The sequence below is a fragment of the Gordonia sp. YC-XJ4 genome (assembly GCF_059511865.1).
In genome coordinates, this window is record NZ_JCAMPF010000002.1 from 57672 (window position 1) to 164422 (window position 106751).

128 protein-coding genes and 1 CRISPR repeat array (2 of these 129 cut by a window edge) are annotated in these 106751 nt (G+C 65.3%); of the genes, 52 read left to right on the plus strand and 76 right to left on the minus strand.

Annotated elements, in window-relative coordinates:
• The 5 genes from AC5ZH6_RS27970 to AC5ZH6_RS27990 all read right to left on the minus strand — a co-directional run.
• Positions 1 to 330, minus strand: the start of a protein-coding gene (locus AC5ZH6_RS27970) for an ATP-dependent DNA helicase RecG (RefSeq protein ID WP_496169551.1). Its footprint begins 2238 nt before the window's first position; the window shows 330 of its 2568 coding nt (coding positions 1-330); it begins with the start codon at positions 328 to 330; its stop codon lies off the left edge, out of view.
• An 86-nt stretch (positions 331 to 416) separates the two neighbouring features.
• A complete protein-coding gene (locus AC5ZH6_RS27975) occupies positions 417 to 809 on the minus strand; it encodes a hypothetical protein (protein WP_496169552.1) in 393 nt (130 codons plus the stop codon).
• Positions 810 to 899: 90 nt separating this feature from the next.
• On the minus strand, positions 900 to 1088 hold the full coding sequence (locus AC5ZH6_RS27980) for a hypothetical protein (RefSeq protein WP_496169553.1): 189 nt from the start codon (positions 1086 to 1088) through the stop codon (positions 900 to 902).
• Positions 1089 to 1230: 142 nt separating this feature from the next.
• Positions 1231 to 1683, minus strand: coding sequence for a hypothetical protein (locus AC5ZH6_RS27985; protein WP_496169554.1), 453 nt, complete (start codon positions 1681 to 1683; stop codon positions 1231 to 1233).
• A gap of 200 nt (positions 1684 to 1883) precedes the next feature.
• Complete coding sequence (locus tag AC5ZH6_RS27990) at positions 1884 to 2618, minus strand: hypothetical protein (RefSeq protein WP_496169555.1); 735 nt, start codon at positions 2616 to 2618, stop codon at positions 1884 to 1886.
• A 283-nt stretch (positions 2619 to 2901) separates the two neighbouring features.
• Between AC5ZH6_RS27990 and AC5ZH6_RS27995 the strand changes: the two genes are divergently transcribed.
• Genes AC5ZH6_RS27995 through AC5ZH6_RS28005 form a run of 3 tightly spaced genes read left to right on the plus strand, consistent with a single transcriptional unit; the run spans position 2902 to position 5451 of the window.
• Complete coding sequence (locus AC5ZH6_RS27995) at positions 2902 to 3996, plus strand: hypothetical protein (protein ID WP_496169556.1); 1095 nt, start codon at positions 2902 to 2904, stop codon at positions 3994 to 3996.
• A gap of 35 nt (positions 3997 to 4031) precedes the next feature.
• Entirely contained in the window at positions 4032 to 4628 is a 597-nt protein-coding gene (locus tag AC5ZH6_RS28000; RefSeq protein ID WP_496169558.1) for a hypothetical protein, read from the plus strand.
• Complete coding sequence (locus tag AC5ZH6_RS28005; RefSeq protein WP_496169559.1) at positions 4615 to 5451, plus strand: hypothetical protein; 837 nt, start codon at positions 4615 to 4617, stop codon at positions 5449 to 5451. Before AC5ZH6_RS28000 ends, AC5ZH6_RS28005 begins: the two co-directional genes overlap by 14 nt.
• Before the next feature lie 43 nt (positions 5452 to 5494).
• On the opposite strand, the gene AC5ZH6_RS28010 is transcribed toward AC5ZH6_RS28005, so the two are convergent.
• The 6 genes from AC5ZH6_RS28010 to AC5ZH6_RS28035 all read right to left on the minus strand — a co-directional run bounded on the left by AC5ZH6_RS28010 (position 5495) and on the right by AC5ZH6_RS28035 (position 8166).
• Positions 5495 to 6160: a DUF262 domain-containing protein gene (locus tag AC5ZH6_RS28010; protein WP_496169560.1), complete on the minus strand. Its 666-nt coding sequence runs from the start codon at positions 6158 to 6160 to the stop codon at positions 5495 to 5497.
• A gap of 84 nt (positions 6161 to 6244) precedes the next feature.
• Positions 6245 to 6595 carry a hypothetical protein gene (locus AC5ZH6_RS28015; RefSeq protein WP_496169562.1) on the minus strand — a complete coding sequence of 117 codons (351 nt, stop codon included), beginning with the start codon at positions 6593 to 6595 and terminating at the stop codon, positions 6245 to 6247.
• Positions 6596 to 6604: 9 nt separating this feature from the next.
• Positions 6605 to 6769: a hypothetical protein gene (locus tag AC5ZH6_RS28020; protein ID WP_496169564.1), complete on the minus strand. Its 165-nt coding sequence runs from the start codon at positions 6767 to 6769 to the stop codon at positions 6605 to 6607.
• A 365-nt stretch (positions 6770 to 7134) separates the two neighbouring features.
• A complete protein-coding gene (locus AC5ZH6_RS28025; RefSeq protein WP_496169565.1) occupies positions 7135 to 7443 on the minus strand; it encodes a hypothetical protein in 309 nt (102 codons plus the stop codon).
• A gap of 17 nt (positions 7444 to 7460) precedes the next feature.
• On the minus strand, positions 7461 to 7652 hold the full coding sequence (locus AC5ZH6_RS28030) for a hypothetical protein (RefSeq protein ID WP_496169566.1): 192 nt from the start codon (positions 7650 to 7652) through the stop codon (positions 7461 to 7463).
• A gap of 64 nt (positions 7653 to 7716) precedes the next feature.
• Complete coding sequence (locus tag AC5ZH6_RS28035) at positions 7717 to 8166, minus strand: hypothetical protein (RefSeq protein WP_496169567.1); 450 nt, start codon at positions 8164 to 8166, stop codon at positions 7717 to 7719.
• A 72-nt stretch (positions 8167 to 8238) separates the two neighbouring features.
• On the opposite strand from AC5ZH6_RS28035, the gene AC5ZH6_RS28040 reads away from it, so the two are divergent.
• Together AC5ZH6_RS28040 and AC5ZH6_RS28045 are read left to right on the plus strand one after the other, a co-directional pair.
• Complete coding sequence (locus AC5ZH6_RS28040) at positions 8239 to 8826, plus strand: SLOG family protein (RefSeq protein ID WP_496169568.1); 588 nt, start codon at positions 8239 to 8241, stop codon at positions 8824 to 8826.
• Complete coding sequence (locus AC5ZH6_RS28045; RefSeq protein WP_496169569.1) at positions 8823 to 9116, plus strand: hypothetical protein; 294 nt, start codon at positions 8823 to 8825, stop codon at positions 9114 to 9116. Before AC5ZH6_RS28040 ends, AC5ZH6_RS28045 begins: the two co-directional genes overlap by 4 nt.
• On the opposite strand, the gene AC5ZH6_RS28050 is transcribed toward AC5ZH6_RS28045, so the two are convergent.
• Positions 9113 to 9715 (minus strand): 3'-5' exonuclease, encoded by a 603-nt coding sequence (locus tag AC5ZH6_RS28050; RefSeq protein WP_496169570.1) that lies wholly within the window; start codon positions 9713 to 9715, stop codon positions 9113 to 9115. The genes AC5ZH6_RS28045 and AC5ZH6_RS28050 overlap by 4 nt on opposite strands.
• A gap of 152 nt (positions 9716 to 9867) precedes the next feature.
• Between AC5ZH6_RS28050 and AC5ZH6_RS28055 the strand changes: the two genes are divergently transcribed.
• Positions 9868 to 10050 carry a hypothetical protein gene (locus AC5ZH6_RS28055; protein WP_496169571.1) on the plus strand — a complete coding sequence of 61 codons (183 nt, stop codon included), beginning with the start codon at positions 9868 to 9870 and terminating at the stop codon, positions 10048 to 10050.
• Between the two features lie 98 nt (positions 10051 to 10148).
• Positions 10149 to 10856 carry a hypothetical protein gene (locus AC5ZH6_RS28060; protein ID WP_496169572.1) on the plus strand — a complete coding sequence of 236 codons (708 nt, stop codon included), beginning with the start codon at positions 10149 to 10151 and terminating at the stop codon, positions 10854 to 10856.
• Between the two features lie 12 nt (positions 10857 to 10868).
• Here AC5ZH6_RS28060 and AC5ZH6_RS28065 read toward each other — a convergent pair whose 3' ends face one another.
• Positions 10869 to 11225, minus strand: a complete 357-nt coding sequence (locus AC5ZH6_RS28065; protein WP_496169573.1) for a hypothetical protein — start codon at positions 11223 to 11225, stop codon at positions 10869 to 10871.
• Positions 11222 to 12628, minus strand: coding sequence for a hypothetical protein (locus tag AC5ZH6_RS28070; protein WP_496169574.1), 1407 nt, complete (start codon positions 12626 to 12628; stop codon positions 11222 to 11224). Before AC5ZH6_RS28070 ends, AC5ZH6_RS28065 begins: the two co-directional genes overlap by 4 nt.
• Before the next feature lie 109 nt (positions 12629 to 12737).
• On the opposite strand from AC5ZH6_RS28070, the gene AC5ZH6_RS28075 reads away from it, so the two are divergent.
• From AC5ZH6_RS28075 to AC5ZH6_RS28085, 3 genes are all read left to right on the plus strand, one after another.
• Positions 12738 to 13283 (plus strand): MerR family transcriptional regulator, encoded by a 546-nt coding sequence (locus AC5ZH6_RS28075; protein WP_496169575.1) that lies wholly within the window; start codon positions 12738 to 12740, stop codon positions 13281 to 13283.
• Between the two features lie 438 nt (positions 13284 to 13721).
• Complete coding sequence (locus tag AC5ZH6_RS28080) at positions 13722 to 14219, plus strand: HNH endonuclease (RefSeq protein WP_496169577.1); 498 nt, start codon at positions 13722 to 13724, stop codon at positions 14217 to 14219.
• Positions 14220 to 14297: 78 nt separating this feature from the next.
• Positions 14298 to 14579 (plus strand): WhiB family transcriptional regulator, encoded by a 282-nt coding sequence (locus tag AC5ZH6_RS28085; protein ID WP_496169578.1) that lies wholly within the window; start codon positions 14298 to 14300, stop codon positions 14577 to 14579.
• An 86-nt stretch (positions 14580 to 14665) separates the two neighbouring features.
• Here the strand turns inward: AC5ZH6_RS28085 and AC5ZH6_RS28090 are convergent, their stop codons facing one another.
• Complete coding sequence (locus AC5ZH6_RS28090; RefSeq protein ID WP_496169579.1) at positions 14666 to 15022, minus strand: hypothetical protein; 357 nt, start codon at positions 15020 to 15022, stop codon at positions 14666 to 14668.
• Positions 15023 to 15204: 182 nt separating this feature from the next.
• Here AC5ZH6_RS28090 and AC5ZH6_RS28095 point away from each other — a divergent pair, with 182 nt between their 5' ends.
• Positions 15205 to 15378 carry a hypothetical protein gene (locus AC5ZH6_RS28095; RefSeq protein WP_496169580.1) on the plus strand — a complete coding sequence of 58 codons (174 nt, stop codon included), beginning with the start codon at positions 15205 to 15207 and terminating at the stop codon, positions 15376 to 15378.
• Positions 15379 to 15402: 24 nt separating this feature from the next.
• Here the strand turns inward: AC5ZH6_RS28095 and AC5ZH6_RS28100 are convergent, their stop codons facing one another.
• Positions 15403 to 15636, minus strand: a complete 234-nt coding sequence (locus tag AC5ZH6_RS28100) for a hypothetical protein (RefSeq protein WP_496169581.1) — start codon at positions 15634 to 15636, stop codon at positions 15403 to 15405.
• Positions 15637 to 15930: 294 nt separating this feature from the next.
• Between AC5ZH6_RS28100 and AC5ZH6_RS28105 the strand changes: the two genes are divergently transcribed.
• Positions 15931 to 16308, plus strand: coding sequence for a hypothetical protein (locus tag AC5ZH6_RS28105; protein WP_496169582.1), 378 nt, complete (start codon positions 15931 to 15933; stop codon positions 16306 to 16308).
• Between the two features lie 188 nt (positions 16309 to 16496).
• Here the strand turns inward: AC5ZH6_RS28105 and AC5ZH6_RS28110 are convergent, their stop codons facing one another.
• Both AC5ZH6_RS28110 and AC5ZH6_RS28115 read right to left on the minus strand, forming a co-directional pair.
• A complete protein-coding gene (locus tag AC5ZH6_RS28110; RefSeq protein WP_496169583.1) occupies positions 16497 to 17690 on the minus strand; it encodes a hypothetical protein in 1194 nt (397 codons plus the stop codon).
• 244 nt (positions 17691 to 17934) lie between these two features.
• Positions 17935 to 18612, minus strand: a complete 678-nt coding sequence (locus AC5ZH6_RS28115; RefSeq protein ID WP_496169584.1) for a hypothetical protein — start codon at positions 18610 to 18612, stop codon at positions 17935 to 17937.
• A gap of 387 nt (positions 18613 to 18999) precedes the next feature.
• On the opposite strand from AC5ZH6_RS28115, the gene AC5ZH6_RS28120 reads away from it, so the two are divergent.
• Positions 19000 to 20301, plus strand: a complete 1302-nt coding sequence (locus AC5ZH6_RS28120; RefSeq protein WP_496169585.1) for a WGR domain-containing protein — start codon at positions 19000 to 19002, stop codon at positions 20299 to 20301.
• Between the two features lie 127 nt (positions 20302 to 20428).
• Here the strand turns inward: AC5ZH6_RS28120 and AC5ZH6_RS28125 are convergent, their stop codons facing one another.
• From AC5ZH6_RS28125 to AC5ZH6_RS28195, 15 genes are all read right to left on the minus strand, one after another.
• Positions 20429 to 20671, minus strand: a complete 243-nt coding sequence (locus tag AC5ZH6_RS28125; RefSeq protein ID WP_496169586.1) for a hypothetical protein — start codon at positions 20669 to 20671, stop codon at positions 20429 to 20431.
• A 275-nt stretch (positions 20672 to 20946) separates the two neighbouring features.
• Positions 20947 to 21273, minus strand: a complete 327-nt coding sequence (locus AC5ZH6_RS28130; protein WP_496169587.1) for a hypothetical protein — start codon at positions 21271 to 21273, stop codon at positions 20947 to 20949.
• Between the two features lie 118 nt (positions 21274 to 21391).
• Positions 21392 to 22519, minus strand: a complete 1128-nt coding sequence (locus AC5ZH6_RS28135; RefSeq protein ID WP_496169588.1) for a hypothetical protein — start codon at positions 22517 to 22519, stop codon at positions 21392 to 21394.
• Between the two features lie 57 nt (positions 22520 to 22576).
• On the minus strand, positions 22577 to 22813 hold the full coding sequence (locus AC5ZH6_RS28140; RefSeq protein ID WP_496169589.1) for a helix-turn-helix transcriptional regulator: 237 nt from the start codon (positions 22811 to 22813) through the stop codon (positions 22577 to 22579).
• Positions 22814 to 22831: 18 nt separating this feature from the next.
• Positions 22832 to 25315 (minus strand): helicase associated domain-containing protein, encoded by a 2484-nt coding sequence (locus AC5ZH6_RS28145; RefSeq protein WP_496169590.1) that lies wholly within the window; start codon positions 25313 to 25315, stop codon positions 22832 to 22834.
• 159 nt (positions 25316 to 25474) lie between these two features.
• On the minus strand, positions 25475 to 25948 hold the full coding sequence (locus AC5ZH6_RS28150; RefSeq protein ID WP_496169591.1) for a hypothetical protein: 474 nt from the start codon (positions 25946 to 25948) through the stop codon (positions 25475 to 25477).
• Between the two features lie 75 nt (positions 25949 to 26023).
• Positions 26024 to 26524, minus strand: a complete 501-nt coding sequence (locus AC5ZH6_RS28155) for a hypothetical protein (protein WP_496169592.1) — start codon at positions 26522 to 26524, stop codon at positions 26024 to 26026.
• A gap of 359 nt (positions 26525 to 26883) precedes the next feature.
• Positions 26884 to 27324, minus strand: coding sequence for a hypothetical protein (locus AC5ZH6_RS28160; RefSeq protein WP_496169593.1), 441 nt, complete (start codon positions 27322 to 27324; stop codon positions 26884 to 26886).
• A gap of 101 nt (positions 27325 to 27425) precedes the next feature.
• Complete coding sequence (locus tag AC5ZH6_RS28165) at positions 27426 to 27722, minus strand: hypothetical protein (RefSeq protein ID WP_496169595.1); 297 nt, start codon at positions 27720 to 27722, stop codon at positions 27426 to 27428.
• Positions 27723 to 27957: 235 nt separating this feature from the next.
• On the minus strand, positions 27958 to 28458 hold the full coding sequence (locus AC5ZH6_RS28170; RefSeq protein ID WP_496169597.1) for a hypothetical protein: 501 nt from the start codon (positions 28456 to 28458) through the stop codon (positions 27958 to 27960).
• Positions 28459 to 28746: 288 nt separating this feature from the next.
• Complete coding sequence (locus AC5ZH6_RS28175; RefSeq protein WP_496169598.1) at positions 28747 to 28956, minus strand: hypothetical protein; 210 nt, start codon at positions 28954 to 28956, stop codon at positions 28747 to 28749.
• A gap of 111 nt (positions 28957 to 29067) precedes the next feature.
• Entirely contained in the window at positions 29068 to 29826 is a 759-nt protein-coding gene (locus AC5ZH6_RS28180; protein ID WP_496169599.1) for a hypothetical protein, read from the minus strand.
• Positions 29827 to 30059: 233 nt separating this feature from the next.
• Positions 30060 to 30386, minus strand: coding sequence for a hypothetical protein (locus AC5ZH6_RS28185; RefSeq protein WP_496169600.1), 327 nt, complete (start codon positions 30384 to 30386; stop codon positions 30060 to 30062).
• Between the two features lie 177 nt (positions 30387 to 30563).
• Positions 30564 to 30860, minus strand: a complete 297-nt coding sequence (locus tag AC5ZH6_RS28190; protein ID WP_496169601.1) for a hypothetical protein — start codon at positions 30858 to 30860, stop codon at positions 30564 to 30566.
• A 68-nt stretch (positions 30861 to 30928) separates the two neighbouring features.
• Positions 30929 to 31501 (minus strand): hypothetical protein, encoded by a 573-nt coding sequence (locus tag AC5ZH6_RS28195; RefSeq protein WP_496169603.1) that lies wholly within the window; start codon positions 31499 to 31501, stop codon positions 30929 to 30931.
• A 166-nt stretch (positions 31502 to 31667) separates the two neighbouring features.
• On the opposite strand from AC5ZH6_RS28195, the gene AC5ZH6_RS28200 reads away from it, so the two are divergent.
• Both AC5ZH6_RS28200 and AC5ZH6_RS28205 read left to right on the plus strand, forming a co-directional pair.
• Positions 31668 to 32279, plus strand: coding sequence for a hypothetical protein (locus tag AC5ZH6_RS28200; RefSeq protein WP_496169604.1), 612 nt, complete (start codon positions 31668 to 31670; stop codon positions 32277 to 32279).
• Between the two features lie 115 nt (positions 32280 to 32394).
• Positions 32395 to 32742, plus strand: coding sequence for a hypothetical protein (locus AC5ZH6_RS28205; RefSeq protein WP_496169606.1), 348 nt, complete (start codon positions 32395 to 32397; stop codon positions 32740 to 32742).
• Between the two features lie 503 nt (positions 32743 to 33245).
• Here the strand turns inward: AC5ZH6_RS28205 and AC5ZH6_RS28210 are convergent.
• From AC5ZH6_RS28210 to AC5ZH6_RS28245, 8 genes are all read right to left on the minus strand, one after another.
• Complete coding sequence (locus tag AC5ZH6_RS28210; RefSeq protein ID WP_496169607.1) at positions 33246 to 34277, minus strand: nucleotidyl transferase AbiEii/AbiGii toxin family protein; 1032 nt, start codon at positions 34275 to 34277, stop codon at positions 33246 to 33248.
• A 4-nt stretch (positions 34278 to 34281) separates the two neighbouring features.
• Positions 34282 to 34947 (minus strand): hypothetical protein, encoded by a 666-nt coding sequence (locus AC5ZH6_RS28215; RefSeq protein ID WP_496169609.1) that lies wholly within the window; start codon positions 34945 to 34947, stop codon positions 34282 to 34284.
• Positions 34948 to 37342: 2395 nt separating this feature from the next.
• Positions 37343 to 37531, minus strand: coding sequence for a type I-E CRISPR-associated endoribonuclease Cas2 (locus tag AC5ZH6_RS28220; RefSeq protein ID WP_496169610.1), 189 nt, complete (start codon positions 37529 to 37531; stop codon positions 37343 to 37345).
• Positions 37532 to 37785: 254 nt separating this feature from the next.
• On the minus strand, positions 37786 to 38580 hold the full coding sequence (locus AC5ZH6_RS28225; RefSeq protein ID WP_496169612.1) for a type I-E CRISPR-associated protein Cas6/Cse3/CasE: 795 nt from the start codon (positions 38578 to 38580) through the stop codon (positions 37786 to 37788).
• On the minus strand, positions 38577 to 39422 hold the full coding sequence (gene cas5 / locus AC5ZH6_RS28230) for a CRISPR-associated protein Cas5 (RefSeq protein ID WP_496169614.1): 846 nt from the start codon (positions 39420 to 39422) through the stop codon (positions 38577 to 38579). Before cas5 ends, AC5ZH6_RS28225 begins: the two co-directional genes overlap by 4 nt.
• Positions 39419 to 40561, minus strand: a complete 1143-nt coding sequence (gene cas7e, locus AC5ZH6_RS28235; protein ID WP_496169616.1) for a type I-E CRISPR-associated protein Cas7/Cse4/CasC — start codon at positions 40559 to 40561, stop codon at positions 39419 to 39421. Before cas7e ends, cas5 begins: the two co-directional genes overlap by 4 nt.
• 6 nt (positions 40562 to 40567) lie before the next feature.
• Entirely contained in the window at positions 40568 to 41149 is a 582-nt protein-coding gene (gene casB, locus AC5ZH6_RS28240; protein ID WP_496169617.1) for a type I-E CRISPR-associated protein Cse2/CasB, read from the minus strand.
• Entirely contained in the window at positions 41146 to 42687 is a 1542-nt protein-coding gene (locus AC5ZH6_RS28245; protein ID WP_496169673.1) for a type I-E CRISPR-associated protein Cse1/CasA, read from the minus strand. Before AC5ZH6_RS28245 ends, casB begins: the two co-directional genes overlap by 4 nt.
• Between AC5ZH6_RS28245 and AC5ZH6_RS28250 the strand changes: the two genes are divergently transcribed.
• The 5 genes from AC5ZH6_RS28250 to AC5ZH6_RS28270 all read left to right on the plus strand — a co-directional run bounded on the left by AC5ZH6_RS28250 (position 42597) and on the right by AC5ZH6_RS28270 (position 50685).
• Entirely contained in the window at positions 42597 to 44525 is a 1929-nt protein-coding gene (locus AC5ZH6_RS28250) for a DEAD/DEAH box helicase family protein (RefSeq protein ID WP_496169618.1), read from the plus strand. The two genes, AC5ZH6_RS28245 and AC5ZH6_RS28250, sit on opposite strands and share 91 nt — an antisense overlap.
• 289 nt (positions 44526 to 44814) lie before the next feature.
• Positions 44815 to 47721, plus strand: a complete 2907-nt coding sequence (locus AC5ZH6_RS28255) for a helicase associated domain-containing protein (protein ID WP_496169619.1) — start codon at positions 44815 to 44817, stop codon at positions 47719 to 47721.
• Between the two features lie 121 nt (positions 47722 to 47842).
• Positions 47843 to 48256, plus strand: a complete 414-nt coding sequence (locus AC5ZH6_RS28260) for a hypothetical protein (protein WP_496169621.1) — start codon at positions 47843 to 47845, stop codon at positions 48254 to 48256.
• Positions 48249 to 49208, plus strand: a complete 960-nt coding sequence (locus tag AC5ZH6_RS28265; protein WP_496169622.1) for a DNA adenine methylase — start codon at positions 48249 to 48251, stop codon at positions 49206 to 49208. The genes AC5ZH6_RS28260 and AC5ZH6_RS28265 overlap by 8 nt, the downstream gene beginning before the upstream one ends.
• An 85-nt stretch (positions 49209 to 49293) precedes the next feature.
• Positions 49294 to 50685 carry an AlbA family DNA-binding domain-containing protein gene (locus tag AC5ZH6_RS28270; protein ID WP_496169624.1) on the plus strand — a complete coding sequence of 464 codons (1392 nt, stop codon included), beginning with the start codon at positions 49294 to 49296 and terminating at the stop codon, positions 50683 to 50685.
• Positions 50686 to 50717: 32 nt separating this feature from the next.
• Here AC5ZH6_RS28270 and AC5ZH6_RS28275 read toward each other — a convergent pair whose 3' ends face one another.
• The 4 genes from AC5ZH6_RS28275 to AC5ZH6_RS28290 form a co-directional block, all read right to left on the minus strand.
• Entirely contained in the window at positions 50718 to 52040 is a 1323-nt protein-coding gene (locus tag AC5ZH6_RS28275) for a glycosyltransferase 87 family protein (RefSeq protein ID WP_496169625.1), read from the minus strand.
• The gene (locus AC5ZH6_RS28280) at positions 52037 to 52648 is read right to left on the minus strand and encodes a helix-turn-helix domain-containing protein (protein ID WP_496169627.1); all 612 of its coding nucleotides are present in this window, start codon (positions 52646 to 52648) and stop codon (positions 52037 to 52039) included. Before AC5ZH6_RS28280 ends, AC5ZH6_RS28275 begins: the two co-directional genes overlap by 4 nt.
• 34 nt (positions 52649 to 52682) lie before the next feature.
• Positions 52683 to 53126: a hypothetical protein gene (locus AC5ZH6_RS28285; protein ID WP_496169628.1), complete on the minus strand. Its 444-nt coding sequence runs from the start codon at positions 53124 to 53126 to the stop codon at positions 52683 to 52685.
• A 113-nt stretch (positions 53127 to 53239) separates the two neighbouring features.
• Positions 53240 to 53671: a hypothetical protein gene (locus AC5ZH6_RS28290; protein ID WP_496169629.1), complete on the minus strand. Its 432-nt coding sequence runs from the start codon at positions 53669 to 53671 to the stop codon at positions 53240 to 53242.
• A gap of 152 nt (positions 53672 to 53823) precedes the next feature.
• Between AC5ZH6_RS28290 and AC5ZH6_RS28295 the strand changes: the two genes are divergently transcribed.
• The 16 genes from AC5ZH6_RS28295 to AC5ZH6_RS28370 all read left to right on the plus strand — a co-directional run bounded on the left by AC5ZH6_RS28295 (position 53824) and on the right by AC5ZH6_RS28370 (position 62996).
• Positions 53824 to 54270, plus strand: a complete 447-nt coding sequence (locus AC5ZH6_RS28295; RefSeq protein WP_496169630.1) for a DUF6283 family protein — start codon at positions 53824 to 53826, stop codon at positions 54268 to 54270.
• 169 nt (positions 54271 to 54439) lie between these two features.
• Positions 54440 to 54670, plus strand: coding sequence for a hypothetical protein (locus AC5ZH6_RS28300; protein ID WP_496169631.1), 231 nt, complete (start codon positions 54440 to 54442; stop codon positions 54668 to 54670).
• Positions 54667 to 55326 carry a DUF5131 family protein gene (locus AC5ZH6_RS28305; protein WP_496169632.1) on the plus strand — a complete coding sequence of 220 codons (660 nt, stop codon included), beginning with the start codon at positions 54667 to 54669 and terminating at the stop codon, positions 55324 to 55326. The genes AC5ZH6_RS28300 and AC5ZH6_RS28305 overlap by 4 nt, the downstream gene beginning before the upstream one ends.
• 68 nt (positions 55327 to 55394) lie before the next feature.
• Positions 55395 to 55529 (plus strand): hypothetical protein, encoded by a 135-nt coding sequence (locus AC5ZH6_RS28310; RefSeq protein WP_496169634.1) that lies wholly within the window; start codon positions 55395 to 55397, stop codon positions 55527 to 55529.
• A complete protein-coding gene (locus tag AC5ZH6_RS28315; RefSeq protein ID WP_496169635.1) occupies positions 55529 to 55768 on the plus strand; it encodes a hypothetical protein in 240 nt (79 codons plus the stop codon). Before AC5ZH6_RS28310 ends, AC5ZH6_RS28315 begins: the two co-directional genes overlap by 1 nt.
• 244 nt (positions 55769 to 56012) lie before the next feature.
• Positions 56013 to 57815 (plus strand): DNA cytosine methyltransferase, encoded by a 1803-nt coding sequence (locus tag AC5ZH6_RS28320; RefSeq protein ID WP_496169674.1) that lies wholly within the window; start codon positions 56013 to 56015, stop codon positions 57813 to 57815.
• Positions 57812 to 58276 (plus strand): ASCH domain-containing protein, encoded by a 465-nt coding sequence (locus AC5ZH6_RS28325; protein ID WP_496169636.1) that lies wholly within the window; start codon positions 57812 to 57814, stop codon positions 58274 to 58276. The genes AC5ZH6_RS28320 and AC5ZH6_RS28325 overlap by 4 nt, the downstream gene beginning before the upstream one ends.
• Complete coding sequence (locus AC5ZH6_RS28330) at positions 58273 to 59403, plus strand: DNA-methyltransferase (protein ID WP_496169637.1); 1131 nt, start codon at positions 58273 to 58275, stop codon at positions 59401 to 59403. The genes AC5ZH6_RS28325 and AC5ZH6_RS28330 overlap by 4 nt, the downstream gene beginning before the upstream one ends.
• A complete protein-coding gene (locus AC5ZH6_RS28335) occupies positions 59403 to 59627 on the plus strand; it encodes a hypothetical protein (RefSeq protein ID WP_496169638.1) in 225 nt (74 codons plus the stop codon). Before AC5ZH6_RS28330 ends, AC5ZH6_RS28335 begins: the two co-directional genes overlap by 1 nt.
• Positions 59627 to 59965, plus strand: a complete 339-nt coding sequence (locus AC5ZH6_RS28340; protein WP_496169639.1) for a hypothetical protein — start codon at positions 59627 to 59629, stop codon at positions 59963 to 59965. Before AC5ZH6_RS28335 ends, AC5ZH6_RS28340 begins: the two co-directional genes overlap by 1 nt.
• A gap of 3 nt (positions 59966 to 59968) precedes the next feature.
• Positions 59969 to 61021 carry a DUF5131 family protein gene (locus AC5ZH6_RS28345; protein ID WP_496169640.1) on the plus strand — a complete coding sequence of 351 codons (1053 nt, stop codon included), beginning with the start codon at positions 59969 to 59971 and terminating at the stop codon, positions 61019 to 61021.
• Between the two features lie 37 nt (positions 61022 to 61058).
• Entirely contained in the window at positions 61059 to 61271 is a 213-nt protein-coding gene (locus AC5ZH6_RS28350; RefSeq protein ID WP_496169641.1) for a hypothetical protein, read from the plus strand.
• 293 nt (positions 61272 to 61564) lie between these two features.
• Positions 61565 to 61813 (plus strand): hypothetical protein, encoded by a 249-nt coding sequence (locus AC5ZH6_RS28355; protein WP_496169642.1) that lies wholly within the window; start codon positions 61565 to 61567, stop codon positions 61811 to 61813.
• A gap of 78 nt (positions 61814 to 61891) precedes the next feature.
• Positions 61892 to 62098, plus strand: a complete 207-nt coding sequence (locus AC5ZH6_RS28360; RefSeq protein ID WP_496169643.1) for a hypothetical protein — start codon at positions 61892 to 61894, stop codon at positions 62096 to 62098.
• A complete protein-coding gene (locus tag AC5ZH6_RS28365) occupies positions 62095 to 62469 on the plus strand; it encodes a hypothetical protein (RefSeq protein ID WP_496169645.1) in 375 nt (124 codons plus the stop codon). Before AC5ZH6_RS28360 ends, AC5ZH6_RS28365 begins: the two co-directional genes overlap by 4 nt.
• A gap of 275 nt (positions 62470 to 62744) precedes the next feature.
• Complete coding sequence (locus AC5ZH6_RS28370; RefSeq protein ID WP_496169646.1) at positions 62745 to 62996, plus strand: hypothetical protein; 252 nt, start codon at positions 62745 to 62747, stop codon at positions 62994 to 62996.
• 54 nt (positions 62997 to 63050) lie between these two features.
• On the opposite strand, the gene AC5ZH6_RS28375 is transcribed toward AC5ZH6_RS28370, so the two are convergent.
• From AC5ZH6_RS28375 to AC5ZH6_RS28405, 7 genes are all read right to left on the minus strand, one after another.
• Positions 63051 to 63467: a hypothetical protein gene (locus tag AC5ZH6_RS28375; RefSeq protein ID WP_496169648.1), complete on the minus strand. Its 417-nt coding sequence runs from the start codon at positions 63465 to 63467 to the stop codon at positions 63051 to 63053.
• 190 nt (positions 63468 to 63657) lie between these two features.
• Positions 63658 to 64092: a hypothetical protein gene (locus AC5ZH6_RS28380; RefSeq protein ID WP_496169649.1), complete on the minus strand. Its 435-nt coding sequence runs from the start codon at positions 64090 to 64092 to the stop codon at positions 63658 to 63660.
• 111 nt (positions 64093 to 64203) lie between these two features.
• Entirely contained in the window at positions 64204 to 64719 is a 516-nt protein-coding gene (locus tag AC5ZH6_RS28385; RefSeq protein WP_496169651.1) for a DUF1643 domain-containing protein, read from the minus strand.
• A 67-nt stretch (positions 64720 to 64786) separates the two neighbouring features.
• A complete protein-coding gene (locus AC5ZH6_RS28390) occupies positions 64787 to 65170 on the minus strand; it encodes a hypothetical protein (RefSeq protein WP_496169652.1) in 384 nt (127 codons plus the stop codon).
• Positions 65170 to 66906 carry an SNF2-related protein gene (locus AC5ZH6_RS28395; protein WP_496169653.1) on the minus strand — a complete coding sequence of 579 codons (1737 nt, stop codon included), beginning with the start codon at positions 66904 to 66906 and terminating at the stop codon, positions 65170 to 65172. Before AC5ZH6_RS28395 ends, AC5ZH6_RS28390 begins: the two co-directional genes overlap by 1 nt.
• A complete protein-coding gene (locus tag AC5ZH6_RS28400) occupies positions 66903 to 67310 on the minus strand; it encodes a hypothetical protein (protein ID WP_496169654.1) in 408 nt (135 codons plus the stop codon). The genes AC5ZH6_RS28395 and AC5ZH6_RS28400 overlap by 4 nt, the downstream gene beginning before the upstream one ends.
• Before the next feature lie 373 nt (positions 67311 to 67683).
• Positions 67684 to 68259 carry a hypothetical protein gene (locus AC5ZH6_RS28405; protein WP_496169656.1) on the minus strand — a complete coding sequence of 192 codons (576 nt, stop codon included), beginning with the start codon at positions 68257 to 68259 and terminating at the stop codon, positions 67684 to 67686.
• Positions 68260 to 68553: 294 nt separating this feature from the next.
• Here AC5ZH6_RS28405 and AC5ZH6_RS28410 point away from each other — a divergent pair, with 294 nt between their 5' ends.
• Positions 68554 to 71223: a GDSL-type esterase/lipase family protein gene (locus AC5ZH6_RS28410; protein ID WP_496169658.1), complete on the plus strand. Its 2670-nt coding sequence runs from the start codon at positions 68554 to 68556 to the stop codon at positions 71221 to 71223.
• Between the two features lie 10 nt (positions 71224 to 71233).
• Here AC5ZH6_RS28410 and AC5ZH6_RS28415 read toward each other — a convergent pair whose 3' ends face one another.
• The 4 genes from AC5ZH6_RS28415 to AC5ZH6_RS28430 form a co-directional block, all read right to left on the minus strand.
• Entirely contained in the window at positions 71234 to 71833 is a 600-nt protein-coding gene (locus AC5ZH6_RS28415) for a hypothetical protein (protein ID WP_496169660.1), read from the minus strand.
• Between the two features lie 216 nt (positions 71834 to 72049).
• Positions 72050 to 72736, minus strand: coding sequence for a hypothetical protein (locus tag AC5ZH6_RS28420; RefSeq protein WP_496169662.1), 687 nt, complete (start codon positions 72734 to 72736; stop codon positions 72050 to 72052).
• A gap of 123 nt (positions 72737 to 72859) precedes the next feature.
• The gene (locus tag AC5ZH6_RS28425) at positions 72860 to 73465 is read right to left on the minus strand and encodes a hypothetical protein (protein ID WP_496169664.1); all 606 of its coding nucleotides are present in this window, start codon (positions 73463 to 73465) and stop codon (positions 72860 to 72862) included.
• 138 nt (positions 73466 to 73603) lie between these two features.
• The gene (locus tag AC5ZH6_RS28430) at positions 73604 to 74644 is read right to left on the minus strand and encodes a site-specific integrase (protein ID WP_496169665.1); all 1041 of its coding nucleotides are present in this window, start codon (positions 74642 to 74644) and stop codon (positions 73604 to 73606) included.
• Positions 74645 to 74809: 165 nt separating this feature from the next.
• Between AC5ZH6_RS28430 and AC5ZH6_RS28435 the strand changes: the two genes are divergently transcribed.
• From AC5ZH6_RS28435 to AC5ZH6_RS28445, 3 genes are all read left to right on the plus strand, one after another.
• Positions 74810 to 75022, plus strand: coding sequence for a hypothetical protein (locus AC5ZH6_RS28435; protein WP_496169667.1), 213 nt, complete (start codon positions 74810 to 74812; stop codon positions 75020 to 75022).
• A gap of 92 nt (positions 75023 to 75114) precedes the next feature.
• Positions 75115 to 75930, plus strand: coding sequence for a DUF2786 domain-containing protein (locus AC5ZH6_RS28440; RefSeq protein ID WP_496169668.1), 816 nt, complete (start codon positions 75115 to 75117; stop codon positions 75928 to 75930).
• On the plus strand, positions 75927 to 76430 hold the full coding sequence (locus AC5ZH6_RS28445; RefSeq protein WP_496169323.1) for a TIGR04338 family metallohydrolase: 504 nt from the start codon (positions 75927 to 75929) through the stop codon (positions 76428 to 76430). The genes AC5ZH6_RS28440 and AC5ZH6_RS28445 overlap by 4 nt, the downstream gene beginning before the upstream one ends.
• A gap of 84 nt (positions 76431 to 76514) precedes the next feature.
• Positions 76515 to 76923: a CRISPR direct-repeat array (repeat unit 36 nt; unit sequence GTCGTGAGTACGACGCCCTCACGCTGGCGTTGCGAC).
• A gap of 301 nt (positions 76924 to 77224) precedes the next feature.
• On the opposite strand, the gene AC5ZH6_RS28450 is transcribed toward AC5ZH6_RS28445, so the two are convergent.
• From AC5ZH6_RS28450 to AC5ZH6_RS28480, 7 genes are all read right to left on the minus strand, one after another.
• Positions 77225 to 77926 carry a hypothetical protein gene (locus tag AC5ZH6_RS28450; protein ID WP_496169324.1) on the minus strand — a complete coding sequence of 234 codons (702 nt, stop codon included), beginning with the start codon at positions 77924 to 77926 and terminating at the stop codon, positions 77225 to 77227.
• A 103-nt stretch (positions 77927 to 78029) separates the two neighbouring features.
• Positions 78030 to 78605, minus strand: coding sequence for a hypothetical protein (locus AC5ZH6_RS28455; RefSeq protein ID WP_496169326.1), 576 nt, complete (start codon positions 78603 to 78605; stop codon positions 78030 to 78032).
• 28 nt (positions 78606 to 78633) lie between these two features.
• Positions 78634 to 79041 carry a hypothetical protein gene (locus AC5ZH6_RS28460; protein WP_496169327.1) on the minus strand — a complete coding sequence of 136 codons (408 nt, stop codon included), beginning with the start codon at positions 79039 to 79041 and terminating at the stop codon, positions 78634 to 78636.
• Entirely contained in the window at positions 79038 to 79550 is a 513-nt protein-coding gene (locus AC5ZH6_RS28465; protein WP_496169329.1) for a hypothetical protein, read from the minus strand. The genes AC5ZH6_RS28460 and AC5ZH6_RS28465 overlap by 4 nt, the downstream gene beginning before the upstream one ends.
• A 233-nt stretch (positions 79551 to 79783) precedes the next feature.
• Positions 79784 to 80956: a site-specific integrase gene (locus AC5ZH6_RS28470; RefSeq protein ID WP_496169331.1), complete on the minus strand. Its 1173-nt coding sequence runs from the start codon at positions 80954 to 80956 to the stop codon at positions 79784 to 79786.
• Entirely contained in the window at positions 80953 to 81711 is a 759-nt protein-coding gene (locus AC5ZH6_RS28475; RefSeq protein WP_496169333.1) for a hypothetical protein, read from the minus strand. Before AC5ZH6_RS28475 ends, AC5ZH6_RS28470 begins: the two co-directional genes overlap by 4 nt.
• Positions 81708 to 82052: a hypothetical protein gene (locus AC5ZH6_RS28480; protein ID WP_496169334.1), complete on the minus strand. Its 345-nt coding sequence runs from the start codon at positions 82050 to 82052 to the stop codon at positions 81708 to 81710. The genes AC5ZH6_RS28475 and AC5ZH6_RS28480 overlap by 4 nt, the downstream gene beginning before the upstream one ends.
• A gap of 2511 nt (positions 82053 to 84563) precedes the next feature.
• On the opposite strand from AC5ZH6_RS28480, the gene AC5ZH6_RS28485 reads away from it, so the two are divergent.
• Entirely contained in the window at positions 84564 to 85505 is a 942-nt protein-coding gene (locus AC5ZH6_RS28485) for a ParA family protein (RefSeq protein WP_496169335.1), read from the plus strand.
• On the opposite strand, the gene AC5ZH6_RS28490 is transcribed toward AC5ZH6_RS28485, so the two are convergent.
• Positions 85495 to 85749 carry a hypothetical protein gene (locus AC5ZH6_RS28490; RefSeq protein WP_496169336.1) on the minus strand — a complete coding sequence of 85 codons (255 nt, stop codon included), beginning with the start codon at positions 85747 to 85749 and terminating at the stop codon, positions 85495 to 85497. The two genes, AC5ZH6_RS28485 and AC5ZH6_RS28490, sit on opposite strands and share 11 nt — an antisense overlap.
• A 64-nt stretch (positions 85750 to 85813) precedes the next feature.
• On the opposite strand from AC5ZH6_RS28490, the gene AC5ZH6_RS28495 reads away from it, so the two are divergent.
• The 9 genes from AC5ZH6_RS28495 (at position 85814) to AC5ZH6_RS28535 (ending at position 92267) form a co-directional block, all read left to right on the plus strand.
• Positions 85814 to 86074, plus strand: a complete 261-nt coding sequence (locus tag AC5ZH6_RS28495; protein ID WP_496169337.1) for a hypothetical protein — start codon at positions 85814 to 85816, stop codon at positions 86072 to 86074.
• Positions 86075 to 86350: 276 nt separating this feature from the next.
• Entirely contained in the window at positions 86351 to 86623 is a 273-nt protein-coding gene (locus AC5ZH6_RS28500; RefSeq protein ID WP_496169339.1) for a hypothetical protein, read from the plus strand.
• A gap of 117 nt (positions 86624 to 86740) precedes the next feature.
• Entirely contained in the window at positions 86741 to 87124 is a 384-nt protein-coding gene (locus AC5ZH6_RS28505; RefSeq protein ID WP_496169340.1) for a hypothetical protein, read from the plus strand.
• Positions 87124 to 87363, plus strand: a complete 240-nt coding sequence (locus tag AC5ZH6_RS28510; RefSeq protein WP_496169341.1) for a hypothetical protein — start codon at positions 87124 to 87126, stop codon at positions 87361 to 87363. The genes AC5ZH6_RS28505 and AC5ZH6_RS28510 overlap by 1 nt, the downstream gene beginning before the upstream one ends.
• A 49-nt stretch (positions 87364 to 87412) precedes the next feature.
• The gene (locus tag AC5ZH6_RS28515; RefSeq protein ID WP_496169342.1) at positions 87413 to 88108 is read left to right on the plus strand and encodes a hypothetical protein; all 696 of its coding nucleotides are present in this window, start codon (positions 87413 to 87415) and stop codon (positions 88106 to 88108) included.
• Positions 88109 to 88756: 648 nt separating this feature from the next.
• Complete coding sequence (locus AC5ZH6_RS28520; protein ID WP_496169343.1) at positions 88757 to 89941, plus strand: hypothetical protein; 1185 nt, start codon at positions 88757 to 88759, stop codon at positions 89939 to 89941.
• A gap of 297 nt (positions 89942 to 90238) precedes the next feature.
• Positions 90239 to 90706: an ATP-binding protein gene (locus tag AC5ZH6_RS28525; RefSeq protein WP_496169345.1), complete on the plus strand. Its 468-nt coding sequence runs from the start codon at positions 90239 to 90241 to the stop codon at positions 90704 to 90706.
• A gap of 66 nt (positions 90707 to 90772) precedes the next feature.
• A complete protein-coding gene (locus AC5ZH6_RS28530) occupies positions 90773 to 91060 on the plus strand; it encodes a hypothetical protein (protein WP_496169347.1) in 288 nt (95 codons plus the stop codon).
• Between the two features lie 364 nt (positions 91061 to 91424).
• Positions 91425 to 92267, plus strand: coding sequence for a MinD/ParA family ATP-binding protein (locus AC5ZH6_RS28535; protein WP_496169348.1), 843 nt, complete (start codon positions 91425 to 91427; stop codon positions 92265 to 92267).
• Positions 92268 to 92613: 346 nt separating this feature from the next.
• Here AC5ZH6_RS28535 and AC5ZH6_RS28540 read toward each other — a convergent pair whose 3' ends face one another.
• The 11 genes from AC5ZH6_RS28540 to AC5ZH6_RS28590 all read right to left on the minus strand — a co-directional run bounded on the left by AC5ZH6_RS28540 (position 92614) and on the right by AC5ZH6_RS28590 (position 103101).
• On the minus strand, positions 92614 to 93144 hold the full coding sequence (locus AC5ZH6_RS28540) for an amidase domain-containing protein (RefSeq protein ID WP_496169350.1): 531 nt from the start codon (positions 93142 to 93144) through the stop codon (positions 92614 to 92616).
• Between the two features lie 557 nt (positions 93145 to 93701).
• On the minus strand, positions 93702 to 93974 hold the full coding sequence (locus AC5ZH6_RS28545) for a hypothetical protein (RefSeq protein WP_496169352.1): 273 nt from the start codon (positions 93972 to 93974) through the stop codon (positions 93702 to 93704).
• Positions 93971 to 94393, minus strand: a complete 423-nt coding sequence (locus AC5ZH6_RS28550) for a hypothetical protein (protein ID WP_496169353.1) — start codon at positions 94391 to 94393, stop codon at positions 93971 to 93973. Before AC5ZH6_RS28550 ends, AC5ZH6_RS28545 begins: the two co-directional genes overlap by 4 nt.
• Entirely contained in the window at positions 94390 to 94728 is a 339-nt protein-coding gene (locus AC5ZH6_RS28555) for a hypothetical protein (protein WP_496169354.1), read from the minus strand. Before AC5ZH6_RS28555 ends, AC5ZH6_RS28550 begins: the two co-directional genes overlap by 4 nt.
• Before the next feature lie 107 nt (positions 94729 to 94835).
• Positions 94836 to 95390 carry a hypothetical protein gene (locus AC5ZH6_RS28560; RefSeq protein ID WP_496169355.1) on the minus strand — a complete coding sequence of 185 codons (555 nt, stop codon included), beginning with the start codon at positions 95388 to 95390 and terminating at the stop codon, positions 94836 to 94838.
• Positions 95391 to 95406: 16 nt separating this feature from the next.
• On the minus strand, positions 95407 to 95880 hold the full coding sequence (locus AC5ZH6_RS28565) for a hypothetical protein (protein ID WP_496169357.1): 474 nt from the start codon (positions 95878 to 95880) through the stop codon (positions 95407 to 95409).
• 146 nt (positions 95881 to 96026) lie between these two features.
• Positions 96027 to 96986 carry a hypothetical protein gene (locus AC5ZH6_RS28570; RefSeq protein WP_496169358.1) on the minus strand — a complete coding sequence of 320 codons (960 nt, stop codon included), beginning with the start codon at positions 96984 to 96986 and terminating at the stop codon, positions 96027 to 96029.
• Between the two features lie 186 nt (positions 96987 to 97172).
• A complete protein-coding gene (locus AC5ZH6_RS28575) occupies positions 97173 to 97883 on the minus strand; it encodes a hypothetical protein (protein ID WP_496169360.1) in 711 nt (236 codons plus the stop codon).
• Between the two features lie 108 nt (positions 97884 to 97991).
• The gene (locus AC5ZH6_RS28580; protein ID WP_496169361.1) at positions 97992 to 100796 is read right to left on the minus strand and encodes a DEAD/DEAH box helicase; all 2805 of its coding nucleotides are present in this window, start codon (positions 100794 to 100796) and stop codon (positions 97992 to 97994) included.
• Positions 100797 to 101424: 628 nt separating this feature from the next.
• On the minus strand, positions 101425 to 101742 hold the full coding sequence (locus tag AC5ZH6_RS28585) for a hypothetical protein (RefSeq protein WP_496169363.1): 318 nt from the start codon (positions 101740 to 101742) through the stop codon (positions 101425 to 101427).
• 177 nt (positions 101743 to 101919) lie between these two features.
• A complete protein-coding gene (locus AC5ZH6_RS28590) occupies positions 101920 to 103101 on the minus strand; it encodes a beta-ketoacyl synthase N-terminal-like domain-containing protein (protein ID WP_496169364.1) in 1182 nt (393 codons plus the stop codon).
• Between the two features lie 196 nt (positions 103102 to 103297).
• Here AC5ZH6_RS28590 and AC5ZH6_RS28595 point away from each other — a divergent pair, with 196 nt between their 5' ends.
• Positions 103298 to 105661, plus strand: a complete 2364-nt coding sequence (locus tag AC5ZH6_RS28595; RefSeq protein WP_496169365.1) for a diguanylate cyclase domain-containing protein — start codon at positions 103298 to 103300, stop codon at positions 105659 to 105661.
• Between the two features lie 40 nt (positions 105662 to 105701).
• Here AC5ZH6_RS28595 and AC5ZH6_RS28600 read toward each other — a convergent pair whose 3' ends face one another.
• Positions 105702 to 106112, minus strand: coding sequence for a hypothetical protein (locus AC5ZH6_RS28600; protein ID WP_496169367.1), 411 nt, complete (start codon positions 106110 to 106112; stop codon positions 105702 to 105704).
• A 100-nt stretch (positions 106113 to 106212) separates the two neighbouring features.
• Between AC5ZH6_RS28600 and AC5ZH6_RS28605 the strand changes: the two genes are divergently transcribed.
• Positions 106213 to 106751, plus strand: the 5' portion of a protein-coding gene (locus AC5ZH6_RS28605) for an MBL fold metallo-hydrolase (RefSeq protein ID WP_496169369.1). Its footprint extends 283 nt past the window's final position; only the first 539 of its 822 coding nucleotides appear in the window; the start codon lies at positions 106213 to 106215; its stop codon lies off the right edge, out of view.

Genomic DNA, 106751 nt, shown 5'->3' on the forward strand with positions numbered 1-106751 from the left:
ATCGTTTGATCTGCCGGCCCCGGTCCGGTCTCCTGTGCGTTCGGCCGCCGTGGGTGGGTGGGTGCGCGTGGGTGCTCCGCTGGGAGTGGCTGGCGTGGCGACGACACGGTCGGCGGGTGGGATGCGGGCGAAGGTGATGCCTGCTGATTCCGCGGTGCTGCGATGGGTGTGGACGTCCCGGATGAGTTGGTCGAGGAGTCGTTCTGGCCAGTCGGTGGGGCGGCGGGCGACGGCGTCGCGGATGGCTGCGGAGGTGACTCCGCGGCGGGTGAGGGTTGCGGCGGCGTGTTGCAGATAGGCTCGTTGGACGCGCGTGATCGCCGCTGCCATCAGTCGCCGCCTTTCGGTCTGTATTGTCCGACAACACTGTTCACGGTAGAAGGGGGTCGCCGCCGCTCGCGGTAGCGGTTCTCGCCTCAGCTCACGGCCCGCTGCGGTGCGGTGTCGGCGGCGGCGTGTACGGCGTGGTTGAGGTCGGCCCACACGGTGGTTCGTGACCCGTCGCTGTTTCGGACAGCCGGGTGGCCGGTGGCGGCGGTCGCCAGTAGTTGCTCTGGATGGGCGCGGGCGAATGCGGTGAGGTTGTTCGCGCGTAGGTCAAGGATGCCGTCGATGCGGCCTTGGGCGTTGACGGACAACGGCCGCTCCCCTGCGGCGGCGACCGCTTCGGCCAGCGCTCGCGGGCCGTGCCGGGTGGCCATCACGAGGAGGACAGGTTGCTGTGGGTCGACGTCGAATTCTCGGCAGCTGTGGGCGACTCGCACTCCCGGTTTCGCGACGAAATGGCCGTACACGCGGACTTCGTTCATGTCCATCACGCTAGGACCCCCATTTCTGGCGCGTGGCCGCTCACAGGTCGGCAGCCCGGACTCTGGTAGGTCCGGGCTGCCGAGTGAGTCTCACGGGCGGGTGGCTCGTTCGATACAGCGTGGGCAGGTGGGCACCCAGTCCAGGATCGGGTGGGAGAGTGCCTGTGTTGCTGGCTGACCGCAGCGTGCGAACCACTCGCACTCCACGGTGAGCGGGTTGTCGTTGTCGTCGACGATGTCGGCGATCTGCCGGTCCGTGCAGGTGGTCTGTGCGGGCATGATCAGCTCCTCGGGGCTGGGTGGATGACGTAGTTCTATTGTTCGCCTGCACTTTTGGGTGTGCGGCATCGGCGCTGAACCTCGTGGTTCAGCGCCGATGCGGTGATCACCTAGACGACGTCGGTCGCCTGGCCGTCAGAGCCTAGAACGCCTCGACGACGGAGGCCTTGACGTCGGCGATGTCGATGCCGGCGGCTCGGATCTCGGCGTAGATCGCCTCGTCGAGGTCGGCGAGGTCGCCGGTGGCGGCGTCGTAGCCAGCGAGGACGACGTTGCCGAAATGGATGTCCCCTCCCCCGAGAAAGAGCGGCGACAGCGGCACGAACGGCGCGGCCACCGCTCCCCTCAGGTAGGCAATCACGCCGCTGGCAACCGGATTCGGTTCCGACCCGTTGATTCGGCCCTCCTCGTCCATCCAGGCGTCGACGTGCGGGCCACGATTGTCGCGGCCGTCGCGGGCGACGAAGCATTCCACGATCCTGGTGTTGATCGCCGCGTACAGGGCTGCGAGTGCGCTGTCGTCTGCGTCGCGGTTGATGGTGATACGTCGCGGGACGCCTTGGGTGGGGATGAGCAGGGCGTTGGTGGCGGCCATGGGAAGTCCTTCCGGAGGTGGCGAACTGGTCTGAGAAGGACAGTAGTTTGGCGGCCAGATCGGGTGCGGCAGAACCGTATCCGATGACCTCGACGGCTACCCAGATAAGCGACCTCCACCTCCTGCGGTTTGGCTGGCGCGGGCTGTTGACTGGGCGGACAGGCCGCCACGGTTGTCACCGGTGGCGGGGACTGCGCTGTCTACGAGTTGCTGTGGTGCCGCCGAGCGGCTTCGGTGATCTCGCCGTACAGGTCGTCGGGGACGTCTGCGCGGATCACTGCGACCACTGGTGGCGACTCTTCCCAGGGCACCCACGCCAGCACCGCCCGGATTCGTGATCCGATGTCGCCGGGAACGTGGTAGGCGTACTCGTCGAACGCCGCCACAGCGTCTCGCACATTGTCGGTCGACTCCACGATGCGGGTGATGTCCGCGGCGACGATGGTGTGCGGATAGTACTTGTCGCGCACAACAGTCATGTACCACAGTCGAACTCGGTCGAGTAGCGAGTTCTGCGTTCCTCCGCTGCTCGCGAGGTCCTCTGCGTCGTCGGTGTTGTCGGCGCAGTCGAACGGCAACTGCTCGTCCTGTCCCCCGCCGGGCGTGCACTCCGCGACGCTTCCACCGCGGAGGTCCACACCCCGATCCGGCGCTGTCGCCTCGGCGACGGTGATGTGGCCGGCGAGCGCGAACTGGTCGCGATGCCTTGTCTGGCCAAGGCATTCGCCGTCCTTGTCGACTGCTGTCCCAGTCACTCCCAGCCCTGCGGCCGCCGGTGTGGTGTGCACACGCCAATAGGTGCAGCCGTCCCACGCCCAGGCGCTCGACTTGGGTGCCAGCGCCACGAACTCCAGGCCAATGAATGCGCAGGCCTGCACCATCGCGTCGACACGGGTCGACGGGTGCAGCGGCGCAGTACTCGACAGCGGCGGCATGCTGACCTCACTTGACCGTGCAGCCTTCCCTCGAGGGCTGCGTGAACAGATTCTCCGGTTCACGGTAGAACCCCGAATTCTTGCCTGCGGCTCTCCGCCGGCCACCCCCTTCCCGGAACGTGGGGGGTACTGACGCATCTGCGCATCCGTGCGACCGCCGGACAGCACAAGACACAGAATCCTGGGGTCGGGAGGCCACTGGAAAAGGTGGGCCGGGCACAGGAAATGCGGCTCATATGATCGCAGTCGTCGAAGCCTCTCACCCAGCAAGGTGGTGCCCCTGATGTGCCTTGGACCCAACGAACCCGGCGGACCGAAGTACTGCCCCAGTCACCTACGCAAGCGGCGCAACGAGACTGCCAGCCTCCACCACGCGGCCACCAGCGAACGCAACGTTCTCGACACCCGGATGAGTGAGGTCGTTGCAGAGATCCGCAACGTCTACGACGAGGCCGGCGTCACTCGCAACCCGTTCGCCGAACTCTTCGACGACGACCAGCAGGACACGGGGTTGACCGACTCGCAGCGTGAGCGGATCGACCAGCTCAGATCCGCGGAGAAGGCGCTCGCCGAGCGCATCAGCAAAGCTGATCAACTCGTGCGCCGGCGCTCCGAGGCCGCCGACCAAGCCCAACTCGACTACAACGCCACACCCGAAGGTGTCGGGGAGCTCACCGCGCGCCTCGATCGCCTGGCCTTGCAGCACGCCGACACCACCGACCCTGACGGTCGGGCCCAACTGGAACTTCAGAGGCGTCGCACCATGCGCCAGATCGTCGCCGCCGAACAATCCATGATCGATCAGCAGGCAGCGAGGGAACGCCGATGGAACATGCGACCCACCCCCGTGGTGCGCGGCGCGCAACTCGGTGTCGTCGACTCCGGCAATGTTCACAGTGATGCCGCCGCCATGGTTGCTGTCGGCACCCACATGTCCGGCTCCTACTCCAACACGATGCGCGCGGACCCCGACGCGCAGCAAACTCCGGACAGCCCACCAGAAGGCGGGGCGATGCTGCGCTGCTCCCGGATGCAACTCGTGCGGGAAACCCCGGACGGCAAGCGCAGCACCGTGGTCGTGCCGATCGAAACCGCAACCGACGACGAGCACGGCGGCCCCACGGTCACACATGCACTGCGCACCGCGATCTCGGTCGCCGATTCCTACGACGACGACTACTCGCGGTGGGCTGCATGCCACGGATACGACACCAGCCACCGAGCAGAGTGGTCGGGGTCGCGAAGCTACAGCGAGGGCCGCACCGCGTGGGAGAACGCAGCGAAGGTTCGTGATGGCATCACCAAGTTCCTCAACCCCACCGAGTACCGCATGATCAGCGCTGATCTCCGCGCCGCCGAAGTGGGGGCTGGCCGGTGACCCCCGCTTCACCGACCGGCCGGCCACCCGCTGATGTGGCCGGACAGGACATTGTCACCATCGCCGATCTTCAGCAACAGCTGGCGGCTGCGTCGGCGCGGGCGGCGGCGGCTCGCGCGCGCGCCGATGACCTGGCCGCCGAATACCGTTCCACTGCTGACGGTCTCGCCGAATCGCTGCGGGCGATCGAAATGTGCACCGACCGAAGCCGGCAACGCGCGCTGACTCGGCTGCACATCGCCGCCGAGCGCGCCGCCGTCGAGGAGTTCAATCAGCGCCGCCATTGGGGTGTTCGAGCCAAAGGGATTCCGCGGCCATTGCCGTGTGGGAGTAACCCGGCGGTGACGAAACTGGTGCTGCAGCACCGCCTTCACGGGTTCGTGAGGGTCCACCCTGACACCGCATCACGGAAGGTGGTGCTGTTTCTGACCTCCCCCAGCAATGCGCCGCGGCCACGCCGCCAGTTCACCATCGGCCCGGACGACCGCTGCGACTGTCTCGACGACGCCATCGCGTTGTGCGCGGACAGCCATCCTGATCGGCTCCGCAAACTCGTGGGGGTGTCTGTCGCAGCGCAACTCACCGCCGCTCTCGGCAGCCGGGCGAAGGACTGTGACCATGTGCCTGGCTAGTCATGAGCGTGGTGGCCCCTACCAATGCGGGAAGGACTCTCACGATCGGGCGGCGGCAGCCGAAACTCGCGCTGCCGCTGCCGAACAGACCCGGGATTCGTTGAACGCCGAGCTGGAGGAGATGGCTCATGCGGCGCCCGCAGACACCGCGACACTGATTGCCGGACGCCCGGACCTCGAGCGGTCCATTCGCAGCTTGCAGGAGCGGGGCGCGACGATGACGTTGACCCGCCACATCACCGACAGCGACGGACAACCCATGCTTGTCGTGCTTAACGGCGCCGACGCCGCGAAGGCCGGACGCGATCTTGGTGACGCTGCCGGCACCGCCACGCTCGTCGGTCCCGACAAGGTCGTCGACGACATCGCCTACTTCCCTGATGTGCGTGCCGTTGCAGGCAGTGACCGCATCGTCGTCACCGGACCCACGATGTTCAGTAGCGACGACCTCACCGATCTTGCTGGGCAGTTGCGCGGCGCGACGCAGTGGCTCGGCGACACCCGCGACGACACCCTGGACGGCGCCGGTGGCCGGGTGGCGCAGCGCGATGACCCGCCGACGGTCAGGCAGGAACCGTCGGCGACGACCACGACGTGGCCTTCTGGGCTGGTAGTGGTGTCGCCGTCCCAGGATCTCGGGGCACTTCCGCGGGTGTCGGTTCCGACGCCGCCGGGCGGATTCACCAGGGACCACGCCGACCAGCTGATCGCTGATCTCGGTGCGGCCGGCCCGGTACTGGACGCGGCCGTATCCCGGCAGGACCAGCAATACCGTTCGCCGCGCTTCTGGGACGGCGACGACACCTGGGGTGGCGACGAGTGACGGCCCCGGGGGTGCCTGGCGGCTATCGGTGAGGTGGCGCGTCTCAGGGGTGTGGCGGAAGGGCCAGGTCCCCGATCTCGAGTTCGCTGGCGTCGTAGGTCCACCGGTTGACGCCGTCGATGTGCCAGCGCCCGCCGTGGTGGACGGCGGTGTAGGTGATGTCTTCTCCCTCGTCGATGTCGTCTCGGAAGCGCACGGTATGGCGGGGCATGTGCGCGGATCGTGTGCGGTAGAACAGTTCTCGTTCGGCGTCGACGGTTGGCGCGACGACTTCTTCCACGCAGATGGTGAGATTGCCGATCTTGCGGCGTGCTGAGGTGCTCAGCGCGTTGAAGGTGACCGTGTCTGCGAGGGCCGGGGCGGCGAGTTCGTCGGTGTCAAACCAGTCGGCGGGCACGGGTAGTTCGCTGTTGAGGAACGCTGTCAGAGTTGCGAGGCGTTGTCGGCCGTCGATCATTCCGAACATTGCGCGGCGGGTGTCGGTTGCGTCCTGTCCCCGGTAGTCGTCGTGGAGGCGGTTGTTCAGCACCAGTGAGCCGATCGGGGCGTCCATCAGGAGTGACAGAACGAATTCCAGTTGCTGGCCGGGCACCCACTGTGTGGTCGTGGGATGCGCGGTGACGTCGATGTCGCCGCGGTTGTGGATGGTGGCCAGTTCGGCGATGTGACGGGCGGTCTTGTTGGTGCGGTAGCGCATAACTCTGGTCATAGTTGCACTCTCCCAATCGATCATGTTGTGGTGCGGTGGCCGGCGGCGCTGGTTTCGGTGTGGGGTGTCGCGCCGTCGATGGGGTTATTCGGCGGGCTGCGACAGTGCCACCGCTTGCTCGGTGTCCCCGCGGTCGAGTGCCCGGCAGAACTCGAGGAGCTGGGTGCGTGGGACGAGCCGCCAGTCACCGCCGATGTCGGCGACCAGAATGTGTGGATCGTCCCAGCTGTAGGTGCCGTCTGCGTCTCCGGTGGCTGAGGTCCCGTGAATGTCCGCGCGATCGAGGCGCAGCCCGTCGCCGACCTCGCCTCGGTGGTGGAGTGTCTGCGCGGTTTGTTCTCGGGTGAGGACGGTGGTGACGGGCCGGTCGGAGATTGTTGACCACAGCACGTACGCGTCGGTGTCGGGAGCGAGCCGAACAACGAAATGAGGCATCGCTGGGGCCTACGCGTCCTGGCGTGCGACGGCCCGCACGCACTTGTGGTCGAGGCCCTGATATCCGGGCTGCGCGAGCGCGTCGACGGTTTCGCGGTGGGTGGCGGGCGCTTTGGCTTGCTCGGCTGCGGTGCGACGGCGATTGATCGTGCGGGTTTGCGTGACGGTGGTCATGGGGTGCTCCTGGTGACGTTGCGTGTGTCCATCACGGTAAGGGCGGTGTTTCTGACTGTGCAGCAGCCGATTCCAACCGACCTCACCCGCCCCGCACCTCACCTCATCCGCTGCCAGAGGTGGCGGTACTCGTGTTGGGTTTGCCAGCGGTCGGCTGCTCCGGACAGCGCCGGCCGACCGCGCTCGCCGTGACCACGGGATTTCGGTACGGGCCGTCGTGAGCGCGGACGAGGGGTCAAATCGGCGGCAGTGAAAGGCAGTAGACGCGGCCCCGACCGATCATCTCGGTCGGGGCCGCGTCGTCAGCCTCCGCAAGCTGTCTTCGGATAGTAGCTGCACTGCCGTCGTGCGCGGCCTGCGACGGATCAGTCCACCGTCTGACCAATGCTGGTTTTCGCGCCGTGGCGGTAGCCGTTGATAAAGCCGTCGGCGAAGTGCCGTGCGTAGGTGGGTTGCACGGCGCTGCGCGCCTCGTACTGCCGCTGGGCGGCGGCCCTGAACTGCGCCGACTGGTGCTGGGCGGTGACGGTGGCCAACGCAGTCTCCGCGGTGGTGACGGCTGCGGTGTGATCGTCATGGAATTGGTGGCGCCCGGCGGTGAATCCTGCGTCGTAGTCGGTCATCGCGGCGGCACAGGTGGTTGCGTAGTCGGCGGTGAAGATGCTGTCGGTCATCGTGCTGTGCTCCTTTGTCAGCTGTGAAAGTGCCCGCCGGCGTCGACGATCCGCTCGACGGTGGGCCAAGCGAATTCGACGCTGCTTGTGGTGCTGTGGATGATCGGGAAGTCCAGGCGCGCCCCGGTGATCCGGGCTGGGCTGCCGTCCAATGTGACTGGGGTGTCGACGAGTTCGTGGCGGCGGGTCATGCTGATCGGTGTGGTCATCGGGCCTCCTGTCACGCGTGCGGGCCGCCGTGCTGGGTTGTCGTCGCGGAATACCCGTCGGCGGTTACGTGGCCGGTTCGGTGGGGGTCGGGTCGTGCGCGCCGGGCAGCAGAATCGGGCCACGGTCGGTGATGTATTCGGCGATCAGCGGCAAACCATGTGCGCCGAATCTGTTGGCGCGCTGCCGTTCGGCCAGCGACCACAACCGCACACCGATGTAGTCGGTGACGACCTGGGTGTGGGCGGTCGCCAGGTCCAGCGTCAACGCGGTCAGGCTCGGCAGGATCAGAGCGTACGTGTTGGATCGGCGGCGTCGCCGTGCGCGGGCTGTGACCAGCCAGGTGGGTTCGGCGACGGTACGGTCGATGATTACCACTCGCTGGAAGTGCTGTTCGATGCTGGCGTAGGGCGCGATCAGCAGGTGCGGGAGGCTCTTCCAGTCGCGGGACTTGCTGATGCGCTGAGTCATTGGCAGGACGGGGATGTCGGTGTGCGCTGCGGCTGGGGTGGTCATGCTTCAACGGTCACCGGGCAGCCCTGTGGGGTGCGGCACTCGAGGTATCCGGCTGTTGAGGTGGACGTACACGTGGCCGAGGGGCTGCACCAGTGGCTTGGACAGCGCCGCGCCGCCGGAACCCGTTGTGTCGGCGGCGGGTGCGAGACTGACATCACCAATCAGCTCGACCAACAGAAAAGGGGGGCGGAGATGCCCACTGGGAGTGGCGTGAGACGCAGGTTGTTGGTGACCGGTAGCCGACGGTGGGACGATCGTGAGGTCATCGCCGCCGAGTTGAGACGTGTTTGGCAGGAATGGGATTGTGATCCGACGGCGGTACTGATTGAGGGCGAATGCCCTGCAGGTGGCGCTGATCTGATCGCCAAGGAGATCTGGACGGCGATGGGTTTGGACGTTGTGCCGGTCCCAGCGGATTTCGAGTCGTGCGATGACCGCTGCTATCACCGGCCGCAAACCCGTAACGGCCGCAACTATTGCCCTGCTGGTGGGCCGCGACGCAACCAGCAGATGGTCGACGACGGCGCAGACCTGTGCGTGGCGTTTGTCGTAGGCGCCTCGCGGGGCACGTCGGACTGCATTGACCGGGCCAAGCGGGCTGGCATTCCGGTGCGTGTCGTCGCAGCGCGGCCGGTGTCGGCGCGCTCGGAGACCCGGTGACGGACATCGCGCAACGGGAACAGGACCTGTTGGGTCGATGCCGTTTGGTGCAGACCCACGGGTGGGCCGAGTTTCAGTGGATGTGGTCGACGGGCGAATCAGCGGCTGTCGCCTATCTCCTAGACGATCGGACAGTGCTGGGCGAGCTCGGCGAAAACGAGGATTCGGTGCTGCTCCGTTGGGCGGGAACCTTGTACGGCATTCCTGCGTCCGACCGTGCCGCCGACGATGCGGTGGCCCGGACGCGCCGCTGGTTCATCACGCTGCGGTCGAAGCTGATCGCGTCTTAGCTCTGTGGTTGCGCACTGCGGTCGGCGGCCCGGTTGACGGCCGTCCGGATCGTGTCGTACCAGTCGCGTACCCATCGGGCGTCGTCGAGTGCGGTGTGCCTGCGGTAGCGGGGGTCGCCGTGTTCGTCGCGCATGATGACACCGCAGCGTTCGGCGAGATCGTCAGATGCCCACGGCGCCTGCACATGCCGGTCCGCGAGGTGACCGACGGCATACGCTTCGATGTCGAGGAGGTGGTGGTCCCACGGCATGCGGTCGTGGCCGTGACCGCGGAGGAGCCGTTCGATGAGGTGCATGTCGAAACTGACGTTCGCGCCGACCATCACGGCCCGGCCGGCGCATAACCCGACCAGTCGGTGCGCGGTCTCGGCGGCGGACGCGGCGGCAGCGGGGTCGAAACGTTGCCGGTAGTCGGTGAAGTACCGTGGCGGCAGGCTGGCAGCTTTGGTGGTGTCGTGCTCAACAAACCAGTGGAACTGTCTGTCCCCGTGGTTGTCTCGGCGGATTCCGCCGATCTCCCAAATGTGGTCGGTGAATGTGTTCAGCCCAGTGGTTTCGGTGTCGATGAAGACCAGAGGCACCCCGATTACGTGTGACATGTGGTTGGCGTTCCTTCGCGGCTGCAGATCGTGTTGTCGTGCAATGACGGTAGCCGCCGGCGCCGACAACTCGCGGCGACCTCGGTGTGTGCCGCCCGCCCGGAAAGGACGCTCGTATCGTCTCTCTCAACACCGAATCGAGGAGGGCAGCGATGTCTACGATCACCACACCGGACGGCGCGACGTTGCTGTCCCGCGGGAAGATGGCACCTGGCGAACTGCAGCGGTACCTCACCCATCAGCGGGCGTGTGCGGCCACCGCCCGCCGGCGCCGTGTGCGCCGACCGGGCGAGGGGAAAGGCAGCCGCCGCCAGCAGCGGCAGGCGTGGCAGTGAGCCCGCCTTCACGTCGGTCGGACGGGTCACGCGGCGACAGGCCCAGGCGGTTCGCCAGAGTGGCAGCCCATCTGCATCTTCTACCCGGCAGGGATTTCATGATGATTCGCCGTCACTGCTCCGTCGACCCGCAGCTGGCTGCCCAGGTGTCGGCGTTGCGTGACGCTGTCACCTCCACGTCCTCGGCTCTCTCGCAGGCAGCTGTCGACAATCGGGTTGTCCGCGGCTCGGTGTATGCGGCGTTGCGCGAGCAAGGGTTGCGCCGCAACCGTATCCGACGGCTGCTGGGGTGGTCGTGGCGTGATGTGTGGGCGGCTGCGCAGGCACCCACCTCCGGCGGAAGTCATGTCGTCGCTGAGGTGTGGGCGGCGGTGAGCGCGGTGCTGCCCTGGTATCGGACTGACAACCATCTGTCCAGTGAGGTGATGCGCGCCAACGACATCGAACCCCGCCATTTCACGAACGTCGACTCGTGCGACACCTCAGGCGCCGAGTATGTGCATGCGGCGACCGGCGAGAAGTGGTTGATCGTGTCCCACCAGCGGTGGAATGGTGTCCCCGATCGGCATGCGCCCGACGGGATGAGTCACAACGGCGGCCGCTACGAAGTGTGGTTTCGCGGCAGCGACGGCTCACTGTCGGCGTGCGGAACGCTCGGCGTCGGCGACGCCGCCGAGTTCGGTTCGACGCTTGGGGAGTCGTGTGCGGCGTTTGAGGCGGTCCACGCTGCGTTGCTCACCCATCTGCGGACGGTCCGCGATGTGCCGGCGATGCGGGCAGCGACCCGCGGCGCACGTCACCGCTGACCGTTGTCGCGGTCAGTGGATGAGGCTGCCGCTGTCCTGCTCCGGTTCGTCGTCGACGAGTTCGGCGGGAAGGTACTCGAGCACATCGGAGACGTCTGCTCGCCCTTCTACTGCACCGATGATGGCCGCGGCGACGTTCTCGACGGTGAGGTCGGTGTCAAGTGCCGGAAAGAAATAGGTGACCGACGGCTGGAGAACGCACACTGGTGTGCGGGCTTGCAGGATCTGGTGGGCGAGCTCCACCCATTCGGTGTCGCCGCTCCACTGGCCGGGGTCCTCGACGTTCGTGCCGTCGGCGCGGGCCCACTCGATCGTGCGGCTGCCGTCGTAGTCGGTGGCAGCGAGGTGGACAGGCTGGCCGGTGGTCATGCGGTCACCTTCGCTGAGGCGAACAGCCCGAGAATGAGATTTCGGTGTTCAGGGTCGCTGCGTTGAACGTTGCCGTCGCCGATGAGCCCACCGAACCGGCCGGTGAAGAGTGCTTCTGTCCCGACCGAGAACACCTCGGTGTATGGGCCAGGGTAGCTTTTCCCGACGTAGCCTTCGACGAATCCGTCGGGACGGATCTTTTCACCGGATCGTGCTGAGCCGTAGTGGCGTTCGGGCTCTTGGGTGCCGTCAGGTTGGGTGGTGCGGCGGCGCAGGAAGCTGTCGGTTGCCACGGAGATCGCGGGGACCTGTTCTTCGATTCTGTGCGCGAATTCGTGGTAGGCCTCGGCGTCCCAGCCGGAGGTGGTGATGCGATGGGTGGCGGAGTTGTAGCTGGCTCGGACGCCTTTCCTGCGGCTCAGTGTCAACGGTTTGACACGTGAGTTGATGTCGTCGATCCATTCGGCCGGCATGTCATCAGCCACCTTGTGTAGTTGCGCGACTGACTCTTTGGCGGGTCGGCCCGCGATTCGCGGTGTGGCGCCGCCGAGGGGGCGGACCTCGTTGAGGACCTCGCGGTAGGTGTCGGCCCGGATGCGTCCGGTCTGGGTGATCCGAAAGGGGTGGTGATCGTTCGCGTACTGGTCGACCAGGTCGTTGTAGGCGCGTTCGGCGTTGCGGGCTGCGTCGGCGAGACTGGGGTCGGTGCGGGCGTCAGCGATCAGTTGCAGCACTTCATTCCGTTTGGCGAACACGTCGGCTCGGGTGACGAGGGCAGGTTCTGGACCGGCTTCGGCGAGGCGTTGTTCGGCGCGGCGATCCGCTTCGGCGCCGATCACTTCACCGACACGGCGTACCGCAGCTTCATAGCGCGACGCCACTTCGTCCTTGCCTACCGCCCATTGCTCGTACTCCTCCATCCACTGCTCCCGAGTCTTGGCGGGGTCGAGGATGTAGGCGTCGTTGGAGTCGCGTACCGCAGCCCACGCCTGGTCAACGTCGGCAAGGCAGGCGGTGACCTCGTTCTGCCACGTCCGGTCCCCCGCATCGGCCCGGCCAGGGGCATCGACATCGATGACGTCGCCGGCGTCCTCGAGCTCCAGGTCAGGGTCAGGGCCGGGTTCGGGTTCGGGTTCGGGTTCGGCCGAGCGTGCCCGATCCTCGACGAACCGGCTGGCCTTCTCCAACAGCTCGGCTTCACGGTCGGGACTCAAGGTGCCCGACATCGCCGCTTCCATGTCGCGGATCATCTCCAAGTCACGATCGACCTGTTCGCGTTCGCTGTGCAGGCCGGCGACGGTGTCCTGATGTTGCGCGGCACGCAGAACGTCACGGTCGACGCGAGCCGCGAGATCAGCGGAGCAGCGGGCCGGACCACCCGGTTCGCTTATCGACAGGCACATGCGGTCACCGTATCGGACAGGTTTCTCCGGCACAGCTCAACAGTGGTGCGCACTCGCCGAGGAACAAACCCACTACCAGCTTGCCACCGGCAGCCCTTATCCTGGGCGTATGCAGGGTGCACTCGATGAAATCGATCCGGATGCTTTCGCATTGCGTCGTGTGGACACGGACTCCACCGGCTACCGCGCACCGGTCGTCACCCAGATCGTCGGTGTCACCTACCGCCAACTGGACTACTGGGCGCGCACCAAACTGCTCGAGCCGTCGGTGCGGTCCGCTCAGGGCTCCGGCTCGCAGCGCCTGTATTCGTTTCGCGACATTCTGGTCCTGCGGCTGATCAAGAGTTTGCTCGCCGCCGGCATCTCACTCCCTCAGATCCGGAAAGCGGTCGAGCAGGTGCGGGACCGCGGCGCGAGCGACCTCGCCTCAACCACCCTGTTCTCCGACGGCACCACCATCTTCGAATGCACCTCGGAGTCGGAGGTGTTCGACCTCCTACGCGGTGGCCAAGGAGTGTTCGGTATCGCCGTGGGTCCGGCGCTGTCCTCGCTCGTCGGTGAGATCGGCGAGTTCCCCAGCGAATCCGCGGACAGCGACGCACCGACACCCTCGCGCGATGACCTCGCAGCGCGGCGAGCAGCGAAAAGCGCCTGACCGAACCGTCGTTCGCTCACCGGACGGCGTCACCGATTCCGACATCATGCGGGGCACCGAGCGCCCTGGACGATCGTCGTTGTCGTCGGTGACCGCGGCGCACTGACCGCCGGCCCTGCGGGGGTGGCCGCATCTGTCTCCCGACGGCACACCGACAGTCGACTGATCGCGCAATCTGGCACTGCCGCACTCCGTGTCGGACCCTGGTTGCATAATCACCGTCACCACAACAGTAATGGAAGGAGGTGACCGCCGGATGCGTAGAACCCCAACACGATCCCAGTCGCAGAGCACGCTGAGCACTCGCCACGATCGGCGAGCAGTAACCGCCGGCGGCACTCCAAGACAGTAGCCCCTCCGTGGCTCGTGCTTCGGAAGTGGCGCCATCGCAACCCATTTCCTCAGTACCCCATTCGAGCCTCATGAGAGGGCAGAGCTGTGACCATCTTCCTGACCAGCCCCGGTCTGCAACTCCTGGCGCGACTGACGTGGCAGCGCGCGGCGACCATGCTGGTCACTGACGTGGCGTACAACGTGATCGGCACACCGCTGGTGACGACGGTGCATTCACCGACGGTCACGGTGCCGGTGCACAAGGTGATCGCGGTCCGCCGCTTCGCATATCGTCCGTGGCCGGCCAAGAGTGCCGACGACTACGCGTCGGCGGTGTCGATCCTGCAACGCGACGGCCGGCGCTGCGCCTACTGCGGATGCGGCGACGCCACCACCGTCGATCACATCGTGCCCCGCAGCCGCGGAGGCCTCACAACGTTCGGGAACCTCGTGGCATGTTGCAAGCGCTGCAACGGATTCAAAGCCGACCGCACTCCCGAGGAGGCTGGGATGCGGCTGCGGTACACGCCCGGTGTGTGCGACCCGTGGGCTGCTGACCAGCAGGCCATCTACACGCTGTTCACGCAGCCCTCGCCTGCCTGACCACATCACCACCACCCCCGGAACACCCCTGATCAGCGGGGTGCTCGGGAATCGTTTCCTGTCCCGGAAGGAGGGACTATGACTGCATCGACTGAGTTCCGACGGCGGCCGCTGGCGGTTCCACTGACCGAATTGCTGGGCCTGTCGACCGACATCGACTGGTCGCGTGCGCGGTGCGCGCGTGAGGGGGAGAACCCCGAAGACTGGCATCCGTTCCCGCGCCAGCGGTGGGATCACGCTCGCGCCGTGTGCGGAAGCTGCCCGATCCGCCTCGAATGCGGTGCGTGGGGCCGCGACAACGGCCAGTCCGGCGTGTGGGGCGGGGAGAACCTGGAGAACGGGCGTCCGCGACGTCCGTAACCCTGGGCTCAGTGCCCACCCCACCCTGAATGCGACTACGGCCCAACACTTCGCTCCGGAAGTGTTGGGCCGTAGTCATTGTCGGGTCACTGGCACAAGCTCACCACATCGGGCCGGAGAAGGCCGATGCCCTTGGCGTAGCGTCCGGCGTTGCGGGCGGCGTCGACCAGGGTACCGGTGACGTTGCCCTTCGGGATCTGAGTGATGCCTAGGTCGACGCGCACCCGGCTGCCGTCGGCGAGCTCACCGTGCACGTACTGGACATCCCAGAACGGGAACCCGGGGCTGCTGATCGCACGCACCTTGACGATGGTGACGACCTGAGGGTCGGAGAGCTTGTACAGACGGGAGTAGTCGACCTTGGCGAACTCGGCCTGCGGGTCGGCGAAGGCGTTGGTTTCCCACGCTCCGTGGTGGCTGCGGTAGGCGATCGTGGCGGGCATGATCATCATCCTCTCGGGAAGTTGTTGTGCGGATGCCACTTACCTTCCTCTCACCTGCGGACTAGTTGCGGCACTGCGTATCCCGTTCAGCTCCCGCGCTTCTCCGGCGACCGCACCCTCGGCTTGGCTGCGCCGGCGCAATCGCGACTCCACTTCCGGACAGCGCACGCCGTGGGGCCGGTGTGGCAGCGCCGGTCGCTGACGGGCCGGGTGCCCGCGCGGCGATCGTCGGTGAGGACTACGCCCGGCTGTGGCCGGTCCCCCTCGGGTTTGCCTGCACGATTGTCGATCACGACTTCGTGGTTGCTGCGGTGTCGGCGCTCACCGCGAACCTCGTCAAGTGGGGCGCGATGTAATGCGCGCACCCCCGCCGTAGCGGATCAGCCCGCCGTCTCGTGGCCGTCCGGACCCGCAGCACCCCGCACGATGGGGGTGCCGAGTTGGGCGCGGGCGATGTCGGCGATGGAGGTGGCGTTGTCGACTACCACCGTCGGCGAGGTCGGTGGTGGCTCGTCTGGCAGTGGGGCGCAGGCCGCGACGGCAAGACCCGTGGCGATGGCAGCAGTAGCACCAGCAGCAACGACCAGCTGTAGGGCACGCCGGGGTTTCCTCATGCGAAGACAGTAGAAGTCGCCACTTCAGCAGCGCGGCAGCACTTTTCCGCCACCACCAGCGCCAGTTGCGTCCGCAGACAAGGCGACCCACGACCGCTCGCCCCCTTTTGCTGGCGGGCGCCGAACTGTATCCGGACAGCTGCTTCACCCCCCAGCTCCACCACACACCCCACGGTCTACGACGGCTACCGCGGATCTTCGACTCGTGGTCAACAGTGGTGCCGCACGACGGAACTGGCGACCGCGACGATGAAGTCACCTACCCATCCCCCTGATCTGATCGGAGACCGATCCATGGACACACCACCGTACGAGCCGCCTCCGGGCGAGTACCCGTACCGGCTGCAACCGGCGTGGGACGCCGACCTCGCCGACCGCGACGGCGCAAGCACCGCCGATGCGGCCGAACTGTTTCGGTCCGCGCCCCCTCGCATTCCCGACACCGTCGATGCGGAGTCGCTGCGCGCACGCAGCTTCGTCGGCGCGGCCCGCGCCCACGAGGCCCTCACCGCCTACGCCCAGGCCACCGGTATCTACGAGGGCGAGTCGGCGTGGACTGCGCTGGCCGATCTCCTCAACGACGTCCGGCATCTGTGCGATCTGCTGGGCATCGACTTCGACGACGTCTCTTACCCGTCCCACTACCTCGACGAGATTCGCGGGCAGACATGACGGGGCGGGCGGCTCGGGGCGGCAGAGGCGACAAAGCCCCTGCCGCCCCGGGTTGTTGCGTCCGGCAGCCCCGGCGGTGGGGTGGACACGACGGTCGCCCGCCATCGACCGGACAGGCGCTCCCCCGCTGCCCGGCTTGCATCAAGCCAGCCGGTCGGGCGCGTGGGCGTGGGCGGCTCGATGTCGGGTCAGAACAGCTGCAGCGACACCGGTTTCCCGGTGAGCTCGCTCCACCACCGGTCAAAGTGGGTGGCCTGCTTGTCGCCGACGACGGCCGGCGCGGCGACGAAGAACTCCTCGACCGTCGGATACAACTCGCCTCGCCGGCGAACGTGGGCGCGGACGATGCGGCCGCCGTCGTCGGTGTCGATGTCAGCTCCGAGATCAGCGTAGGTGGCGACGGCAGCCATCATTTCGGCGCGGTCACCGGCAATGATGCGCTGCACCGACCGGTCGGCGCGCGGTGACTTCTTGGTGGGGTCGCCGCCGGCGGCGCGGTAGATGCGTCGCACCCGGTACACGGCGTGCTCGCTGACGCTGAGCAGCCGATCGTAGGCGGCCAGCACCCCGGCCAACCCTTCCTCGTCGACCACATCGACGAGGCGGCTTCGACCGATCAGTGACTGCGCTGGGTTCAGTGCCAGCGCAACGCCTTCCATCAGTAGCGCGTCAGCGGCTACCTCGGGGTCGGCTGCGTATCGGCGTAACGTTTCCGCCCGCGACGACTTCGACGACAGTGCAAAGGGACAGAACGTGCACGCGCTCTTGACCCACCGTTCCTGGGCGTGGGATTCGATGTAGGAGAGGACATCTGCCCGGGTGAATCCCCACTCGATCAGCGGGTACATCCCGGTGCGAGTGGGCGTGTTGAAGGTGGTGTCTTTGTCGGCGCGGACCTGCTCGTTGGCTTCAAAACCCATCACATGGTGGTACGGTCGACCTTCAAAAAGCCTGTCCAACAACGGATCTAAGATATCGCCCTTAGCATGAACTGAACATAATCTGGATCCGCCGAGCTGTGGGAGAGTGCCAGCTGACAGCATCTCCATCGACAGTCGATACGCGCCCGCGCTGTGTAACTCGTGCGGGCTACGACTGTCAGAAAGCACCTCAATCCCGGTGCCGTCCTTGCGTACGTGGCGCTGCGATCGAGCCACCTGAATGTACCGCACCCCGGCGGCCCGTAACACCGGCAAAATGTGGGTCACCACCTGCTCGTGGGTGGCTTTCCACTCATCTCCGGTCATCGCAGACAGCACGACAATCTGATTCCACGGCGCCGGCCGCGTCTCCGGCTCGTGGAACCACCGCAGCAACACCGCAGTCGAATCGGCGCCCAGGCCGTACGACACTGCATAACGCAGGTTCGGATCAGGTTGCACCTCAGAAAGTTTCACCCGCTCAGCGTGTCCGACACGACGGTTCGGGTGCGGCACCCGCTGGCTCCCAGCTTCGGCTCCCTGCCCATCGCCATGCCGCCATCACCAGCTCAACGTTTGAGGCCCGCACGTACTCGCGAACCGGCGCGGCATCTCGGCCTCGGACAGTTCACCGACCGCTCGCCCGCCGCGACCCGGAAGCGGTGGTCAGGGCACCGCGCCGACGGCGCGGTGCCGGCCGGGGGTCTCAGAAGTTCTTGTGCCCGCACTGGTCGCAGGACCCGGCAGTAACCTGGTGGATTCCATCCGGGGCGGCGGCGCACGGTTGTTCCTTGCCGTCGAGGTAGAAGCCCCACTGGTGGATGAACTGGCCGACGTCCTGACCGTCGTAGGCTTCGTAGGCTCGCACGAAGTCGTCGAGCGTCGGCCGTCGATCACCGGTGACGTTGGCGGGGAGGGCTTCGCTGCCTGCGGCGGCATCGGGGGGTGAGGAGTCTTCCTCGCCGCCGGGCTCGTATTCGTCGCGCAGTGCTTGCAATGCGGCAGCAGCGGTGGGGCCGCTGCCGGTGGCGGCCCACAATCCCTGATCCCACGTGTGGGGGTCGCTGCGGCGATCGTCGTGCTCTCCGGGGATCGAGTACTCGACGACGATGCGGTCGTTTTCCCAGTGCCCGAAGAACGTCCAGGTGCCCGGCTCGTCGTCGATGAGGTCGTCGAGGTCCAACGTTGCGTCGACGCGCCGGCGGCCGTCGGAGAGCGCAATCGTGAGGGTGCGGGATACGACGTCCTCGCCGCACTCGATGTCGGCCAACCACGAGTCGAGGACGTCTCGGTGCTCGGGGTTGCTGGCGTCGAACTCGTCGGGCACTCTCACCTCCGTCGTCCGCTGGACTACCTCGGTGGTGGTCGCTGTGATCCGTCGCATGAGTTCTCCTGGGGTGGGCTGTGTTTCGGTGCGTTCAGAGTTGCTGGTCGGCGCGCGGCCGCGCGGCACCCCCGCAACGCCGATGCCCGTGTCGGGGCTCGCAGGATGCGGACCTTGGGATCGTGTTGAGGCGCGGCCGGTAAGAACCCGGACAGGCCCGCCGGCCAGCCCGGCCTCTGTCGACGCAAGTGGTTGTCGATCGTCGCGAGACGAGGTGCGCAGCAGTCACGGTTCGCGCATTGGATGCGCGGACAACACCGCCGGAGGCGACGTCCCGGTCGACGTCACGCCACCTTTCCCGCCGCCGTAGCGCTGTGCCGCACCACGTCCGTGCGAGACGAGAACCTGATCCGGTCAGCACCGCCCGACCGGAAGGACCCCCACCCCATGACCGCCGCCACCGTTTCCGTCACCGTCCGCGAAGCCACCTACGTGGACCCCCGCGCGGGCAACGACAAGTTCTATCGCGTGTATGTCTCTGGAAACCAATGGTTCTCGCAGTACGGCCGCAATGGAACCCTCGGCACGTTCACGAAGGTGGTTGACGCGACCGACGCGGCCGCCGCCACGAAAGCCGCCGACGCGAAGTTCGGGTCGAAACTCAAGAAGGGCTACACACCGTCACGCTCCGGGATGGTGACCGTCACCGATCTCGGTGACATCGGATCGTTGGATTCGGCGGTCGACACGCTACGCACCGGCGTCGCCGACAACGCCGCCACCCCGCCGCCGGTCGCTGCGGTCGCCACCGCGGTCGCTGCCGAGCTGCCGGATCGCACCGTAGAAGTGGCAGCCGCTCTCGACACCATCCTGCCCGCACACACCGCCGTCTCTGTGGCTGATCTGCCGATGCGGCCCATGCTCGCGTCGGTGCAAGCCGCTGACGTCGTCGCCGACGCGATGCGGTCACCTGAGTGGGTCACCCAGTTCAAATACGACGGCGATCGCACTGTCGTGGACGTGGACGGCGGGCAGCTACGTGTCCTGAACCGGCAGGGCCAAACCAAGGTTCGCAACGTCGGCTCCGCACATCTCGCGCCGTTCACCGCGCTGCGTTCAGGGCGTTGGCTGTTCGACGGTGAGATCGTCGGCCGCACCCTGGTGCTGTTCGACCTGGCGGCCGCCGCCGACGGAGCACGCACCTGGGTGGCCGACTCCACCCCCTTCGCCGACCGTTACGCCGCGCTGGTGGCCATCGCCGCCACCCTCGGCGTAAACGTCGGCGGATCACCAACGGCCGACGCGCACCCTGTCGTCGTCGCGCCGGTCGCCGATGGCCCCAACAAGGCGATCATGCTGAGCACTGCCGTTGCCGAACAGCGAGAGGGGATCATCCTCCGCCACCGCAGCGGCCCCTACGAAATGGGGCGACGAACCCCGCGGCTCGTGAAGCACAAGCTGGTCAAAGACGCCGACGTCGTCGTGGTCGCGTTGCATCCGGCGAAGGAATCAGCGACCCTGGCTGTCCACAACACCGACGGTGAGCTGGTCGAGGTCGGTTCCGCGTCGACCATCGGAAAGGGCGACGTCGCTGTCGGCGAGGTGTGGGTGGTGACGTTCCTGTACGTGACCGATCCACGGTTCCCGCGCATGGTGCAGCCTCGGCTTGTCTCCCGCCGCGACGACAAGACCGCCGACGAATGCCTGATGGATCAGTTCGCCGACGCCGGAACCAACAAAGCCGTCTGACAACACCGTCCGCCCATGCACCCCCTTGCCTTACGTGGGGGTGCATGGGCGGTGGTCCGTGACGGCCGCCGCCGCCCTCAGTGTCGGCGGCCGACCGGGTTTCCGGTGGTGAGGTCGTCGCTGTGCGCTACCGGCGGGGAACGACAGGTGCGGTGCCGCGGACGTGTGGGCTGCTGGTCCCGCACTCGCAGATGCGGCCCGCGTCGTCGAGTTCAGCGGTACACACTCCCAGGCAGGTCGCGCAGATCATCGCTGTGTGCCAGACACTTTCGCGGTCGAAGTAGCCGATGCACCAGAAATGTGTGCGCCCGAACCAGCAGTTGTCGGCGTGATCGGGGCAGCCGTCGGAGGCGGGGCGGGTCGATCCCATCAGATGCACGTCCTGTCAGCAAGGCGGGTGGAAGGTGGTGGCTTCCCGGCGCGTCGGAGTCGAGTCGCGGCGCGCCGGGAAGGGCTCTGGGTCGGCAACAACTGGTGCCATACCCCCTACCGTCCTCTCCGCCACACCTGCTGTGCGGCACAACCACCGACGGGACCACTACCCTCCCCCAGTCTCGCGGCGCGGCTCCGGACAGGGATACCGTCCGCGCGCAGCACAGTGGCCCTCCACCGGCAACGATGAAGGGCCACTGGCGGGTTGGTCAGCTACGAGTGCGCCACCGACGGATCCAGCCGGTCGAGAGACAAGACGTAATCGAAGTCGCCGCCAACCCACTTGAACTTCGGCTTACCGATGCAGCCGACAACATCCCACAGCTCCTCCGCGACCTCGTCATCCACGTCAACCCACTCACCGGTCGCAGACAACTGCGCGCGGCTGATCCCCGACATCCCCTCACACTCGACGTCCACCGCAGACCACCCCCGTTCGCGCATCTCGGCGCTCATGATTTTCGCGGCCTCCGCAGCGGCAGCGTTCTGCGCAGCAAGCGCCGCCTCCATGTGAGCGGTCAGCGCGGCCTTATCAGTCATGGGAACTCCTCGTCAGGTACGAAATACTCTCGGTATCAACGTATTCAGCACCCAATCGAGTTGCGGCACCCAACGTCCAGCACAAGCGTCAGCTCTTTACCCACCGTCGCGCGACCGCTCAGGGTAGCCGGGCGCGAACCAGGTCCACCGCCATTTCACGTAGTACACGTATCCCGTCGTCTTGCTCGCCGTCATCTGGGACTGTCGGGTACTCGATCGTGCACTCGGCCGCCGTGGCGAGGTGCACATCGCGCGTGTCACCGTCCGGCGCAGTAAGAGTCCACTGCCAGCGGAAAGCACGCGACGGTGGGCGCAGAACATAGAACCGGCCAGGATTGGCTTCCGCAACTGGCCCCACATGACCGACGAGCCACTGCACCGGTGCGTCGCCGGACAGCGTTCGGTTACCTTCCAACGATGCCACCAGCCGCAGCCGCGGAAGGTCAACATCTGCCTGGCCGCCAGCCAATGGGTTATCTGCAGCCGGGCTGTCCCGCGAATTGGCAGCATTTGGGTCGTAGCGCCACTGCAGGTCTGGCGAAACGTGCTCACCCAAGGCACGGAAACCGTTCACGCACGCCTCGACTGTCGGCGCCGGGAACCCTGGCACGATTCGCGCGGCGAGTTGATAGGCCAGTAGAGCTTCCACCGCTGGTCGGCGCAAATCGTCGAGTGGAATGTCGACGAGGAGGGATTCGCCGGCCGGAACCAGGACAGGGTGCCCGTCAGCGCCGGCCCCCAGAAACAGGTGCGGGCGGTAGGGGTTCGGGAACACCAGACTTGGCGGCTGAGGGTCCCGCGAACCGCGAGGCGAAACACCCAGCACACTGCGCACATAGTCCCGTTCGTCTTCTGTGTAGCTTGAACGCACCCCAGACGCCGACCTTTTCGCGACCGCACCGAGATCCGCGAACGAGAAGGGCGGCTCACCCCACTCACGGAAGAGGCAAGTCAGATGCCGAATCTTCTGGTCCAGTTCATCACGCTCATCAACAAGCTTCGCCAAAATCTCCAGTCCGGGGTCCGAGGCGCGCAGCTGTCGCCGCCGCAATTCCACATCAGACTTCTTGGCCCGGTAGTGGTTCGCCTCCTCCGCTACTTCCTCAAACTCGAACACCCAGGACGGCACGCTGTCGCGCAACTGCTGTTCCTCTGCAATCCGCGCTTCCGCAGTCGACGGGTCCGTTCCATCCAGGACCGCTCGTATCCACGAGAGGGGCAATAGCTCCCTTTTGTTCTCGGTCATTGCTCTGTTCTCGCAATGGTCGCAGGAATCGGACGGGGCAGACGCTCGGTCGAAATTCTAAACACGGTCTCGATCACTAGGGTTCACAATCCGACACGACTCAAGCCACGCAACAACATCTGATCGTAGCCAACGTCGACTGCCTGGGCCTAGCCGCATGTGCGGTGGACCCGGAGCATCCACACCGTCCTCTCGTTGCTTTGCCCACTCATGCAACGTATTCTCGGAAATCGTCGTCAATTTTGCCGTTTGTTTCGCAGTCAGCAGCGTTTCAACGTCGTTGCTCTCACTCATGCCTATTCATCCTTTCAACTACGATCCATCTCCGTCACTTGTGTCCCACGCCCACCCAGGGACACTTTCCAACCTTTTGATCCGCGATTCGGAGAGTTGCGCCTCGCGGCGTCTTCTTCTCTGTTCCACGACCCACCTGCCGAGCGCCGACAATGTTGGTGGTCGCGCGTGCCCGTGCTCGGCGACAAACCCCTGCAGCTCTTCGAACTGCTCCTCCCACCGCTGATCGGTGACGTTCCACATCCAGCCGGCAATAGCTGCTAAACGCCGCACCCTCATCTCCGACAGGTTTCCCGCCCGATAACTCTTTCTCTGTTCCGCGACCCAGGTGCTGAGCGCGGACCTCTTTGGTGGTCGCGCGTGCCCGTGCTCGGCGACAAACCCCTGCAGCTCTTCGAACTGCTCCTCCCACCGCTGATCGGTGACGTTCCACATCCAGCCGGCGAGGGCCTCCAACCGCACCGCCCGCACGTCTGACAGGTTCCCCGCTCGGAAAATCGCTCGCTGGTTGTGGACCCAGGTGCCGAGCGCGGACGATCTTGGTGGTCGCGCGTGCCCGTGCTCGGCGACGAACCCCTGCAGCTCTTCGAACTGCTCCTCCCACTGGTCGTCATTGACGTTCCACGCCCAGCCGGCAAGAGCCTCTAACCGCCGCACCCGCACTTCCGACAGTTTGCCCGCTCGACAACTCTCTCTCTGACCGGCGACCCACCTGCCGAGCGCCGACAATGTTGGTGGTCGCGCGTGCCCGTGCTCGGCGACGAACCCCTCCAGCTCTTCGAACCGCTCCTCCCACTGGTCGTCTTTGACGTTCCACATCCAGCCGGCGAGGGCCTCCAACCGCACCGCCCGCACCCCAAACAGGTCTCCCGCTCGATACCTCGCTCTCTGGTTGCTGACCCAATTGCCGAGCGCCGGCGATCTTGGTGGTCGCGCGTGCCCGTGCTCGGCGACGAACCCCTGCAGTTCTACGAACCGTTCCTCCCACCGCTCGTCGTTCGCGAACGGTAGGAGTCGTGTGGTGAAGGCGGTGAGGTAGTGATCGAGGAGGGTGCTGTTGGGGTCGATTGGGCGGATTTCGGCGTGCAGTTGTTCTTTGTCTACCTCGATGGTGGGGCGCGCCTCTGTGTCACTGGAGTTTCGGGCGCGTCGACGTAGTCGGGTGAGGTCGGAGGCGAGTGCGGGGTCGTGGTCTTCGAGGGCTGCGATGACGCGGCGGGTTTTCGCGAATTCGCTTTCTTCGATGGCGTTTTCGGGGTCTTCATCGGTGTCGACGATGACGGCGAGGATGATTAGTGATGGTTGGGTGCGGTGGGGGTTACGGCGGATGGCGCGGCCGACTGCTTGGGCGACGTCGATGGGGCTGGTGCGGGCTTCGGCGAATACGACGGCGTCGAGGGCGGGGATGTCGATGCCCTCGCTGAAGCAGCGTGCGTTGGAGACGATCGACCAGCCGCCTTCGGGTGGGGTGTGCAATGTGTCGAGTGCATCGCGCCGGATGGAGAGGTTGTCGGTGCCGTCGACGTGGGTTGCGGTGACTGGGCGCGTATCGCCGAGGGCGGCGTGGAGGGGTTCTATTGCCGCTGTGAATCGTTGGGATGCGCTGATCGTGTTGTGGAAGGCGAGGACGCTGCGGAGGTTGTAGTCGTCGACGGCTTTGTGGAGGGCGATGATGGTGGCGGCGTCGTTGGCGGTGATCGTGTGCTCGTCGACGGTGATGGTGTTGAGGTAGCTGAGGGTCGCACGGATTTCGTCGTTGGTGACGGCGATGACGGCGAGCCGGTAGTCCGATAGCCATCCTTGGTCGATGGCGTCGCGGGTGGAAAGCGTGTAGACCCTCTCACCGAACAGCGTGGCGTTGTCCATTGAGGCGACGGTTTTCGACGTCGTAACGTCTTGCAGCTCTGTGCTATCGCGGACGTCGTGGATGCGGGGAGTTGCGGTGTAGAAGAGTCGGCGGGCGGCGGGGATGCTGTTGTCGTCGAGGACGATGCCGAAGGCCTTCCGGCGTGGGCCGGCGATGCGGTGGGCTTCGTCGCACACCATCGTTGTCCAGGCCGGAAGATCGTGTTCACGGTGCGCTTGTGCGATGACAGCTGCTGACTGGTAGGTCGCGAACACGACTGTCGGAGTTTCACTCTCGCTCGCATTGGCGACGTGTGTGGCGACTGCTTGGGGGTCGGTGGTGGTGGGAATCGTGAGGTCGGCCGACGCGATGTCTTCGCTGCCCCGGATGGGTTGTGAGCACACGCCGAGCGCGGAGAAGTGGGTGGGTGCGACCTCGGCCCACGCATTGTAGGTCTGCTCGAGCAGTGCGAGCGTGGGGACGAACACGACAGCGTGCGCCCGCCCGGGTGCGTCGAGCACTGTATGAGCCGCGACTCTGGTTTTCCCTGTGCCGCAGGCCATGACGGTGAGGCCACGTGCGCATTCGGCGGCTGCTTGCACAGCTCGGGTTTGGTAGTCCCGCAGATCCCGGTCGTTACAACGAGTCGACTGCATGGCGGCAACCCTAGCATCTACCGCGACTATTTGCCGCTGTTCCGTCGGGCGTGCGACGGTCGCACATACAGAGCGTGGGTACGTGCTCGTGAGACGGTCGCGCAGACTGGTATCCGGGCGTGTTCACTCACGCCGGGTAGGAAGCTGCCGGTCGTGCCGTCACGCGATGGTGTCGGGTTCCCCGAGGATTGCCTGTAGTTGTTCTGCGACAGCGTCGCTCAGGCCTGCGGCGTTGGCCCACGCCTCGTCGGTGGCGACGGTGACGCCGTCGGGGGCTCCTTCGGTGGTGACGGTGATTCCGGGCCAGAACTCGGTCATCGCAGTCAGCACGGCGGTGATCGTGCTGGCTGGCTGGTCTCCCCATCGCACGGTGAAGGCGTCTCCGTTCTCGTCGACGGCGTCCAGCCAGACCGGGCCGGGGTGACTGACGGTGGTGGGGAACGCGCGGAGCCCGTCGGCGGTGGCCCGGTATCCGCAGGCGCGGCAGTGCGCCGGTGACTGCGCGACGCCGCCGGCGTCCATCTCGATGGTGACGTTGGCGATGCTCGAGCATCCTGGGCACGCCAGGAGTCGTTCGGCGGCGACGCTGTCCGGCCACCAGGTGGGGCGGCGGAAGGTGATGGGGTTGGTCATCGACGCCTCCATGTTGGTTGTCGCTGTGCGTGTTCGACGGCCGGATGGCGCGGCGGGGCTGCAGGTGACGGCATGTCAGTCGTCGGCAGGGTCGGCGTAGGGATTGGTGAGTTCGTAGCTCCACCAGCGGCCGTAGGAATCGCCTGAGAGCCTCCGCAGGTGGTCGATCCAGGGGACGGTCGCGTACTCGAGGTGCTCGATGTAGTCGCAGGCGTCGACGATGGGGTCGCCGCTTTGGCTCAGAATCCGTGGTTCGGTGGGAAAGTAGCCGTCATCCCACTCGTCGATCCGGAAGTCGAGCGCATGGAAGTTCGCGACGATCCTGTCGGTGGTGTCTTCGTCGTCGCGTTCTTCGGCAGTCTGATTGAGGTATGTGGTGGCCGCTCCGACGAAGTAGTCCCACACCTCTCGCGCCATCTCGGTGAGGTCGTCGCCGGTCGTGGGGATCGAGGCGAGGAGGTCCTCGACGGCCTCCCGGAGCTGGCGGCGTGTCGGTGCGGCGGCCACCTCGACCCCGTCTGCGGTGAGGAGTGCGGCGCGGCCGTCGTCCAGGTCGGTGTAGTGCAGGTCCAACATTGGGTTCCTCCGGGTTGGTTGGTCGTGGTCGTATCCGTGACTGCAGGCGGCGCGGCCTTCGTCCGATCAGAGACCGCTTTCGTTGTGCAGCAGGCGGATTGCGATCGCGTCCGTCTGGCGGGCACCTCGATGTCGGTCGGGACCAGCCAATCACGCAGTAGGGACACAGTGCGGTACACGACCCTCCATGCACTTTGGTGGTCGACTCCCGGAACTGTGGCGGCACCAACCATCGTGTCCCGCCGTCGGTGTCGGCAGCCGATGACGCGCTCTGGTACTCGCGGTCAGCGTGGACAGCGCGCCCGGGCACAGGATCGTCGTGTGGTCCGACAGGCAGCTGCTTGCGGATTCCTTCACCGTCACTGATCGTCGGCCAGCCACACCGCAAGCCGATTGCTGAGGTCGCTGTCGGCGGGGATGGTTTCGTCGCGGTAGGTGCCCGCCGGTAGGTCCGTGACGTGAACGTACACAGCGCCAGACAGTTCCACGTCGACGGTCATCTGATTGTCAGAATCAGGCCAGTAGAAACGCAGCCCTCCTGTGTCGGTCGGGAATAGGGCGGTTGCGACGTTGTCGAGCGCCCTCATTGCGTCAATGACCTCGCTGGCACGGGCGAACACCCGCGCCGAGATGGGTTGGGCTGGCGCATCATCGAATGCCGCAGGATCGAGGGCGACCGGCGCAAACTGAGCCATGCGGGCGCGAGTGACCTGTGAGGCACTACCCGTCTCGCTTGTCAGCGTCGTCGCGGGGGCGGTGATGGAGTTCTTCTCAGAAGCCGGGCCGGTGGTCGATGTCATGACCGTGACGGTATTCGGAACCCGACGGCGGATGCGGCATTGAGCGAGTAATGCGGCTTCGTTCAGTAGGACTCGCCGTTGCGGCCGACTCGCAGATGCGGTCAGACGCGCACGAACCTCGTGTAGTACGCCGGTCGGTAGCGCAGCTGCTGCACGACCCCCTGACCGCCCACCGAGGCAGGGGGGTGCTTTGCGTGGGCGGCGCGTGCGGTGGCCGCGTCGGTGTACACGATCGCGCCGGTGATCTGGGCGTCGATGCCACTGACGAGCGGCTCGGAGGCCACCTGCACACCGTAGTATTCGCCAGCCACGGTAGGGAACTTGCAGTCGGCGGAAAGGTCGATCCCCCAAACCACTTCGTCGTACTTGGGGAATCGCGTGTTCGTGGTTGTTGACATGAAGTGAAGGTACCGAGCGGCGTTGGCGGAGTGCGGCAGCATCGCGCCCACACCCTCAGCGCGGTGGGCTGCTGCTCCGGTGGGGCGCGACAGTCGCCGCCGCCGCACGGACCGTGTCACCGCACTGGTGTGGCGCACCGGTATCTACCGGACAGGGGTGGATTTGGGGTTTCGCGTTGCTGACAACGATGTGGGGGTAGCACCCCTGCACCGACACTTGCCGTCGACTAGTCGGTCAGGGGGTTGGGCGCCGCAGGGTGAGCGTCCAGCCGTCGCGGAACGGGCCGCCGAGGTCGGTGAGGTCGTCGAGTTGGCTGTCGTTGAGGTGGTCGTCGGCGCTGAATCCGCCGACATAGGAGCCGGTTTCGGTGTGGGCGCTCACGGTGTGCGGGTACCAGCGGTCGCCGAGGGTGCCGTCGCAGACGATGTCGATGATGGTGATGTCGGCGACGGGGGCCTGGTCGTCACCGTCGTCGTCGAGTTCTGCGGTGATGGCCGCGAGGCATGCCGCCCACAGCTGGGCGGCGATCACTTCACGTTCGAGGTCGTCGGGTGCGGTGGCCGCGAGCATGGCGCGCAGGTGCGCGCGTAGCGCCCGCCGGTCCGAGGTGAGGATGACGTTGGCGTGGTCGCCCTCGGCGATCACGTATCGGGTGCCGTCGGGGTTGGCGGCGACGCGGAGGGCGTCGGCGGTGAGGTGGCGGGGACGGACGTGGCGGGCGATCTGCGCGAACACGGGGAGCCTTTCGCTGTGGCGGTGGTTGCGATGCTCTTAGCCTCGCAACCACCGTGGATCGGTTGCGGCAGTTCCGGTTCGGGTTCGTCAAGCGGTGCTGGCGGTGTGCGGGTGCGATTGCGGTGTTCGCTGGGATGTCGTGCGCGGAGCTGCGTGCTGGCGGCGTGACTGACTGGGCAGGGGCGCCGGCCGGACAGGTCTGAGTGCCGGCCTCACCCCGAGACCGCATGAAGGGTCGCGGGGTGTTGATCGGATTGCGTGTCAGTCGCTTTCGGTGATCGGGTCGATTCAGAGGCCGATCTGTTCAGGTGCCAGTTTCACGATGTCGGCGTGGTTGTAGTAGGCGATGGCGCCGTCGAATTCGATGACGCTGACTCCGAATTCGTCGGCGTACTCGACGGAACTGAACGGTTCGCCCGGATTCGAGGTGTGGGCGACGTGCTCGTACTGCTCGTACTGCTGGGTGCCGGCGGTCTGGTCGGCGGTGTGTGCGGTCATGGTGGCGTCCTTCTCTGCTGGGTGTGGTGGGTCGGCGATGATGCCTGGGTGGGCCGCCGCTTTCCGGTCTCGGTGGGGCGGCCCGGCCCGAGGGTTGGGGGCAGCGGGGTTCTACATTGCTGCCCACCCGTAGAACAGCCATCCCACCCGCTTGGCGCCCGGGGCCACGGAGTGCAGCACCACGTCGACCTCGGCGGTTGACTTCACCACCGTGGTGGTGTAGGTCACCAGGGCGTCGTCGCCGTCGATTTCTCGGCGGGCCTTCACCTTGTAGGTGACTTCGGAAGTTTCTGCGGCCGCGGCTGCTTTGGCGGCGGTTCGCGCCTCGTTTTTCGTCGGGTACCCGTCACGGTTCAGCGTCGACGTGTTGCGGTAGCCGGTGTTCTCGGTTCGTTCGACGTAGTAGCGGAGTTCTCCGGAGCCGGCGGCGACGTTCACCGTGGTCGCCTGCTCGGTTGTCCAGTCCCCCACTTCGGTGTCGGCGATCATCTCGTTCGTCTGCATGTGGGGGCGCACAGCGGCGAGTACCGCCGCCTGAACCTGGTCATATTCTTGGTAGCCCTTGCCGTCAACTGTGACGGTCACCGTGATCACCCGTTCCTGGACGGCAGCCGGTTCTGCGATCGGGATGGCTTCGCAGTTCTCCCACTTGTTCAGGTGGTCCATCCTCGAGTCGGTGGCGCCCACTGCAGCCTCCCGCGACACCGGCGTGATCACAGTGGGATGCGGTTGCACACCGCTGGTGGTGGAGATGGAGCCGTTGAAGCTGCCGTAGCCATGCTCTTGCCGGGCATGGGCCACCGCATCGGCGTATGCCTGCTCGAGAGATTCGGTGGAAGTCCAGAATGTGCGGAAAGCGCAGGCGCCCATGGTGTTCGCTCCTTGAGGGGGTGGTTCAGCGGATGCAACCAACGTACGAGCGAGCCCAGTAGTGTTGCGGCAGTGCGCCTCTTGCGGCGCCTCTTGCGCACCCGGCACCCCTCGACGCGCGAGCGCTGGTGTGCGGTCCCCGCCCCCACCGAGCGGCGACTGGTGAGGGCTGGGGTGGCGTATCCGAGATGCGGTCGACGAACACGCCGGGGTGGCCGGCGGACAGCGGAGGTCTATCGGTGTGCTGTGCCCGCATCCCCAGGGTCGGCGGGATCAGCGCCAGGGATGCCAGCGGGAGCGGTTGCGGCGGTGTGCGGGTCGGCGGGGACGACGCTGATCGCCGTGGCGGGCGCCCACACGGTGAGTGGTTCGCGGTGGGTGCGGTTGGCGGTGACCACTTCGATGTCGACGACAGCCACCCAGATCCCCGTACTGAATCGGGTCCATGCGCGCTGAACCCCGAGTTGATGTGGCTGATAGGTGAATCCGGCTGCCCGCACCCGCAGTGGCGCGCCCTCGCGGCCGGCGACCCTGGCTGCCCAGCCGAACAGGGCGGTCATGTCGACCGACACTGTGCGTGGCGGGTTGACCGGAAACCAGACGCCGGCGATCTCGAGGGCGGTTCGGGCCGGACCTGAGCTTCCCTCTCCTGCCCGGCCCGAACATACCACCCCATCGTATCGCACATTCGTTCGATATGAAGGAGGGTGGTCGGTGGCGCCGTCCGCCCGGCCGGCCTAGTCGCGCCATTCGGGGCCGTCGGGTACTACGGCGACGGGTTCGCCTGCCTGGTACCGATACCAGGCGACCTGGCGTTCGAGTCGTTCGGCCCGAATGCGGTTGGCGTCCATCGTCGCAACAACCTCCCGGCGGGCGGCGGCGTCGAGGTCGTCGAAGCGGCGGATCAGGCCGGTGACCAGCCGCTCGTTGACTTCGCGGAGATGTAATGCCTCACTGAGCAGCTTGTCCCAGTACCCGTTGCCGGTGGAGGCGGGGGCGACGGCGGAGGTGGAGCACGGTGACGCGGAGGCCATGGTGACCCCTTCCCGGGGTGGCGTGCACCCCTTGCGGGTGACCGGCTCGGCTGCCGGTCGACTAGTCGTTACGTCCCTGCTCTGCAGTCCACTATCGGCTGAGCGGATATGACCGTGCGGCACTCAACAGGCCCGGGAGCCGGGGGCGTGCAGCCACCCGCCGCGGCCCACCGGAGGAGACCCCTCAGAGTGCCGGCGGCGGAGTGTGGACAGCGCACCCGGCAGTTCGCTGCGCAGCCCACCCCCTCATGTGGGAGGTCAGCCGCGCGCGACTGGTCACGCGGGCGCGATGCACGCCGTGGGAACGTGGAGATACTTGCCGTCGTGGGAACGTGGAGATACTTGCCGTCGTGGGGGTACTTGGTGACGCGCTGGTCGACGTAGCGGCGGTCGGCGTCGGTGATCTCCACTCGCTGCTTGTTGCCTTGCGTTCCTCGCAGAACCCCGGTCACGCCCATCAGGTATCGCGGGGACAGATTCCCAACCAGGCGCACCCTGTATCCTGGTGCGAGGTCATCGATTTCGGCGTTCTTGAGTGCGGTTGCGCGACGCTCGACAGCCGTCCGGAGCTGTTGCAGTTGGCTGTCGTCGGCAGCGTCGATCACGGCGATCGCGTGGGAGAGTTCGCTGCTGATGCTCATGGTGAATCCTCACGGTGGATGTGTGTGCTGACCCTGACGAGGATGGCGAACGCTGTCTTCTCGCTGCGGCACAACCTGTTTGACCGTCCGATACCGGGACTGCTGCTGCCGCACGCCCAAGAGCGCATCCCTATCGTGAATGTGTCTCCCCCGGAAAGGAATACCGATGACTCTCGCGACCACCCCTTCCCCCGCCGTTGCCGTCCCGCAGTGGCAGGTGCGCGTGAGCTTGCAGCAGTGGATCAACGATTACGCGGTCGACGTCGAGCGGGTCGACGGACCCACGTCGTGGTTCATCACCGCCGAGGAAGCCGAGGAAGCCCTCGATAGCGGCGAAGCCCTCGACGAGGCCCTCGACCGGGATGACGCACGCGTCCCCGAGGCCGTCCGTGATCACAACGGCCCGTTCTACATCGAACTCGTATGCACCGGCTGCGCAACAGTCTTCGACTACCGCAAGGCCGGGCAAGGGGTGTTCGCCCGCCACCGCCTGTGCGCTCCCGACGCCCCGGACGCACCCGGACGGCAGCCACTGACGTGGCCGCACGCGTGGCGTACCGCGCTCGCGTCGGAGACGTTGCTGAACGCCGCGGAGCGCTCAGCCCGCACGAGTGAGCCGGTCGCGCTACCCGGCGACGCCGAACGGTACACGATTGAGCTCAGATTCGACGTGACCGCCGGCAGCACCGGCCACGCCCGTCGAATCGCCGACCTCCTCGCCGCCGCCGCTGGCGGCCGAGTGTCGGCAGTGTTCAACTCCGGCTGGGACGAGGTGTAGCACCGCCACCATGTGTTGGCGCCGCACAGCCTGCCCGGGCTGTGCGGCGTCTGACAGGCGGAAACTTCGTCACTACTGTGGGGCAATCGAATCCATCGGGGAGAGGACCACACCTGTGAGTTATGCGCGCTTCGGCCCGGACAGCGATGTGTACGTGCTATTCGATGTCAGCGGCCAGTGGGTGGTGTACATTGCCGACTCCCGCTTCGTCGCCGATCCCGACCATCCGGTCCCTCCGATGCCGTCGGCAGGTGACCCGGAGTTCGCCCCGAAGCTGCTGGCGCACTACGAAGCCCGCAATCGAGGCTCCCAGGTTGTGCTGGACTCCGAGCACGCCGGCGAGGAACACCGCTACCCCACCGCCGCGGAATGCGTGACCGCCTTGCGGGCATTCGCCGAGGCCGGGTTGCACGTCCCCGACTATGCGATCGACGCCGTCAGCCGCGACGCAGCACGCGCGTAAACCGCGTCGGCAGTAGCACCGGTGCGGCGCGGCGCCTGATGGGCAGGCCCGCCGGACGGTTCCGCCTGGCGGCGGTGAGCATTCGGTAGACGACGCCAGCAGGTTGGTCGTGCGACGGCTGCCCGCTGGCGCCGGCCAACGTGCGCGGAGGTCGCTCGGTGGCTGCACTCCGCCCGCGTCAGCGGAATTTTCTCTGCGAGGTCGTGGCGGATGTAGTCGAAGGGGGTAAAAATTTCCCCCTTCGAACTACATCCGGACGAACTGCTGCCACGCCCGATCGAGCAGCGCGCGACGGCACAGGCAAATCACGTAGGAATACTGTCGTCAGGCTGGCCGAGACCGCCCCACGTCTCGTCGCGATCAATCGGGCAGTGTCCTGCACATGGGTGCCGTGGTTGCACGAGGGCTGGGACAGGCTGGCCGGCGTGGGAGTGTGCGGCAGCGTATGTGTTCCCGACTGGTGACCACCCGAAGTAGCAGCACCAGCCGCCGATACGGCGCGCTCAGCCCCGTGGTTCCCATAGTTGGCGGTCCGGATCCCAACGATGCCCGCGGGCTGCGCCGTCCAGCACGGGTCGCAGGAACCGGTTTGCCGTCTCCAACGCCGACTCGAGGTTCGCCGCTTCGGCCGGCAGATTGGGGCCTTTGACCTTGTCGGCGTACCTGGTGTGCCAGGACTCGGAGGGGATAGTCAGCGGGTTCGGCACGGTCGCGTGTCGGCGGGCGGCCTCCGCAGAGATCCGTTCGCTGAGTTCGTCGCCGTCGACTGGGCAGGTTCGGGCGATGATGGCGAGGTCGGCGAGATCGTGAGCGCGCGATGACGGGCTGTCACCGTCGTGACCGTGCTTTTCGTACATCGCTCCGACTTTGTCGGCGACGTGGTCGGCGACGGGGTACACCTCGAGGGGCACCGAGCGCGCAACGTCGTCGATGTCGACCACTGGCTCAGGCGTCATGACTTCGGTGCTGCCAGGCAACAATCGATCGGTTGTCACGTCGAGACCGATTGTGGCGAAACGTGTCCCACCAATCTTGTAGGTCAGCGAATACTTCAAGCCGTCGGTGGTGCGGCGGACAACTTTCAGGGAGAACTCGCCTCGCTCGCCGGGCCGGCGGGCGGCGGCGGACTCGAGCGTGGCGTGAATGGTGTCGGCGGCGTCGCGGGCGGCAAGGTCGGCGTCTCCGGTGGTGCGGGCCTGGTCGGTGCGCATTTGTAGTGCTGTCCCACCGGTGACCACGAACCGGCCGGCGTGTAGGTCGCCGAGCCGGGCCAGGAACTGGTGCCTCGCGAACCGTTGGGCGATCGCCGCATGAGGTTCGCCGGTCCGCTGGGCGACTGCTCGGATTCGGGCGTTCAACGCCATCCGGAACGCGCTGTCGTCGCTGTAGGTGCGTCCCGCGTCGGCTAGTTCAGCACGCAATGCGTCGACCTCTCGGTGGGCGTCGCCGTATCGATTCTCGGCATGCAGCAGCGCTTTACGCAGGTCAGCTGAGCAGCGATGTGGGCCGCCCGGTTCGTTCGCGCTCTTGCACACCGCTTTACACTGCTGCCGGGCCGGTGCTGGCGTCGATCAGTGTTTCCAATGCGTCGCGGGTGGTCATGCCGCGTGTGTAGTCCCACCGTTGCAGGTAGGGGTCGAGAACGTCGCCGATCTCGTCGAGAGTCATCTGCCCGGTGAAGGCGATGTCGTCAATCACGGTGCCCAGGTGAGAGCCGTCGATCCCATCGGCCGCGAGATCACGAAGGATGCGGCTCGGTGTAGCGACCGGCATACCGTCGACGATCGTCCAGTCCCCCTCCAAGGCGGACGGTGATGCGGGCTCGAGGTGAACCCTGTCACCGACCACACCGTCCTCGCCGATCTGCCCGAGGAAGGTGGTGCGGTAGGCGGTGACTGTGCCGAGCTCTCGGACCATCGCCGCAGCCTCACCGGTCATGACAGCGACCGGTCGGCGGAGGCGCTCGGTCGGGTCACGGACCGGGTCCAGCATCAACCAGTCAGCCAACCAATCCTCGAACAGGTGCTTGTCCTCGCTGGTGAACGCCCACACCGTCGGCCGCACCGCCCAGAGCGTTCCATCATCGACCGCCGCAGCGATCATCGCAGCATCAACACCGGCCGCAGCGCACTGCTGGCCAGTGACGAGGTGGCCCTGCAAGCTCGCTAACCTGCGCAGCTCGCGCCACCGCAGCGAGATCGTCATGGTGCCTATCATATCGGCACATCACCAACCACAGCGGAACAGCCAACAGCAGACTGAACGGTGCCATTCCGGGGTTACCCAGCTCCACTCGCGGTGCGTCGAGACGCGGCCAGCCGCGGCGGCCACGAGCAACCAGTCCCCGACGCCAAAACCAGCATCAGGGCAAAGCACGAACTACTCGCGCACCACTCACACATTACGGAGCGATCCCCGCGCACGCGGGGAGCACATTGCGACCCGATTTGGCCCAGGCGGTTGTTACGAGCGATCCCCCGCGCAGACGGGGAGCACCCACCACCGTTCGATATGTGCGTTGTCGTTGGACGAGCGATCCCCGCGCAGGCGGGGAGCACCAGCCCGTCAGCAGTGCGACGATCGCCAGCACCGAGCGATCCCCGCGCAGGCGGGGAGCACATCCCCGGCGAGCCGAAACGCGGCTAATGTACGAGCGATCCCCGCGCAGGCGGGGGCACGTCCAAACATCATCCTGCTCTGCGGGCTGTACAGAGCGATCCCCGCGCACGCGGGGAACATTCGGGGCGGATCACGACTTCGTACATGCCGGACGAGCGATCCCGCGCACGCGGGGAGCACCATTCCCGCACCTGCTCGATCACGTTGCGGGCCGAGCGATCCCCGTGTACGCGGGGAGCCACACCGCGGCGAGGAGGCCTCGTTCTGCGCTTCGGAGCAATCCCCACGCAAACGGGGAGCACTCACCACTCACCACGCTCATGTTCGCCGTTCTCGAGCGATCCCCGCGCAGGCGGGGAGCACGGGTGGCTGCACCGCTCGTGACGGCGATGTTCGAGCGATCCCCGCGCACGCGGGGAGCACGCATCGCCAGCCGACCTGGCCGCCTGGGGAATCGAGCCATCCCCGCGTACACGCGCGGGGCACGACAAGGCATATCGAGGCGGCGGCTGCTGCAGCTGAGAGCGATCCCCGCCCACGCGGGGAGCACCTCCACCTGACCGTCGACGGCTGGGCATGCTCAGAGCGATCCCCGCGCACGCGGGGAGGACCACCACTGACCACGCTCATGTTCGCCGTTCTTGAGCGATCCCCGAGCACGCGGGGAGGACAGATCTTTTAGGCTGACGACGATGTCGCCCTTCGAGCGATCCCCGCGCAGGCGGGGAGGACAGATCTTTTAGGCTGACGACGATGTCGCCCTTCGAGCGATCCCCGCGCAGGCGGGGAGCGCAGGAATGGGCGGGTCAGCCCAGTAAGGTCCATCGAGCGATCCCCGCGCAGGCGGGGAGCACTGGCGATGCCTGTGTGCCAGTCCTGGTGGTAGCGAGCGATCCCCGCGCAGGAGGGCACACCCAACTCCCCGTCGCGGCCGGAAGTGCCGGCCGAGCGATCCCCGCTCGGGTGGGGAGCACATGGAGAGCACGGATGAGCGATGCGACGGTGACGAGCGATCCCCGCGCGCGCGGGGGGCACACCATCGCTTCCTGAGAACCGTTGTCGTTGACAGAGCGATCCCCGCGCACGCGGGGAGCACGCCAGCGCGATCGGATCCGCACCGCACCACACCGAACGATCCCCATGCACGCGGGGAGCACGGAACACGCCCCACACAGCTCCAGACGGGGGACGAGCGATCCCCGCGCACGCGGGGACACCCCGGTACGTGGGTCGCTCCGAGACATGGTGACCGAACGATCCCCGCGCAGGCGGGGAGCACCGACGGCGGATGGGCTGGGGCAGTTGGGTTCTCGAGCGATCCCGCGCACGCGGGGAGCGCGAGAGCCTCCCATGCCCGCGGGGTGACCGTTACGAGCGATCCCCGCGCACGCGGGGAACACATCGAACCGCTGCAGTAGGAGCCATCGCGTAACGAGCGATCCCCGCGTACACGCGCGGAGCACGACAAGGCATATCGGGGCGGCGGCTACTGCAGCTGAGAGCGATCCCCGCCCACGCGGGGAAGCACCTGCATGTCCTCGTTGATCACCGGCACGGCGGTCGAGCGATCCCCGCGCACACGGGGGCACGATACTGACCGTGACCACAGCTGGCAGCTCGACGAACGATCCCGCGCACGAGAGGGAGCACATCTCACATCCGCATCCCGATACGGGTCGTCATCGAGCGATCCCCGCGCACGCGGGGAGCACAAACGTCACCGGACATTCCGGGTCTCCTTCTCTGAGCGATCCCTGCGCACACGGGGAGCACGATCAGCTCCGAGCATCGTCGCCCGGCTTGGCCGAGTGATCCCCGCGCACGCGGAGGGCACCCCATCCAGGACAGTCCGGCGATACGACCGTCTGTCGAGCGATCCCCGCGCACGCGGAGAGCACAGGACCGGCCGGCCTCTGTCGGCATGTTGTTACCTAATCGCGATCGTTGTCAGCAATTGTGAGGATCACGCCGTTATGCTCTTTCACTGGGACGGTGTCTGATTTGTTGATGTCGCCCCTCCTTGTGGGGCATTGGCGTCGGTTAGCAGTTCATCGCGGACACGTGCTGACACGTCAGCAACGAGAATTCCGCCGCCGATGTCGACGCACCAACGTTGAAGCCAGCCGCGGGCCGCTGGCTTGTTCACGATGTGAATGATGGTGAGAGCCATAGCTGTTAGTCAGTGATGGCTTCGGACCAGTTGGTTCTGGCGGGTACAGATCCGTCCGGATCAATCAAAGAGTTTCAGGTCGTCGATGTAGCTGACGTCTGCGGTGCGGTAGTACCCGCGTGTACCCGCGCTCGGCCCACCCGAGGATCGGGGTGGAGGTGGGTGAGGTCTCTGTGGAGTTGTCAAGGAACGCAACCGAAACGGCTCTCAGGTAATCGGAGCTGCAGCCGCGGCAGCAAGCTAGTGCTAGCGCGCTAGTGAGGTTTCGTCAGGAGAAGCCCGCAGCCGTACGGTTTGCCTGGGCCGATCCCGTTGGCGACCGCTTCGGTGTAGGCGGCAATATCGGTGACTGTGGCGATTCCCTGCCACCGTAGGGTGTCGAGCCGGAAGGAGCCGCCGTGCTTTTGTTGGGTACGGGTTCGTTCGGTCTTTGTAGCCGACCGCAGTGTGACAGGCAGAGTTCCGGTGAGGGTGGGCGTGTGCGGGTCGCTGTTTGCGTGAAGGGTCAGTCCTGCAGCTTGGAGTCGCCGTACAGCCCAGTTATCTGCGTGATGGCCGCTGATATTGCGGCGGGTGGACCCGTGTTTTTTCGTGGGGGCGCCGCGTAGTTCGAACACGATACGGGTGTTGGCAGGTTCGATTGTGCGCACTGTGTCGACGGGTGCGGTCAGCAGGGCGTCGGTCCACACGTACGGGGTGCTGTTGCGGCGTTCCGCAATCACGGCTGCGGTGTCGGCGGCTGTGGCGGCGGCGCGTTTCCAGTCCGGGGGCCGGTGGGCTTGGGTGAGGATGATGATGTCGCCTGCGGGGCGGGGCCGTGACACGGCGAACAATATGCCCAGCGATTCCCGGTGGTTGGGGTGCCCGGTGTGGGTGCCGGTGAAAAAGTCGTGGGTTTCGGTGTAACCGGCCCATGCGGACATGATGTGTCGGTGTAGCCAGTGGACGTCGGCGAGCGCACCGCTGATGGCGGGGTGGGTGGGATCGAGTTGGAGGACGCTGCGGTAGAGGGTGGGGGTTCGGAGCGCGGTGGCATTTGATGAGGTCATGAGAAGAAGTCCGCCAAGTCGTTGTCGGAATGTTCGCTCTCGGTGTGGAGTTCGGTTCCTGCAGGGGCGGTGTCGCCGGCTGCTGCGGCCAGTGTGGCATGCAGGTCGGCTCGCCCGACGACATCGCGTGTGGCGTAGCTGACGGGTTGATCGGCGATGATCGTTGATCCCGGTGTCAGTGGCGGCACTTCCCACCACAGGTGCACGTCACCGTTGCTGCGTTCATGTAGAGGCCAGTCCTTGAGCGCGGCGCCAGGGTCGGTGTGGGCGTCGAGACCGAGGTAGAGCGGTTCTGAAGGCAAGTACGCGGCACGTCCCAAGAATGGTGTGCGGGCAGGATGTTGCAGGGCATGCCCGATTTGGGTGACCAGCAAGTCGTCGCCGCTGAGTGCGGCGGTGAAGACGGCGTCGGCGATGTACTGAACTGCTGTGAGAGACGAATTGTTCGGCGCGCCTACATAGTTACCGTCGTTGTCGCGGCTGATGTTGCGTGCTGGGGCGTAGGTCGCGGGAAAGCTGTGACTTGTCGGATCACTTTTCGCCGCGGCATTTCGCCATTTCGGGTTGGCCATGATTTCCTCTGGCAGCCACATCATGTGACCGCCTCCGGCGGTCTGGTAGTCGCTGTCGATGATCCCTGGCCGATCGGCACGCACCCCGAAGCGAAGGCCGGCCAGGTCCCGGATGTCGTCGGAGCGGTCCCGGCCGAGGATGTTGGCGATCAGCCCAATGACACCACGTTTGGTGGGGTGATCTTGAGTGGGGCGGACCTGCGATTCTCGGGGTAGATGGCCCCAGGACTGCATGGGTCCGGCCAGCCGGATCATGACGGTTGTCGTCATTGGATGGCCTGCACGAAGTCGTCCAGCGTCGTCACCGTGGTGATCCCGGCGGCGGCGACGAGGTCGTCGAGTGCGGGATCGACAACGAGCGCGGTGAGCTGATCGTCGGGACGAATCCCGCGGTGTCGTTGAGCGAGCGCGAGGAGATTACTGGTCGCATCGTTGAGGATCGTGTCACCCGCGACGGGCGTGACGAACGCGTTCGCCAACGACTGGGGGGACGAACCAGCCACAGCCAAAATGATGCTGGGCAAGGTATGGGAGTTCGTGGAGGTGTTCTTGGCGGCGGGTACTGATTCGGTGAATGCGCGCAGCCACGATTCCTCTGCAGCGGCGGCCAGGGTATCGGGATCTGCTGCGGCCGAAAGGTTGGTGCGGAGCAGCCGGCGGTCGATGGATGCTGCACGGTACAGGACGGGCGCGGTGAGGTCGGTGTCGCCGAGGTTGGATGACACAGGCTCGTCTGCTGGTGCCGCGTCATCGACTGCGGTGAAGAAGTCCGATTCGACGCTGGCGGCGTGGACGGAGAATGCGTGACCGACGTTGAGTGCCCCGTCGACGTTGGTGCCGGCGATCTCGGCCAGCATGCGTCCGGTCAATGCCAGGTCGATTGTTTTATCGACGTCGAGAGCTGCGCGCGCTGCGGCGATGACATGGTCGGGGACCACCTGTTTGGTGGCGGCTTCGCTGGTGGGGTCGTCGAGATCGGTGGAGTCGCCGATCGCGTCCCAGTGTGCGTTGATGGCTTGCGCTACCCGGGTGGGGAGTTCGTTGCTGGCGTATACGGCGACGGCGGTGTTGCCGTTCGGTTTGGCTTTGAGTCCGAGCGCGGAGAACACGGCTGCCGCCTTCGCCAGAGCAGTGTTGTGGTCTCGGTTGTGGTCGGCGGTGAGGGCGTCGGCGGTCAGGGCGGGGAAGCGGGTGGTGCGCAGCGCGTAGGCTGCGGCGCCGATCGCGTTGCGCCGCATGTGCAGAACCGTGGCACGTTTCCATGCTTGCGACGACACGCGGACACGGCGAACGTCGCCGAAGATGATCGACTTGGCGGAGTTGGTGTTGTCACGGTTGACCAGTGACGGCGGCAACGCTTGCAGGGCGTGCAGTGACAGGAATGGGGCGCGGGCGGCGGTGACGGTCATGAGTGGCTACTTCGCTTTCGTTCGGGAAGGTTGGGGCGCGGTCTTTTTCGGCGGGCTGGTGTAGAAGGCTTGGGACCACGCGAGCCGGGTGAGATTGCGTGTGGCCGGCTGCCGCCAGGCGCGGATGTCGGTCAGGAGTGTTTCCCAATGGGGTGGCGCCGATGCGGGTTTGAGGAGTTTCGTGGCGTGGCTGAGGGCGGCGAGGAGGTCACCGAAGGTGGTGGCGGTGACCACCGATGTCAGTATCCGTTCGACGGCCGGGTTGCGGGGCCCGTATCCCTGTCCGGACGATCCGAGCGTGCGTAGCGCATTCCCGATAGTGGTGCCTGGATAGCCGTACGTCACTCCTGATTTGCCGGCATGCCACACTGCGAACAGATGCCCAACGGCAGCCCGTGTCTCGTAGTCATCGAAGTCGAGGCCTTCGGTTGCCCGTGCGACGTCGACGAGTTGCTGTGGTGACACGCGCCCGGGTTCCCAGGTGCGCAGTCCGGTCAGTGCCCGGTCGCGGGAGTGGTGCATGGCGGCGAGCCGGGTGATGAACTGTTCGTCGGGGGTGCGTTCGGCGGTGGGGTTGGCTGCGGTCATGGTGTTCCTTTGTGGCTGCGGGCGGCGAGTTTCCCAGCCGCTGCCGGGTAGGTGGGAGTGAGGTCGGCAACAACACTCTGCGCGGCGCGTTGTCCGATCGCGGCAATCTGGGTGATCGCGTCGGCGACTGCGATGTCGCCAACGAGCGCCGCGCAGACGATGGGACGTGCACAGTCGGCGATGCCGGTGGTGGCGGTGGGGCGTCGTCTGTCGGACCATTCCTTCCCGAATCCCAGTGTTGCTGCGGCGGATCCGACCGCGGATCCTGCGGTTTTGAATGCGTCGACGACGGCCGCTGATAGTGCGGCCGCGTCGCTGCGGGCGATGGTGGGGATCGGAATGGTGTCGTCGACGTGTCCGTCGACTCGAGCTTGGAAGGAGGAGAGGCCGATGATTCGCAGGCAGCTGTCTGGGGGGACTGGTCTGCGCAGCGCGGCCTCCTCGATCACGCCGGGGGAGCCGGCGGCGTAGGCGTCGAGGAGTTGCCGCCACCCGGGTCGCTGGTAGGAGATTCCTCGCGCGGTCCACGGGCTGTCCCGTTTCGCCTGTTCGAATGTGGTGTAGGGCAGGTGCTCTGCAGTGAGTTTCGTGGTGCACCGGAGTCCGTCCGTGCACAAGTAGGTGTCGACCATGCCGTCGGGGTTGCGGTGGAGCAGCATGGCGCGCGCCGGCCAGGTCAGCATGTCGATGACGCCGTCGGCGGCGGCTTCTTGGAATGGGGAGGCCTCGTCTGGCCAGCTGAAATGGAATGTGCCCCGGACCTCGTGAATCCGGTTGGCGGTCAGGGTGTCGTGCAGTGTGGGTGCCTGCACCCACACGAACGGTGCTATGTTCGCGATCGCGGCCTTGGCCGAGGTGCTGCCGTACGCTGCTTTCGGGATTCCGGGCTGAATTCCGCCAGTGGAGAATTGCTGCCGCATCACCAAGCACCTGGCGGCCTGCGCCGGCGTCAGGGTCGTGCCAAACGCTTCACCCATCGCTGACTCCATCGAGTGGACCATGCTTTGCGGTGAACTGTTGGGGCGGACCAGTGTTGAGGCCGCAATCGCGGCGCCTTTCACTTCCCAGAGTTGGCTCATGTTCGGGTTCTGCCAAAACGGGCGGCGCTCATCGAACAGTTCGAACCGCTCCCGATGATCACCTACCCATTCTGCGGTTGGGCTGCCCGCTGCTGTGGCAGCTGCGTCAATCGCCATTAACAGCCGCATCAATGCAGCGTCGATGATGCTGTCGCCGGAGCAGACCCCGGCGATACGGTCTGCTGAAGCAAATACTTCACGCAGCCCCAGTTCTCGGTGACCGTCGACGGTGACGACCGGGATCCACGGGTCAGCGGTGAGGTTCATGCAAGAATCGTAAGGTAATGTGTGATGGGAACGCAAGTAGTTCAGATTCTTGCGCATGAACGCCGGAAAGGGGTGCCGTGTCGCCATCGGACGGACCGGCCGTGACCCTGCGTGACTACCAGCAGATCGCACTGGACCAACTACAGCAACTCTGGGACGACGGCCATACCCGCCAAACACTCGTCCTACCATGCGGTACGGGTAAAACGGTGGTCGCGGCAGCACTCATCACTTCCCGAACTCCCCCACTGACCGTCATGCTCGTCCCCACTGTGCACCTACTGTCACAGACCGTTGACCGACTCTCGGCCGGCGGGGTGCAAACCCGGTTCCTGGCGGTGTGTTCACCCGCACGGCTGTCAGCCGACGCCATACCGCCGACCCTCGAGTCTCTCGAGGGCGTCGACGATGACCGCTCCGAAGCGGAGATCGCGACAGCTGCCGGCGAGTCGGTAACCACACAACCGGAAACCATCGCTGCCGCCATCCGGTCCCCTGGCCCGATCGTCATTGTCGGCACCTACGCATCGTCACCGGCCATCGCTGAGGCCTTACACGCCACCAGGGCCGCTGATCTGCTGATCTGCGACGAGGCGCACCACACAGCGGGATTCATCACCAAGTCATGGGCTCGTCCCCTGCACAACACTCTGTTCCCCGCTACTCGGCGACTGTTCATGACCGCCACCACCCGGATTGTGCAGCCGCCCGCCGAGTTCGACGACACCGCAGACACCACCGAATACACGGTGGCGTCGATGGATGACGTCGACACCTATGGCCCGCAGGTGGCACCGATGAGTTTCCGGGCCGCGATCGAAGCCGGCTACCTCTCCGACTATCAGATCGCTGTCGTCGCCATCGCAGACCACGCCGCCGCCGACGCTGTCTCCGCCGCCCACGCCCGGGGCGACAACATTGATGCACTCGGCGCCGCCGCCCAGCTAGCCCTACTGCGCCACCTCGACAAACATCCCTCTCTTCGGTCGATCCTGGTGTTCCACAACACTATCGCCGACTCCTGGCAGTGGTGCCGGCAGATGCGGGCCGTCGCCAGCGGGACCAGCCGACAGCTCCGCATCGACCACGTCGACGGCGGAAGCGCCCAACCCCATCGCACTGCCGCGCTCAACGCTCTCGCCGATCCAGACCGGGTCAGCATCGTGTCGAACTGCAAGCTGTTCGCCGAAGGAGTCGACGTCCCCGCACTGGACGCCGTCATGTTCGCGGGGCCCCGCAGTTCCACCCCGGACATCGTGCAGATCGTGGGTCGCGCGATCCGCCCCCACCCCTCGGGGCCTTCTCACAAAGCACTCATCGTCATCCCGGTGATCGAACGGCCCGGCGACCACGCCTCCATCGACGTCAAAGTCGCCCGAACCTCCTTCCTGGCCGCGTGGCAGGTTCTGACGACCCTCGCCGAGGAGGACGACTACATCAACAACGCTTTACTGCAGTGGCGAAACACCATCGACACCAACGATGAACCCGACGAACGCGTACTCACTCGCGTGACCATCGACACCAGCCTCCTCGACAATGTGCGCGCCGAGGATTTCCGTTTGAAACTGGTCCGCCGCACCACAAGCCACTACATCCTCACCGCACAGAAGCTGCAGGTCTTCGCAAACAGCCCCGGCGGGCACTCCAACCCGCGACCGGCCTACCAATCGCCTGACGGCTACCCCCTCGGGCGCCGAGTTCGCGATGTGAAGGCTGCATATCGTGCCGGGCGGCTGCCCCCGCGGATCGTAGACCTCTATGAACGGATCGGCGGATTCACCTGGGCCAGTAGCCGAGTTCGCCCTACCCGCACCGCCGACGACTGGATCGCGTTGATCACGGCGCACACCGCCGCCACCGGCATCAAAACCGTCCACGAATGGGAACAGACACGCGACCCGGCCACCGGTCAGGACGCTCCGATCGGCAAATGGCTGCACACCAAGGCAACAAAGCCCTCAACCCTCACCGACGAACAACGAGAACGTCTATCCCAGGTCACCGTTATCCCCCGGCGGCGGCGCTGAGGCTGGACCTTGCCGCCAACGTCGCCTCTCGGCGTACAGTTCGCGGTCCAGTCTGACGAATCGTCGCGAGCCCGAAGTGCTACCCACCAGCCGGTAGATCGGGTGCTGCAGCATCTGTCCGCGCCGCTCCGACGGCGTGTGGAAGCCGCGTAGTCTCTGCCGGTGATGTGCTTCGCCGCAGCCGCGGTGACGGGAGGCAGTGGACTGTCTTCACTTCGGCGGCAGCGGAAATGCGGTTATTAGGCTGCCGTGCAGTAGATGACCGCCCATGTTCTTGGAGTAGATCCCGATGAACCCTCCGCACGCGACGATCGTTCCCCGCGCACATCAGCGAGACGCGCTCGACGCAGTCAGCGCCGCAGTCAGCGACGGGCAACGCCGCACCACGCTGTGTTTGGCGCCCGGCGCCGGGAAAACGCTCCTCGGTCGATGGATCGCCGACCGACTCAACAGCCGCACGACCCTGGTGGTGGTGCCGTCGTTGGCGCTGGTGGCGCAGACGATAGACGAATGGGCTGGTGCGGGGATTCCGTTTCGGTCGTTCATCACCTGCAGTGACCCGTCCACTGCGGAGGGGCGCGCGGAGATCTCCGGCGGTGGTGGCGCGGTCGACGCCGCAGCGTGGGACCGGCACAACACGCCGGTCAGTACTGACCCGGCCCGTCTCGCCACATGGCTCACCCATCCCACCGACGGCGCGCAGACCGTGGTGTTGTCGACCTACCATTCGCTGCCGGTGGTGGCGCAGGCGTGCGACATCGCGGGCAGCGGATTCGAAGTGATGATCGCCGACGAAGCCCACCATCTTGCCGGGAACGTCAGTGCAGCGTTCCGCACCGCTCTCGATGACACCGTGCTGCCGGTCGGGGTTCGGGTGTTCATGACCGCCACCCCCGTCTCACTGTCCGACGCCGACCTGGTGTCGATGGACGACCCGGATCTGTTCGGTCCGATCGTGTACCGGCTGGGGTTCGCTGAGGCGATCCGCCAGGATCTGCTCACCGATTTTCGGGTCATCGTCTACCAGGCGCCGGGGTCGGCGACCGTCCCCGATCCGGTTGGGGCGCTGATGGTCGCGGCGCCGGAGGGGCTGTCGCGGATCCTCACATTCCATGGGCGGGTCGCCAAGGCTCGGGCGTTCGCCCACGCCGTGGATGGCACACAGCTATCAGACGGCCGGACGGTCCGCGCGTACACGGTGTCAGCCGACGACGACGCAGCGACCCGCGCCCGCATCCTCGGCCACCTCACCTGCTGCTCGGACGGTGAGGTGGTGGTGGTGTCGTCGGCGCAGTGTTTGGCCGAAGGCGTCAACATTCCCGCTGTTGATGCGGTGTTGTTCGCCGACCCCAAGTCGTCGGAGGTGTCAGCGGTGCAGGCGGTGGGCCGCGCCTTGCGTAGGTCTCCCGGCAAGAACGTCGGGCTGGTCCTGCTGCCGGTGTGCGTGCCGGACAGTCTCGACGTGGATACCGCGCTGTCGGCGACACGGTATCGGCAGGTGTGGAAGACGTTGCGGGCGTTACGCACTCTTGACGACACCATCGTCTCCGATCTTCGCTCTGCGGCGGACGGTGTCCAGCGTGGGCGCCGCTGCTCCGCAGCTGAGGGCCGCGTCGAGTTTCGGGTGCCGCAGCCGGCCGAGCTCGCTCAACTCGCGGTGCGCGCAGTGGACTTCGGTTTCCGCGACTGGGAACAGTTCTTCGGGGAGCTGGTCGCGTTCGCCGACATCCGAGGGCATGCGAATCCGGGCCGCGGGTCACGTCTTGGTGAGTGGGCGGAACGTCAACGTAGCCTGCAGCGCACCGGGATGCTCGACCCCGCGAAGTACAGTAAGCTCAGTTCGTTGCCGGGCTGGGTGTGGGATCTGCGTAAGCACAAGTGGCGCCAGCAGCTACTCGAGGTTCGGTCAGCGACGTCATCTCCGCAGGACGTACACAACCCCGCCATCATGGAAATCGCACTGCACCAACCGTCTTCGCGGGAGGGGATCACCACTGTCGGCCACTGGCTGGCCGCGCAACGTATCGGCGTGCGCGCACGATCGCTGCAGGACTGGCAACACGAACTTCTCACGAACACCCCGGTCTGGCGGAAACAGGAGATCGCCGGCCGCGACGCTCAGGGGCTGGATTTGCTCGGCGAGTACGTGGCGTGGAAGAGGCACGCCAACCCGCCGCACGGGTGCGTCGAAGACGACTTCCCGCTCGGCAAGTGGGTCAACCAGGTCCGTCGCGCGAAAGTCACCGGGCGTCTACCGCTCCCGCTGTTGCATGAGCTTGAGGTGCTCACCCCACGGCACGGTTCCGGACGGTTCCAATGGTGCGCGACGAATGTGAAATGGATGCTGTCGCTGGAAGCGTTGCACCAGTTCGTTACCCGGGAAGGGCATTGTCGTATCCCGTACGAGCACCACGAGGAACTGAGTGACATCACTATTCCGCTCTACGTGTGGGCCCGTAACTGTCGCCACTTCCGTCGCGCCGGCACACTCGACGCCCATCGGGTGGCTCTGCTCGAGCAAGTCCCCGGCTGGGTGTGGGAGATCCCCGCGCCCGAGCATGTGCGCGCCGACATTCCCGCCGATCGTCACGGCACCCGCGCCGGCTATGCGGCCGGATGTAAATGCGAGGAGTGCTGCGCAGCCAACCTCGCCGATCACCGCCGCAGGACGCGCCTGGCCTCCGCCGGGCTGCCCACCACTGACCTCGTCGACGCCGACGCAGCCCGCCGCCATATCGGGCTGCTCCTCAACAACGGCGCGGCGATGAAGGGCATTGCGCGTGCAACACGGCTGAACGTGAAGACCCTCAACAACATCCATTCGGGCGACACCCGAAGGATACTTCCCGGCACCGAACGGATCATCCGCCGCACCACACCCGCTGCGGTCCGCGATCACGGACAGCCCGGCAGCCGAGTGGATGCCACCGCCACATGGCAGTTGCTCGACGACATGGTCGCGCGCGGCTGGCCGAAATCGTGGATTGCGCGGGAACTCGGTTTGGGCGGATCAATCCAGCTGAAGCGGACGACAGTCACCCAGGACAACGCCCGCAAGGTCGCAGATCTCGATCGTCGTCTTGGCCGGCGAACCCCACCGGCCAGAACAGCACGGACACCGCTGCCTCCCCTCGAGCAGATCCTCGCCGACCACGGCGCCGACGGCGGCCGTCACCGCCCGGAGCAAGTCGCGTGATCCCTCTGCCAGCACCTCGCCGGGGTGGTGACTCGACGCGATCACTGCCGCCCGCCCGGTCGGCTGTTCGCTACGGTCTGCCCATGATCAGGCCACCGAATCCGATTGCAGGACACTGCTCATGAAGCCAGCCGAGGTCGCAGCCACCTACCCGCCAGGGACGGTCATCTACTACCGGTACACCTCCCCTACCACCGCCACCGTTCACGGTCTCGCCCAGCTCGACGGCGGGCAATGGTTCCGCCCCACCCCCGAGCGCACTGCCCTCGCCGACGTGAACACCTTCGACGTCGACGTCCTCGTCGTGTACGACCCGACCCGGCCCAACGTTCCGCGTATCGAATACGGGATCCGCACCACCGACCCCGAGACCGGCGAACTCCACGACGGGGCACGAGGAACCCGCGGCGCCGCCGAGCGATCGGCCGCCACCATCCACCGGTGGCGTGGTCCTCACACCCCGGCAACCATCATCCGCCGCTGGGTCTGCGAAACCCGCTGGGAAATCGACGACACACCTCCCGACCATGCGTAAAACCTCAGCAACCGCGGCGGCGACGGCGCCAGCGGCGCGGCGGTGGATCAGCCCGCTGCGCTACCCCGGCGGGAAAGCGCGCATGGGTGCAGCGCTCACCACCATCTGGGAAACGCAGATGAGCCCCATGGACATCGAGATTTGGAGCGAACCGTTCGCCGGGGGCGCGGGCGCCGGCCTTCACCTCCTCGCCGACAACACGATCTCCGAGTTGTGGCTGACCGAGAAACATCCGGCGCTGGCAGCCTTTTGGCGCACCGCCGCACACAACGGCGCCGAGCTGGCAGCCTCCGTACGCACTACCACCCCCAGCATGGGGCTGTGGCGGCACGCCCAGGAGGCAGTGGCCGCCGCCGAGGCTGGCGACACGGTCGACGACACCGAGCTGGCGTTCGCCGCGCTCATCCTCAACCGGTGCTCCCGATCAGGCATGGTGAACGCCATCGTCGGCCCGATGGGCGGAAAACATCAAAGCGGACGGTGGACGCTGCAGTCACGGTGGTATGGCGAGGGCATCGCCGAACGCATCGACGTCGTCCACCGGCTCGGCGACAGAATCCGGGTCATGGAAGGCGACGGCATCGAACAAATCCGGGAACTCGACGGCAGCGTCGGAATCGAAGACGAAATGATGTTGTTCGTCGACCCACCGTATCTGGTGCAGGGAAACCGACTGTACGCCAACGGAATGACCATCGACGACCACGCACGGTTGGCGTCTGCGCTCGCGGGGTCCGCCTGTCACTGGCTGCTCACCTACGACGGCGACGACCGGGTCCTGGACTTGTATCCCACCAACCGGGTGTTGGCGTATCAGATCCCCAACACGGTGAACCGGGCGCGAATCGCCGAGGAGTATGCGGTGCTGTCGCCGGCGCTGATGGTCGCCGACGATATGCGCCTGCTGCCGAAAGGCGGTACCCGCTGGGTTCAGCACGCCACCGCTGTGTGACCTGGTCTTTGCGTTCGCCATCAGGGTTTTGTGATGGGCGCCTTCCTCTGTCGGCGGCCAGCACTGTTGGTGGCAGGATGAGTGGATGGTGAGCTCGTCGATTCTGCATGGCATCTTCGGTGTACCCGTCGCCGATATCGGTGTCGCTGAAATCCTGCAAGCAATCGAGGACCGTGTCGTGGAGAACGACGAACTCGATTGGAAACGACAGCCCTATCGGAGGGGGCGGGGCGCAGAGATCGCTAAGGACCTCACCGCTCTGGCGAATCATCGTGGCGGAGTCATCGTGATCGGCGTCGACGAGGACGGCCACGCGGCCGCCCGGGCATTACCTACCGAGGACTCGGCGGCGGAGATAGAGAAGATGATTCGATCGGCCGCCGCAGCCCACATCCAGCCGTTTCTTAGCGGGATCACTGTCCGACAGACGGAAGACCTTCCTGGAACGACTGAACACTTTGTGATCATCTCGGTGGAACCCAGCCGAGACGCGCCCCACGCCTGCACCCCCGACGGCCCCAACGGCAACACCCTGTTGTATCCAGTGCGGCACGGCGCTGACACCCGCTACCTCAAGGAATTCGAGGTGGCGACCCGCTACCGCGATCGCCAGGCCAGTCGCAAAGATCTCACCGCAGCGCTCGAACGCGTCCACGACGACGGGTTTGCGACCAGCCGGGGTCTCGACACCGAGGCATCGCTGTCGGTCGCGGTGGTTCCCGTGAATCGTGGATCTCGACCTCACGGTCCTGATGCGCGCGACGCCGAGACCCAGTTCCTCACCGAGTGGAATAACCGCACCTCGATACCAAACCACGACATCGAATTCGTGCCGCTGCACAAGAATTTTCGCGTACGCCCGGGGCGGCAACGCACCATCTTCACCACCCCCGATATCACCGCCGAACTCGGGCACCAGGGCGCCGGCTACCTCTCCCCCAGACTGCGATTCCTACCGCAGCATCCGGTGATCGACGACGCCACCGGTGAGAACGCAAGTGCGCTCACCAACGCAGTCGTGATCCCCACCGACCGCATCGAATGGACACTGTTCACTGCTATCACCTTCCTCATCGACCACGCCATCGACACCGGCGCGTCCGGCGAGCTCGAGATACGGGCCCAACTGCACTTCACCCAGCGCGCCGGCCGCCAGAACGGCGGCGTTTGCATACCGCGGCCGCGGCCGAGGGTGGGCCACCTGACCCACGAACTGCCGTCGGGTGCTCACCTGTCCCCTGTCACCACCGCGGTACACACCACCACCGGGATTGCCGACGCAACTACGGACAGGTACCGCAATGCAGCGGCAGCCGCCTACTTCCTTGCGTCCGATATCTTCGCGGAGTTCGGGGTTGACGAACCCCACATCTTCACTGATCTTGGCACCAGCAACTCCCAGTTAACGCTTTCGGATTCGGGGCTACCGGGTGTCCGAGACTGGTTGCAGGAACACCTCGCTCCGCCGGCGAGTTGATCGAAAGCTCGACCGGTGACAGCCCCCGTGTTTCATAGGTCGCCACGCACCTCGTGCGGCTGCGCGTTGCACGTGCCGCTGGCCGCCGGGCTTCCTCCGTCGGCGGGGATCCGTGGTGCGAGAACACCGATCGTGAGGAGCGTGAGCATCCCCCACAGGAGGTAGGCGTTGCCGGGGATGTGCTGCCACCACGCCCAGGTCAGTTCAATCTCGTTGCGGTTGGGAACCTTCTTGTGAGGCACCAACATCAGCAGCGCCACCCCTGACGACGTCAACGCCCACCACACCAGCGGGCCGCCTGGCCGAACGGCCCAGCACGCCATCACCAGGATGATCAGCGCCGCCCACACCCAGTGCTGGTCCCATGACACCGGTGAGGCGTACAAGGCGACGAAGCCGACGACGATGAGCGCAGCCATGTCGGCGCCGGCGGTGAGTAGCCGCGACGCCACCCACAGGATCAGGACAGCCGCCACCGCCGCGCACAACAGCCACACCACGCTGGAGTCGATGTGCAGCCGCATCAGCTCTCCGCGAAGGGATTGGTTCTGCGAATAGACCGGACTTCCGATCCGGTTGGTTTCGAATAGTGTTGTCGTCCAGTACTTCACCGAGTCCGATGGCGCAAGAACCAATCCCAGCGTGGAGAACACGGCGGCTGACGCCGCGGCTCGTACGGTGGTCCGCCACTCCCGCCGTAACGCGAAGTACAGCAGAAACACCAGCGGGGTGAGCTTGATCGCGCACGCCAATCCGGTCAGCACTCCTTGCCAGCGTGCGCCTGATCCGAGGGTGCCGTCGATGACGATCAGCATCATCAACAGCACGTTGACTTGCCCGTAGTTGAGGGTGTCGGCGACCGGCTGCAGCCACAGGCACCCGGCGGTGGGCGGCACTGCCAGCCACCACAAGTCGCTTGCCGGGCGGTCGATCATCCGGCTGAGCACCAGCCGGATCGTGATCAGCAGGCATCCCACGGATATGGCGGTGACGGTCATCGCGCCCAGCCACAGCGGCAGCAGCGACCAGGGCGCGAACAGTACTGCGGCGATCGGCGGGTAGGTGAACGGCATGTGGAAGTCGCCCTGCAGGGTGAGGACTCCGTCGTAGAGCGGGTGGCCGGACAGGAACAGTTGTCCGCCAGTGCGATACACGTCGAAGTCGACTTTGTACGGCGGCCATTGTCCGCGGGGGTACAGCAGAACGAACAGTGCGGCGCTCAGTAGGAGTGCGGCGATCGACGCGGTGCGCGCGGCCGGCGACTGCAGGTACACCGTGACTGGGGGGCGGCGCCGGCCTCGCGGGGAGCGGCCGCTGTCCGCGGCGGTGTCTGCAGTGGTGGTGTTGCTGCTCATGCGGCTCGCGTGTCGCGGGTGTCGCGGCGGAATCGTTGGAGGTCGCTCTTGACGGTGGCGAAGGGCACCTCGAGGTGGTCGGCGATCTGCCGGGTGGTCATGCCTGCGTCGTGGAGTTGGGCGACGCGGTTACGGCGTTGTGCAGCCTGTTCTACGACGTCTTGGAGGTTGCGGCCCTCAACCAGCCCGAGTGCCTTCTTGTGCCGGTACACGCTGGCGCGGCTGATGCCGATCCTTTCGGCGATCGCGTTCAACCCGAGGCCAGCGTCGTGCAGGGCGCGCACCTGGGCGCGGGTCTCCAGATCCGGCTTGGACTCGCGGCGGCGTTGTTGCACGGGGATACCCAGATCGTGCTTGCAACGCGACACCGTGGCTACCGGTACGCCGAGCCGTCGGGCGATGGCCATCGACCCGAGCCCCCGATCGTGTAGCCGCTGTACCTTCGGCAGCAGCCGTTGGCGGAGGTTGCGTGGACGATGCGTGGCCACCGATTCGGCCGCCACTCCGAGGTGCGTGGCGATCCGATCGTCATCCCATCCGCGCACCTCTCGGAAGTGTGTCCATGTGGCTCGCAATGCGGGGTCGCCGATGGTGGCAATGTCAAGCACCGGGGGTACTCCGTTCTCTTAGTTCGACTGTCAGTCAGAGCTTTTCGATCATCCGGGCGTCGTCCGGTGTGATGCGGCAGATGGTGTGGGCTGCACGTTCCTGGACAGTGAGGGAGCCGTCGCGGTGAATGTAGAAGCCGTACGCCGCGTCGACGCTGCCGTCGGCGATGTCGACGGGCTGCCACAATCTGCTCGAGGCCGGCGCGTGGTTGATCGCCGGATCGGCGTGCGGGTCGACGGGAACCCCGTAACCCGGGATCGCTGTTCCTCCGCCGGCGGCCACGTAGTTGGCGGTGGTGGTGTCATCGATGAACACCCAGTCGTTGCGCAGTAGCGTGCGAGCGGCTGCGGTGAACCCGTTGACCGCCAGGATGCCGCGCAACGCCGGGACGATGATGTTCGGGTCGGCGTCGTAGGCGACCCGTCGGCCGCGCAAACCGATTCCGATGTCTGCGCCCACAACTCCCGATGTGCCCATCTCGTCACGCTCCTCCGGTAGGTGAAACCTCGCCTCTCAGCATGACCATGCGATTTCCGCTGGCTTTCCGGTCCGTGCGGAGCTGCGGCGCCATCTGTCTCTGTCGGGGCCGTTCAGGGCAGCGGTAGACGTCGTGGAACGTAAAAGTTCGTGTGCGCCTCGAAGATCTGCACGCCGCGCTGTTTGTGGAGGAAAAAGGCGTAGTCGACATCGACGCGATCGTCGCGCAGATCGAGCAGGCTCCACATCGTCGGCTCGTAGGGCTCCTTACCGTCAGGTGTCCACCGCGACATCTCTTCCGGTCGCACCCGAACGCCGTATTCGGGTACTACCTCACCGAAGGGGGTCGGATCGTCCGCTGCCTGGTCGGGTCGGACGCTATGCCATTCGTGGGCGAGCAGGGTGGAAGTGGCGGTGGTGAAGCCGTCGCGCCCGATCAACGCCGCCAGTGCAGGCAGCATTGCCTCGGGGTTGCCGTCGCAGTGGACGATTCGCCCCTGTCTCCCGCCTCTGTCGTCAATTCCGACGATGCATCGCGTGCTCATGAGATCTTCGCTCCTCTGTTGTGTGTTCGTGTGCGACTCTGTACTTACTCATCTGTAGGTGCGGCAGCGAAGTAGGTTCCGGTTGTGCCGCAGCCACTTACGTCGAGTGGTTGGCTCGTCGGTGTCGCATTCTTGTAGGAGGAGGAACCCCGATGGTGAGCGATCCGAATGAGGGGCGGGTGCGGTCGCCCGCTCCGCGCCCGTGCGCCAGTTGCCCTTATCGTTGTGATGTCCCGGCTGGTGTGTGGGCTGCCGAGGAGTACGCCAAGCTACCCGCCTACGACCGCGACACGGCGTCGCAACCGGCGGCCCTGTTCTTGTGCCACCAGAATGAGCGGGCGAGCGAGCAGGCCCGCATCTGTTCGGGCTGGGTCGGCTGCCACGGCGAGGAATTGCTGGCTTTGCGTCTCGCCGTGATCTGCGGTGCGATCGACGACGCGACCTTCGTGGCCTGCCTCGACTACGCGTCACCGGCGGCGCTGTTCACCACTGGCGGCGACGCCGCAGCACACGGTGTCAGCGGGATCGCCGAACCCGATGCTGCTGCGCGGGCAGCGATCGCGAAGATCGAACGGCGGCGCCCGGATCTGACGCTCTGACGGTTATTCTCCCCACCGCTTGACGCTGCATCCCGCGGGCTGGCCGGTGGGTTTGGGCCGGCGACCGCGCCGTCCGGGCTCCCGCCGGCCGAGCGCCCTGGCTGAGTGCCGCTGCCCCGGAAACCGGGGTGCAACGATGAGCGCGTAGCCAAATGGAAAGAGCGCCGCCATGACTGACCTGATCTCGAGCGTCGATGCGTTGACCAGCCTCCCCGTCGGTGCGCGCGTTGTGCCGTATGGCTATCCCGACTCAGTGGCCACCACCCGCCGCCACGACGGCATGTTCGTCAGTGCCCGCGGCGTGTGTTCGCCGAAGCACATGGGCATTCCCGCCCGGCTGCTGCCCGGCCTCGCCGAAGTCCCGGCGCCATCCGATGTGTTCGCCGGAGTTCGGCAATGACTGGGCAGGCCCGCCTCCCCCACCCGTTCGGTCGTCGCCGACGCGGCCGAGTCGTTGTGGCCGGCGGTGACGACCTGTTCGCAAGCTGTCACCGAATCCCCGACATCGCTCGAGCGTTCGCCGCGATCCAGGACCACCCCGACACGATCGTCGAACTCACTACAACTCATTGCGGGCGAGCCCGGAATCTTCTCCGCGACAGCCACTTCTGGTGGTATGTCGACACCTATTCCGTCGGCCACCATGCCGCTGCAAGCCTCGGCGGCTACCGGGTTCTGACCAACCTTCGTCTAGGTACGCGGGTCGACAGCCAGCCGCGCGGCGCAACACAGATGCCGCTGCTCCTCGACACCCCGGCCATCACCCGATACATGGATGCCCGACCTCTCCGCGGGCCGCTGACACTACACACCCTGTGCGCACGGAACGATGTCCGTGCTCTGGATTGGGTCGTGGCCAGCGGCCGCGACCGACACCCCGAACGCAGAGAGCTCGGCTGGCTGCGATCGCTACGCGACCAGTGCGTGGAGCACTCGGTGCCCTTCCGATTCGACGGATGGGGTGATACCGGCGACCGGTTACTCGACGGCCACATCTGGGACGACGAACCCCACGCCACGAAAGTTCTGCCACTCGCACAGACTGTGCCGCAATGACATTCCAGGCTGTGCGACGGTGTTCCCGAAACATCTGCACGACGTCTCGTCTACCCGAGCGAGGAACTATGAGCGACACAGCAGACTCGATGACCGATCTGATCTTCGAGGAATACCCGGAGCTCGACGACCACCCGCACACCGACCCCGGTGATGCTCCTGCTCGATGGCACCTTGAGTCACTGGGCGCAGGAGGAGAGTGATGGCCGACGTACTCAGGGCAGTGAAGGTCGACGGCTCAGTGGTGCGCGTCTGGCGGTGGCGCATACGCCGCAACCACAGCCTGTATGTGCAGGTGAACTCCGGGCCGCCCACATGGTGGATACCGCAAGTCCGATTACGGAAGCTCTACCCCGAGCGTGATGTCCGCGAGTTCGAGGCGATGGCCGGCTGGCTACGAGTCTGCGCCGGAGTCACTGTCGCGGACGTCCGGGACCTGTGATGGCAGAGCGGGCGCCGTCATCTCATGCAGAGACGTCACCGGCACCTACACCGACTTGCCTCACGCACCGACCGCCTCATCTACGCCGGAGAGGAACTATGAGCACAACAATCCTTCTCCACGAAGGCGTTGACGCCGTCCTATTCGACGCAATCAAACGCTTCGAACCCGAGGCCACCATCGACGGAATCTGCACCGCCGAATCATGCATTCCGATACCGGGACACAAAGGAAATTGCCGACGATGAAAAAGGGCACTGCGAGTAGCGTTGCGGAGCACAGGCCAGCCTTGCGGCGACGCCGATTCCGCCACGACGATCTGACCGCCCTTGACCTGTTCTCAGGGTTCGGAGGATTCACACAGGGCATCGAAGCTGCCGGTTTCACAACACTTTTAGCGGCAAACCATAATCGCTACAAGGTAGAAGTACACGAACGCAATCATCCGCATGTAGAGCATTGGGTGGCCGACCTCGTCGACACTGAACGCTCAGACTATCACTCGGCCCGCGACCTTCCCGCCGCCGACCTTCTTGTCGCGGGAATTAGTTGTGTCAATCATTCTCAAGCCAATACTCAGAAGGCTTATAAGCAGGGTCTCAGCTTGTTTGATCTTGACGACCCGGACTACGACGCTAGGGTGACCCGCTCGGAAAAGGATCGCGCAACCGCGAATTGTGTGCTGCACTACGCCGACACGCACCATCCACGGATGATCATCGTCGAGTGCACCACCGAGCTGGCATCGTGGGGCCCACTCATCCAGGGAAGCAAGACCATCGGCGACGGCACCACCTACCGGTGGTGGCTCAAGCAGTTCCAGAACCTCGGCTACCGCCACCGGGAACTGCGCCTCAACAGCATGTTCTTCGGAGTACCTCAAAGCCGAGACCGCCTTTACATCGTCTTCTGGGACAAAGCACTTCCCGCGCCCGACCTCGACCACTGTCCCCTGTCGTGGTGCGATCGATGCGACGACGTCGTGGAGGCCGTCTGGTCATGGAAAACAGCCGTGCCGCCGTCCGGCTCGGTACGGTACGGCCGACAGTACGAGTACCGTTGCCCGCGCTGCCGGCGTGCGGTCATGCCGCCTGCCACCCCGGCGGTGCATGCGATCGACTTCACCGACCTCGGCACGAAAATCGGTGACCGCAAGCTCAAGGACTTTGTCGTCGACGGCCGAACTGTGCGTCTACCGCTGGCTCCCGCGACCCTCGCGCGAGCACAGCGATGCCTCGCCAAGTTCTCGGAGTTCCCCGCGGTCCTGATGCCCGCCAAGGCTGATCGCGGCGCGGAACGTCACCCTTTCCAACCGGCGTCCACCCAGACCTCGCGGCAAGAGACCGCTCTCCTCGCGGCCGGCGGGATCATGATGGCTGCCGGAAACACCTTCGAGCGTCCCGGATCCAACTGCCGCATCCGGAGCTTCGATCAGCCGCTGTGGGCGCAAACAGCCACTAACGGTGTCGGAGTCCTCTCCTCCGGCGTTATCCCTTTCCGCAAGAACACCACTCCCACCACACACGCCGAATCGATGCCGACCGTCACCGCCGATCAGATTCCAGGACTACTGACCGCGGCCGGGGTGATCAAGAACAACGGCTCGATCGATGAAGCGAAGTACCGGGCACATCCGGTCAGCGCACCGTTGGGCACGGTCACCGCTGGTGACGCGAAATCGCTGCTGTTTTCCGGGTGGGTCGAACAGAACGGCTCTCGAGGAGACGTCCCGTCAGCGCAGCCGGGGACCGTCCCGATCGACACGCGTGTGTCCGGCAACAACACCTCCCTGGTGACAGCCGAGTGGCGTGAGGTCCTCGCCGACCTCGATCTCTACGACTGCTACTTCCGGATGATGTTTGCCCACGAGACCGGCCGGGGGTGTGGTTTCGACGTCACCTTCGGTGACCATCAGGGCTCGTTTGTGGTGTGGGGCAAGCCCCGCGCCCAGGTCGACGGGTTCGGCAACGCAGTCTCCCCACCAATCGGGCAGTGGATCGGCAGCCGCTGCTACGCAGTCCTCCACAACGATCGGAGAGCAGCATGAAAGCGCTAACAGTCCAGCAGCCATGGGCGTGGGCAATCATCCACGGCGGGAAGCTGATCGAGAACCGCACCGCAAACTGGTCCTCCTACCGTGGCCCACTCGCCATCCATGCGGGGCAACGCGATTCAGATCGTGGCTGGGACTCTCCGCTGGTACAGGAGGCCGCGACAGGCCGCACAGGCCCCGGATGCTGGGACTCGAGCATCATCACCCCACCGGCGTGGACTGAGCGCGGCGCGATCATCGGCATCGTCGACCTCGTGGATGTGCACCCCGACACCGGGTGTTGCCGTCCGTGGGGTGAGTCGTCGTACACCGAAGCCGGTGGCCGGACGCGCCGCCTTGTCACCCACCTGGTTCTCGAGAACCCGCGAGCGTTGGACGAGCCTATCGCGTGCAAGGGCGCGCTCGGATTGTGGACCCCGCCGGTCGACGTCGCCGAGAAGCTGGGGGTGGCGTGATGGAGCCCTACTACGTCGACGCCACCGTGGCGCTCTACCTCGGTGACGCACTGGACGTTGCGCAGCAACTCGATTCAGGATCGGTCGACTGCATCGTGACGTCACCTCCCTACTTCGGTCTGCGCGACTACGGCGTCGAGCCGACCGACTGGGCAGCAATGGAGTATGTGTCGATGCCCGGCGCGCAGCCAATCGAGCTACCGGCGATGAGATGCCCACTGGGTCTAGAGCCAACACCGGCCGCGTTCGTCGGGCACCTCGTGCTGCTCTTTAGGGAGCTACGGCGAACACTCACCGACGCCGGCACGCTGTGGCTCAACCTCGGTGACAGCTACAGCGGATCATGGGGAAACCAGGGCCACAAGATCGAGCGCCCAGACCTCCACGCCACCCTTCGCAGCGGCGACGCCTACGGCGAGCAGGTGAGGCGCAGCGGGGCCATCAAGCCTGGTGCGCCGCCCGCGAAGAACCTTATGGGGATACCGTGGCGAGTCGCCTTCGCGCTCCAAGCCGACGGCTGGATGCTTCGCAACGAGATCGTCTGGGCTAAGCCGAACGGTATGCCCGAGAGCGTTACTGACCGTCTCGGAAAGAAGCACGAGCACGTTTTCATGCTCACCAAGTCATCGCACTATTGGTTCGATCTTGATCCAATCCGGGAGTCGATGGTCACGGCGGGTTCTGACGCACTGACGTGGGACCGCGAGGAGCAGGGTGTGCCCGGCCAGAAGCCGAAGCACCGTCCGGGCCGGACGTGGGACCAGAGGGTCGCACAAGGCGCGCCCTCACGACGAGGTATCGATCCAGGCCATGCGCAGGGCGATAGCAACTTCGCAACACACTCGAACGGCCGGAACCCAGGTGATGTGTGGACTATCCCGACCCAGCCGTTCACCGGCGCTCACTTTGCCGTCATGCCTGTCGCGTTGGCCGAGCGCTGTGTCAAGGCCGGATGCAAACCGGCCGGCCGGGTGCTTGATCCGTTCTCGGGCAGCGGCACAACCGGTCTGGCTGCCGCTCGCCACGGTCGCCGGTACGTCGGTATCGACCTGAGCCGTGAGTCCTTGGACCTGTCGCTGAGGACCCGGCTGGCCGAACCAACCCTCGACTTCGAGGCAGGCGCGTGATGGCCGACTTCACCACCGACGACATCGCGGTCGCTGTCGACATCCCCGGCGTCTACGACGGCATCAGCGCCTACCTCCTCACCGACGGCACGTGGCGCAACCGATGGCACGGCGTCTCGTCCACAGAAGGGCGCTACTACGCAACGCAGGCGTGGATCGACGAGCACGGTGACGAGTTCCGCGCGGCCCACCGCGACCTCCTGGCGAATGACGGTGAGGCGTGATGGTCGACCTCGACGCAATCCGCGGCGACATCGAGATGGCCACGCGGTCAGCAGAGATGGCGCGACACGTCGCGCTCGACCACGCACCCGAACTCCTCACCGAGATTGAGCGGCTGACGCCCCGTGAGATCACAACGGTGGAGGAGCTGGAACTGCTGCCGGCCGGATCGGTGGTGTATCAGTCGGGTAGCCCGCTCTATGGCCCCCAGGCCTGGATTCGCCGCCATAAGGGGTGGCAATGCAATGGCGATCCGGTTCCCAGTCGGACCGTCATCCTTTTCGCGAAGACCGCCTACGGCGACACGCTGACCGTGGTCTACACACCCGAGGGGTGGTGAGTGATGGCCGACCACAGCAAGATCGAGTGGACCCATGCGACTTGGAACGTCGTCATCGGCTGTGACAAGGTATCGCCCGGCTGCGACAACTGCTATGCGATCCGGACCGCGCATCGGATGCAGGCCAACCCTAATCCGAAAGTGTCGGAACCGTATTCAGGGACCGAGTCCGGCAGGGAGTGGACCGGGCAAGTCAACCTCGTCCCGCACAGGCTTGATCTGCCGCTGCGATGGAAACGACCGCGGCGGATTTTCGTCAACGCCCAGTCCGATCTCTTTCACGATGCCGTGCCGGCCGATTACATCATCGATGTGTTCGCGGTCATGGCAAAGGCGAAGCAACACACTTTTCAAGTGTTGTCGAAGCGACATGGTCGGATGCGTTCGCTGCTGTCTGATCCGGGGTTCGCCCGCGAAATGTGGGCCCGACTTGGGATTGTCGAGTATCCGGAAGTCCCGACGGAAGTGTGGCCGCTGCCGAACGTCTGGCTGGGTGTAAGCGCCGAAAACCAGCAGTGGTTCGACATCCGCTGGCGCGCACTGCGTGAAACCCCGGCCGCGGTGCGGTGGATTTCGGCTGAGCCACTGCTGGATTCCATCACGTTGTGTTCCTGCGACGGCGGCTCATTAGGAGTACGGCAGCATCTGTTCCTCGTTCACCCCGACTGTCCGCTACACGGCGATCGCAGACTCGACTGGGTGGTCGTCGGCGGCGAATCCGGTCCGAAAGCCCGACCCATGCACCCGAACTGGGCGCGGTCGCTGCGCGACCAGTGCTCCACGGCCGGTGTGCCGTTCCTTTTCAAGCAGTGGGGCGAATGGGGACCGCTGGCCGAGTACCCGTACGGCGTCGACAGTCTCGTCATGACCGACGACGGCGCCACCTATCGAGCTGGCGACCTTGACTGGCCGGATGGTCCGCGGCGTGGCGAAGCCCAGCGCGCCGACTTCCCGCACCATCACCCGACGTTCCTGTACCGCGTCGGCAAGAAGCGCGCTGGCCGCGCGCTCGACGGGCGCACCTTCGATGAGTACCCGATCGCCGAGGGAGCCTGACGCCAGTCCTTGGTGGCAGACCGCATGAAGGAGAACGATGAATACCCCAGCACGAGTCTATGATCCGACTGTCGACTACAGTATCGACCCTGACTTTCGTCGAGTACGCCACGCACTGCGGGAAGGCGTGGATTCCTCATGCAACGTCGTTGAGGAACCGGATGCCGCTTCAGGTTCTGATGTCGCGGTGGCTGGGTTCATCAACTTCGACAAGTTGGCGTTCCTGGTGTTGACCTCGCTTACGGAGTAGGGCCGATGAACTTCGACGAGGAGGCACGAGTCTGGGCGCATGACCGCCAACGGACAGTGTTCTCGTTGCCTTCAGGCGAGCTGGCAGGTGCCGGCGCCCGGGTACCCGTAGTGCTGTCCGACCGAGTTGCCTCGCGGCGGCGGACAGCTCGACACCGGTGGCCGACACTCGCCCGGTCAGACAGTGCCGCAGTCTGTTTCGTCGTCTGTGAGGCTTAGATCATGAATTCTCCCGCTCCTTCTGATCGCTCTCCAGCGCATGTACCGGTTCCTGTTGAGGTTGGCGCGCGGTTCGTGGCGAACGACCGTCTGTGGCAGATCAAAGAGGTTTTCGATTCGGCTTTCGGTCGGATGCTGCGGTTGGAAAAGGTGGCGTCCGGCGGTGCAGTGATCGTGCGTGTCCGCGTCAACGGTGACGGCTCACTGGCTGGCGTGCAGATGCTTCGCTCACGGTCCTGGTACGAGGTCGCGGCTCCCGGCGTGGTGCCGCCCTCGCAGTGGCCGACCCGACCTCACCAGATCCACCCGCAGGCGGGTTGCTGAGGTGGCCGCCACTATGCCGCTGGTGTGGCTCCTCCCCGCCTGCTGGGCAGCCCGTGTAGCCGCTTGTGGGGGCTCGTCGTGGGTGACTTGAGTGACGACCAGAGGTGGCTTCTCGCCGGGGTCGGTGGCTGGATGATGGCTGACTGTCTTGTCGCCCCGCAGCGCGGGGTCCGGCAGTTGATGGCGTCGATGTGCGGCTCGTCGACCGGTCGCCGCGATGACCGCTATCCGGAATGGCTGGCACAGGGGTACTCCTGCGGGTACGGGCGCATCGTCGCCCCATGACGTGGAATGCGAACTCGCACACCCCGCCGCTCGCTGTGGTCACGTCTCGCGAGCTGGCGCGCTTCGCAGCCAGCGTCGACGCGGATGTGATCGAACGTCTCGATACGGTTCGTCAGGCGTTGACGATTGAGACGGTCCGCTGGTCGACTTCCTGTCACTGTCCTCGGGGGATGAAGTGGCACGAGCAGGAATCCAGCCCGCTCTATCGGGAGCGGTGGCATCCCACCGCCGAGGAAGATCGCGAACACTGCGAGCTGACACGTCGTCTGTCTTTGCGGCTGCAGGACCTCATCCTTCCGGCGTGCGCCGTGGTCCCACCGGAACCGGGGCAGCTTGATCTGTTTGACCCGGATACCGTTGCGGTGCAGTGAACCTACTAAGACTCGGGGCGTTCGCGGCTGGGCGGTACCGGCCCCGCAGCGTGAGCGGACAGGCACTTTCAGCGAAAACTGTGGTGTCACCCGCCACCCTGCTGTAGGGGTTTGCCGCGACCGGCAGACGATGCTCCGATCGTGATGATCGATCCACATAACCTGTCTGGCCACCTGCTCCCGTCTTCTACTGTGCCGCAAGCAGTTTTGCCTCAATCGTAGTGTCGGAGGTGTCAATCACACACAGCCGTCGCGGCGAAACGGAGGGCCACACCATGACCACAATCTCAGAGCGTATTGGCCGCCTCTCGGAGCTCGTCGCCGAGCTCGAGGCAATCGACGCGGCAGTCGGCGGTGGTGGTGATCTCGGGGCGTTGCTCGAACGTCATGTGGCCGCGATGAACGAGATTGCCTTCCTGAGCAGCGGCGCCGATCTTGTCGGCTACCGGTCGGCGTGGATGGGTGAACACGGTGGGCGTGAGGATGTTCGCGGGATGTTCGACCGCTACCGGCGGCCTGCGGAGTAGTTCCCTCGCCCACGTCGCGCCGGCAGAGGTGCGGCGCCCCGCGGCGCTTGCCGGCTAGAAGAGCGGTGGTCGCGGCTCGGTCACCTTCGGGTTGTACACAGCTTCGCTGCACTTGTCGTCGTACTGCCAGACGCCGTCGGACAGGCGCCACCACTCGTCTGATTCGTTGTCCTCGAGTACGAGGGCCCGCTCCGGCCATGCCATCACCAGTTTGTCTTCGCGGAGCGTGTCGGAGCCGTAGTGGTCGGCGAGCGCCTCGTACAGGCCCTCGGGGTAGTCCTCGTCGAAGCTACTGGTCGCCGCGTCGTCCAGCGGCTGCTCGCAGGATGCGTCGCGGGTGATCCAGTGGGTGCCGAAGACTTTGTCGACCACGAAGCTGCACCCGGCGAACGGCAGGCTGATCAGGAACAGGATGACGAAGCCCATGCCAAGGGTTTGCAGGACCTTGATGTCGTCCTTCTTACGCGCCAACTGCGGTGTCTCCTGCTCATCGGGGCCGGAACGTGCCGCCGCTGGGTGTTGTGGCGTGCACGTGCCGAGTCCGCCGCCCCTGCAGATGTTCTGTTTGAGGGGTTTGGGTGACTTTACCGGCTGCGGCGTTCAGCCACCTACCTGGGAGGTGTGCCGCGTAGGTGGCTGCCGGATAGCCCGGATCGCGGGGTCAGGCGCGGTGGTAAGCGCGGAGCCGGTCGATCGAGCAGGTGTGATTCCATCCGCCGTCGTTGAGGTCCTCGGTCTGCGGGATCTCCGCCGCATTCCACAACGCCTCGATCGGCAGAGCGTTCGCAGCGTCTTCGAGGATCAGCCACGGGGCCAGGCCGTGGATCTGTACTTCGGCGAGATCGAGACGCTGATCGAGGCCCAGGACGGAGGTTTCAACGAGTTCGCCGTTGACGATGTCCACGCTCTCGTACACGAGGAATGCGCAGTCGCCGCCGCCGTCGGGGGTGTGCACGTGGAAGTACTGCGCCGTGAGGTTCAGTGCGTCCCATGCCTCGAGGAACGTCGCCACTGCCAGCGAGCGCAGCTTCTCGTGGGCGGCGTCCACGTCGGCGGCTGCGGCGGCGAAGCGGGTGAGGGTGGCGTGATCAGTCATGGGGGCTTCCTTCTCATCGGGCGGTTGGTGTGAAGGTAGTTCCCGGCGCAATGCTGCAGCGGCAGTGCGTATCTAGCCGACATGCTCGGTGGTGCTGTGGGTGTGGGCTGACTACGGTTGCCGCGTCCACCGCTCCAGGTGCTGGGTGCGCGGCACATACAGAGGGTGTCGCGGTGACCCATCCTTGGTGGTGCCTAGGCAGTGCAGGTCGATGCCGGTGAGTAGGTCGACGACGGCGGCGGCGCGGGCGCGGACAGGATGCGCCCCCCAGGCGGCGATCACCACGTCGGCCGAGTGAGCGGCGTCGACGACGTGCTTGTCGTTGTCGGGTCCGACGACGTCGAGTCCGGAGGTGTCGGCGGTGAACAGTTCGTGGGGATCAGTTGCGCGGTAGGCGAACAGATTCGCCACGTCGAGGGTTGTTCCGCCGAGGGCGTGCGTGAACGCGATGCACCGGCGAACGGTCGGATCTTCGGTCGTCGCGGTCGCCGTGGAAGGGTTAAGCATCAGGAACAGAACTGTTTTCGGCTGCTGGTCGAGCATGGCGGGGAGGTAGCGGCGCAGGCGGTAGCGATACTGGCCGGTCGGGTCGATCACGGCATCCCCGGACACAGCGAGAGGTGTCATCGGTGTGGCCCTCTGCTGTGCACGGGTTGCTCGCTGCCCGGGGCGTGGCGGTCGTCTCGGTGGACGGTCATTGCGGGTTCGCCGCGCCGCGGTGGGCGGTGATCGTCAGCGTCACGTTGTCTAGGGTCAGATTGGGTTCGGCGGCGCGGACCGCGTACTTCCGGGACACCGCCCAGCGCAGCAACCGCAGGATGACCGGCGCGACCGTGTCCGCCGAATGATGAAACCCGTTGTCGGTGACCACTCCGATGAGACGCACCTGCGAATCGCTCCACGATGTGTGGTCGGCGTCGAGAGTGACGAACTCGGAGAGCATCGACTCGGTGCGGGCGATCAGATCGTCGTGCTCTCCGACAGGTCGGACAGGTAGCGGCGGCGGTGTGCACGACACGTCGAACTGCCAGCCGGTCTGATCGGCGGCCGGTCGGCGGTCGGCGGGCCTCGTGGCCACTACCCTGCCTTTCGTTCTGTGTCGTTGGCGCGGTCGAGGATGGAGCGGGCGAGCGCGTTGATCCGATCGGCGCCGACGCTGGGTGCGTCGGCTGGGGCGTCCTGGGATGGGTTGACCAGCGAGTCGGCGTCCATTGCTTTGAGATTGACGACGTCGAGAACGATGGGGTCCGAGCCGCTGTCGGTGACCGCGAAGTAGGCGATGGTCGATTCCTGTTGTCCTGGGCGACCCAGTCGTCCGATGCACTGCTTGTGGATGCCGGCCGACCAGTCGAGTTCGGCGAAGACGCACACGTGGGCGATGTCTTGCAGCCCGTCGAGCCCTTCTCCGGACCGCAGCGACATGATCAGGACCCGACAGTTCCCATTGGTGAAGGCGTCCACGGCCCGTTGTTTCTGGGCGGGTGTTTCGGTTCCGGTGTAGAGCAGGGCGTGGTGTGCTTTCAGTGCTTCAGCGAGGATTTCGTGGACCTGGCGGTGCCAGGCGTAGACGACGATCCGTTCGGTGCTGGCAAGTAGCAGTTCGACGAACGCCGCAACGAATGGGGCTTTCGCAACGCCGGTGGCTTGCCGCATCTGCCAGTCGAGTTGGCCGGCGGCGGTCCACCGTTCTTGTCGGGACGCGTTGTTGGACAGGATGAGTCGAGCGACTTCGGCGACTGCGTTCTCGGCGTTGCGGATGACGTCGGTGTTGGCGGGAACGTACTGTTCGACGTGGCAGATCGGGGGCAACTCGATTCCCACTTGTTCGCGGGTGCGCCGCAGCCACAGACCTCGGCGCTCGAGCCGTGAGCGCAGGGCGTCGGGATCAGTGATCCGTGAATGGCGTCCGAGACCGTATGTGGCGTCCGAGCACCATGCGCGGGCGAACTCGATGGGTGTGCCGAGGCAATCTGGGGCGATCACATCCATGATGGCGAAGGTTTCGGCTCCGGAAAAGTTCATGATGGGAGTCGCGGATGCTCCCACTACGCAGTGCGCTTTCTGCGATAGGTGTTGTGCGCCAGTGTATTTTTCGGTGCCCGTTCGGCGGAGTTCTTGGACTTCGTCGAACAGCACGGTGCGGACCCGCCCTGCGAGGTGGTGGTGCCATCCGGCGATCTTGCTGTAGGACATGATGATCAGGTCCGGGTCGCGGCCGTCGGCGTCGCGGAGGTCGTAGGGAGTGGCTTTCGTGGCGATGTGGACGCGGAGGTCCGGATACATTGCGCGGGCCTCTTTGAGCCACTGCCACGGCAGGTTGGTCTTGGTCACAGCCAGAGCCGGGCGACACTTCGGGTCGGCCAGCACCGCCAGGCACTCGTAGGTTTTCCCGAGTCCGAGTTCGTCGAAGAGGCCCAGTCGCCGCGTGTTCCAGATCAGGTCCCGGGCGGTGACCTGATAGGCGCGCAATTGCACTGGGGACGTGAGGAAATCGGTGCCGGCGTCGATGGGCGTGGCGGTGCCGGACAGCACGTCGCGGACGCGTTGTTCACGTGCCTTGTGGTCGCGGACCGCTTTCTTGAGGCGTCTGCGGTCAGTAGCCGACATGCGCAGCGGCCACCGCATCATCAGCCAGTCCAGGGTGCGGGCGGCGTCGTCGGTGGCGTCGACTCGGATGGGGCCGGATGCTGTTTGTTTGCATTGGCGCAGAATGCGTTTCGCGTCGATCGCTGTGTCGGGTTCGACGTCGAGGACCCACGACGCGGGTGTGGTTGTGTCGTAGCGCAGTTCACCGAATGTGAGCGTGTCGTTCACAACGCCACCCCGGGGAGAACGCAGGCCTGTACAGGTTTGCCGGACAGGGTGGTTGGCGCGGTGGCAGCCAGCCGCCGTGACGTCGTCGCCAGGATCACTGCGGTGACGGTGGGGTGTTGGGCGTAGCGGGCGAGTTGCCGGAGGACGTCGTTCGTGGAGCCCTTGATCTTGACTTCGACGGCGATCCGGCCGGCGACAATGAAGTCGGGTCTGTCTCGGCTGCTGAGTCGGTGTTCGGCGGCGACGTGAAGGCCTGTGTCGGCGAGGGCGATCGCGACGTCGTGTTGGACGCGTGTTTCGTTCACCGGCCGGTATCGGCGCCCGGTGAGGGCGCGGTAGATGGCGGTGATCTGCGCTGCGGTCGGCGACTCTTGGGGATTCTCGCCAACGATGGTGGCACTCATCGCATCCTCTCTGTGATGACGGGTTCACCGTATAAGACGAGTTTCAGCTGTCGGCTACGATGCGACCCGCCGGAACCACCATCGCGATGGTGGGGTCTTGCCGATGGGTCACTTCGCTTGAACTGCTTTGGAGAGCGGGTAGTAGTAGCCTCCATCGGATCGCCAATAGCCATTGTGTAATGGGCAGGTGTCGCCACGGGCGCGGTCATACTTCCAACCGACTGCCTTGGCTCCTCGCCTAGCCTGTGTGACGGTCCGATCGGTGCCGCCATCCCAGATTTCCCCGCACTCATCGCACGTCAGGGTGACAAAACGGTAGGCAGTCATCACCGAACCCAATGGCCCCGCGGTGTGGCGCGGTCCTCCGACGTGTTCACTTCTCGCCACTGCGACGCAGAAGACCAGCGGTGAGCAGAGCGCGGGCGACACGACGACACGTCGAACGCTTCTCGAACCCGCGTGGGTCGTCCCAACCCACCGAGTGGCGATCAGCCGTGTGAACGATCCACGCTGCCCTCTCGACCAACTCCTCATCGGTAGCGGTTGGCAGCTGGGTGTCTCCTCTGTCTCCAAGGAGTGCTTTGAGTCTCTTACCGACTTCCTCATACTCGGCCATCGCGCCCTGGAGCAGTCTCGCCCATGCCTCGCGTGTGGTATTGGCATCGGTAACGTCGTACAGCGTCGTCTCACCGATCCCCAGGAGAGCGATGCGCGCGTCCTGAATCGCCTGCGGCGCGACCCCTTCGCAGAGTGCTGCCAGATCCTCCCGGTGTTGCGCGGCCGCCAGGCCACATGCGTCTGCAAGCCCGGCGGCAACCAAATCCAAGTCGATTCGTCCGGACACGTCGACATGCGTCAACTCGTCGCTGGCGTAGCCGTTTTCGTCGACCGCGGCGACCAGCAGTTCCCTGAGATGCGGCTTGAAGTATTCGGATGTCGGGTATGGCATTAGGGCTCCTCCTCGAGATCGTGTAATCCGCCTCTTCTGGTGGTACTCACAGTACGAACCGCTTTTCGGGCTGGCGGCAGCGTGCGCGGTGCCGCTCTCACCGGGCCCAGCATTTCGGTCATCGTTGCAGGGGACCTCTCGGTTCAGTCGGACCGAGCGTGCAACTAGTCCTGAGCGCACGCTGGCACGATCTGGCCGGAGCGATATCGGCGACGACAGGAACCAGAAGCTCGATTGTGCAAGCCTCAGCGACTATTCTCAGTTCCATCGAAGCCTTCTGACCTGGGAGTTCTTATGCGTGTGTATCGGCACACCGCTGCGTTCGTCGCTGCGGCCGCAGCATCCACTGCTGTCCTCGTGGGTGGTGCCGCCCCGAGCTTCGGCGCGCCCGCCACATCGTCGCAGCCCGCCGCCGGTGCGGTGACCACGCAGGCCGATGCGTCTCAGCTGGCGTCGGAGTTTGCTGAATTCACCCGCTCTACACCAGGTTTGGTGTCGTTGTCGGTGACTGCGGCGGGTGGCGGCACCCCGATCTCGTTGACGTCGTCTGGGGCGGACGCGCAAAGTCTTCCCGCCTGGGGGACGATCCGGCTTCCCTTGGCGTTAGCCGCAACGCGCAGCGGTGGTGGCGACACAGTGAACTCGGATATCCAGTTGGCTGTTGGTGCCAGTGATACGACCGCCGCCGGGAACCTCATTCAGTCGTTGGGTAGCGGGCTGGCGGACAAGGTCAATGGTGTCCTCTCGTCGCTGGGTAGTCCCCGCACTCATGTCGAGTCGGCGTCGGATTACACGGGATTGGCGCGGACGCCGTGGGCTGTGCCTGACCAGTCGGTGTTCGGTGCGCATCTGCTGTGCGCGGCGGACCGTTCGGTGGTGACCTCTCCGATGCTGGCGACCACCAGCGCCGACACCGCGAGCTCGGGTTCGGTGCCGTCGACGGAGCAGGCTGCGGAAACAACCACCGAGCAGGCATCGGCGGGGACGACCGCCGAGCAGGTGTCGACGGCCGGCGGTGGTGGGCAGTCAACGCCGGCGCGGAATGCGTGGGGGTTGCAGGACCTCGCGTCCAGTGCCGACGTCCAGTTCCTCGCAACGCACGGCGGGTGGGGGCCGGCGGACGGTCAGCGGTACTTGGCCCGCCAGTTGGCGTTGGTGCAGACACCTCGGGGGTTGATGTCTGTGGCGTTGGCGGCGGAACCAACTACCGACGGACAGGATGCGGCGATGGATCTGGCGAAGTCGGTATCGCATTGGTTGGCTGAGCATTTGGGCGAGTTCGGGGCGGGGTTCTGCAACGCCGGTGATGCGCAGAGCGCAGCGGATGCGGGATCGACGTCACCGTCGTCGACGGCGGCGGCCGGCTCGGAGGCGGAGTCGTCGGTGCCGATGGCGGGTGCGGCGGGAGCCTCGTCGCCCGTGACGTCCGCGGATGCGGGCGCTACCGCCGCGGAGGCCGGCGGAGACGCCACGACGTCGGCAACCACATCGCCGTCGGCGGCGCCATCCTCGAGCGCTCCGCCAGCAACCCCGGCACCGGCACCGGCTCCGTCAGCTCAGCTGGTGGCACCCAATACGGAATGCCGGCCGACCGTGGTGGCTGTCGATCCGGGGCATTCGACAGCCGTCATCTCCGACTTCGACCCGGTGACCGGCGTGCGAATGGCTGACTGGTCCAACGGCAATGAGGACAAAGATGTGTTGACGGTCGCGCAGACCGTGCAACGTCTCCTCCAAGCGATCCCCGGCTACAAGGTTGTCCTGACCAAGAATTCACTCGACGAAAGAGTGACCTACCGCCAGCGGGTCGACCGGGCGGTGCAGGCTGGTGCGGTCATCGGGGTGTCCATTCACACCTCCCCCAACGACAACGCCATCTTCCCGCAACGGCAGGGTTTGTATCGGGAAGGACCGGACGCCAACGGCACCACCAAGCGGGTGTCGTTCGGCAATCAGGAGACGGCCGCCCGCTCGCAGTTGTTTGCGTCGAAGTTCCAGCAGACCCGCGGCGCCGCGGAGGGCCACGCGGTGCAGGTTCGCGACAATTCGTTCAGCGGCCGCAGCGATCCGGCAGGCAATCCGTTGTGGAGCGGCAACATTCCGATGATGTCGCTTCTGGCGGACACCGTCCCCTGGGTGTACAACGAGTTCGGTCCGGCCACCGGTGGTGGTGGCGGCACCAGCCCGATCGCCGCCGATCAGCTCACCAAGTACGCCCAAGGCATCGTCGACGGTGTCCGCGCGTCCGCCCCGCCCGCACAATGCGCCACCGCTGCCGCTGCCCCGTCGGCGGCACCAGCCGCCACCAGCGCCGCACCCGCAACACCAGCAGCGGTGCCGGGGCGCACCGGGTGCCGGCGGGTGGTGCAGATCGGTGATTCGACCAGCGTCGCCGTCGATGATCCGTCAGCGATCCCGAACGCATCGGACCGGTTGACCGCCCAACTGAAGCGGGTGGGAGCAACCGAGGTCACGTTGGACGCGAGCAGCGGCCGGTCCATCGCCGAGACGGTCAACGGCAACCCCAATGCGGTGGACGGTGTCAACAGCAACAAGGGGAAGGCTGATTGTTGGATCATCGCGATGGGCGTCAATGATGCGGTAGCCGTGTCCGGCGGCAGCCAGGTGGGAGATGACGAACGGATCAACCGCATCATGGCCGCTGCCGACGGCAAGCCAGTGTTGTGGCCAACCATCGCAGTTCACGGTTCCAGCAATCCCAACTACACCCCTGAGTCCGTCGACAAGTTCAACGCCGCCCTTCGTGCGGCGACGGACCGATTCCCGAATCTCGCTGTCTACGACTGGCGGGGAGCGGCGCAGCCCGCCGAGTGGTGGTCCGACGACGGCATCCATTACACCGGTGCCGGCTACATCCAGCGCAACATCCGCTTCGCTGATGCCTTGGCGATCGCCTATCCGACCGGGCAGGCACCACCTGCGGTGAAGTGGGTTCCGGCGTAGGCGGTGTCGTTCAGCTCGCCCGCCGCATCTGACTGCGCCCGCACTCGCGCAGTCCCGCGTTGGCTCGCTGCACCAGTTTGTCGATCTCCAGTTCTTCGGCGAAGCTGTCGGCGGGGGTGATGCGCCGTAGTTGTTCGAGGAGCTCGAGTCGACGGCGACGGGCGGCGGCGGTCTCACGCATCACCTGGAACCCTTGGCGCCGAATGTCGTTGGCGGTGAATACGTCGGTGGCGGCGGCGTGCAAAGCGAGTAGTTCCTCTCGCCGTCGTGTGAGCCGGTCCAAAGTGTCGTCCACGTCGGCCAACTCGTGTGTGCTGCGCTCCTGCCGGGTGTGGGCTTCCTGGCGGGCGGCGAGCAGATTGTAGGTAGTGCGAATGTGCGAGGCTGCGGTGCTGATCGACTGGTACTGGTCGCGCAGATGCTGGTGCCCGTCGTTGGCGGCGCGGGTGACCGGCGAGAAAAGCGCGGTGAGCGATGTCGTGATGCGGTCGGCGGCTGCGGCGTCGGCCGCGGTGTACCGGCAGTCCTCGCGGCGCGGGAGCTGTTGTTCGAGCGTGTCGAGCTGACGTTTCAGATCGTCGGCTGTCGGGGGAATCTCGTTGCAGGACATTCGCTGTGGCCTCCCGGTCGGTGTGGATCACGTTGCGGATGCCAGTGTGCGAGGGGCCGTGCCGGGGGTGCGGCAGTGCGGGTGGCGGGCCACCACCTACTGTTTCGTGGCGAGGGGTCATCGACGCCGGGCCGCACGGGTGGCTGCGGGCCGCGGATTCTGGGACAGCCGCGACTGGCCGGCCGAACCCGGGATGCGGCGTGGCTGGGCGCTCGGTCAGCCGAGACTGGCTTGTTGCTTTCGCAGATCGGTCAGCGCACGGTCGGCGGTACGGCGTTGGTCATCGCTGTGCTCGCGCCGCGACTGAGCGACATGCGCTGGCATGTCGCCGGCACTCACGCGGTGGGTGTTGGCGGAGTCCTCGAGGTCGGCGAGGTGTCGCATCAGTTCGTACGCCCGGATCCGAGTTGTCAGTCCTTCCGCACTGTCAGGTGTGGTGGCCGCGTACCGTGCGTGCAGTGCTCTGGCTTCGGCGGTGAGGTCGGCGATCTGTGTGCGGATCTCCTCGACCGCCGCGCGGGCGGCCGTCTGCCGCTGTGCGCGTTCGCGGCCGGCGCGCATCATCGTGTGCTGCGTGAGCACCGTCTGCACTCTGCTCACACCGCGTTCGAGGTCGATGAGGGCGGCGTCGGTGGTGACGCCGCAACCGCCGGGCACGTTGATCACGTAGGGCCGTTGTTGCTCGAGTTCTTCGGCCCGTGCCCGTAGCGTCTCGAGGTCGGCGAGGACGGCGTTGGCTGTCGTGACCGCCTGATCGTCCATTGCGCTGAATGATCGGCCGACCGCATCCAACCGTCCGACGATCGCACCGATCTGCGCCTGCAGTTCGGTGTTCGCACGCTTGTAGTCTTGGTCGCGGCGGGCGATGTCGCCTGTTCGGCGCGACGCTGATGTGTCGTCCATGGGGTCTCGCGTCTCGTGCTGTCGATGGTGTGGCCGGGTGGGATGAATTGTGTCAGCCGGGCTTCCCGCCAGGCAGGAACGGTGGCGGGAAGCCCGGCTCCTGGTGTCCACTGGCGGTTGCTGTTATGCGGCGGGCTTGTCTGTGTTGATCGTGAAGGTGAGCCTGTCCCGCCACCCGGTGGGCGGCTTCAACCCGGCCCCGGTAGCCGGGTCCCGCCACCTCGATTCTGAGACAACCTCGACGACGCCGAGTTCGCCGAGACGTCGACCGTAGTTGACGGGACGGTCGAGTGTGATGGTGTGCCCGACAGCCGCTTTGGCTTTGCGCCGGTTGGCGATGCGTTTCTGCGCGCGGGCGGTGACCTCGGTGCGCCACTGGTTGGCCTCAGGATGTTCGGTCGGGGTCAGTCGCCGCATCACCCGTGCTGCGGCGTCGTAGCAGCCGACGCCCATGGTTTCGTCGACGTCCTTGGCGACGATCATCCGCGCACCGTGTTCGGTGAATGCCGAGAACAGTCGGATGTGCATACTCACCGTGCCGTCGGTGTCGCGCACCGCGACGTAGAGGGTGTTGCCGAATCCGCCGTAGCGGTGGGCGTTCGGTCCGTCTCCGGGCCCGAAGTTGTGGTCGACGATCTCCCAGCCGGGATTGAGGTTGCGTCGGATGTCGTCGAGCGCTTCCTGTTTTGCGGTGTGGCCGTTGGGGATCTCCCACGATGAGGCGCCCATGTGCGTTCTCCTTGTTCGTCGATGTGCGTTCTGGCATCACCATACGAATCCGGTGTCAGCCGTTGCGGCATCACGCTTTTCGTGGTCGCTCGCTCCCGCCCCTGGCTATCGGGTGGGCGGGTCGGATGTCGACGGAATCTACTCGAGGCCAGCCAAGATCTGTTCTGTGCGTTCGAGAATTTCCGCGGTCCGACGGTCGATGTCGGCGAAGGTGTCGTCGACGCCGTCGAACACTGCCTGAGCGCGTTTGCGGGCCTGCACACCCAGCTGGTGATGGTCAGGCAGCGCTGGCACTTCCGGCTCCACGACGGCAACGGGTTCCGGGTCCGGGGTGCTGCGTTCGATTGCCTGGCGAAGCCACCGATCGCTGCGCCCTGTCCCGCGGCGCGGTCGGCGGTCGTGCAGGTGCGCGTTGATCAGGGCGGTCACCGCCGGCCCGGACAGCCCTTCGTCGTCGTGTCCGGGCAGCGACTGCAGGTTGCCCCACTGGTCGAGGGCCGGTATCAACGCGTAGCCGGGACGGGCTGCGGCCGGTGGTGGGGTCAACGTCGGCGGGATGTGTGGGTCAACGGGTTTGGCGTTGGTCAGCGGCCGTACCAGTGGTGTTGTACCGGGCTGGGTGGCCATGATGTTGCGCACCCGTATCCACCGTTTCCAGGTGGGCAGCAACCCGAACGGGTCGTCGGGGTCGATCGGGTACTCCACCTCGTGGCCGCCACCAATACGCACCATTTGAACGGTGGGCATCGTCAAGTCAGCGCACCGCAGGTTCCCGAGCTCACTGGCGGGAATACCCACCACGCACACCAGCCACAGCACCAGGGCGTCGCGACGGCCGAACAAACCTGCCGGCCACCCCGTGACCGGTAGTCCCCGGATGCGTTCGCGGGCCGCGGTGATGTGGCGGACGCGGGTGGACAGCAGCCGCCGGACCGCCGTCGACGTTCCCGGCGCGGTGAAGCCGGCACCGCGGTGCACGGCGTTGATCGCCGACGCACGGCGCCGCCACACCCGCCGCGATGCGTGCGGGTTCTCGGTGGCCAGGAACGTCGCGACGGTGATCGGCGACGCCGGCAATGACTCCACCTCAAAGGCTGCGCACCAGTCGACGAACAGCGCCCACTCCGACTGGTAGGTAGCCGGGATCAGCGGATCGTCGAACGCGCCCACATCTCCCATACGCACAGTCTAGGACCACACCTTCGGCGCGGCGCCCGCAATCCCACGGCAGCAAACACACCGTCCGAGCTGGCCGAACCTCCGACTGCCGCAACCCCATTCGGCCGATTCGTAGATTCATCTCAAGTCCGAACCGCCGAAACGTTCACCAGAGGAGAACCGTCGATGAGCATGATGCGAGAACTCCGGAAGATCACCGACCAGGTCAACGACATTCACGCGAACACCCGTGTCGCCCAGCAGATCGCACTCGAGCTCTCCGATATCACCGGCCACAGCGATCTGAGCGACGATGCCCGTGGACTCCTCAAAGGCCTCACCGACCGCCTGGACCGGATTCGTATCGACGTCGCCGCCCTCAGCGACGCACTGACCTGACCGACGCGTCGCCCACTCACCTGTATTGGGCTGCGCAACAACCGAACCCACACTTCCACACCTTGTCAGAGGCATAGAGGACACTCACACCCATGGACGACAAACTGCTCACCAAGATCGGTAACCTGCTGCGGCAGGCCGAAGGTACCGACAACGAGAACGAAGCCGCCACCTTCACCGAAGCCGCCCAACGGCTGGCTACGGCCAACTCCATCAGCCTCGAAGTCGCCCGCGCCAAGGCCGCGGACCGCGACAAACCCCGTACCCCCGTCACCAGAATGGTCACCATCGGAGACACAGGACGAAAAGGGCTGCGCACCTACGTGGAACTGTTCAGTGCGATCGCCCGACCCAACGACGTCTCCGTGGACGTAGCGAGCAACTCGACGTATGTGATCGCCTACGGTTTCGCCGATGACATCGACGTCGTCGAAGCACTGTACGTGTCACTGGTGGTGCAGATGGTGACCGCCTCAGATGCATACCTCGCCGCAGGCGAATGGCGCACCCACACCGCCACACGACTCCACAAGCGTCGTGGCTCGTACGGCACCTACACCGAGGTCGAGCGCAAGCCGTTGACGAAAATCACGGCCCGCTTGCAGTTCCAAAGCTCCTACGCCTCCCGCATCGGCCAACGACTGAGTGACGCCCGTCAAGCCGAACTGGATGCCGCTGCCCACGCCGACGGCGGATCGAGGTCGACGGAACTGGTGATGCGTGACAAAGCGCTCGTTGTCGACGACTTCTACAAGCGCACCTCGTCAGCTCGCGGCGCCTGGCGCGGAGGCCGGGCCACCGCCCACAGCAACCACGCCCACCAGGCGGGGGCGGCGGCCGCTCAACGTGCATCGTTGGGCGGATCGACGACGACACTCGGTGGCGCTGCGCACGCCCTCCCGCGATGACAGCCGCACGCACGCGCGACAGCCAGCGCCGCAAGGTCTATGACGCAGAACTGCTGGTGCACGCCATGATCGATCGGGCGGGCCCCGGCGGTCTCGTCTCCATCGCCGGCACCACGCTCGTTGTACCCGTCGAAGCGAAGTTCGGGTCCATCGAATCAGTCCAGCGCTACATCGACCAGGTGCTTACCCGGCCCAGTTTGATTGCCCGGTTCGGTCCCGTCCCCCCTGTTCGGGTGCGGGAGCGCCGCGGGCAGAGCGCCGCCCATTACGAAACCGGCGACATCATCGCAATCCCCAACAACCATCACGGCTGCCGTGAAATGACCGTGCTCCACGAGATCACACACCACCTGATCGCGCACAGCACCGCCGCAGACGTCGCAGCCCACGGCCCCGAATTCGCAGCCACCCTGGTATGGCTCGTCGACGACGTGATCGGCCCAGAAGCGGCGTTCCTACTGCGAACCCTGATGTGGCAGAACGACGTCCGACTCTCCTAACAACCAGCACACCGGCTGCACTACACCTGCCACCGGCACTGTCACGTCACTGAGTCCGCGCCTCCCGAACGCAAAGACAAATTTGTCGTGAGTTCGATGCCCTCACGCTGGCGTTGCGACTAGGGTTTCGCGGCGAATCAGGGGACAGGGGCGCTCCGGTCGTGAGTACGACGCCCTCACGCTGGCGTTGCGACATTGGTGATCCGGTGTGTTTGCTCATGCCATGAGGGTAAGTCGTGAGTACGACGCCCCCACGCTGGCGTTGCGACGGCGGTCGCCGACGAGCAGCAGGCGCCTCGCAAAGTGCGGTCGTGAGTACGACGCCCTCACGCTGGCGTTGCGACCGACCCAATTGGTGCCGCGGACTCGCCCACAAATCGCACCCGTCGTGAGTACGACGCCCTCACGCTGGCGTTGCGACTCGAGGCGCCGACGGCGCACGCCCACACAGCTCCAGGTCGTGAGTACGACGCCCTCACGCTGGCGTTGCGACCGCTCGTTGTTGACGGGGGTCGTGATCTGCGGTTCAGTGCTGCACTGCGAGCGGTCGCAGTTGCTGGTTGGTGTTTGGTTGTCAAAGATCGTCAGATTGGCAGCATATTCTAACATTTGTGCCTGGTCAGCGGGGGTGTCGAGCGGTCCCAAGGCCCGCTCGCTCGCATGGTCCGCTCGCGAAGCCTGCTCATTCCAATTGGCGTCCCAGGGATGGTGCTCGACCGACTGGCTGCGTGCGACGTCGAGGTCTAGCCGTGTTGCGGGCCTCGCGTGCAGGCTATGTGCTCGGGTGGCGTCACTTACGCCGATCTCCGACCGTTGGCCGCGTATTGTTGTAGCTCGGCGACGTCGACGACCAGCTGGTTTCTGTCTTCGCTTGCGCGGGTGCAGATGTGGCCCCATACCTTGTAGCCGACGTCGGTCGGCAGTGCACCGATGTCCGCGTTGATCTGACTGATTTCCGTGTCAGGAGTTCCCGACGCGACCGGCCAGCGGATATTCCACCAGTCCTCCTCCGAGTCCCCTTCCACAAGTAGTTGTTTCACATCCGGCAACCGGCGGGCGAGCACGTCCACGAGGAGTAGGACGGCAAGGTAGCGGGCCCGTTCCCGGGCTTGATCCTGCCGTGCCTTCTGTGCGGTGTATTCGGCTCGTACCGCGTCGATGGTCGACGCTGCCGGGGGTGCTGCTGCATCGGCCGCGCTGAACACGAGGCCGTCGACCGTGGCCCTGGCAAGTGGAGTCGAGGTGATGGTGTAGGACTCTTCTCCAGCCATGGCGTGAAAGTAGGCGTCGATTACCGCGCCGTCGTCGGCGGGGATCTCGGGGCGGCCACTGTCTGGGCTCAGCTTGGCTGGTGGTTGGTCGTTCCACCAGTTGCGCGCGAACTGCGCTACCTCGGTGACAGCGTCACCTCGGCTGGCGTGCACACCGACGTTGGTGCCGTACCGGTGCTCGATCACCACCACAAACATGTCCACGGTGTCTGCTGCTGCCGTCATCACGCCGGCCTTTCTTGTGGATTCGTGTTCTGCGACGCGGGAAACTGTTCCTGTGTCGCTGTCCATCCTCACCACTGGCGAATCAGGATGCGGCAGCAGACGATTAGTGCAGGCAGTCCACGAAATCCCTTGCCGCGAAACGTAGCATCCCGACATCGGGTGCTCCGTCGGCGGCCCGACGGTACAGGCGCACTGCACGGCCTCCGTCGGCGGCGCGCACCATCCTCGAACCCAGCAGCACCACCGATTGTGGTGCGGTGTCGAGTGGTCCGCCATGGCCCTCGGACAGCTCGAGCCACCATTCGCGGGTGAACTCGAGCATGAAGATTCGGTGGCTGAGTGATTCCGCCGCTTCCGCATACATCGCTCGAATGAGATGGGCGTCTTCGGGATAACCGTAGGTGTCGGCGGTGATCTCCTCCGGGTAGGCCAGCATCCGGTCCCCCCGGTCGGTGAACTCGATGGCCACGCGATCATCGTGCTCGGCCACAATCCGGAACCTTCGGCCGGCGTGCTGGGTGCGATGTGGGAGCGCTGTCTCGAAGTGGGTGCGGACGTGCATGTGGCGGCGCACACCGTCAACGCATATCGCTTGAACGGTCGCCGCCGTCGAGTTCGCGACGGCAACTGCCGCCAGTGCTGCGGGGTGGGTGCCTGCGCTGGCGGTCGGATCGGTCATGGCGGGAACGGTACCGGCGGGGTTTCGGCTAGGTACTGCGCCGCGATCGGGCGGCGGGGGCGCGGGCCTCGGTGACTGCGGCGGCCATCCGCAATGCGACCGCGGCGATGCTGTGGGCGTCGGTGACCGCGAGCCGGCCGCCACTGTGTCGGTGAAGTGCTGAGGCCACTTCTGTGACGTCGGCGGCGCGGTCCGGCGGCTGGCCCTGCGGGTGCTGCGGTGTGGGGTCCATCCATCCGGTGCTGCCGTTGGCTTGGTAGACGGTGCGTGCGTCGCGCCGGCCGAGGCCTTGAAGGTGGGTGGCGTGGGCGGCGGCGTGGGCGTCATCGGCGAAGGGCACTCCGCGGAGGTCGCGGGTGTGTACGACGGGCTCACCACCCACTCCGGTGAATTGGACAGCCCACACGGTCTCCGCGGCGGGGGGCGTCGCAGTCATTGTTCGGCCTGGTCGCGGAGGAGTGCTCGAGCTCGGGCGATCACTTCGGTGGGATCATCGGCGTGGTTGTCGAGGGCGTCGAGAGCTGCGGTGATGCGTTGTTCGGCTTGTCGGCGCAGCGTGTGCGGGCTTGGCCGATCGCCGGTCCGCACGTGCGCGATGTAGCTGTGGGTTCCTTGGATGACTTCGAACTCAACGTAATTCGGCGGGTTCTCGGTGTGGAGTAGGTCGCCGATGGCCGCCACCACTGCCAGCAGTGTTGCTTGCGATGCTGGGCCGCAGCTGGCGACGTCGAGGGTTGCTTCGCCGTTCTTGACGTTCAGGCCGACGATCCCCAAGTCGCTTACCGGGTCGCTGTCCATGGCGGCGAGGATTTCGTTGGCCGCCTGCTCGCGCCACACCTCCCCGGTGGGCTGATCCAACCATCGGTTGCACAGTGCGGTGGCGTTCGACAGCGCAATCTCGGCGAGGGACGGCCCGCCAGCTGGGGCGTACGCCCGAATTTTCATGCCACTCATATCGCCTGCCTCAGGTCCTGGTCCGATCGCAACTGTGCGTGTGTAACGCAGTATCGCGCACCGGTTTCCGGGAAGGCCCGGGCAGAGACGGATGGCTTCCGCAGGAAGGTGTTATGTGGCGGCCGCGGTGCTGGTGGCGCGTTGGAACATCAGCAGGGTCGCCCAGCAGTCGCCCGAGGCTCCTCACCGAAAGGGACCGCTCGCATATCCGAGGTGTTGGCAGGTCAGAGGCCAATGTCGGTGACCGCGTTGTTGTCGAACACGTCGTGTTCACGGGCGTACCCCATCAGCGCTTCCACTGACTTGTGGCCGGTTTGGCGTTGGATGGCGCGAGCGTTGATGCCTTGCAGGACGGCTTCGGTCACCAACCCGGCGCGTAGGCTGTGGGCTCCGATGTCCGCCACGTCGATGTCGAGGGTGCTGGCCGCGACTCGCCGCTCAAGGATGTCGTAGATGGTGGCGTCTGAAATCCCCTCTCCACCAATCGCGCACGACCGTGAGATACGCCGGAACAGCGGATCACTGGACGCTGCCCACGCGGGCTGCCGATCACACACGTGCCCGGCGCGGTTCGCCCCACCGGACAGCAGCCGGATCAGACCAACGCGGCCCTGCGCGTCGAAGACTGTGATGCACTCCATCCACCGCACGACAGCGCACGGCGCGCATGTCACCACGTGCTGGCCTACGGGAAGCGCTTTGATGGTGCCGACACCAAGTTGGTCGGTTTTCGATCGGCTGACTGTCGCAGTCCACTTCCCGTATCGGCGGGTCACGTCACACGCACGCAGGGCAACCACTTCGGATCGGCGCATTCCGCCCGCCCACCCGAGGAGCAATGCCGCACAGTCGCGTCGGGCGTAGAGGCGGCGCCTCCAGGTGTCAGCTGTGGCCTCAGTTTCCTGAAGGATTGTGGTGAGCTCGTCCAGGAGTAGTGGCCGTTTCGGTGACGGTCGCCGACCGTTGCGCGCTGCTCGCCGGCGAATCGCTTGCATCATCGTGTCGAGTTGCGGGTGAGTCCACAGCGGTATCGGGACAGGGTTGGCGGCGGTGGCTTCGGGGACCGCCAACAGTTTGTGGTGGACGAACTTGATCGCAGCCAGTGTCTGGTTGATGGCGGATGGCGACAGGCCTTGACGGTCAGGGTGTCGCTGTGGGGTCGCGGTCGTTTCCAGCATGGTGAGGTACTCGCAGACGACGTCAACGTCGGCTGGGAGTGGGTTGTATCCGCATGCCTGGCAGTAGTTTTCGAAGTTCTTCCAGTGCCGGATGTACGCACGCCGGGTCGACGGGGCGATTGCATCGTCGAGTGCGTCGTTGATTCGTGCGCGGCTCTCGGCGCTGACGGTGCGATAAACGGGCGCGTGGTCGTGGCTGCGGGCGAGGTCGTCGGTCACTGCTCGAGCGCCTCGGCGTATCGCCGCCACACCTCGAGTTGTTCGGGCGTGGCGTCGGCGAGGTCGTGCACGCCGTCGGCGGCCGCGAGGGTGCGGACGCGGCCACCGATGGCTGTCTGGCGGGGATCGCGCGCGCGGCTGACTGCGATGCTCCGTAGCTGTTGGAGGTTGCCGAGAATTGCCTGTTGGTAGGCGATTGCTTGATCGATGTCGTCGACGGCGGGTTCACCACTCCACACGACGATGGGGTCGCCTTTGTCGTCGACTCCCGTCCACTGTCCGGGCGTGGTCTCGGTGACGCATTCTTGTGGGATTGGGTTGTGGTGGCCCTCTTCGAGGGTGCGATGGGTGGCGGAACCGTCTGGGTGGTGCGCGGCCTGAGTCCGTGCGGCTGCTCCCCCGCTCGCCGCCCAGTGCGTCGTGCTATCGGGGCGAGTGTCGCCGACTGATGGCGTCTCGGTCGTGGCGGTGCTGGACGCCTGTTCTTGCCTCGAGCCGCCGCCGTCCTGGCGATCGACGGTTTCGGGCTGGTCTACCTCGGAGCGGTCGGCCGGATCGGTGCTGGGGCGGATTAGCGCTCCGATGACGCGGCAACGTTTGAGGGTGCGGCCGTCGGCTGTGATGTACTGCGGTTTTCCACGCTTGATCTGCAGCAGGCTGTCGAACTGTTCCCCGTTCCATTCGATCAGGAATCCTCGCCCTGAATCGTCACGTGACAGTTCCGGCCGGGTCTGTTCCCCCTGGTCTGTACTCACGCCCATGCCTCCTGATTGCTGAAGTCTTGGTCGAGTTCGAGTAGTGCCACCGCAATCGACCCTCGGACAGCCCGACCGCGTGTGGCCAAGGTGAAGCCCTCGAAGTGCGCGCTCACCCACGACTGCTCGTCGAGGTCGGCCCCCAGGACGGCGGCGGTGAACGCGGTCGCGGCCTCGGTGACCGCATTTTGGTGGCCGTCGATCCAATCGGCGCCCTCATCGGTGGCCATGAGAGTGCAGATCGCCACCTGCTGCCGGCCGCACACCGGGTCGAACTCGTGGAATGGCGTGCGCAACGGGTATGTGCAAGTCAATGCGAGGGTTTCCACTGCTGCCTCCATGTCGTCGGCCCCGTTCCGTCCCGATGGTGCCCGCTGAGACGCGCACGTAACTGACAACCAGGCTGGAAACTGACACTTCTACTTGGAATTTACCACAGTTTACCAGCGCTGATGGGCCTTTGCGCAGGTCGCGCTATCGGTAATCTCGGGAACTACAATTCTCAATGGTTATCACTGTTCAATCGTGGTCGACCGTGCTCGATCACCCTCCGTCCGCCACACATCTCAACAGCCTGTAGGTTCTCAGCCTCGATGTCCCTTTCTCACGAACGTGTCATCGCGACGTCGCCGATCACTGTTTCCCCTGGTCACGCCCACCAAAGGCCGAGGGTCATGACACGTCCGTGAGAATCAACCGGTGACACCTTCGTGAGAACTCCCAGGTCGCCGATGACGAAGACGACGAGAACCTACACAGCCGCCGCCGCGCCGCCGCCCATCGTCGTCGACGACGGAGGAACGACTGACGTCACGGGAGACAACAATTCGCGACAAACCTGCTGGCCAGCGCGATCCCCTTCCTCCGCGGTGCGCGGAGCGCGGACGCCAGCAAGGCACCGCCGCGAGCTCCCCCAGGCCGACTCGTCAGAGGAACTGATGCGTTCGCGGCTTATCCCGACTGGCGTGTGCCCGTTCCCCTCGAGCAATCGCAAGCACCCACCAGCGGCCGCCAACCTCCTACATCCACATCTGAGCTCTCGAGCGCCGGGCCGCGACTCGAGTAACCAGCGGTTCGCGGGTGCCACGTTGCGTGGTCCCCGGACCCTCTCCGACGCCCTCAGGCAGAGCCGCGTAGCGGAGTCGTCCTGGGGTCACCTTTCGACTGATTCGCCCTTCTACCTGCGGTTATGCAGAAGTCTGCCCAGATTGCCCGCTGAGCCTGTTTCAAGGCCTCGCTAACCCCTTGGGCGCCGAAACACTCCCCGATCGCTCAGCGATCGAATGAGGGCCCATTTCGGCGCAATCCAGCTCTCGAGGCGCCGAAATCCCGGACCCCAAGGTCATTGCCCGTTCGCGGCCCTCCGGGGTCTTAGTCCGACTCCACCAACCGCGCACGTGCTGGCGTCCAGCATCGCGGTCACGCCCACAATCGCTGTGCTGACTTGGGCTGAATAAGGGGCCTCATGGCGAGAAGGACTCGCATGGGCGACGTCGCCGCGCCATTGCCGGCCGGCGAGGTTCTCCCCAGGCTGATGGCAAGCTGTGCATTCTTGGCTCGATGCCAGCGGCAGCTGGACGTGATAGGCGGGCCCGTCCTCCTGTTCGATGCTCATCAGATCCACTCCGCACTGTTCGCGGTGCTGCCTTGCGCCGCGCTATGAGCTGCACACGCACCAGCCCCTTCCGTCCACGGCTCGTCGAGCGCTACCGGGACAAGCCGGGGAGAGCGTAGCGAACGACTCAGCAGGAAACCGGACCGGCAGCACCTTGGCTGGCGCAACTCATCGACAGACAGAGACGGCTTGGATGACCAACCGCGGGACAGGTCATTCGCACTCACGCGCCAGATCCCGATAGGCCGCCTGTGATCCCTTCCGCATCGCAACTCTCGGGCACCCGCCGATGTCTCGATTTCGGCAATCCCACCGTAGGATAGTCACATGGCTGCCTGCACAGTTCGTCACTGCATTTCGTATCGTAGTGACTCGCCGCGGCCGTCCCATTTTCCTGAGGTGGAGCAGTCCGTAGTCGCTCAGGTTCTAATCGCAATCGCACGGAGCAGAGAACCACATAACTGCAGTTCACATCGTTTTGATTCATGCAGTGCTACATGCAACATGCCACCCCGTGTCACATTGCGTACCGTGCGCACCCACTCGATGCCTACTGGTCGTCCCACTGGATCGCCTAGTGTCTGCGTTAACGGATCATTTAGTTGTTACATGGTTGCGGGCTCTGCGACTCGAACTGTGGTTTACGCCAATGGCCCCGCCACTGAACGAACTAGGCCTCTCAACGGGTCGAGCTATCAACCACGTTCTACTTTCATAACTGCTGCCTACCGCACTGATTGTTCTACCCCCCGGAACAATTTGTGTTACACCACTTCGACTACGTGGCCCCACAAGCAACTCCTTACCAAGGCACCTACCTGTGGAGCTATCGCACCACCTAGGGCGCGACGCGCGACTCGACGCAGCACTCTCGATGAATCGGCATATACCTCAGGACCCCGGACCTACGACAGTGCTCCAGACATCCCTACCGACAGCTCGCTCACTATTAGTCGATCTGCGTCTTCGCCTAATGCACTGGCCACCGCATCTCGTATTGCCGTACTTGTAGCGTCAGGTAGTCAGTAGGCTAAGCCGCAAACTACGGCTAGTCCCATGAGTAGTCCTATGCCACACCGTGCGGATCGACCTAAGCGTGGCTTCGTTGTGCGACACGATGTGGGCCTTGGCTAGTGCGATACACCGCGGTGCTAGCATTGCCTCACTGTGGTGCACACGCAGCGACATACGGTGCACCACACTCATTCGATTAGCGCTCACATCAGTGGAGGACGCAGTGCTCACCTCAATCCTGCCCACACTCGCGCGTACAGTCACCGTCGCAAACGGCAAGGGAGGTGCGGGTAAGACGTCGGTCGCGTGCAACCTGGCCGGCCTCGCGGCGGCTGCTGGCTGGCGTGTGCTCTTCCTGGAGATGGATCCGCAAGGCAACGCGGGCCGCGACTTCGGGTTCCGCCGAGACACTTCAAACGACGGCGACGACGGCCAGGAGATCTTCGACGCTCTCTTGCACGGTCGGCCGCTGGCGCCGCCGCTGCGGAGCTACCGGGAAAATCTCGACATCTTGCCTGGGGGATCGAAGCTCGAGGAATTGGAGGACATCCTCATCGGACGCTCACGTCGCGCAGGTGGCGACGGCAGCGTGCTTGCCGATTCCCTTGCACCGATCGCTGACGACTACGACCTCATCATCATCGACACCCCGCCGACCCGCCCCTACCTGTTGAGCCTCACACTCGCCGCTACCCGGTGGATCTTGATCCCCACCAAGGCGGACGACGCCAGCATCGACGGCCTGGAAAGCCTTGCAGCACAGATCATCAAGGCGCGAGCAAACAATCCTGACATCGAGGTGCTCGGCGCGGTGCTCTTCGGGGTCGAGTCCAACGCAAAAGCAATCCGACGTGGCGCCGGTGAAGATATCACCGCCGCACTGGGGGGAGTGGCGCCGTTGTTCGACTCCGTCATTCGTCACAGCTCGCTGGCCGCGGTCGAGGTCCGCAAGCGGGGACTTCTCGTCCACGAACTCGCTGAAACGGTCGACAACGCCGAACCGTACTGGAAAGCACTGAAGGAAGGCCGGAGGCCTCAACGCGTACCCGGCACTGCGCCTGCGCTCGCTGAGGACTACGTCCTTCTCACCCATGAAATTCTCGGCCGGATCGCCGACAAGGAGCAAGAAGGCGCTCAGGAGAGCGGTCTGGAGGTCAACGCCTGATGGCTACCGAACGCACTGCAGTCCCGGGATTGGCGCGGACGGCAGGTTTGCCGTCTCCGCCGCCGCGCAAGCCCTCTGTCGCCCCGGCGCCACCCGAGCCGGCCCGCCACGAGTCACCCGCGCCCGCGACGTCGACGAACAGCTCGCCGAGGCCGGCGACGGCGCGCAGGGGGAGGAAGGTCGAGAGAGCATCAGAGAGCTTCGCAGATGACGCCCAGATTCCGGTGAATCTGTCACTGCCCACAAAGATGTGCACGCAGACGCGCGCCTATTGCAAAGACCAAGACGTCACCATCGCTACAACCCTCATGGATGCAATCGTCTTTTCTCAGGATCAGCTTCCGGATCTGATCCAGGCGCTCAAGCGCAAGGAAAGCAACGACGGATTATTTGTTCGAATTGAACAGCAGCCCGAGGAGGAGCGCTCGACGCTGCCGTTCCGGATGCTCGGCGTGAATCTCAGAGCCCTCGACGGGTTGGTGAAGAAGCTCGATGCGGACAACCGGTCTCAGCTGTGCAGGGCCGCGTTGGGGTATTTCTTCGACAACCAGGCGGACTCATCGTCCTGATGTGAGCCGGACTGCTCAGCCCGCTCCGCACGTCCACGCAAGGACGGGGAGCGGGCTGAGTTGGCTTTGACCTGGTGTTTTGGTCGCCCACAGTAGGTGTGTCCCTTGTTCGATGTCTCCATGGTGCAGGTGAAGCAATGGCACCATGGACGGTGTTGATTCCATGCGGTCACTGAACATCGGGGTACGGGAAGCCCACCAGCTACAGTGAGTCCACCCAAGGTCGCTGCCCCGTTGGTCAAGTGAGGCGATCTCGACGAAGGCAGGAGATGTGTGATGGCTGGAAAGCCCGGACGCACACGCACCAAATCCTTCGCGTTTGAGCCGGACTTTCTTGAGGAGCTTCAGCGCCAGCGGCGCGCGTTCATGGAAGATCAGGCCGACATCCTGTGGGAGTCCCTCAACGGCAATCTTTCTGAGGGCGCTTTTCTGCAGATGATCGCCCGTGCCGGCATTGCGCAGCTGACGACCAAGGGTGCCCGCGAAGCGCTCTGGGAGTATCTGCCGGCAACTGCTCGAGGGTTCAAACCCGACGGTTCCCGGGAATAGTTTTCGGTTCGCCCCTACGTCCGGTCCCCTGTAACTCGCGTGTGCAGAGGGCTGACAGCGGCTCAGCATATGTATATGCTCTGAGTTATCGAAGCCGTTAACTGAACATGAGGATCCATGACTTCATCGCCTATGGCGGTGCTGATTTCGTCGTGCGCGCGGAATGCGCTCGACGACGTCATCAACCGCACCCGTCGGCCGATCACTTTGCTGGTGCAGCACGCGATCGCCGACCTTGCCTGCGCATATGCCTCCGATCCGACGGTCATTGATGCCTACAGCGCCGGTCCGGGCCGGCGAGAAGACGGTCGGCGGATTTCCTTTCACCCATCACCGGGTACCGCTGACATGCTGACCGCGATGCATGAGCATTCGGGTGTGCGGCCGGCCGGGATCGTTCGTGCGGCGTGGATGCGATGGCTCGATGTGCGCGGCGTGGACGCCATCGCCGCGGAGTACGGGATCGTTCACCCTGGCTCGAAACGGGCGATGGGGGAGTGATGGCGACCGCCGCCCCACTGTCTCTTGCCGCAGCGATCCTGATTGTGCGTGCACGCGCGGTACGCCGTACCTCGTTCGGCCGCAACGACCTTGAGGCGCTTTTGCACCCGGAGTTTCGTGTGACTCGGTTCGGTGCACTCGGGGAAACGATGACATGTGAGGACGCTCTGGCTGAACTCGTGGAGTCCGACCTGGTCGCCGGAACCCCCGACTGCTGGTCGGTGATCGATCATGACTGAGCGTCCTGGCTATGCACGGCGCCCGCGCAGTCGTGGCCTGTTCACACGAATGTCGAAGTCGTTCGGGGCGGACATGCTTGCTGCGGGTGTATCCCTCGAGGCGGGGATGCTTTACACACTGATGACCACCGATCCGGCGACAAGCGCGCTCGGATACGTGTACCGCAAGCAGGAGTGGTCGACGTTTCCGGGCAGCAACAACGACACGATCGATCGTCTGGTTGGCGACCTTGAGCGGGCGGGGCTCATCGTGGCTGACGGCTGGCACCTGGTGATCCGCGGCTATCTTCGCCGCAACGCTTTCGACCAGCCGTCCTACCTGAGATCAGGGTTGTACGACCTACAGCGTTCCCTCACGCAGCCGCTTCTAAGGTGCGTGATTGGTTCAGAATTCCTGCGACTCAACCTCGTTGACATGCCACAACCCAAGTCGTCGAACACCTGGCAGGCCGCTGCTCCGCTGTGGAGTGAGATCACCGGGGGAGCTGTGCTGCCGCCGGCGCATCACATGCTCGGCGACTCGGGGACCGAACCTCATCCGATGATGCTGGACTCGCTGGCGGCGATGCCGGACAGCGAACTCGCCTATCAGGCACTCGACGCCCGGCAGTGGACAGTGGTAGCTGGCCACTTGGTCGATCCCCTCCAATCAGCCTTTCAACGCCAGCCATGGGCCGGACGGGTCACCCCCATCCGGACGCAGAAACGGCGTCGCGTCGAGGGAGGGGGAGAACTCGGTGACTGACGCACGCCAGCAGATTTGCTCGCCGCCTGCCCACGCATCGACGGCTGTAGGTTCTCACTCCGCATTGCAATCGTTGATCAGACCATGCCGCCATGTGAGAACGACCTGGTCACAGACAGTTCCGGACTTAGGAAATTGCAGGATCGATGAGAAACCGGGCATCTGCGGGCCTGCAAACAACGTGAGAATCGCCTGCACGGGTTGCAGAGCAGCATACTGCGCATTTCCGGCCTCTGGCACAGGGTGTGCCATACCCCGGGGGGTATTCAGAGACAGTGTTGGCACAGGGTGTGGCACAGGGTGTGCCATCGGAATCACCGCAGGTCACAGCGGATGTGGCACAGGGTGTGCCATAGCTTTCCTCGCGGGCGCGCAGGCGCGCGCGAAGAACACAACTAGAACCCGTACTTACGTTTCGTGGGGAAAGGGGGGTGTGGGGGGAAAACCAACGCGGCTTCGTCGCTACGCTCCGAACCCCGGTTTGCGCCCAGCGCAAACCCCCGAGTTCGGGACAGACGAAGCGAAAGCTCTCACAGCTGCTCCACGATCACCACAGCCCATCTCCAGCCGATCACCCTCACCTCAGGCCCCCATAGCCGTCACGGGCAGGATGGCGGCCTCTACGCCTCTCATCCGGAGGACTGGCCAATGACATCCACCGAACCTCCGTCAGCCTGCCCATGCGGCGGCCTCGACGCGCCGGACCAAGCCACAGCGATCGCGTCGGCGATTGCCGAGCACCTCCTCAACGACACTCGACTCCTCGATGCCATCGCCGACCGGATCGCAGCCCATATGGCCAACCTGCCCACAGACGACGGTCCGCACCGGCCCGCAGACCAAGACGGGTCAGGTGCCGCCGACGACGAACATCTCCGCCACACCGACGACGCGGCGGAGCTCATCGAGTTCGTCTCCGCAGACCACCCGCGTCTGATCTCCGGCGACCCTGAGTCGTGGGCTCGCAGCATCGTCGCGGCGTCAGGTTCCACGAATGCTGCTCAGGTCCTTCGGTGGGCGCTGAATCCGCAATGCCCGACGTCGGTGTGGCGGGAGTTGACGGACCCCATCAGCCCGCCACGAGGGCGAGCCGGCCGCGGCACCAATCAACGCAGCCGGACCAGCGTGTGGACCCAAATCCTCGCCGAGTACCGGGCAACCGAAACTCGTTCAGACGCCGCGCATCTGATCGACGTCGTGGTCTCCGGCATCTTCGCCGAGGTGGCACACCGGAAAGGCCGCGCTCCCGACCAGCGAACCAGCGTGGCCCGACGGTCGGCACTCGACATCCTGACGAAACACCAATGGGACGCCGCGAAGGTCGTCCGGCTTGTGGGATGGGGGATGGCCTCACGCCCGCACTGGTTCAAGACCGTCAACGGAGTGCCCGCCCGCACCACCTTCGAGAAGATCCACGGTGACTACGTGTCGGACACGAGTTCCGCGGACACCCTGACTGCCCAGGAGAGCCGAATCGCCAATCACATCGTGGAGGGCTGGCGGTACCACTACGCCCGCCGGACCGGGGCGACGTCGATCACCACCTCGAAAGTCTCGCTGGCGCACGTTGCCGACTGCATCCGCGGCGCTGACGGTTCAGGCCCTATCGAAGAGCACACCCTCAAGGAATTCGTTATGTGGCTGTGCCAAACGAACAACCAGCACATTGGGTTTCTCGTCAAGGGGGACAACGAGTTCCCTGACCTGGCGAAGGTACGGCGAGGTCTGGTGCTGATGACAACCCCGCTGTCGCAAGGTCGGTCAGCGAACCGAGTAGCTACCACGAACGATGCGGCGGCAGGCGCCTACGCCGCGGCCGTCCCGGAGGTATGAGCAATGATCACAGTCAAATGCTCCCAGTGCGGATCACCAGTCAAGCGACGCCAGACACCCGTGCGTGACGTTCTCTGCATGGACTGCTGCACTCCGACGGATGTGCATCAAGATCGGACCCAACAGGCACTCGAGATGGTGGAGGCCCGTCTCCACAGGTTCGACGGTGCAGGCGGGTATGACCACGCATTGCTCTCGATGACGGCCACCACCACTCGATGGGAATCGCTGGCCGCGACAGCTGTTCGAAATCACCTACACCGCTGCGCAACTCAGACCGCCGGCCGGGAAGGGATCATGTTCACCGGGCCCACCGGTATCGGCAAGACGCACGCGGCGATCGGTATCGCACGCCGGGTGGCGCAGGCCGCACCAGCCGGCGTGTGGGCGGTCACCGAAAGCGAACTGCTGGATCCGTCTGTGGCGCCGTGGGAGTTGACGCAACACGTTCAGAGCGTGCTGCGCCACCGCCACTGCCTGTTGGTCGACGACATCGGTACCGTCGCACGTCCCGCCGACCAGGTGATGGCTTCGTGGAAGATGATCGCCGACGAACTGATCTCGTCGCGGGAACCAATCATGTTGATCGGCACCACAAACCGTGCTGATTGGGCTCAGCTCACCGACTGGATGGGAGCGCAAACGGTGTCTCGACTCACTCAGTTCACCCATCTCGCCACGACCGGATGGACCGACCGCCGGACCGGCGGAGAACACCGCACGTGGCGTACCAGCCTCACCGACAGCCGACGGGCGGCCGGCTGAGAAACCGGGTAGTCACACTGGTCTGAGAAGCCCTAGCGCGAATGGAGAACGCAGGATGAGCAATCCGTGGCAGATGACGGACAGCGAGGCGATGCAGCGCCGTCATTCGTCGGCGCCCGGCGACGCCGACCCGGCGCCGGCAGAGTTCGAGCCGTCGACGCAGCAGCCCACCACTCGTGGGTTCCCCCAGTGGTTGCCCAGGGCAGAACCTACGGCGGCGCCGCCGAACACCGTCGCACCCGAGCCGGCACCGGCCACGCCGGAGCCGACCGCATTGGCGCCCGCACCACCGTCGCCCGCGCCACCGCAGTTTCGGGCCCCGGCGAGTCCTGCGCCGCAGCCCGCCGCGAGTGATCAGCCAGCACCTCCGGTCAGCCAGCTCCGTCCTGCCGTGGAGCCCTCACCGCAGCCGGCGCCCCCTCAGGCCTCTACAGCGCCTGTAGTGACACCACCAGCCGCCGTCCCGCCACCAGCGGCAGCGAAACCGCCCGTCCCGCAGATGCCGCCAGCGCCGCGCACCACGCAACTCGTGGTGACGCTGCCCGACATCGACCCCACCCCGGTAAGGCCGCCCCAGAACGCACCGAAACCGGACCCCAGGGCCGACCGAGCCGGCGCCTACAACATGCGCGCCGATTCACGGATGGTGAAGGATCCAGACAGAGGAGCTTCCGGATGGTGGCGGCGCATGTCGCAACGCCTCGGCGGAGACCAATCGATGCCAGCGGAGCAGGCATTGGCGCAGGTCAAGAAGACCCTCAGCCGCCCGATGGTCATCGCCTTCCTCAACCACGACGGCGGCAGCGCGAAAACCACGGTCGCAGCGGCCACCGGTCAACAGTTGGCCACGCATCGCCGCGATCGGATCATCGCGCTCGACGCCGCGGACGCGGTCGGAGGTCTAACGCAGCGTCTCCCGGTCGACAACGAATCCACGATCCGAACGTTCCTCAACAATCGCGGCACGATCCGGAAGTGGACAGATGCCCGCCAGCACACGTCGCAAGGGCGGACGGGGCTGGAGTTGCTGACAAGTGGGAACTCGATCGCCGACGAAGATCTACTGACCGGCTCCGACTACCGCGAAGTGATCCGAATCCTCACCGCACACGACACCTACAATCTGGTTCTCGTCGACTGCGATGCCGGGGTCACCGGCGAACTCAAGGACGAGGTGCTTCGGACAGCTGACGTTCTCGTCATCCCACTGGCCGGTCGGGACGGTGTTGCCGGCGGAGTTACCGTCGCGAACCGGCTCAAGTACCTGGCTGCGAAGTATCCGGCCGAGGCCGACCACTTCGAGGACCTGCTGGCGAACGCGATCGTCGTTATCTCGCACATCAATCGGACCAGTGCGCTGAAGGACAAAGAGGTCGAACGCAGGTTCATCAACATCGGAGTGCGTTCGGTTCACGTCATCCCGTTCGATCCGCTGCTCCAGGACGGAATGAAGGTGGATCTGTCGACGATGGCCCGCAAGACGGAGTCCTCCTACCTGACGGTGACGGCAGAGATCGTTCGCGCGCTGACCCGAATCAACGACGACCGGGCGGGGCGGTAACCCATGTCCGGTAGCACCGATCCGGTGACCCGTGTGGTTCGACGCGCACCCCAAATCATTGGGATGTGCACCATTTTCGCTGTTTTGATGTTCGTCGTGGCCATCGCGTTCGGGGTTCTGTGGCCGGTGCCGCTGGCGGCTGCGAGTATCGGCGTGATCGTGCTCCTGGTCGTCTGGCGCAAGTCCGTGCCCGACGAGGAGTAAACGGGCGTCTACCGGCAGCGCGGCCGGTAGACGCCCGAGGACTTGCCCACGCCCACCGCCCTGTGGCAGACGACTTGGGGCGGTGGGCGCGGACCGACGCGATAGGTCTCGTCAGTGAGCCCGAACGCGGATTGGGTCTGAGCTACTTCAGATGAACCAGATATGCGAGAGACCCGGGGTGCGTGTACTCAATCCAGTTGTTGCCGCCCGGATCCCACGACCAGCCACGATCCAGCCTCGACGGGGAGTGCTGGGTGACCAACGGGTAGCCGCCTTCAGCGAAACCAGTGACGACGGCGAGGTGATCCATGACGCCGTCCGCGGCACCATCCCAGTCGTAGGCGATGACGTCTCCGAGTTCGGCACCAGCCGCGGTGTTGTCGCTCCACTGGATGGGTGTCACCGACGCCAGCCCGCTGGCCTCGGCATACCGAACGAACTGATCGGCACTGGCGGCGGCCTTTGTCGGGCCCGGGTTCATCAAGTCGGACGCGAGCTTCGACGAATCAGTGCTGTTTGAAGTCCAATCCGATGACCTCGGAATGCCGCCAGCCCACCACGCTGATGAGGCGAAGTAGGTGCACTCTTCACTCGGAAGGCCCACCACGCTTGGCAGCCCGAGTTCCGACAGTGGGACGTTCCACATGTCCTTGGCGAAGTCGACGATCTCCATCCGCGTGATGGGGTCAGCGTCAGCCTTTGCGGGTGACTGTGTGCCCAGCAGGCCTAGTAGGAGTAGGCCGAGGGCAACCACAAGGCCTCGCAGGTGAGAATTGCGCATAACAGTGTTCTCCTGGGGTCGCGAACCACGCTGGGCAGTAACGGAATACGTACTGCCCAGCGGGTCCGTGCTGACAACATCCCGTGTGGTGGCCGAAAACCTGGTTGGGTCCCATCCGATTGCAGTCGTTTGGGCCGAGGTAGTGCGGTCGTCCGCTCGGGTCTTGCCATTATTGCCTGAAGTTCCAACCGATGGAAGAGGAAACTGGAACGCACTGCGCAACTCGCCGCTGTCGTTTTGCCCGTTCGGGCTTGCGTCAGAACCGAGGACGAGTACCATCCATGGGCATCCGGCCTGGCTGGATCGCCCGTTCTTTTGCGGGTGCGCATAACCCCTAGCGGGTGTGCTGACAACAACCCTGGATGCGCCGCGTCTTCGGCACAGGTGCACAGATAGGACCCCCCGGTTGCAGCCGGGGGGTCTTTGTCTTTCGAGAGTTTGTTTGTGCGCTATCGCGGTGAGAGATCGGGCTGCCATGTGTAGCCGCTACGCCGCTGCCCGGGGCATTTGATCGGTGGGTGCGCCGAGGTCGGGGACACCAGGATGTGGGGCATGCCGGGTGGTGCGCCGCACCCGCACGGGCGTGGCGGGGGGCTGGGCCGTGGCCGGCTGGCTGCGCGCCGCCGGTTCTTGTTGCGGGTGGAGACGATGACGGTGATGAGAATGCCCACCATGAGGAGACCGCACACCGTTCCGGCGATCTTCAGGATGTCAGTGATCATGAGCTCCAGACCTTTTCGAAGAGGTCGACGAAGGCGTTGTCGGGAACCACGTCCAGCCAGACAGTTGTGATCGGACAGCGATGCGGGCCCGTCACCCGCATTGCGGGCTGGGTGGCGCCGACAACGACGGCGACGATGCTGTCGTTGGCTGCCAGTCTGCTGACGTGGTCGGCGACGGCAGCTGGCGTGGTGCTGGTGGTGGTGGTGATGGCAAAGCGGTCGTCGACGAGGTACGGGGCTACCGTCCTGTTGGTGAGCGAGACGTCACTGCGGACGCAGTGACGTGCGGCCCGCAGCGCCTGCCCTACTTCACGTCGGACGGCGAGCCCGCCGGGCTGGGTGAACCGGCGCGCGGACAGGACGGTGACGATGCTTGCGAGCTGATCGGCCAAGGGGGTGTCGATCTCGGCGGTTCTCATGCGGCGGGCCGCCCGCCGGGCCAGCGACCTCGCCGCCGGCCGGGGCGTCGAGCTGTGGTCGCCGCCGTTGTGGCGGAGCGCTCTTGGGTGATCAGAGCGTTCTCGACCAGGGTGTGAAGCCGGTCGAACTGGTCCGGATCCTCGGCGCCGAATTCTTCGAGGGACAGTCCCGGTGCGTGGCGGGTGACGAGTTCGGCCATCACCGCGTCGATCGCGGCGCACCGCACCCATCGGTCGCTGTCGGGCGGAACGTTCCAGCAGAGGTGATGTCGGGTGATCTGGCGGTCGATGCGGTCGACGATGGCGTGGGCTGATCGGCGTGCGTGGACGGTCATGGGTTCTCCCTCGCTGGCGGGCCGATATTCGTGAAGTCCAGCGTAGGAACCGCATTTCCGGGAGTCGGGTGCCGTGACAATGCCCCTGTTCCGATCGCCCAGACCTGTTAGTGGAAGTGGATGGGGTGTGCGCAGGCAGCGGCGGTCAGAATGCGTTCGGTTTCGTGCGGGCTGGATGCTGCGATTGTCGCCGAGACGGTCATGGTCGGTGCGTACGGTTCGTTGAGGTCGAGGCGGCCGGTGTTGTACCCGACGGTGGTGTCGACGAGGTCGCCGTCGTTGACGCAGAACAGAATTCGTTGGTCTTCGTCGGCGTCGACGCCGATCGCGAGGGCATCGGGATCGTCAGATGATCGGTGCGCGTAGATCACGGCGTCGATGCCGTCGACTCGCGCGTAGGTCAATCCGCCGGCGTCGTCGCTGTCGGCGAGGGCTTTGCGGGTCGCGCCGCAGAGGTCGTAGCTGGTGACGTCGATGTCGGCGAGGGTGCGCCCGTCGTGGCGGGTGATGGTGGCGGCCAGGCGGGTTGCGCCGGCGGTTTGGCCGGCGCGGGCTTGGGCGTGCACGAACTGGTAGGCGTCGATGGAGTCGGCGAACACGATATGGGGGATGACCGTTGCGCCGACGACGATGGCGACTGTGCAAGGGAGGTCGGATCTCATGGGTGGCGCTCCATGGTTAGGCGGCGAGGACGGTGGCCCAGGCGGTTTGGGCTGAGCGGAGTTCGTCGTTGAGGTCTGCGATGAGGTTGTCCAGTGTGGCGGCGAGCTGGGAGAGGTAGTCGTCGCCTGCGGGGGTGTCGAGGTATTCGGGCACGGTCTGGATCTTGATGTGGTGGGGTGTCTGGCCGGTTTTCCAGTTCACCCAGAGGATGGCGCTGAAGCCTTCCATCGTGGCGTCGTCGGCGTAGACTGGGTACACGCCGACGGTTGTCCACACGTCGTGTGCGTCAGAGGGGAGTCCGGTCACCGTGTACGGCTGGGGTGCGTAGGCGGCGCCGAGGATGTCGCCGATCGCACCGCACAGGGTCGTCTGGTCATTGTCGCTGAGGCGAGCGGCGTGGGGGTCGAGGGGCGGGCAGTCTTCGGGGTCGGCCCACGAGGTGTCGGTCGCGTTGAGTAGAAACTGCTCACGATCGAATTCGAGTTCCATTGGTGCTCCTCGGGCTGCGTCGGTCGGGCTTCGATGGGGTCCATCGAATCAAGCGGGTTTCCGGCGGTGCGGCAGCAACAAGATCCGAAGCGGTCGGATGGTTGTAGTCGGTACAACCTGGCGTCGAACGTCGAAGTGGTCCCGGGTCACCCCAACGGGGGTGTGTCTTTGGCGGCCTCGAGTTGGCGAGGAGTGCGACGGCTGAGGCTACGCTGGACCGCCTCGTCGATCAGCGAGCGAACTGGCGGGACGGACTTCGACCCAGCTTCGGCGATCAGGGTTGTAATGCGGTCCATCAGCGTTGTGCGGTACTCCTCGGCGATTCCAGGGTCTAGTGCTTGGTCGAGGAGCCGACGAGCCGTGGTGAGCTTCCTCCGCTGTGCGGGGTCGCTGCCGAGTCCTATCTGGCGGGCATGCGTGCTGGCCTTCGCCCACGCGGCTTGGGCTGCCTGCGCGGTACTCAACGCCCGCGCCGCTAAGCCCCAGTCACGCGGGTGTGTGTCGAATGCGCAGGCGTGAGCTTCGTTGAGGGCATTGATGAATGCCGCGGTCAGCGGCTCGTCAGTGTCGTCGAGGAGCGGGCGAGAGAAGATGCGGTCGGCCAGGTCAGTGTGGAAGGCCGTGTATGCGGAGTCGACTTCACTCAGTACCTCGTCAGCCTTGCTCCACTGCGCGACGATTGCGGCTGCCTTCGCGGTGCGGCGCTCACGCGATCGACGTAGCTGCGATACCCCGAGCACTGTGAGCGCCAACAGAAGTAACACGGCAGCGGCAATGCCAACCCACGTCAACACTTGGCCGGTGTCGAAGTGATGGCCGGCGTCGGGCGACGGATGTGGGGAAGGAGTGATGCTCGGCGCACTGTGCGACGGTGCTGGCGGGGTCGCAGTGGTGGGTGTCGACACCGGCGGCGTGGGATGCGGGTCGTCCGACGAGGAGGAAACCACCAGGGGCAGAACGAAGTGTGAGGTCGCGCCTACGGCGATGATGCAGAGTCCAGCTGAGGCCGCCGGGATCGCCTTCGGGGCGACGGGCTCACGGTTGGTTGCCGCGAGACCTGCACGCAGCCCCGCCAAGATGAGAAAGGCGACGCCTGTGGCGACCATGACCCAACCTGCGGTCGAGATGAACATCTGCCCGATGTCCGATGCCGAGGACGACGGGGATGGGTTCTCAGCGAGAAGAGTGGGGGTGAGTGGCTGCATGACCAGTACCTGTTCGTCGAGCATCGGTTATGGGCGAGGTCGTGTCGGTCGGCGGTGATGGTTTGTGTCCGCAGTCATCTCGGCCGCTCACAGGTCATCTAGGCTCTTTGTAGCAGTGGTGTTTTCGTCGTCGGCCCACTGTGGGAAGTCGTCGGGGAGTGTGAAGGTTTCCCAGTGCGCTGTCACGTCGCCGGCGAGTGCGCTGGCCACTGGGTTGTCGGCGTCGGGATCTCCGTGTTCGGCGACGAGTGCGGTCAGTGCTGCTTGCTCGCTGGGGTAGACACTGAGGTCGTGGCTGCTCTTGGTGCTGATCGCCATGAATGTCGCTTCGACGACTGGGAGCAGCGCTGACCATGAAGCGAATTGCCGCGACAACTCGCCGGTGAGAACGGCGGCGACCCGAGTTGCGATGGACGTGACTACATCCGTGGTGGCGGCGGTGGGGGAGTCGAACCATTGGCGGTAGAGGTCGCCGTCACCGAGTGCGTGCAACGCCACAGTGTGATGGGTGCCGCCGACGTCGAAATGGACCTTTGCCAGCAGATCGATGGTGTGGTCGGCGATCTCCTCGTCGACGACGTTGGCGTAGAGGGTCATCGACGGATTGCTGGCTCGCTGACCGAACTGGGGCGTGTGTTCGACGACGAACACGCCGTGGCTTGCCAGCTCGTAGATGATGTCGGCGATCGGCCCGAAGTCGACGATGCGTTCGCCGTCGATGATGTCGCTGACGGCGATGTCGCCGTCAGCTGCGGCCAGGGTGGACGCCAACGCGTCCGGGTTGACGGTGATACGCATGAGGGTTTCCTCCGTGGTTGGGCTTCGATGCCCATATCCAATCGCGGGAGGTGGGGATGGTGCGGCAGTAGTCGGTGCTGACCGCGGCGGCCCTGATCCCGGCCTGGTCTAGTCGAAGAGTCGGCGGAAGTCGTCAGCGGTCAACGCCGAAGTGAACAGTTCGTCGTCGTCGAGGGCGGCAGCGGCCAGGGCACGTTTGCCGGCTTGGAGGTCAATCACTTTGCCTTCTACTGTATCTGCGGCCACGAGCCGATACACGGTGACGGGTTTGGTTTGACCGATGCGGTGTACGCGGTCGATTGCCTGCGCTTCGGCAGCGGGATTCCACCACGGGTCGACGAGCCAAACATAGGACGCTGAAACGAGGTTGAGCCCTGATCCGCCGGCTTTGAGGCTCATGAGGAACACGTCGGCGTCGCCGGCGGTGAAGCGATCGATTTCCGCGGCCCGCTTAGTGCCGAGCACGTCACCAGCGAGGTAGGCCACACGAAGTCCCGCATCCTCCAGCAGTGGTTTGAGGATCCGCAGGAACGTCGGGAAGACGCTGAACACCAGCCCTTGGTGGCCGCCGGCGGACAGCAGGGGTAGTTGCTCGAGGAGGTAGGCGATCTTGGCGGACGGGACGTCGGCGTGGGCGGCATCGACCAGTCCGGCATGCAGACTGAGTTGCCGTAACCGGGTCAACGCGGAAAGCACTTGGAAACGGGCGGCGTGCAGGGGGCTGTCGTCCAGGAGCGCCAGTGATTTCTGGCGCTCAAGGTTCAGCCGGCGGTCGTAGATTCGGCGGTGGGCGGGGGCCAGCTCGAGTTCGATCTGCTGCTCTTGTTTCGGCGGCAGGTCGGTGAGGACGTCTTCTTTGTTGCGCCGCAACAGGAAAGGATGAATCCGTTGGCGTAGTTGCGCGAGCCGTTCTGTGTCACGGCCTTTTTCGATCGGTGTCCGGTAGTAGCTGGTGAACGCCGCCTTGTCGGGGAACAGGCCGGGGGTGGTGACGTCCAGCAGCGACCAGAGATCCATCAGCGAGTTCTCGATGGGGGTGCCAGTTGTTGCGATCGTGATGTCGGCGTCGAGGGAGCGGACAGCTTCGTGGGCTTTGGCGTTGGGGTTCTTGATGGCTTGCGCTTCGTCGCACACCACCAGCGACCATCGTTGCTTGGCGAAGAATTCGGGGTCCAGCCGGACCAGAGCGTAGGTGGTGACGATGAGGGTGGCCGCTTCGGTGTCGGGCGGAACTCCTCGGCGGCCGGTGCTTTTCTGCACGGCGGCGACCCGCAGTGAGGGCACGAACGCCGCGGCCTGGGTGACCCAGTTGGTGACGACGCTGGTGGGTGCGATGACGAGGAATCGTGCGGCCGGGTCGGCGCGCCGACGGATGGCGATCGCGGTGAGTAGTTGCAGGGTTTTCCCGAGTCCCATGTCGTCGGCGAGGATGCCGCCGATGTTGTTGGCGAACAGGAATCCCAGCCAGTCAACGCCCTCATGTTGGTAGTCGCGGAGTTCGGCGTGGACGGTGTCGGGGAGGTCGATGTGTGCCGGTGGTGTCGTGAGTGCCAGAGCGCTGTGGTCGTCGGCCCACTGTGCGAGATCTTGGTGGACCTCGCCGCAGTCGAAGATGTCGTCCCACAGGGTGGCGTTGGTGGTGCTGGCTCGGACGTCGCCGCTGTCGGTGATGTCGCCGAGTTCGCGGGCCTCGGTGAGTAGTTCGCGGAGGCGGGCCAGCGCGGGGATATCGGCGGGGCAGTAGACCCCGGTCGGTAGGACGATGTGTTGCTGGCCGGTGGCGAGGTCGCGGATGACGGTTTCCAGGGGGATTCGGCTGCCGTCGATGTCGACGGTGATCGTCAGGTTCAGCCAGTCGCGGCCGATCCCCTCCGGGCCTGGTTCGAATCGGACGACGGGCGCGGTGGTCGCCGGCCGGAAGTCGGGGATGTCGTCGGCGATCTCAACGATCACGTCGTCGACGGACCGCAGGGCGGGGAGCACGTCGGTGGACAGCGCCACCATGTCGTCGGTGCCGATGAGGGGATAGTCGCGCCGTGGGTCGTCGTGGGTGCGCCGGGGGTGGGGGCGGATGCCGAGTGCGTGGTCCACGGATTCGACGTGGGTGTGAAGGTGCTGCCACAGTGCGTGTTCGGCGCTGGTGGAGCGGTGGGGGCCGCCGTCGGGCGCTATGGGGTAGTCGGTGGGGGCGCCGTCGACGTCGTAGCGCACCGTCCAGGCGACACGGTAGAGGTCGTCGCCGGCCCGGCTGATCCGCAGGACTGCGATGGGCCCGGTAACGGTGACGGGGTTGAGGAGGTCGTCGGGGTCGATGATCAGGATGTGGGGTAGTGGCAGGCAAGCGTCGGCGAAGTCGGCGATCTCGGTGGCTGGCACGACGATCGGTTCACCGCGCCGTAGCAGGCTGCTGACGGCTGGTGGTGGGGTGGTTTCCCACCGTCCGAGGTGCAGGTTGCGTCCCTCGTACCAGGCGACGCCCGCGCTGCCTTCTGCGCCGCGGATGGCGATGAAATCCACGCCGGCGGCGGCTGCATTGTCGACGGCGGCAACGAAGTGCAGGGCGACTGCACCTGTTGGACGTCGCTTGGTGATAGCGGCGAGGTCAATGGTGCTGTGTAAGTGAATGTTTCCGGATGCAGTGAACGTGGATCCTGCCGTGGCTCCGGAGCCGATACACAGCAGTTCCACACCGGCTGTGTCGGCAGCGTTCAGCAGCGACCAGATGTCGGCACTGAGCGTGTTGAACTCCAGCCATCCTGGGTCCGGGTCCTCGGACAGGTTTCCGATCGCGGTGATGAGTGCGCGATGCCCGGCGTGGACGCGGTCGTGGTAGTCGGTGCGGCCCTGGCCGGTCCAGCTCATCCGCAGCAGTTCGTCGTGGCCTCCGGTGGGGACTCGTACGGCTGGGACCATGAGGATTCCGAGCGATTTCGAGGTCGCGAAGAGTAGTGCTCCATTGGTGGCGGGTGGGGGTGTCCGCGGCGATGGTGATGTGCGGGTGATTGATCGGGTGGCTGCCCGCCACTCGTGGCTTCCCAGCCCGGGGTGGTCGACGTCGACGGTTTGGAGCACTCTGCCTTGCGTCGCGTGCACCATGGCAATGACATGCGGGCAGGGTGGGTGCTCGTGCCGGCAGCTGCACTGGACGGCCCGCAGCGAGGATCCGTTGAAGCGGAGCGCTGTCGTATAGGTTGTGCCGCCGTCGATTACGAATCCTCGGACCCGTTCGGTGGTTGGATACCACTGTTCGTCGACAACGGTCAGGCCTGGGGTGTGGTGCGCGGCGCCCTCCGCATCGCCGAGCCATGCCCGCAGCTTGTCCGCGGACACGACCGGTACCCGATGCCATGCCACAACAGACAACAGTACTGAGCGGCCTTCCTCACGGCCGGGGTATGAGCGTTGTGCTGCTGCAGCCCAGGGGCACAGCGTCGTCGGAGGCGATCGGGTGAGGCCAGAGGGCTTGGCGTGGGTGGCCGAGATCCGGGTGCGCCGTGATGCCGGGTGTTCTGTTGTTCGGGGAGTCTCACTGGGGCAGGTGTTACCAGGACACCCTGCTGAGGTCGATCCACTCGCCGTCGTCGTAGACCTGGATCATGGCCGGCTTTTCGTCGTCGGGGATGCGTTGCCGAAGTTCTTCTCGTGCTGTGGTGCAGTCGAACACCGAGTACTCGAGCGACCCTCGAGACGTCAGGTCGAGGAAGTCGCGTTTGACGTAGAAGGCGCCGGAGGAAAACTTGATGCGGAGTTCGCCGCTGCGGGGCACGTACCGGCGGCGGCGGATCGCTTCGGTGATCGCGGCGGCGACAAGGAACACTCCCAGGATCGCCAGTACCACGGCAACGACAGGCGCGATCATCGTTGGACAGCCTTCTTTCCGGTTGCGGTGTCTCGCCCAGTGTTGCACGGCGCCAGCACACCTCGGGCCTGCTACTGGTCGACGACCCGCCAGTGGCGGCGGATGTGAGACGTGATCGAACCCCGGGGCGGGGCTCGGCTGATTCCCGGGAGGATTCGGCCGAGCCCCGCGACCGGTTCAGTTCGCCGGGCCCAGAATCAGAGCCGCGGTGTGCCCGCCCATACCGAGTGACGACTTCAATGTCAGTCCGTCCTGCATGGGTGTCCGGCCGTCGATGTACTGGTCGGTTGTTACCGCAGCCACGCGCGGCGGTGCCGCGATCTCGCCGTGCGAGTAGGCGAGAAGTGTGGCAGCGATCTCTGCAGCACCGGCGGCTGCCTGGCAGTGCCCGACCAGCGGTTTAAACGCGTATACCTGCGCGTTCGGGAGGAGCGTGCGGGCGACGGTGGCCTCGGCAGTGTCGCACTGCTTGGTGCCCGGTCCGTGGCTGTTCATGTACCGAACGTCGCCGCCGTCCACACCGGCGACCGCCAACGCTTCCTCGACGCATCCCCTGACGTGCGTGAGCTGCGGGTCGATGGACGTCACGTGATACGCGTCGTGACGCATCGCCCCACCGAGCACCGTTGCGTACCCATCACTTACCGCCTGCTTTGTGACGACCGTCGCAACGGCGGCCTCTCCGAAGGTGAACCCTCGGCTGCCCTCCTGGAATGGCCGGCACGCATCGAGAGGATCCGTGTCGGTGATCGCCACTCCGAGCTCCACGAACATCCGCACGACTTCCGGTGTTGCCGACAAGTCGGTGGCCACGACGAGAACGTCGTCGACGACGTTGCTGTCGAGCCACGATTGAGCGGTGATCATCGCCGCGGACCCGGAGGTGCACATTGCGGCAATGTTCATTGCTGGACCGTGAAAGCCGTACTCCTGCATAAGCAATGACACCGGCGTGGATGGGGTGACGGACAGGTATTGCCGGGCGGTGAAGTGCGCGGCGCTGGTTGCGCCGGGTGCCACCATCGGATACATGTCCAGATCACCCAATACGCAGGCGTGGATGAGTCCTACACGGGCGCCCGGCGTCCATCCTCGTTGGTAGGCGTCGTTGATCGCTTCGCGTGCGGCTGCACGCATCGCGCGGGCGAACCGGGTCGGCCCGTCCTTGTCGCTGCCGCCGTCCGGAACTCGCACGATCCATCCGGAATCGTCAGCAGTCCGGCCGAATCCGCGCTGGAGCGCCGCGGCTGGTTTCCCGGAGGTGAGACCGTCCCACAGGTGCTGGTTTCCCCATCCGTAGCCGGTGACGGTACCGAGGCCGGTGACACGGGCGTGACGAGAGGGATTGTTGTTATACATTGAGGTTCTCCGTTTCAAGGGATGTAGGTGAAAGCGCCTATTTCTTCAGCGCTTCCTTAACGATCCACCACCGAGATCCGTCCAAACGTGATCAACCAGACTTTTCAGTCACACGGGTACCACTTTCGTGACGATTCGTTCATCGTGATTAAGTACTAGTTGCAAATGCACATGAAAGACCGAGGAACGCGGGCTAATGACGAGTGACGACACCCCGGATACTGGCCCGCCTTCCCAGACGTCGGACTCCTCCGCAAACCAAGATATTGCCGACCGCTACATGCTGCTGTCAGAGCTGAGTCCCGATGCGATTGCTGTACACCAGAACGGCATCATTGTTTGGGTTAATTCAGCGGCTTTAGGCTTTGCTCGCGTGAATAATCAGGAGGAGATGGTGGGCACTCCTATCACCAACTTCGTTCATCCTGATTCGCTCCCACAGATGATTGAACGGCTCACCGCGATGGGGGATCAGAACGGAGCATATACCGGCCCCGACGACGTCCTGATGCAGGACAGCCTGCGTGAACCCCGCCACATGCAGGTCACCTCCGTCCGAACAACATGGGACGGTGCCCCCGCCTATCAAGTCATCCTCCGCGACATCTCGTCGCTACGCCGCCAAGCCGCACTGGTTGACCACGTCAGCGACGCGGTCGTGTCACTGTCCGAAGAGGGCACCATCCGGACCTGGAATCCCGCAGCCGAACGAATCTACGGCATCACGGCCTCCGACGCGATCGGCATGCCGATGAGCTCGCTGGGCGTGATGGATGACCTGCACAGCCCCACCGACATCATCGGCGTCGGCGGAAGCATCGACACCCTCCACCGCCGCGCCGACACCGGGAAGGCCTTCGCCGTCCGAATGTCCGTCACAGCGATGGACGACGGCTTCCTGATCGTCGTTCAGGTCGTCCACACCCCCCTGGTGCGGCGACTCGGCACCATTCTGGCGTCCCTGCACCAAGCGGTGATCCTCGTCCAGGACGATGTCAGCGGAGGACCGCAGATCGAGCTGGCCAACCCCGCAGCGGTGACCATGCTCGACTTAAGTGCCCGCTCCATCCCCGGAACCCCCTTGGATTCGCTGGCTATCACCTTCCCCAACGAAGAATCACCGATCGCGACATGTCTGCGTCTAGGCACCGCGTTCAGTGACCAGACCGCGACGGTCACCACCCCAGACGGTCTGCGTTGGCTCTCCTGCAGCGGCCGACGTATCGATACCGAGCAGAACGCCGCCGTAGCGCTGGTATCGATTGTCGACATCACCGACCGTCAGCAGGCCATGTCCGACCTCGCCTGGCAAGCCAACCACGACCATCTCACAGGAGCGTTGAGCCGAGCCGGCCTAACCGAACAACTCGACCACCTCCTGGCCACTCTGCGCTCGGATCAAACGATCGGCGTCTACTACCTCGATCTCGACGGCTTCAAACAGGTCAACGACACCCACGGCCATATGACCGGCGATGAGGTATTACGCACGGTGTCGCAACGGCTACAGTCGTCGATCGGCCTCGACGGGTTCGTCGGCAGAATCGGAGGAGACGAATTCGTTGTCTGCACAACCATTTTCACCTCCACTCCCGGTGACGTCGCCCGCATCGTCTCCAATCAACTGCGCCGCTTCCAAACGACGGTGAACACACCGGTCAAGGTTGGTGGGGTCGCCGCGCAAGTGTCAGCGAGTATCGGCGTCGCGACCGCATCAGTCGATCACCCCGGAACCGCTGCCGACCTACTCGCCAACGCCGATATGTCGTTGTACCAGGCCAAATACGCCGGACACGAGACCGCTGATCCTGCAGACCCGTCACAGCCCGGAACCGCCCATTTGGCGGCCGCCACGTCGAGTCACAGCGGCGACGGCAGCGGGCCACTGCTATATCGCCCCATCACTCAACCGGCGACCGGTTCGGTTGTCGCGCTCGAGGCAGTCGATGAACGCCCCGGGATGCCCGCGTACTCGGCGGCCTCTGTGCGAGCACGCCCAGGAGTTGACTCACTGGACGTGTGGGCGACGGTCGGCCTGTTCGATGTCGCGATCGCAGACCTCACCGGCGACAGCTGGCCTACACGGACCTCGCTGCACCTGCCTGCATCGTGGCGAGGGTTGTCGAGCGATACCTGGCTGGAACGGATCGACAGCGCCATCGACGGCGGCGTGGATCCGTCGTTGTTGTGCATCACCGTCACCGAGCGGGCCGTCACCACCGACAGCAGATCGATCGGCGTGCTGGCCGACATTCGTGCGCGTGGCGTCGCCATCGCGCTCGACGACTTCGGCACGGGTGCAGCATCATTGGCGGTGCTACACCGTCTGCCGATCACGATCCTCAAGGTCAGCGGCACCTTGGTGGACAGCGCTCAGACCGAACGCCGGGCGGTCACCGTGTTGTCGGGGATGGTGCGAGTGGCACACGACCTGGACCTGACGGTGCTCGCCAAAGGCATCGTGCACGAAGAGCAAGCGAGCCTCGCCACCGACCTCGGATTCGACTTACTCGAAGGCACCTATTTCGGTGCGCCGCAGGCACTCCGCCGCACCAGCTGACGCGGCTGCCGAACCCCCAGACCTACGGGTGGGTGCTCGGTCACCACGGACCGGAAACGGTTAGCGGATGTGGCCGAAAAATCACCTTGCGGGATGACGACTGAGTAGACCACGCGAATGACTCCGTGAACAATCGTGTAGTCCCGTTCTCGTTGTCGATGTTCGCGATCTGGCTCCACGGGGTGTCTCCAGGGTCGACGCAGCCGGGGTCCGGCTGGATCAAACACCACTCGTCGAGTGTCCCGATCTCTTTGACCGGCCACCAGCGGCCCGACGAGTCGACATGGCACGTGTCAGGCCTGCAGTTCACCAGTTCATCAGCGGGTATTCGTGTCCGGCGGGCCAACGCTTCCGTCGTTATTCCGGCGTTCAGGAATGTCGTGCGAGACAGCAACTCGGCCCGCGCCTCCATCGGCGCCGCCGGCGGGGTCTGTTCGGAGCTTTCAGCCATGTGCCAAACCTACCCCATAGGATGCGGGTAGCTGAGGTGTTAAGACGGTGCACCATCGCGTCCACGCATCCTGTTTCCAGATCATGAGGAGAGATGGTTAATGCCCGCAGACTTCGCCCATTTGGGGTCTCTGGTGAAAGTGCATCACCTCAACTGCGGGCGCATCACGCTCCCCGCGGTCACCGCGGTCACCCACGTGCTGGCGTGCGAGTATCAGCACGGAGTTGTGCTCGTCGATGTGGGGATCGGCCGGGCTGATGCCGCGCACCCGCTGGCTCGTCTCGGCGTGAGCGGCCGCGCCATGTACTTGCATCTACGCCAGGAACGCCCCGCCATCGAACAACTCGAGGCGCTGGGCTTCGCGCGAAGCGATGTGGCCGCGATCGTCGCCACCCACCTGGACTTCGATCACATGGGCGCAGTGTCAGACTTTCCCGGCGTGCCGGTGCTCATGTCCGACACCGAATGGCAAGCCGCCACGACACGGCCTACTGCCCGCGAGCGTATGCGTTACCGCACAACCCATCTGGCGGATCTGACCGCGCAAGCACAACCAGTGAGCGCCACCACTGCCACCGCTCTGCCGATCGGCTTGAGTGGCGTACCGATTGATGCCGCGGAAACCCTCTGGTTGGCACC

What these genes read in the sequence shown, in the direction of transcription:
- AC5ZH6_RS27975 (WP_496169552.1), bottom strand. Translation starts at nt 809, where the DNA reads ATGAACGAAGTCCGCGTGTACGGCCATTTCGTCGCGAAACCGGGAGTG.
- AC5ZH6_RS27980 (WP_496169553.1), bottom strand. Translation starts at nt 1,088, where the DNA reads ATGCCCGCACAGACCACCTGCACGGACCGGCAGATCGCCGACATCGTC.
- AC5ZH6_RS27985 (WP_496169554.1), bottom strand. Translation starts at nt 1,683, where the DNA reads ATGGCCGCCACCAACGCCCTGCTCATCCCCACCCAAGGCGTCCCGCGA.
- AC5ZH6_RS27990 (WP_496169555.1), bottom strand. Translation starts at nt 2,618, where the DNA reads ATGCCGCCGCTGTCGAGTACTGCGCCGCTGCACCCGTCGACCCGTGTC.
- AC5ZH6_RS27995 (WP_496169556.1), top strand. Translation starts at nt 2,902, where the DNA reads ATGTGCCTTGGACCCAACGAACCCGGCGGACCGAAGTACTGCCCCAGT.
- AC5ZH6_RS28005 (WP_496169559.1), top strand. Translation starts at nt 4,615, where the DNA reads ATGTGCCTGGCTAGTCATGAGCGTGGTGGCCCCTACCAATGCGGGAAG.
- AC5ZH6_RS28010 (WP_496169560.1), bottom strand. Translation starts at nt 6,160, where the DNA reads ATGACCAGAGTTATGCGCTACCGCACCAACAAGACCGCCCGTCACATC.
- AC5ZH6_RS28015 (WP_496169562.1), bottom strand. Translation starts at nt 6,595, where the DNA reads ATGCCTCATTTCGTTGTTCGGCTCGCTCCCGACACCGACGCGTACGTG.
- AC5ZH6_RS28020 (WP_496169564.1), bottom strand. Translation starts at nt 6,769, where the DNA reads ATGACCACCGTCACGCAAACCCGCACGATCAATCGCCGTCGCACCGCA.
- AC5ZH6_RS28025 (WP_496169565.1), bottom strand. Translation starts at nt 7,443, where the DNA reads ATGACCGACAGCATCTTCACCGCCGACTACGCAACCACCTGTGCCGCC.
- AC5ZH6_RS28030 (WP_496169566.1), bottom strand. Translation starts at nt 7,652, where the DNA reads ATGACCACACCGATCAGCATGACCCGCCGCCACGAACTCGTCGACACC.
- AC5ZH6_RS28035 (WP_496169567.1), bottom strand. Translation starts at nt 8,166, where the DNA reads ATGACCACCCCAGCCGCAGCGCACACCGACATCCCCGTCCTGCCAATG.
- AC5ZH6_RS28050 (WP_496169570.1), bottom strand. Translation starts at nt 9,715, where the DNA reads ATGTCACACGTAATCGGGGTGCCTCTGGTCTTCATCGACACCGAAACC.
- AC5ZH6_RS28055 (WP_496169571.1), top strand. Translation starts at nt 9,868, where the DNA reads ATGTCTACGATCACCACACCGGACGGCGCGACGTTGCTGTCCCGCGGG.
- AC5ZH6_RS28060 (WP_496169572.1), top strand. Translation starts at nt 10,149, where the DNA reads ATGATGATTCGCCGTCACTGCTCCGTCGACCCGCAGCTGGCTGCCCAG.
- AC5ZH6_RS28065 (WP_496169573.1), bottom strand. Translation starts at nt 11,225, where the DNA reads ATGACCACCGGCCAGCCTGTCCACCTCGCTGCCACCGACTACGACGGC.
- AC5ZH6_RS28070 (WP_496169574.1), bottom strand. Translation starts at nt 12,628, where the DNA reads ATGTGCCTGTCGATAAGCGAACCGGGTGGTCCGGCCCGCTGCTCCGCT.
- AC5ZH6_RS28075 (WP_496169575.1), top strand. Translation starts at nt 12,738, where the DNA reads ATGCAGGGTGCACTCGATGAAATCGATCCGGATGCTTTCGCATTGCGT.
- AC5ZH6_RS28085 (WP_496169578.1), top strand. Translation starts at nt 14,298, where the DNA reads ATGACTGCATCGACTGAGTTCCGACGGCGGCCGCTGGCGGTTCCACTG.
- AC5ZH6_RS28090 (WP_496169579.1), bottom strand. Translation starts at nt 15,022, where the DNA reads ATGCCCGCCACGATCGCCTACCGCAGCCACCACGGAGCGTGGGAAACC.
- AC5ZH6_RS28100 (WP_496169581.1), bottom strand. Translation starts at nt 15,636, where the DNA reads ATGAGGAAACCCCGGCGTGCCCTACAGCTGGTCGTTGCTGCTGGTGCT.
- AC5ZH6_RS28105 (WP_496169582.1), top strand. Translation starts at nt 15,931, where the DNA reads ATGGACACACCACCGTACGAGCCGCCTCCGGGCGAGTACCCGTACCGG.
- AC5ZH6_RS28115 (WP_496169584.1), bottom strand. Translation starts at nt 18,612, where the DNA reads ATGCGACGGATCACAGCGACCACCACCGAGGTAGTCCAGCGGACGACG.
- AC5ZH6_RS28120 (WP_496169585.1), top strand. Translation starts at nt 19,000, where the DNA reads ATGACCGCCGCCACCGTTTCCGTCACCGTCCGCGAAGCCACCTACGTG.
- AC5ZH6_RS28125 (WP_496169586.1), bottom strand. Translation starts at nt 20,671, where the DNA reads ATGGGATCGACCCGCCCCGCCTCCGACGGCTGCCCCGATCACGCCGAC.
- AC5ZH6_RS28130 (WP_496169587.1), bottom strand. Translation starts at nt 21,273, where the DNA reads ATGACTGATAAGGCCGCGCTGACCGCTCACATGGAGGCGGCGCTTGCT.
- AC5ZH6_RS28135 (WP_496169588.1), bottom strand. Translation starts at nt 22,519, where the DNA reads ATGACCGAGAACAAAAGGGAGCTATTGCCCCTCTCGTGGATACGAGCG.
- AC5ZH6_RS28140 (WP_496169589.1), bottom strand. Translation starts at nt 22,813, where the DNA reads ATGAGTGAGAGCAACGACGTTGAAACGCTGCTGACTGCGAAACAAACG.
- AC5ZH6_RS28145 (WP_496169590.1), bottom strand. Translation starts at nt 25,315, where the DNA reads ATGCAGTCGACTCGTTGTAACGACCGGGATCTGCGGGACTACCAAACC.
- AC5ZH6_RS28150 (WP_496169591.1), bottom strand. Translation starts at nt 25,948, where the DNA reads ATGACCAACCCCATCACCTTCCGCCGCCCCACCTGGTGGCCGGACAGC.
- AC5ZH6_RS28155 (WP_496169592.1), bottom strand. Translation starts at nt 26,524, where the DNA reads ATGTTGGACCTGCACTACACCGACCTGGACGACGGCCGCGCCGCACTC.
- AC5ZH6_RS28160 (WP_496169593.1), bottom strand. Translation starts at nt 27,324, where the DNA reads ATGACATCGACCACCGGCCCGGCTTCTGAGAAGAACTCCATCACCGCC.
- AC5ZH6_RS28165 (WP_496169595.1), bottom strand. Translation starts at nt 27,722, where the DNA reads ATGTCAACAACCACGAACACGCGATTCCCCAAGTACGACGAAGTGGTT.
- AC5ZH6_RS28175 (WP_496169598.1), bottom strand. Translation starts at nt 28,956, where the DNA reads ATGACCGCACACACCGCCGACCAGACCGCCGGCACCCAGCAGTACGAG.
- AC5ZH6_RS28180 (WP_496169599.1), bottom strand. Translation starts at nt 29,826, where the DNA reads ATGGGCGCCTGCGCTTTCCGCACATTCTGGACTTCCACCGAATCTCTC.
- AC5ZH6_RS28185 (WP_496169600.1), bottom strand. Translation starts at nt 30,386, where the DNA reads ATGACCGCCCTGTTCGGCTGGGCAGCCAGGGTCGCCGGCCGCGAGGGC.
- AC5ZH6_RS28190 (WP_496169601.1), bottom strand. Translation starts at nt 30,860, where the DNA reads ATGGCCTCCGCGTCACCGTGCTCCACCTCCGCCGTCGCCCCCGCCTCC.
- AC5ZH6_RS28195 (WP_496169603.1), bottom strand. Translation starts at nt 31,501, where the DNA reads ATGAGCATCAGCAGCGAACTCTCCCACGCGATCGCCGTGATCGACGCT.
- AC5ZH6_RS28200 (WP_496169604.1), top strand. Translation starts at nt 31,668, where the DNA reads ATGACTCTCGCGACCACCCCTTCCCCCGCCGTTGCCGTCCCGCAGTGG.
- AC5ZH6_RS28215 (WP_496169609.1), bottom strand. Translation starts at nt 34,947, where the DNA reads ATGACGATCTCGCTGCGGTGGCGCGAGCTGCGCAGGTTAGCGAGCTTG.
- AC5ZH6_RS28220 (WP_496169610.1), bottom strand. Translation starts at nt 37,531, where the DNA reads ATGGCTCTCACCATCATTCACATCGTGAACAAGCCAGCGGCCCGCGGC.
- AC5ZH6_RS28225 (WP_496169612.1), bottom strand. Translation starts at nt 38,580, where the DNA reads ATGACCTCATCAAATGCCACCGCGCTCCGAACCCCCACCCTCTACCGC.
- cas5 (WP_496169614.1), bottom strand. Translation starts at nt 39,422, where the DNA reads ATGACGACAACCGTCATGATCCGGCTGGCCGGACCCATGCAGTCCTGG.
- cas7e (WP_496169616.1), bottom strand. Translation starts at nt 40,561, where the DNA reads ATGACCGTCACCGCCGCCCGCGCCCCATTCCTGTCACTGCACGCCCTG.
- casB (WP_496169617.1), bottom strand. Translation starts at nt 41,149, where the DNA reads ATGACCGCAGCCAACCCCACCGCCGAACGCACCCCCGACGAACAGTTC.
- AC5ZH6_RS28245 (WP_496169673.1), bottom strand. Translation starts at nt 42,687, where the DNA reads ATGGTAGGACGAGTGTTTGGCGGGTATGGCCGTCGTCCCAGAGTTGCT.
- AC5ZH6_RS28255 (WP_496169619.1), top strand. Translation starts at nt 44,815, where the DNA reads ATGAACCCTCCGCACGCGACGATCGTTCCCCGCGCACATCAGCGAGAC.
- AC5ZH6_RS28260 (WP_496169621.1), top strand. Translation starts at nt 47,843, where the DNA reads ATGAAGCCAGCCGAGGTCGCAGCCACCTACCCGCCAGGGACGGTCATC.
- AC5ZH6_RS28265 (WP_496169622.1), top strand. Translation starts at nt 48,249, where the DNA reads ATGCGTAAAACCTCAGCAACCGCGGCGGCGACGGCGCCAGCGGCGCGG.
- AC5ZH6_RS28270 (WP_496169624.1), top strand. Translation starts at nt 49,294, where the DNA reads ATGGTGAGCTCGTCGATTCTGCATGGCATCTTCGGTGTACCCGTCGCC.
- AC5ZH6_RS28275 (WP_496169625.1), bottom strand. Translation starts at nt 52,040, where the DNA reads ATGAGCAGCAACACCACCACTGCAGACACCGCCGCGGACAGCGGCCGC.
- AC5ZH6_RS28285 (WP_496169628.1), bottom strand. Translation starts at nt 53,126, where the DNA reads ATGGGCACATCGGGAGTTGTGGGCGCAGACATCGGAATCGGTTTGCGC.
- AC5ZH6_RS28290 (WP_496169629.1), bottom strand. Translation starts at nt 53,671, where the DNA reads ATGAGCACGCGATGCATCGTCGGAATTGACGACAGAGGCGGGAGACAG.
- AC5ZH6_RS28295 (WP_496169630.1), top strand. Translation starts at nt 53,824, where the DNA reads ATGGTGAGCGATCCGAATGAGGGGCGGGTGCGGTCGCCCGCTCCGCGC.
- AC5ZH6_RS28300 (WP_496169631.1), top strand. Translation starts at nt 54,440, where the DNA reads ATGACTGACCTGATCTCGAGCGTCGATGCGTTGACCAGCCTCCCCGTC.
- AC5ZH6_RS28305 (WP_496169632.1), top strand. Translation starts at nt 54,667, where the DNA reads ATGACTGGGCAGGCCCGCCTCCCCCACCCGTTCGGTCGTCGCCGACGC.
- AC5ZH6_RS28310 (WP_496169634.1), top strand. Translation starts at nt 55,395, where the DNA reads ATGAGCGACACAGCAGACTCGATGACCGATCTGATCTTCGAGGAATAC.
- AC5ZH6_RS28315 (WP_496169635.1), top strand. Translation starts at nt 55,529, where the DNA reads ATGGCCGACGTACTCAGGGCAGTGAAGGTCGACGGCTCAGTGGTGCGC.
- AC5ZH6_RS28320 (WP_496169674.1), top strand. Translation starts at nt 56,013, where the DNA reads ATGAAAAAGGGCACTGCGAGTAGCGTTGCGGAGCACAGGCCAGCCTTG.
- AC5ZH6_RS28325 (WP_496169636.1), top strand. Translation starts at nt 57,812, where the DNA reads ATGAAAGCGCTAACAGTCCAGCAGCCATGGGCGTGGGCAATCATCCAC.
- AC5ZH6_RS28335 (WP_496169638.1), top strand. Translation starts at nt 59,403, where the DNA reads ATGGCCGACTTCACCACCGACGACATCGCGGTCGCTGTCGACATCCCC.
- AC5ZH6_RS28340 (WP_496169639.1), top strand. Translation starts at nt 59,627, where the DNA reads ATGGTCGACCTCGACGCAATCCGCGGCGACATCGAGATGGCCACGCGG.
- AC5ZH6_RS28345 (WP_496169640.1), top strand. Translation starts at nt 59,969, where the DNA reads ATGGCCGACCACAGCAAGATCGAGTGGACCCATGCGACTTGGAACGTC.
- AC5ZH6_RS28350 (WP_496169641.1), top strand. Translation starts at nt 61,059, where the DNA reads ATGAATACCCCAGCACGAGTCTATGATCCGACTGTCGACTACAGTATC.
- AC5ZH6_RS28365 (WP_496169645.1), top strand. Translation starts at nt 62,095, where the DNA reads ATGACGTGGAATGCGAACTCGCACACCCCGCCGCTCGCTGTGGTCACG.
- AC5ZH6_RS28370 (WP_496169646.1), top strand. Translation starts at nt 62,745, where the DNA reads ATGACCACAATCTCAGAGCGTATTGGCCGCCTCTCGGAGCTCGTCGCC.
- AC5ZH6_RS28380 (WP_496169649.1), bottom strand. Translation starts at nt 64,092, where the DNA reads ATGACTGATCACGCCACCCTCACCCGCTTCGCCGCCGCAGCCGCCGAC.
- AC5ZH6_RS28385 (WP_496169651.1), bottom strand. Translation starts at nt 64,719, where the DNA reads ATGACACCTCTCGCTGTGTCCGGGGATGCCGTGATCGACCCGACCGGC.
- AC5ZH6_RS28400 (WP_496169654.1), bottom strand. Translation starts at nt 67,310, where the DNA reads ATGAGTGCCACCATCGTTGGCGAGAATCCCCAAGAGTCGCCGACCGCA.
- AC5ZH6_RS28405 (WP_496169656.1), bottom strand. Translation starts at nt 68,259, where the DNA reads ATGCCATACCCGACATCCGAATACTTCAAGCCGCATCTCAGGGAACTG.
- AC5ZH6_RS28410 (WP_496169658.1), top strand. Translation starts at nt 68,554, where the DNA reads ATGCGTGTGTATCGGCACACCGCTGCGTTCGTCGCTGCGGCCGCAGCA.
- AC5ZH6_RS28415 (WP_496169660.1), bottom strand. Translation starts at nt 71,833, where the DNA reads ATGTCCTGCAACGAGATTCCCCCGACAGCCGACGATCTGAAACGTCAG.
- AC5ZH6_RS28420 (WP_496169662.1), bottom strand. Translation starts at nt 72,736, where the DNA reads ATGGACGACACATCAGCGTCGCGCCGAACAGGCGACATCGCCCGCCGC.
- AC5ZH6_RS28425 (WP_496169664.1), bottom strand. Translation starts at nt 73,465, where the DNA reads ATGGGCGCCTCATCGTGGGAGATCCCCAACGGCCACACCGCAAAACAG.
- AC5ZH6_RS28430 (WP_496169665.1), bottom strand. Translation starts at nt 74,644, where the DNA reads ATGGGAGATGTGGGCGCGTTCGACGATCCGCTGATCCCGGCTACCTAC.
- AC5ZH6_RS28435 (WP_496169667.1), top strand. Translation starts at nt 74,810, where the DNA reads ATGAGCATGATGCGAGAACTCCGGAAGATCACCGACCAGGTCAACGAC.
- AC5ZH6_RS28440 (WP_496169668.1), top strand. Translation starts at nt 75,115, where the DNA reads ATGGACGACAAACTGCTCACCAAGATCGGTAACCTGCTGCGGCAGGCC.
- AC5ZH6_RS28445 (WP_496169323.1), top strand. Translation starts at nt 75,927, where the DNA reads ATGACAGCCGCACGCACGCGCGACAGCCAGCGCCGCAAGGTCTATGAC.
- AC5ZH6_RS28450 (WP_496169324.1), bottom strand. Translation starts at nt 77,926, where the DNA reads ATGACGGCAGCAGCAGACACCGTGGACATGTTTGTGGTGGTGATCGAG.
- AC5ZH6_RS28455 (WP_496169326.1), bottom strand. Translation starts at nt 78,605, where the DNA reads ATGACCGATCCGACCGCCAGCGCAGGCACCCACCCCGCAGCACTGGCG.
- AC5ZH6_RS28460 (WP_496169327.1), bottom strand. Translation starts at nt 79,041, where the DNA reads ATGACTGCGACGCCCCCCGCCGCGGAGACCGTGTGGGCTGTCCAATTC.
- AC5ZH6_RS28465 (WP_496169329.1), bottom strand. Translation starts at nt 79,550, where the DNA reads ATGAAAATTCGGGCGTACGCCCCAGCTGGCGGGCCGTCCCTCGCCGAG.
- AC5ZH6_RS28480 (WP_496169334.1), bottom strand. Translation starts at nt 82,052, where the DNA reads ATGGAGGCAGCAGTGGAAACCCTCGCATTGACTTGCACATACCCGTTG.
- AC5ZH6_RS28495 (WP_496169337.1), top strand. Translation starts at nt 85,814, where the DNA reads ATGGATGCAATCGTCTTTTCTCAGGATCAGCTTCCGGATCTGATCCAG.
- AC5ZH6_RS28500 (WP_496169339.1), top strand. Translation starts at nt 86,351, where the DNA reads ATGGCTGGAAAGCCCGGACGCACACGCACCAAATCCTTCGCGTTTGAG.
- AC5ZH6_RS28505 (WP_496169340.1), top strand. Translation starts at nt 86,741, where the DNA reads ATGACTTCATCGCCTATGGCGGTGCTGATTTCGTCGTGCGCGCGGAAT.
- AC5ZH6_RS28510 (WP_496169341.1), top strand. Translation starts at nt 87,124, where the DNA reads ATGGCGACCGCCGCCCCACTGTCTCTTGCCGCAGCGATCCTGATTGTG.
- AC5ZH6_RS28515 (WP_496169342.1), top strand. Translation starts at nt 87,413, where the DNA reads ATGTCGAAGTCGTTCGGGGCGGACATGCTTGCTGCGGGTGTATCCCTC.
- AC5ZH6_RS28520 (WP_496169343.1), top strand. Translation starts at nt 88,757, where the DNA reads ATGACATCCACCGAACCTCCGTCAGCCTGCCCATGCGGCGGCCTCGAC.
- AC5ZH6_RS28525 (WP_496169345.1), top strand. Translation starts at nt 90,239, where the DNA reads ATGTTCACCGGGCCCACCGGTATCGGCAAGACGCACGCGGCGATCGGT.
- AC5ZH6_RS28535 (WP_496169348.1), top strand. Translation starts at nt 91,425, where the DNA reads ATGCCAGCGGAGCAGGCATTGGCGCAGGTCAAGAAGACCCTCAGCCGC.
- AC5ZH6_RS28540 (WP_496169350.1), bottom strand. Translation starts at nt 93,144, where the DNA reads ATGGAGATCGTCGACTTCGCCAAGGACATGTGGAACGTCCCACTGTCG.
- AC5ZH6_RS28545 (WP_496169352.1), bottom strand. Translation starts at nt 93,974, where the DNA reads ATGATCACTGACATCCTGAAGATCGCCGGAACGGTGTGCGGTCTCCTC.
- AC5ZH6_RS28550 (WP_496169353.1), bottom strand. Translation starts at nt 94,393, where the DNA reads ATGAGAACCGCCGAGATCGACACCCCCTTGGCCGATCAGCTCGCAAGC.
- AC5ZH6_RS28555 (WP_496169354.1), bottom strand. Translation starts at nt 94,728, where the DNA reads ATGACCGTCCACGCACGCCGATCAGCCCACGCCATCGTCGACCGCATC.
- AC5ZH6_RS28560 (WP_496169355.1), bottom strand. Translation starts at nt 95,390, where the DNA reads ATGAGATCCGACCTCCCTTGCACAGTCGCCATCGTCGTCGGCGCAACG.
- AC5ZH6_RS28565 (WP_496169357.1), bottom strand. Translation starts at nt 95,880, where the DNA reads ATGGAACTCGAATTCGATCGTGAGCAGTTTCTACTCAACGCGACCGAC.
- AC5ZH6_RS28570 (WP_496169358.1), bottom strand. Translation starts at nt 96,986, where the DNA reads ATGGTCGCCACAGGCGTCGCCTTTCTCATCTTGGCGGGGCTGCGTGCA.
- AC5ZH6_RS28575 (WP_496169360.1), bottom strand. Translation starts at nt 97,883, where the DNA reads ATGCGTATCACCGTCAACCCGGACGCGTTGGCGTCCACCCTGGCCGCA.
- AC5ZH6_RS28580 (WP_496169361.1), bottom strand. Translation starts at nt 100,796, where the DNA reads ATGGTCCCAGCCGTACGAGTCCCCACCGGAGGCCACGACGAACTGCTG.
- AC5ZH6_RS28585 (WP_496169363.1), bottom strand. Translation starts at nt 101,742, where the DNA reads ATGATCGCGCCTGTCGTTGCCGTGGTACTGGCGATCCTGGGAGTGTTC.
- AC5ZH6_RS28590 (WP_496169364.1), bottom strand. Translation starts at nt 103,101, where the DNA reads ATGTATAACAACAATCCCTCTCGTCACGCCCGTGTCACCGGCCTCGGT.
- AC5ZH6_RS28595 (WP_496169365.1), top strand. Translation starts at nt 103,298, where the DNA reads ATGACGAGTGACGACACCCCGGATACTGGCCCGCCTTCCCAGACGTCG.
- AC5ZH6_RS28600 (WP_496169367.1), bottom strand. Translation starts at nt 106,112, where the DNA reads ATGGCTGAAAGCTCCGAACAGACCCCGCCGGCGGCGCCGATGGAGGCG.